The 115343-nt window shown below is 43.5% G+C and carries 98 protein-coding genes and 1 riboswitch (2 of these 99 running past the window's edge); of the genes, 46 read left to right on the top strand and 52 right to left on the bottom strand.

Annotated features, from left to right (window positions below; translation table 11 throughout):
• The 3 genes from G460_RS0111950 to G460_RS0111960 form a co-directional block, all read right to left on the bottom strand.
• Nucleotides 1–318 carry the 5' portion of a Crp/Fnr family transcriptional regulator gene (locus G460_RS0111950; RefSeq protein ID WP_026955573.1) on the bottom strand. Its footprint begins 306 nt before the window's first position, so 318 of the gene's 624 nt are visible here — the first part of the coding sequence; it begins with the start codon at nt 316–318; its stop codon lies beyond the left edge, outside the window.
• Between the two features lie 20 nt (nt 319–338).
• Entirely contained in the window at nt 339–1055 is a 717-nt protein-coding gene (locus tag G460_RS0111955) for an EcsC family protein (RefSeq protein WP_026955574.1), read from the bottom strand.
• A 110-nt stretch (nt 1056–1165) separates the two neighbouring features.
• On the bottom strand, nt 1166–3874 hold the full coding sequence (locus tag G460_RS0111960; RefSeq protein WP_026955575.1) for a M14 family metallopeptidase: 2709 nt from the start codon (nt 3872–3874) through the stop codon (nt 1166–1168).
• 331 nt (nt 3875–4205) lie between these two features.
• Between G460_RS0111960 and G460_RS0111965 the strand changes: the two genes are divergently transcribed.
• The 4 genes from G460_RS0111965 (at nt 4206) to G460_RS0111980 (ending at nt 7807) form a co-directional block, all read left to right on the top strand.
• Nucleotides 4206–5132: a ribose-phosphate pyrophosphokinase gene (locus G460_RS0111965; protein WP_026955576.1), complete on the top strand. Its 927-nt coding sequence runs from the start codon at nt 4206–4208 to the stop codon at nt 5130–5132.
• 27 nt (nt 5133–5159) lie between these two features.
• The gene (locus G460_RS0111970; protein ID WP_026955577.1) at nt 5160–5744 is read left to right on the top strand and encodes a 50S ribosomal protein L25/general stress protein Ctc; all 585 of its coding nucleotides are present in this window, start codon (nt 5160–5162) and stop codon (nt 5742–5744) included.
• A gap of 74 nt (nt 5745–5818) precedes the next feature.
• Nucleotides 5819–6379, top strand: coding sequence for an aminoacyl-tRNA hydrolase (gene pth, locus G460_RS0111975; RefSeq protein ID WP_026955578.1), 561 nt, complete (start codon nt 5819–5821; stop codon nt 6377–6379).
• Nucleotides 6380–6436: 57 nt separating this feature from the next.
• Nucleotides 6437–6540, top strand: a riboswitch (SAM riboswitch).
• A gap of 94 nt (nt 6541–6634) precedes the next feature.
• Entirely contained in the window at nt 6635–7807 is a 1173-nt protein-coding gene (locus tag G460_RS0111980) for a trans-sulfuration enzyme family protein (RefSeq protein WP_026955579.1), read from the top strand.
• 33 nt (nt 7808–7840) lie between these two features.
• Here the strand turns inward: G460_RS0111980 and G460_RS0111985 are convergent, their stop codons facing one another.
• The 4 genes from G460_RS0111985 to G460_RS0112000 all read right to left on the bottom strand — a co-directional run bounded on the left by G460_RS0111985 (nt 7841) and on the right by G460_RS0112000 (nt 11668).
• A complete protein-coding gene (locus G460_RS0111985) occupies nt 7841–8302 on the bottom strand; it encodes a CBS domain-containing protein (RefSeq protein ID WP_026955580.1) in 462 nt (153 codons plus the stop codon).
• 110 nt (nt 8303–8412) lie between these two features.
• On the bottom strand, nt 8413–9945 hold the full coding sequence (locus G460_RS21820; RefSeq protein WP_051316029.1) for an FG-GAP-like repeat-containing protein: 1533 nt from the start codon (nt 9943–9945) through the stop codon (nt 8413–8415).
• Entirely contained in the window at nt 9942–10685 is a 744-nt protein-coding gene (locus tag G460_RS0111995) for a copper homeostasis protein CutC (RefSeq protein WP_026955581.1), read from the bottom strand. Before G460_RS0111995 ends, G460_RS21820 begins: the two co-directional genes overlap by 4 nt.
• A complete protein-coding gene (locus tag G460_RS0112000; protein WP_026955582.1) occupies nt 10682–11668 on the bottom strand; it encodes an isoaspartyl peptidase/L-asparaginase family protein in 987 nt (328 codons plus the stop codon). Before G460_RS0112000 ends, G460_RS0111995 begins: the two co-directional genes overlap by 4 nt.
• An 84-nt stretch (nt 11669–11752) precedes the next feature.
• Between G460_RS0112000 and G460_RS0112005 the strand changes: the two genes are divergently transcribed.
• Complete coding sequence (locus G460_RS0112005; RefSeq protein WP_026955583.1) at nt 11753–12514, top strand: creatininase family protein; 762 nt, start codon at nt 11753–11755, stop codon at nt 12512–12514.
• Here G460_RS0112005 and G460_RS0112010 read toward each other — a convergent pair whose 3' ends face one another.
• From G460_RS0112010 to G460_RS0112025, 4 genes are all read right to left on the bottom strand, one after another.
• A complete protein-coding gene (locus G460_RS0112010) occupies nt 12515–16033 on the bottom strand; it encodes a VCBS repeat-containing protein (protein ID WP_026955584.1) in 3519 nt (1172 codons plus the stop codon). It lies immediately after the preceding gene.
• Nucleotides 16034–16170: 137 nt separating this feature from the next.
• On the bottom strand, nt 16171–17898 hold the full coding sequence (locus G460_RS0112015) for a RagB/SusD family nutrient uptake outer membrane protein (protein ID WP_026955585.1): 1728 nt from the start codon (nt 17896–17898) through the stop codon (nt 16171–16173).
• Nucleotides 17899–17946: 48 nt separating this feature from the next.
• On the bottom strand, nt 17947–21261 hold the full coding sequence (locus G460_RS0112020; RefSeq protein ID WP_035464393.1) for a SusC/RagA family TonB-linked outer membrane protein: 3315 nt from the start codon (nt 21259–21261) through the stop codon (nt 17947–17949).
• A gap of 482 nt (nt 21262–21743) precedes the next feature.
• Nucleotides 21744–23495, bottom strand: coding sequence for a tetratricopeptide repeat protein (locus tag G460_RS0112025; protein ID WP_157366923.1), 1752 nt, complete (start codon nt 23493–23495; stop codon nt 21744–21746).
• A gap of 101 nt (nt 23496–23596) precedes the next feature.
• Here G460_RS0112025 and G460_RS0112030 point away from each other — a divergent pair, with 101 nt between their 5' ends.
• Nucleotides 23597–23815, top strand: a complete 219-nt coding sequence (locus G460_RS0112030; RefSeq protein ID WP_026955588.1) for a PspC domain-containing protein — start codon at nt 23597–23599, stop codon at nt 23813–23815.
• Here the strand turns inward: G460_RS0112030 and G460_RS0112035 are convergent.
• Together G460_RS0112035 and G460_RS0112040 are read right to left on the bottom strand one after the other, a co-directional pair.
• Nucleotides 23812–24807, bottom strand: a complete 996-nt coding sequence (locus tag G460_RS0112035) for a glycosyltransferase family 2 protein (protein ID WP_026955589.1) — start codon at nt 24805–24807, stop codon at nt 23812–23814. The two genes, G460_RS0112030 and G460_RS0112035, sit on opposite strands and share 4 nt — an antisense overlap.
• Before the next feature lie 68 nt (nt 24808–24875).
• Entirely contained in the window at nt 24876–25211 is a 336-nt protein-coding gene (locus G460_RS0112040; protein WP_026955590.1) for a YbaB/EbfC family nucleoid-associated protein, read from the bottom strand.
• Between the two features lie 140 nt (nt 25212–25351).
• Here G460_RS0112040 and G460_RS0112045 point away from each other — a divergent pair, with 140 nt between their 5' ends.
• Complete coding sequence (locus tag G460_RS0112045) at nt 25352–25633, top strand: hypothetical protein (protein WP_026955591.1); 282 nt, start codon at nt 25352–25354, stop codon at nt 25631–25633.
• A 1-nt stretch (nt 25634) separates the two neighbouring features.
• Here the strand turns inward: G460_RS0112045 and hisS are convergent, their stop codons facing one another.
• Nucleotides 25635–26996 carry a histidine--tRNA ligase gene (gene hisS, locus G460_RS0112050; protein WP_026955592.1) on the bottom strand — a complete coding sequence of 454 codons (1362 nt, stop codon included), beginning with the start codon at nt 26994–26996 and terminating at the stop codon, nt 25635–25637.
• A gap of 167 nt (nt 26997–27163) precedes the next feature.
• Between hisS and G460_RS23330 the strand changes: the two genes are divergently transcribed.
• Nucleotides 27164–27310 carry a hypothetical protein gene (locus tag G460_RS23330; RefSeq protein WP_169817513.1) on the top strand — a complete coding sequence of 49 codons (147 nt, stop codon included), beginning with the start codon at nt 27164–27166 and terminating at the stop codon, nt 27308–27310.
• Between the two features lie 140 nt (nt 27311–27450).
• On the opposite strand, the gene G460_RS0112060 is transcribed toward G460_RS23330, so the two are convergent.
• Nucleotides 27451–27966, bottom strand: coding sequence for a metallophosphoesterase family protein (locus G460_RS0112060; RefSeq protein WP_026955593.1), 516 nt, complete (start codon nt 27964–27966; stop codon nt 27451–27453).
• Nucleotides 27967–28009: 43 nt separating this feature from the next.
• On the opposite strand from G460_RS0112060, the gene G460_RS21825 reads away from it, so the two are divergent.
• The 3 genes from G460_RS21825 (at nt 28010) to G460_RS0112075 (ending at nt 30843) form a co-directional block, all read left to right on the top strand.
• Nucleotides 28010–28429 (top strand): rhodanese-like domain-containing protein, encoded by a 420-nt coding sequence (locus G460_RS21825; RefSeq protein WP_035464394.1) that lies wholly within the window; start codon nt 28010–28012, stop codon nt 28427–28429.
• Nucleotides 28416–29777, top strand: coding sequence for an NAD-dependent succinate-semialdehyde dehydrogenase (locus tag G460_RS0112070; RefSeq protein ID WP_026955594.1), 1362 nt, complete (start codon nt 28416–28418; stop codon nt 29775–29777). Before G460_RS21825 ends, G460_RS0112070 begins: the two co-directional genes overlap by 14 nt.
• An 85-nt stretch (nt 29778–29862) precedes the next feature.
• The gene (locus G460_RS0112075) at nt 29863–30843 is read left to right on the top strand and encodes a pyruvate dehydrogenase complex E1 component subunit beta (protein ID WP_026955595.1); all 981 of its coding nucleotides are present in this window, start codon (nt 29863–29865) and stop codon (nt 30841–30843) included.
• 178 nt (nt 30844–31021) lie between these two features.
• On the opposite strand, the gene G460_RS0112080 is transcribed toward G460_RS0112075, so the two are convergent.
• The gene (locus G460_RS0112080; protein WP_026955596.1) at nt 31022–33538 is read right to left on the bottom strand and encodes a TonB-dependent receptor domain-containing protein; all 2517 of its coding nucleotides are present in this window, start codon (nt 33536–33538) and stop codon (nt 31022–31024) included.
• A gap of 260 nt (nt 33539–33798) precedes the next feature.
• Here G460_RS0112080 and G460_RS0112085 point away from each other — a divergent pair, with 260 nt between their 5' ends.
• Entirely contained in the window at nt 33799–34881 is a 1083-nt protein-coding gene (locus tag G460_RS0112085; protein WP_026955597.1) for a sensor histidine kinase, read from the top strand.
• Nucleotides 34878–35621 carry a LytR/AlgR family response regulator transcription factor gene (locus G460_RS0112090; RefSeq protein ID WP_026955598.1) on the top strand — a complete coding sequence of 248 codons (744 nt, stop codon included), beginning with the start codon at nt 34878–34880 and terminating at the stop codon, nt 35619–35621. Before G460_RS0112085 ends, G460_RS0112090 begins: the two co-directional genes overlap by 4 nt.
• Nucleotides 35622–35626: 5 nt before the next feature.
• On the opposite strand, the gene G460_RS21830 is transcribed toward G460_RS0112090, so the two are convergent.
• The 3 genes from G460_RS21830 to G460_RS0112105 all read right to left on the bottom strand — a co-directional run bounded on the left by G460_RS21830 (nt 35627) and on the right by G460_RS0112105 (nt 40371).
• Nucleotides 35627–38572, bottom strand: a complete 2946-nt coding sequence (locus G460_RS21830) for a sensor histidine kinase (protein WP_051316030.1) — start codon at nt 38570–38572, stop codon at nt 35627–35629.
• 142 nt (nt 38573–38714) lie between these two features.
• Nucleotides 38715–39602 carry a hypothetical protein gene (locus G460_RS21835; RefSeq protein WP_051316031.1) on the bottom strand — a complete coding sequence of 296 codons (888 nt, stop codon included), beginning with the start codon at nt 39600–39602 and terminating at the stop codon, nt 38715–38717.
• Between the two features lie 133 nt (nt 39603–39735).
• Nucleotides 39736–40371 (bottom strand): response regulator, encoded by a 636-nt coding sequence (locus G460_RS0112105; protein WP_026955599.1) that lies wholly within the window; start codon nt 40369–40371, stop codon nt 39736–39738.
• Between the two features lie 461 nt (nt 40372–40832).
• Here G460_RS0112105 and G460_RS0112115 point away from each other — a divergent pair, with 461 nt between their 5' ends.
• The 3 genes from G460_RS0112115 (at nt 40833) to G460_RS0112130 (ending at nt 46405) form a co-directional block, all read left to right on the top strand.
• Nucleotides 40833–44084 (top strand): SusC/RagA family TonB-linked outer membrane protein, encoded by a 3252-nt coding sequence (locus G460_RS0112115; RefSeq protein WP_026955601.1) that lies wholly within the window; start codon nt 40833–40835, stop codon nt 44082–44084.
• 12 nt (nt 44085–44096) lie between these two features.
• Nucleotides 44097–45803 (top strand): RagB/SusD family nutrient uptake outer membrane protein, encoded by a 1707-nt coding sequence (locus tag G460_RS0112120; RefSeq protein ID WP_026955602.1) that lies wholly within the window; start codon nt 44097–44099, stop codon nt 45801–45803.
• A 125-nt stretch (nt 45804–45928) separates the two neighbouring features.
• A complete protein-coding gene (locus G460_RS0112130) occupies nt 45929–46405 on the top strand; it encodes a nucleoside deaminase (RefSeq protein ID WP_026955603.1) in 477 nt (158 codons plus the stop codon).
• A 154-nt stretch (nt 46406–46559) separates the two neighbouring features.
• Here the strand turns inward: G460_RS0112130 and G460_RS0112135 are convergent, their stop codons facing one another.
• From G460_RS0112135 to ffh, 3 genes are all read right to left on the bottom strand, one after another.
• A complete protein-coding gene (locus G460_RS0112135) occupies nt 46560–46988 on the bottom strand; it encodes a hypothetical protein (RefSeq protein WP_157366924.1) in 429 nt (142 codons plus the stop codon).
• Between the two features lie 175 nt (nt 46989–47163).
• Nucleotides 47164–47508 (bottom strand): hypothetical protein, encoded by a 345-nt coding sequence (locus tag G460_RS0112140; protein ID WP_026955605.1) that lies wholly within the window; start codon nt 47506–47508, stop codon nt 47164–47166.
• A 115-nt stretch (nt 47509–47623) separates the two neighbouring features.
• A complete protein-coding gene (ffh, locus tag G460_RS0112145) occupies nt 47624–48961 on the bottom strand; it encodes a signal recognition particle protein (protein WP_026955606.1) in 1338 nt (445 codons plus the stop codon).
• A 138-nt stretch (nt 48962–49099) separates the two neighbouring features.
• Between ffh and G460_RS0112150 the strand changes: the two genes are divergently transcribed.
• Together G460_RS0112150 and G460_RS0112155 are read left to right on the top strand one after the other, a co-directional pair.
• Nucleotides 49100–51505, top strand: a complete 2406-nt coding sequence (locus G460_RS0112150; protein WP_026955607.1) for a YfhO family protein — start codon at nt 49100–49102, stop codon at nt 51503–51505.
• Between the two features lie 36 nt (nt 51506–51541).
• Entirely contained in the window at nt 51542–52066 is a 525-nt protein-coding gene (locus G460_RS0112155) for an FKBP-type peptidyl-prolyl cis-trans isomerase (RefSeq protein WP_026955608.1), read from the top strand.
• Nucleotides 52067–52231: 165 nt separating this feature from the next.
• Here G460_RS0112155 and G460_RS21840 read toward each other — a convergent pair whose 3' ends face one another.
• The 4 genes from G460_RS21840 to G460_RS0112180 form a co-directional block, all read right to left on the bottom strand.
• Nucleotides 52232–54508, bottom strand: a complete 2277-nt coding sequence (locus G460_RS21840; RefSeq protein ID WP_157366925.1) for a glycoside hydrolase family 20 protein — start codon at nt 54506–54508, stop codon at nt 52232–52234.
• A 288-nt stretch (nt 54509–54796) separates the two neighbouring features.
• Nucleotides 54797–55450 carry a DUF4279 domain-containing protein gene (locus G460_RS0112170; RefSeq protein ID WP_026955609.1) on the bottom strand — a complete coding sequence of 218 codons (654 nt, stop codon included), beginning with the start codon at nt 55448–55450 and terminating at the stop codon, nt 54797–54799.
• Between the two features lie 119 nt (nt 55451–55569).
• A complete protein-coding gene (locus G460_RS0112175; protein WP_026955610.1) occupies nt 55570–56529 on the bottom strand; it encodes an ABC transporter ATP-binding protein in 960 nt (319 codons plus the stop codon).
• On the bottom strand, nt 56526–56876 hold the full coding sequence (locus G460_RS0112180) for an MmcQ/YjbR family DNA-binding protein (protein ID WP_026955611.1): 351 nt from the start codon (nt 56874–56876) through the stop codon (nt 56526–56528). The genes G460_RS0112175 and G460_RS0112180 overlap by 4 nt, the downstream gene beginning before the upstream one ends.
• Before the next feature lie 188 nt (nt 56877–57064).
• Between G460_RS0112180 and G460_RS0112190 the strand changes: the two genes are divergently transcribed.
• Genes G460_RS0112190 through G460_RS0112200 form a run of 3 tightly spaced genes read left to right on the top strand, consistent with a single transcriptional unit; the run spans nt 57065 to nt 59928 of the window.
• On the top strand, nt 57065–58201 hold the full coding sequence (locus G460_RS0112190; protein ID WP_026955612.1) for a Re/Si-specific NAD(P)(+) transhydrogenase subunit alpha: 1137 nt from the start codon (nt 57065–57067) through the stop codon (nt 58199–58201).
• Nucleotides 58202–58203: 2 nt separating this feature from the next.
• Nucleotides 58204–58515: an NAD(P) transhydrogenase subunit alpha part 2 gene (locus G460_RS0112195; protein WP_026955613.1), complete on the top strand. Its 312-nt coding sequence runs from the start codon at nt 58204–58206 to the stop codon at nt 58513–58515.
• 3 nt (nt 58516–58518) lie between these two features.
• Entirely contained in the window at nt 58519–59928 is a 1410-nt protein-coding gene (locus G460_RS0112200; RefSeq protein WP_035464395.1) for an NAD(P)(+) transhydrogenase (Re/Si-specific) subunit beta, read from the top strand.
• A 1-nt stretch (nt 59929) separates the two neighbouring features.
• Here G460_RS0112200 and G460_RS0112205 read toward each other — a convergent pair whose 3' ends face one another.
• The 3 genes from G460_RS0112205 to G460_RS0112215 form a co-directional block, all read right to left on the bottom strand.
• Nucleotides 59930–60298, bottom strand: coding sequence for a transmembrane 220 family protein (locus tag G460_RS0112205; RefSeq protein ID WP_026955615.1), 369 nt, complete (start codon nt 60296–60298; stop codon nt 59930–59932).
• 113 nt (nt 60299–60411) lie between these two features.
• The gene (locus G460_RS0112210; protein WP_026955616.1) at nt 60412–62748 is read right to left on the bottom strand and encodes a patatin-like phospholipase family protein; all 2337 of its coding nucleotides are present in this window, start codon (nt 62746–62748) and stop codon (nt 60412–60414) included.
• 6 nt (nt 62749–62754) lie between these two features.
• A complete protein-coding gene (locus G460_RS0112215) occupies nt 62755–64182 on the bottom strand; it encodes an amidohydrolase (protein WP_026955617.1) in 1428 nt (475 codons plus the stop codon).
• 256 nt (nt 64183–64438) lie between these two features.
• Between G460_RS0112215 and G460_RS0112220 the strand changes: the two genes are divergently transcribed.
• On the top strand, nt 64439–65428 hold the full coding sequence (locus tag G460_RS0112220; RefSeq protein ID WP_035464396.1) for a c-type cytochrome: 990 nt from the start codon (nt 64439–64441) through the stop codon (nt 65426–65428).
• A 1-nt stretch (nt 65429) separates the two neighbouring features.
• Here G460_RS0112220 and G460_RS0112225 read toward each other — a convergent pair whose 3' ends face one another.
• A complete protein-coding gene (locus tag G460_RS0112225; protein ID WP_026955619.1) occupies nt 65430–66179 on the bottom strand; it encodes a DeoR/GlpR family DNA-binding transcription regulator in 750 nt (249 codons plus the stop codon).
• Between the two features lie 160 nt (nt 66180–66339).
• Here G460_RS0112225 and G460_RS0112230 point away from each other — a divergent pair, with 160 nt between their 5' ends.
• From G460_RS0112230 to G460_RS0112255, 6 genes are read left to right on the top strand one after another with little or no spacing between them, the layout of a single operon-like run.
• Complete coding sequence (locus G460_RS0112230; protein ID WP_026955620.1) at nt 66340–67002, top strand: N-acetylmuramoyl-L-alanine amidase; 663 nt, start codon at nt 66340–66342, stop codon at nt 67000–67002.
• A 3-nt stretch (nt 67003–67005) separates the two neighbouring features.
• A complete protein-coding gene (locus G460_RS0112235) occupies nt 67006–68652 on the top strand; it encodes a glycoside hydrolase family 10-like protein (protein ID WP_026955621.1) in 1647 nt (548 codons plus the stop codon).
• On the top strand, nt 68649–69128 hold the full coding sequence (locus G460_RS0112240; protein WP_026955622.1) for a GNAT family N-acetyltransferase: 480 nt from the start codon (nt 68649–68651) through the stop codon (nt 69126–69128). Before G460_RS0112235 ends, G460_RS0112240 begins: the two co-directional genes overlap by 4 nt.
• Complete coding sequence (locus G460_RS0112245; protein ID WP_026955623.1) at nt 69125–70390, top strand: MFS transporter; 1266 nt, start codon at nt 69125–69127, stop codon at nt 70388–70390. Before G460_RS0112240 ends, G460_RS0112245 begins: the two co-directional genes overlap by 4 nt.
• 53 nt (nt 70391–70443) lie before the next feature.
• Nucleotides 70444–71934, top strand: a complete 1491-nt coding sequence (locus G460_RS21845; protein WP_035464397.1) for a glycoside hydrolase family 3 protein — start codon at nt 70444–70446, stop codon at nt 71932–71934.
• A gap of 59 nt (nt 71935–71993) precedes the next feature.
• A complete protein-coding gene (locus G460_RS0112255) occupies nt 71994–72716 on the top strand; it encodes a carbon-nitrogen hydrolase family protein (RefSeq protein WP_026955624.1) in 723 nt (240 codons plus the stop codon).
• Between the two features lie 157 nt (nt 72717–72873).
• On the opposite strand, the gene G460_RS0112260 is transcribed toward G460_RS0112255, so the two are convergent.
• From G460_RS0112260 to G460_RS0112275, 4 genes are all read right to left on the bottom strand, one after another.
• Nucleotides 72874–73464, bottom strand: coding sequence for a DUF4142 domain-containing protein (locus G460_RS0112260; protein WP_084421270.1), 591 nt, complete (start codon nt 73462–73464; stop codon nt 72874–72876).
• Between the two features lie 170 nt (nt 73465–73634).
• Nucleotides 73635–74771, bottom strand: coding sequence for an aldose epimerase family protein (locus G460_RS0112265; RefSeq protein WP_026955626.1), 1137 nt, complete (start codon nt 74769–74771; stop codon nt 73635–73637).
• Between the two features lie 99 nt (nt 74772–74870).
• Nucleotides 74871–76241, bottom strand: coding sequence for an amidohydrolase family protein (locus G460_RS0112270; protein ID WP_051316033.1), 1371 nt, complete (start codon nt 76239–76241; stop codon nt 74871–74873).
• 70 nt (nt 76242–76311) lie between these two features.
• Nucleotides 76312–76791, bottom strand: coding sequence for a gluconokinase (locus G460_RS0112275; protein WP_026955628.1), 480 nt, complete (start codon nt 76789–76791; stop codon nt 76312–76314).
• Nucleotides 76792–76842: 51 nt separating this feature from the next.
• Between G460_RS0112275 and G460_RS0112280 the strand changes: the two genes are divergently transcribed.
• From G460_RS0112280 to G460_RS0112295, 4 genes are all read left to right on the top strand, one after another.
• On the top strand, nt 76843–78297 hold the full coding sequence (locus G460_RS0112280) for a DUF294 nucleotidyltransferase-like domain-containing protein (RefSeq protein ID WP_026955629.1): 1455 nt from the start codon (nt 76843–76845) through the stop codon (nt 78295–78297).
• A gap of 244 nt (nt 78298–78541) precedes the next feature.
• Entirely contained in the window at nt 78542–80869 is a 2328-nt protein-coding gene (locus G460_RS0112285) for a PIG-L family deacetylase (protein ID WP_026955630.1), read from the top strand.
• A 97-nt stretch (nt 80870–80966) separates the two neighbouring features.
• Nucleotides 80967–81827, top strand: a complete 861-nt coding sequence (locus tag G460_RS0112290) for an ROK family protein (protein WP_026955631.1) — start codon at nt 80967–80969, stop codon at nt 81825–81827.
• 161 nt (nt 81828–81988) lie between these two features.
• Nucleotides 81989–82942 carry a carbon-nitrogen hydrolase family protein gene (locus G460_RS0112295; RefSeq protein ID WP_026955632.1) on the top strand — a complete coding sequence of 318 codons (954 nt, stop codon included), beginning with the start codon at nt 81989–81991 and terminating at the stop codon, nt 82940–82942.
• Nucleotides 82943–83021: 79 nt separating this feature from the next.
• Here G460_RS0112295 and G460_RS0112300 read toward each other — a convergent pair whose 3' ends face one another.
• Nucleotides 83022–84389: a Gfo/Idh/MocA family protein gene (locus G460_RS0112300; protein ID WP_026955633.1), complete on the bottom strand. Its 1368-nt coding sequence runs from the start codon at nt 84387–84389 to the stop codon at nt 83022–83024.
• A 145-nt stretch (nt 84390–84534) separates the two neighbouring features.
• Between G460_RS0112300 and G460_RS0112305 the strand changes: the two genes are divergently transcribed.
• The 3 genes from G460_RS0112305 to G460_RS0112315 all read left to right on the top strand — a co-directional run bounded on the left by G460_RS0112305 (nt 84535) and on the right by G460_RS0112315 (nt 87842).
• The gene (locus G460_RS0112305) at nt 84535–85407 is read left to right on the top strand and encodes a geranylgeranylglycerol-phosphate geranylgeranyltransferase (RefSeq protein WP_026955634.1); all 873 of its coding nucleotides are present in this window, start codon (nt 84535–84537) and stop codon (nt 85405–85407) included.
• Between the two features lie 118 nt (nt 85408–85525).
• A complete protein-coding gene (proB, locus tag G460_RS0112310; RefSeq protein ID WP_026955635.1) occupies nt 85526–86608 on the top strand; it encodes a glutamate 5-kinase in 1083 nt (360 codons plus the stop codon).
• Nucleotides 86601–87842 (top strand): glutamate-5-semialdehyde dehydrogenase, encoded by a 1242-nt coding sequence (locus tag G460_RS0112315; RefSeq protein WP_026955636.1) that lies wholly within the window; start codon nt 86601–86603, stop codon nt 87840–87842. Before proB ends, G460_RS0112315 begins: the two co-directional genes overlap by 8 nt.
• Here the strand turns inward: G460_RS0112315 and G460_RS0112320 are convergent.
• The 7 genes from G460_RS0112320 to G460_RS0112350 form a co-directional block, all read right to left on the bottom strand.
• Nucleotides 87839–88708, bottom strand: a complete 870-nt coding sequence (locus tag G460_RS0112320) for a universal stress protein (protein WP_026955637.1) — start codon at nt 88706–88708, stop codon at nt 87839–87841. The genes G460_RS0112315 and G460_RS0112320 overlap by 4 nt on opposite strands.
• On the bottom strand, nt 88705–90306 hold the full coding sequence (locus G460_RS0112325; protein WP_026955638.1) for a BCCT family transporter: 1602 nt from the start codon (nt 90304–90306) through the stop codon (nt 88705–88707). Before G460_RS0112325 ends, G460_RS0112320 begins: the two co-directional genes overlap by 4 nt.
• Nucleotides 90307–90436: 130 nt before the next feature.
• Nucleotides 90437–91036: a bifunctional phosphoribosyl-AMP cyclohydrolase/phosphoribosyl-ATP diphosphatase HisIE gene (gene hisIE, locus G460_RS0112330; protein WP_026955639.1), complete on the bottom strand. Its 600-nt coding sequence runs from the start codon at nt 91034–91036 to the stop codon at nt 90437–90439.
• Nucleotides 91037–91134: 98 nt separating this feature from the next.
• Nucleotides 91135–91890 (bottom strand): imidazole glycerol phosphate synthase subunit HisF, encoded by a 756-nt coding sequence (hisF, locus tag G460_RS0112335; protein ID WP_026955640.1) that lies wholly within the window; start codon nt 91888–91890, stop codon nt 91135–91137.
• A 104-nt stretch (nt 91891–91994) separates the two neighbouring features.
• A complete protein-coding gene (gene hisA, locus G460_RS0112340) occupies nt 91995–92711 on the bottom strand; it encodes a 1-(5-phosphoribosyl)-5-[(5-phosphoribosylamino)methylideneamino]imidazole-4-carboxamide isomerase (RefSeq protein ID WP_026955641.1) in 717 nt (238 codons plus the stop codon).
• 184 nt (nt 92712–92895) lie between these two features.
• A complete protein-coding gene (gene hisH / locus G460_RS0112345) occupies nt 92896–93492 on the bottom strand; it encodes an imidazole glycerol phosphate synthase subunit HisH (RefSeq protein WP_026955642.1) in 597 nt (198 codons plus the stop codon).
• 129 nt (nt 93493–93621) lie between these two features.
• Entirely contained in the window at nt 93622–94398 is a 777-nt protein-coding gene (locus tag G460_RS0112350) for a phenylalanine 4-monooxygenase (protein WP_026955643.1), read from the bottom strand.
• 583 nt (nt 94399–94981) lie between these two features.
• Here G460_RS0112350 and azu point away from each other — a divergent pair.
• The 3 genes from azu to G460_RS0112370 all read left to right on the top strand — a co-directional run bounded on the left by azu (nt 94982) and on the right by G460_RS0112370 (nt 96192).
• Nucleotides 94982–95506: an azurin gene (azu, locus tag G460_RS0112360; protein WP_026955644.1), complete on the top strand. Its 525-nt coding sequence runs from the start codon at nt 94982–94984 to the stop codon at nt 95504–95506.
• Nucleotides 95507–95672: 166 nt separating this feature from the next.
• A complete protein-coding gene (locus G460_RS0112365; RefSeq protein ID WP_026955645.1) occupies nt 95673–95912 on the top strand; it encodes a ribbon-helix-helix domain-containing protein in 240 nt (79 codons plus the stop codon).
• Nucleotides 95905–96192 (top strand): type II toxin-antitoxin system RelE/ParE family toxin, encoded by a 288-nt coding sequence (locus G460_RS0112370; RefSeq protein ID WP_026955646.1) that lies wholly within the window; start codon nt 95905–95907, stop codon nt 96190–96192. Before G460_RS0112365 ends, G460_RS0112370 begins: the two co-directional genes overlap by 8 nt.
• 67 nt (nt 96193–96259) lie before the next feature.
• On the opposite strand, the gene G460_RS0112375 is transcribed toward G460_RS0112370, so the two are convergent.
• From G460_RS0112375 to G460_RS0112415, 9 genes are all read right to left on the bottom strand, one after another.
• Complete coding sequence (locus G460_RS0112375; protein WP_026955647.1) at nt 96260–97279, bottom strand: bifunctional 3-deoxy-7-phosphoheptulonate synthase/chorismate mutase; 1020 nt, start codon at nt 97277–97279, stop codon at nt 96260–96262.
• A gap of 209 nt (nt 97280–97488) precedes the next feature.
• A complete protein-coding gene (gene trpA / locus G460_RS0112380; protein ID WP_026955648.1) occupies nt 97489–98262 on the bottom strand; it encodes a tryptophan synthase subunit alpha in 774 nt (257 codons plus the stop codon).
• Nucleotides 98263–98745: 483 nt separating this feature from the next.
• Nucleotides 98746–99924 carry a tryptophan synthase subunit beta gene (gene trpB, locus G460_RS0112385; protein WP_026955649.1) on the bottom strand — a complete coding sequence of 393 codons (1179 nt, stop codon included), beginning with the start codon at nt 99922–99924 and terminating at the stop codon, nt 98746–98748.
• A gap of 54 nt (nt 99925–99978) precedes the next feature.
• A complete protein-coding gene (locus tag G460_RS0112390; protein ID WP_026955650.1) occupies nt 99979–100605 on the bottom strand; it encodes a phosphoribosylanthranilate isomerase in 627 nt (208 codons plus the stop codon).
• Entirely contained in the window at nt 100605–101426 is an 822-nt protein-coding gene (gene trpC, locus G460_RS0112395; RefSeq protein ID WP_026955651.1) for an indole-3-glycerol phosphate synthase TrpC, read from the bottom strand. Before trpC ends, G460_RS0112390 begins: the two co-directional genes overlap by 1 nt.
• Nucleotides 101427–101434: 8 nt before the next feature.
• The gene (gene trpD / locus G460_RS0112400; protein ID WP_026955652.1) at nt 101435–102445 is read right to left on the bottom strand and encodes an anthranilate phosphoribosyltransferase; all 1011 of its coding nucleotides are present in this window, start codon (nt 102443–102445) and stop codon (nt 101435–101437) included.
• Between the two features lie 28 nt (nt 102446–102473).
• Nucleotides 102474–103040, bottom strand: coding sequence for an anthranilate synthase component II (locus G460_RS0112405; RefSeq protein WP_026955653.1), 567 nt, complete (start codon nt 103038–103040; stop codon nt 102474–102476).
• A 53-nt stretch (nt 103041–103093) separates the two neighbouring features.
• Nucleotides 103094–103474, bottom strand: a complete 381-nt coding sequence (locus G460_RS0112410) for a four helix bundle protein (RefSeq protein WP_026955654.1) — start codon at nt 103472–103474, stop codon at nt 103094–103096.
• A gap of 36 nt (nt 103475–103510) precedes the next feature.
• A complete protein-coding gene (locus tag G460_RS0112415; RefSeq protein WP_026955655.1) occupies nt 103511–104923 on the bottom strand; it encodes an anthranilate synthase component I family protein in 1413 nt (470 codons plus the stop codon).
• A 248-nt stretch (nt 104924–105171) separates the two neighbouring features.
• Here G460_RS0112415 and G460_RS0112420 point away from each other — a divergent pair, with 248 nt between their 5' ends.
• Complete coding sequence (locus G460_RS0112420) at nt 105172–105399, top strand: hypothetical protein (RefSeq protein WP_026955656.1); 228 nt, start codon at nt 105172–105174, stop codon at nt 105397–105399.
• A 60-nt stretch (nt 105400–105459) separates the two neighbouring features.
• Complete coding sequence (locus G460_RS0112425; RefSeq protein WP_026955657.1) at nt 105460–106566, top strand: Gfo/Idh/MocA family protein; 1107 nt, start codon at nt 105460–105462, stop codon at nt 106564–106566.
• A gap of 14 nt (nt 106567–106580) precedes the next feature.
• On the opposite strand, the gene G460_RS0112430 is transcribed toward G460_RS0112425, so the two are convergent.
• Entirely contained in the window at nt 106581–107843 is a 1263-nt protein-coding gene (locus G460_RS0112430; RefSeq protein ID WP_026955658.1) for a hypothetical protein, read from the bottom strand.
• Between the two features lie 192 nt (nt 107844–108035).
• Here G460_RS0112430 and G460_RS0112435 point away from each other — a divergent pair, with 192 nt between their 5' ends.
• The 6 genes from G460_RS0112435 to G460_RS0112460 form a co-directional block, all read left to right on the top strand.
• Complete coding sequence (locus G460_RS0112435) at nt 108036–108407, top strand: VOC family protein (protein ID WP_026955659.1); 372 nt, start codon at nt 108036–108038, stop codon at nt 108405–108407.
• Nucleotides 108408–108421: 14 nt separating this feature from the next.
• Nucleotides 108422–109387, top strand: a complete 966-nt coding sequence (locus G460_RS0112440) for an NAD(P)-dependent alcohol dehydrogenase (RefSeq protein ID WP_026955660.1) — start codon at nt 108422–108424, stop codon at nt 109385–109387.
• Between the two features lie 196 nt (nt 109388–109583).
• The gene (locus tag G460_RS0112445; RefSeq protein ID WP_035464398.1) at nt 109584–110651 is read left to right on the top strand and encodes a DUF1254 domain-containing protein; all 1068 of its coding nucleotides are present in this window, start codon (nt 109584–109586) and stop codon (nt 110649–110651) included.
• 6 nt (nt 110652–110657) lie between these two features.
• Nucleotides 110658–112007, top strand: coding sequence for a DUF1214 domain-containing protein (locus G460_RS0112450; RefSeq protein ID WP_084421272.1), 1350 nt, complete (start codon nt 110658–110660; stop codon nt 112005–112007).
• Between the two features lie 246 nt (nt 112008–112253).
• A complete protein-coding gene (locus tag G460_RS0112455; protein ID WP_026955663.1) occupies nt 112254–115046 on the top strand; it encodes a PQQ-dependent sugar dehydrogenase in 2793 nt (930 codons plus the stop codon).
• Nucleotides 115047–115205: 159 nt separating this feature from the next.
• Nucleotides 115206–115343, top strand: the 5' portion of a protein-coding gene (locus G460_RS0112460; RefSeq protein WP_342667607.1) for a DUF1549 domain-containing protein. The gene runs 2340 nt beyond the window's last position; only the first 138 of its 2478 coding nucleotides appear in the window; the start codon lies at nt 115206–115208; the stop codon falls past the right edge of the window.

Here is a 115343-nt window from a genome sequence, read left to right on the forward strand (position 1 = left end):
TGAAACCAAAGATTTGTCAGTTGGGATTTCATTTTTGAAGCTTTTAAAATCGCCTGCCCACCAGTTTTCTCGAGGAAAAGAAACAGTAAACTCTCTCCCGGACTCATCCAAATAGGAGTGCTGTAAGAGGCCCTTCGCGACAAAGTATTCGTATTTGCAAAAACCTCCAGCTACCTGAAGTAGCGTCTTTGGTTTGACCTCTTCAGAAATGAAGTGATCTATTATATACTGAAATTCACTTTGACTTACTGCTACATGCGCATGGATATGTGAATAGAACTGTTTTTTGCAATACTCTTCAATAGACTTGTCTTTCATAAGCAACTCCTCTTTTTAAACTAGTGCAACAAGCGCAATCGATAAGCATTCATTGCATTTCTACCCAATTGCTCCGTCAGCTTATAATTGGCGATCGCCCCGACTCCAGCTCCAACTACGGGCAGCAACTGGGCGAGTTTTGCCAGATCCAAATAGTCCCGGTAATCCAACTGAAAAGTCTTCCAATCAAATTCATCCATGGTCTTCGGCAGCGTATCCTTGTAAACATCCCAATTTTCCAGAAGCCCAATCAGATCATTTCTTCGTCTTTGACTGGAAAAGCTCAGCTGAAACACATAAAGCAAAAACAGCCTTTCCTGATAGTTTTTCGTATCCACGCCGTAAAGAGCTGCGATATCGAAGAGTAACTTCATCTTGATCGTCAAGAAAGCAGGAAAGTCAGCCAGCCCCAATAAAATTCCTCCAAAGCCTGTCACAGCACCTTCTACAGAGGCAGTATTGCGATACCACTTGATGCGATTCCGAATTTTAAATTCCCGCACTTTCAAAGGCATTGTTTCATCAGGTCTAGGCACTATCCAAGAAGAACCTGTCAACACGGCTTTTACCAGGTTTTCGATTGCCAATGTGATTGTTTTATGAACTTTCTCAGGAATCCACTGATTGATTTTGCTCTGGACTCCATGACTCAGTTTACTCCCAAGAGAAGGAGGCTTTTTCATTTGATAAAGCCAAGAACTGAGTTCTGCATGTACGTAGTGCTGATAGTTATCCATGAAAGCGCATATTTTACTAAAGTTTACTTTTTTCAGGCTTAAGAGTTAGGATTTTGGCAAAAAAAATCCTGCCCCATTTGGAGCAGGATTTCTCATTGGATGAATTTCAATTATTTATAAAGCCCATTGAAAAGCATTTTGAATGTCCCATGAGATTGAGCACGAAAAGTAATTTCCGGTCCAAAACCATAGAATTTCCCTTCGCCAACTTGCGCTTCAAAAGCAGTCACACCATTTTTCAAATAGCTCTGACCCCAAGCCCATCCGCTTCGGAGTGGCTCTTCTTCACCAAACCACGCAATAGCTTTTACGCCTTTGCCAGCAGCATCTGGTCCCAATCTAAAGACAGGAGAGCGATTGAACATGATATAAGAGGTCTCTCCCATACCATAATTGATTGGCTGAGTATTGTCGACATTCATTTCCAAAACAGAACCTGGGATGTAGTATTTTTCGCCACTTAATGATACTTCTTTTCCGTTTGCACCCATTTCTACCAAGGCATCCGAGACAGGAAGGCCCAAGTGGAAAGCAAGATCAGTAGCAGAGCCCACCGTGATGACTTCTCCTCCATTATTCAAAAATTCTTCGATCTGAGGCACAGACTTGTCTCCAGTGAAATTGCCAAGCATATGGTGGTACTGCTCATCGATCTCTGAAGCATCTGGTTGAGATCGTCCAAAGCCTCTGCTTCCCACAGAAGGAATTCCAGATCCTATGAAGAGCAACACATCATAGTCATCATTGAGATCGCCGGCATCAATTTTCTGAGGAAATACCAATTCATAGTCAAAGTGGAATTGCTCCAGCATCCATCTCACCCAACCCGAAGGCATAGAGCCACCATAGTAATCATACAAGCCGATTCTTGCAGGCTTGATTTCAGTAGCGCCTTTAGGCATGGAAGCAGCAATAGGATATACCCCATACTCTTGGGCCGCTTTTTCCAAAATCGCCTTACCAGCACTTCCCACATAGAAAGAGCCTGCAGGAAGATCATTCACTTCTTCAGAAGTTCGGTAAACTTTCACCTTTTCTTTCAAAAGATCATTGACTGCCATGAAAGAGTTATTTCCACGGGCATCAAGCAAATATCCAGATCCTTTTACCAATGATTTAGCAGGAGGAGACTGAACTTCTCCATAAGGAACTGCCTCAAAAGGCCCTTCGAAATCTTCCATGATGCGGTCGATCTCGGATCCCATCTGGAATGCTAGAGTCCAACCCGCAGCATCATAAGGACGGATTGGAGGACCTCCTGGGTACAAGAAATCATTCGGGTGATCCTGCGGCTCAAACATGTCCAAAACGTGCGGACGGAAAGCCTGGTCTGTCTTCACTATATAAGAACCTGCCGGATAGGACTTGCCATTGACACTGAAATCTGCCGTGGCTTTTTCTACTTTAATCCCTGACTTGATCAAGGCATTCAAGAACTTGATAGCAGTTGGGAAATCCGCCTGATCTGACGGAAGAATGAAGCCATAAGGATCTTTATTGGCTTCGTCTGTATACACTTCTTCAAAAAACTCTACAGGCAAGCCGGATCTCCAGCCAGATGGACGCTCCGCATCACCAGCTTTCCTGGCTTTTTCAAAAGCATCCTCTACAGCTTGTGCATACTTAGGATAAAATGTCCAGGTATCTTTTTGCCCTTTCTCGATGGATCTACGTCCCATCAGGTAGATGTTTCTCAACAATTCATCTCCATGTCTTACGGCATGATTCAAAATCGCATAGTTGAGTGAAACAGAATAATCGATAGAAGTCTTAAAATGCCACTCTCTAGGGGTAATCGGATAAGGAGTTCCATTGTTGGGGATCAATCTTTCAGGCACTAAAGGAACTTCAGATGGAGTTGGGTTGCCGATGATTTCAGTCAAAATACCGATTTGATTGTGATAATAAGGAGTGGTTCTTAAGCCTCCATTCCACCAAGTAGAAAATACTGATCCATCCAAGCGGGTATATCCTGGCCGATCTTCCTGATGCATACGATTGATCATAGCGGCTCCTACAGCGTCCAGACTCGTGATGATCAATGGATCGAACACATGATTGAATGGATCTCTATAGGGAGGACCTGCCACCACTGTCCCCGCCGGGCCGGACTGATGGTGATTGTAGATGATTTGCGGAATCCATTCCACGTATTGCTGCAGGGACATATTTGTCGCCTCAGCCATATTGTTCATATAAAAATCCCGATTGTTGTCATGACCAACATATTTTTGGTACAAAATCGGAATGTTTTGATCTCTTTGAGTAGGATCATCCTTTCTCATGTACCACTCAGACATGATTTCCATCCCGTCTGGATTGGCGTGTACAATCAAAATAATAACATCCTCTAGTATCTGCAAAGTCTCTTCATCTTCTCTAGAGGCCAATTCGTACAAGGTCTGAATCAATTGATGAGGACCTACTACCTCGTTGGCATGAAGCCCTCCATCTATCCAGATTACTGGTTTTCCTTCAGAAATCAGTGTTTCTGCTTCTTCCTTGCTGATTTCAGCATGAGCTAATTTCTGAGAGATCTCTTTGTACCGATCCAGATTTTGGAAATTCTCAGGAGCCGTCACGATCATCATCGGCTGCTCTCTGCCATACTCTGTCTTGCCGATACTGGTCATCACTACGCGATCAGATGCATCTGCGACCTTCTTGAAATAAGCCTCAGTTTGGGTAAAAGTAGCGAGCTGATAGTCATCGCCTATATCAAACCCAAAGTGGGATTTTGGAGTTGGGACACTTTGTGCATGCGCCGCAAAGATGCAGATCCACAAAACGATCCCTGTCAGGGTAAAACGTCTTCTCATAAGGAGTTGAATTGGTGGTTTTGTTTCTTTTGCCCTAAAATAAGGGTAAAAAAAGGAGGCCTTGAATAATAGATGTATAATCGCAAAATTTTTACAGGATCGGGAAAAATCGGGTATACTTTTTCAGATTCACCACGATTTTTCCTACTGATTTGACACAGGAGGGTCAAAAAAACCTAATAATCCAACTTGAGGCTATCTGTATATTGTTGGATTCGCCCTTTCAAAATAATATTCGGATAAAGGCTACGTGTACTTCCCTTGCCACTAAAAATTATTACTTTTGTATCAGTATCTAGTATGATTCTTTCTTCAAAAAAACCATTCCTACATGTCTGAGGTAAAAATATTTGCCGGCTCCAACAGCACCCATCTTGCAGAGAAAATCGCCAAAAACTATGGCAAAAAACTGGGAGTACTTACCCTGTCCAAATTCAGTGATGGAGAGATGTCTCCAAGCTTCGACGAATCCATCCGAGGCTGTACGGTTTTCATCATCCAGAGTACCAATCAGCCCAGTGACAACATTTTGGAACTTTGCCTGATGATCGATGCTGCCAAAAGAGCCAGTGCCTATAAAGTCTGCGCCGTCATTCCGTATTTCGGATATGCTCGCCAAGACCGAAAAGACAGACCTCGGGTATCGATAGCAGCAAAGCTGATCGCCAACATGATCACTTCCGCAGGTGCTGACCGAATCATGACCTGCGACTTGCATGCCGGTCAGATTCAGGGATTTTTCGACATACCGTTGGATCATTTGAATGGATCAGCTATCTTTGCACCCTATTTGAGCCAGCTCAACCTGAAGGATCTGATTTTTGCAGCTCCAGATGTAGGGGGAGTTGCACGTGCAAGGGCTTATGCCAAGCACTTTGAAGTAGAAATGGTCGTCTGTGATAAGCACAGAAAAAGAGCCAACGAAATTGCATCAATGCAATTGATCGGAGATGTAGAAGGAAGGGATGTAGTCCTAGTAGATGACTTGGTAGATACAGCAGGTACGCTTTGCAAAGCTGCAGAAATCATCATGGAAAAAGGAGCCAATTCAGTCAGAGCTATCGTCACTCATGGAGTGCTTTCGGGCAAGGCCTATGAGAATATCGAAAACTCAGTCTTGGAAGAATTAGTCATCACCGACACAATTCCACTTTCTCAAAAATCTTCAAAAATAAGAGTTCTGTCGGTTGCAGACTTGTTTGCCAAAGCTATCCATGCGGTAACGGGTCACACATCCATCAGTTCTCTCTTTATCTAAAAGAACCAATTTTAAATACAAATACATATGAAAACGCTTGAGATTATAGGGTTTAAAAGAGCAAATCTCGATAGCCAAAGCTTGAATGAGATCAGAGACAACGGAAGCGTACCATGCGTGGTTTACGGTCCTGGTATCCCTGAGCAAATTCATTTCTCCAGTCCAGCTATCCTTTTCCGCGACTTGATCTACACTCCGGAAGTTCACTTGGTAGAGTTGAACATCGAAGGTACCATCGTCAAAGCTGTATTGAAGGATGCACAATTTCACCCAGTAAGTGAAGCTTTGATGCACGTAGACTTCATGGCTTACACCGAAGATCGTCCGATCAAATTCGAAATCCCTGTGAAGGTAACTGGTAACTCTCCAGGTATTGCTAAAGGTGGTAAATTGGAATTGAAAACAAGATCTTTGAAAGTGAAAGGACTTGCGAAAGACTTCCCTGATTTTGTAGAAGTAAACATCTCCAAATTGGATTTGGGTAAATCTTTCAAAGTAGGTGAATTGAAGTCTGATAGCTTCGAAATCCTTACCAGCCCTAATGTATCTGTGGTGACCATCGGTATCCCAAGAGCATTGAGAGGTAAGAAAACTGAAGATTCTGAAGCTTAAGATCATTCTTATCCCATTTAAAATCCTGCCCCAAAGGCAGGATTTTTTTATTTTGAACCCAAAACATCATTTCCATGAAATATCTGATCATCGGCCTGGGAAATATCGGACCCGAATACGAACTGACCAGACACAATATAGGCTTCCTGACGGCAGACAGACTGGCAGACAAGTTTGATGCGACCTGGAAAAGTGACCGACTGGCTTTCAAAACTGAATTGAAACACAAGGGAAGAAACATTCATCTCATCAAGCCTACCACCTACATGAACCTAAGCGGCAAGGCAGTAAACTACTGGATGAAAGAGCTGAATATCCCCAAAGAAAACATCCTGGTCTTGGTAGACGAAGTAGCGATCCCATTTGGCAAACTCCGAATGAGAGCCAAAGGAAGCGCCGCAGGACACAATGGACTGAAAAACATCGAAGCTCTCACAGGAGGTCAAGACTATCCTAGGCTGCGAATGGGTATAGGAGATGACTTCCCCAAAGGCAGACAAGTGGACTTTGTACTTGGCAAATTCACGGAAGGAGAATTTGCAGAATTGCCACTTATCATGGACAAAGCTATAGATATGGTGCTTGGGTTTTGCACTATCGGCATCGCACAGACGATGACCCAATACAATGATTGATACATTTTCTTGCAAATAAGGATCGCAAGAACTTTATTTGCATCACTTCAGGCAACTGATTTATAAAGAAGAGGCGAGAGAATAGGCTCAAAGACCCTCTGGCAACCATTCACTGCGGCGAAAAGGTGCCAAATCCTACCCGGTTTTGGGAACTATAAATTGGCATTAACTCATCCTTATCCTCTTTTTGGTTCTACAATTCGGGTCTGATTTTCCAGATAGGCCTGTATATTTTATTTAGAAAAAGAAGGAACCATGAGTCAACATTTCGAAACCAATTCCATTCGGATCAACAAATCCAAATCCAATCAAAAGGAGCATTCTGCCCCGATCTATTTAACATCAAGCTTCACATTTGACTCGGCCGAGGAGGCCAGAGCTACATTTGCGGATGAGATCGAAGGAAATATCTATTCCAGGTATGCCAACCCCAACTCCACCGATTTGATCGAAAAAATATGCGTTGCAGAAGGTACTGAAGATGGCATTGCCACTGCCTCAGGGATGGCCGCAATGTTTGGGAGCATTGCTTCTCTTTTGGAGCAAGGAGATCATGTATTGGCAGCCCGATCGCTTTTTGGATCCACCCATCAGCTACTCACTAGAGTATTTCCCAAATGGGGAATCACCTCTACATACGGCGATATTTCAGATTTTGAAAACTGGGACAATCTCGTCCAAAGCAATACCAAAATGCTCTTCATCGAAACCCCATCCAATCCCGGCTTGGAAATCATCGATCTGGAATGGGCTGGTAAATTTGCCTCTGCGCATAACTTGATTTTGGTTGTAGACAATTGCTTTGCGTCCCCATACCTACAGCAACCCGCCAAATGGGGAGCTCACATCGTCACCCACTCTGCTACAAAATATATCGATGGACAGGGCCGTGTATTGGGAGGCTTGATTTTGGGCAAAAAAGACTTGATCAAAGATGTCCAATTTTTCACCAGACATACAGGACCGGCTATCTCTCCATTCAATGCGTGGATCCTTTCCAAAAGCATGGAAACACTCGGAGTGAGAATGGACCGTCACTGCTCCAATGCTCTGAAAGTCGCAGAATATTTCGAAGGAAATCAACAGATCAATTCAGTCAAATACCCATTTCTTAAATCCCATCCACAGCATCATCTTGCTCTCAAGCAAATGAGTCAGGGAGGCGGAATCGTCACCTTGGATCTATTGGGAGGCGTGGCCAGAGCTCAGCGGTTTATTGACAACTTGCAGATGGTATCTGTCACTGCCAATCTCGGTGATAGCAGGAGTATCGTGACTCATCCAGCATCTACGACTCATAGTAAGCTTTCCGAAGAGGAACGTCAGCAAGTGGGGATCAGTGATGGATTGGTACGATTGTCAGTAGGCCTTGAGCATGCAGACGACATCATTCAGGATGTAGAGAGAGCTTTGGAACTTTCGAAATAACACAACAAAGGCAGCCAGTGGCTGCCTTTTCTTTTACCAAGTGGTATGCTTGAGCTTCGGAAATGCCCGAATTACATCTGACAAACTTAATTGTCCAACTAACCTTCCATCTTTCAAAACTGGAAGTCTTCTAATTTTCAAATCCAAAAAGATCCCAGCCGCATCAAAAAGTGATACATCCGGAGAGATTGTATGCAGGTCAGTAGACATGTATTCTTTCACCTTTGCAGGAAAGGTCGGGGTATTGGTATACTTGCCCTTGATGATTTCCTTAAGGCAATCCACTTCTGATATAATCCCTATCAATGCGCCTGACTCATCCAAGACCGGACCACCGGATATTTTTCTCTTTGTCAATATTTCCAAAACCTGATCTATCGTGTCATCAGCACGAAATGTCACCAAGTTAATACTCATGTGATCTCTTACTAAGATTGGATTGGATAGGGGCTTTTTGGGTTCTACCATTCTGACTCCCTGAAAACTTTTTACCATAGTCAAAAGGATGTTAAGTGAACTTATAATATACTGAATTATTACAAGTTTAAAAAATCAAAATCTTCAATTTAAAGAATAATTAATCTATAATTTTGAAAAATATAATTTTACAAACTATTATTTCTAAGTAAAACAATAGGCTTCCAAGCTCTCTCTGTACTTTTAAACAAGTCCTCAAACTCAAAAAGTCCGATCAATACGTCCTGATCTCCATCCTGATCCACATCTCCTTTTTTGATCAGCATGGCATTGAGTCCAAGGTCCACATCCGGTACAAAAGGCTTGAAAGACATAGTCCCTCTTCCTTGAAAATAGATCAAACTCTCCTCTGGCGTCTGAGTTTTGTCAGGAAAAAACGAAATCACTACTATATCCTGATCCCCATCTCCATCAAAGTCATCCACTTCGAGCCCACTCGCACCATACATCGGATAAAACCAACTCTCTACAAATCCTTCGTCTTTGTTAAGAAAAATCCGGACTCCATGGTAGTTTTTTAGCACTTGGGATAAATCAGCATTATCTCCATTTACCAAAATCAGATCAAGCTCACCATCCTGATCCATATCTTTCAGCTGGAAATCACTAGCACCAAAAGCTGGATGAAATTCAAGCAAGGGGTTTTCTACAAAATTCTCATTCCCTTTATTTTCCCATAGAAAAACTCCCTCTCTTGCCTGAGTCATTAGACCTATTAAGTCCAAATCTCCATCACCGTCAAAATCCAACACCTCCACTTTTCTAGCTCCTGGCAAAGCTTTGATCACTTGTTCCCGATGACTACCATCCTTCGCAGCATAGTGAACACTTAATTTCCCCACATGATCTCCAAATTGAGACACAATGAGATCTTCCAGCCCATCTCCATTTAGGTCAGCAGCAGCCCAATCAACCGGTCGAATCAAACCTTCAAGAATATCTTCGCCCACCCAGTCCTCATCCTTTCTGTGATAGGACTGCAAAGTCCCCACGCTATCATTGGCGGGATCCATCAAACCCATCGAAAGCAGTTCAAATTGATCCCCGGCCCGCCAATTCATTTTCACCGGAGCTACAGGTGTATGTACAGAATCCTTCACTCGAAAACCATGCTGAACATCTAGTTGAAACAATTTATGATGACGATGCCCAATCCAAATAGTCCCAGAACTGTCCACATCCAACAAGGTGGTCAAGCTGGGGTAAGAAAAACCAAATGAAGGCACTTCTATATTAAACCCGGGGATACCTTGGGCTGGCACCATCTTTCTATCTTGGGGATTAGGTGTAGCGGGAGCATTTTGGATGTAATATTCTTTCAGCTTTTCCCAATCACCCTCTTTTATCAAGGGGACTTCTGAATATATTCCTTCAGGAACTCCTTTATCCTCAGGCATGACTCTTCCCAAATCCTCCGCCAATATCAGCCCCATCCTGAGACGCATATCCGGTAGCACATGATTCTCCCAAGTAGCGAGATCCAAAATTTCAGGCTTGGGCTGAAGATGACAGTTTCCACAGTATACCTCCGCCAATTGCTTTCCATTCAATTTCAGGTCCATTTGTGCCAGTCTTTGCAAAGACGGAATGGGCTGCTTCCGATCAGATATCGGATTGCAGCCCATTATAAAAAGAACCGCTAGGAAAGCGAAATTTCTCATTCAGCGAAGGCTTTCAAAAACTGTTTCACCACATGATCATCGATTGCCAAGTGATGGGTAAAAAACTCTGGGTCATCCGAAAACTGAACATCTGGATTGATAAATTGATTGCCTGACACCGCTTTCGTTTTGCAAGAAGCATGTATTTCCCGAAAGTCCGAAAGTGGCTTCAACCGCTCCACATGATCAGGTCGAGATCCTCCTCCAGGCATAATAATAATCCGATCACCAGCTGTTTTGATTAGCTGCTCGATCAGTTCCATTCCATCAGTTACTGTGTTTTTAGCTCCTGATGTCAATATTCTATCAAAACCCAAAGCAATGATTTCTTCCAGAGCTTTCAGAGGCGCTGCACATACATCAAAGGCCCTGTGAAACGTACAAGGCTTGCCATTCGCCGCTTTGATGAGCACTGAATTTGCCTCTTGATTGACTTGCCCCGACTCATCCAACACTCCAAAAACAAATCCGTCTGCACCCAAATCCCCTAAGAGCTCGATGTCTTTCTTCATGACTGACACTTCTTCAGGAGAGTAGCAAAAATCACCTCCTCTTGGTCGTATCATTACAAAAACAGGAATTTCAATCGTTGACTTGAGGTAAGACAACATTCCTCCGCTAGGAGTATCTCCTCCTTCGGGAAAGTTTGCACAGAGCTCCAATCGGTTCACCCCAAATTTGGCTGCATCCAATGCTGATTGCAGATTGAAAACAGGGGACTCCAATACAAATTTTCTCATTTCTTAAAATAACTATTGGAATCAATCATTGTGTTTCCCTGAAGTCCACCTTGGGCAAAATTGAACCCTGGATGCACTGCATACGCTCCCACTTCCCCATCCTTATTGATGGCAAGAAATCCTGCTTGAAGATCTTTGATGTTTTTTTCATTCTTAGCGACCAATCTTCGGACGGTCTCTTCACAAGCCTCCTGAGGTGTTCGCCCTTGTCTCATGAGCTCCACGATCAAGAAACTACCACAAATCCTGATAATAGACTCTCCCAAACCAGTGGCTGTAGCAGCCCCTACTTCATCATCCACATAGAGTCCAGCTCCAATGATAGGGCTATCACCTACTCTTCCGTGCATTTTGTACGCCAATCCACTTGTGGTACAGCTGCCTGCTAGTTTCCCATTGGCATCGACCCCAATCATCCCAATCGTATCATGATTTTCGATATTGATCACTGGTTTATACTGACTTGTTTCTTTCCATTTGAGATAGGCCGCTTCAGCTTTCGGACTTAATTTCTCCTCTTCGATCGGAAAGCCCTCCGCTATTGCCAATTGTCGCGCACCTTCTCCTACGATCATCACATGAGGTGTTTTTTCCATGACCACTCTTGCTAGACTGATCGGGTGCTTCACTTGTCTGACGAAAGCTACTGAACCGCAAGAGCCATCACCAGTCATGATAGAAGCATCCAGCGTAGTAATGCCTTCACGGTCAGGAAGACCTTGAAGTCCGACGGACAGATTGCTTAAATCCAACTCCGTATCCATCACACCAGCCTCTACTGCATCCAAGACACTGTTGGTTTCAGCATATTTTTTCAAAGCTGCAGCATTCGCAGGAAGCCCGTGATTCCAAGTAGACAGAAACAAAGGCTTTTCACCGGCTTTTTGTATTGGTGTATTCTCTGCAAAACTTTGACCTACTCCAGGAATAAACAGAGCAGAACTCATCAGCGTTTGCTTTATAAATTTTCTTCTTTGAGACATTAGACTTATTTTAGATTCGAGCGTTCAAATTATCAATTTCAGCCCTAAATAAGCCATTTTTCAATCAAATCCCTCAAAAATTACATGAGACCTTACATCCTCAAAGAAGCCAATTGGAAAGATTTACAAAACCACCGCTTTGAATTGGCAGTATTGCCTTGGGGAGCCACAGAGGCGCACAATTACCACCTGCCTTATGGGACAGATGTTTATGAAGCAGACGCTGTAGCTGAGGAAGCTGGACGGAAAGCCTGGGAAAACGGAGCAAATGTCACCATCCTCCCCACAGTACCTTTTGGTGTCAATACGGGACAATCGGATATCTATCTCGATATGAACCTCAACCCCAGCACTCAGCTTGCCATCCTTTCAGACTTGATTGAGGTCTTGGACAGACAAGGGCTCAAAAAACTTCTGATCGTAAACAGTCACGGAGGCAATGACTTCAAAACAGCTCTCAGAGAACTTGGATTGAAATTCCCAGATATGCTTCTTTTCACCTGCAATTGGTTTCAAGCACTGGATAAGGCGACTTATTTTGAAGAAGGTGGCGACCATGCAGATGAATTGGAGACTTCTCTTATCATGCACCTACATCCTCAGCTGGTTCTTCCTCTAGAAGAGGCCGGCATGGGCAAAGAAAAAAAGTCCGTCATAGCAGGAGTACGGGAAAAATGGGCCTGGACGGAGCGTAAATGGTCCCAAGTCACAGAAGACACAGGAATAGGAAATCCAAAAAAAGCCTCCCCAGAAAAGGGAAGGCGTTATTTTGAAGATGTCACAGACAAGGTCGCAGACCTGATTCTCGACATTTGCTCCGTACATCCCGGAGAATTGTACCGCTAATCAATTCAACACATTTAAATCAAAGTCTCTCACCTTTCCCTTTGTGTCAATTACCTGAAGAGACTTGACACCAGATGGCAGGGTGAGCTCTCTGGAAGACTGCGAAAGGAACCCAGCACCGTAAGTCACTTCTATCCTTTGAGTCTTCCCATTCTCTAACTCTACCAGTAAAGCAGCGACGTCAGAGCCTGGTACGATTGTCTGATTGGGATTATTTTGCCCCTGAAAGACTTTCAATTCTCCACGATTTTGGGAGGCGATGTAAAGCGGTGCGCCACTTGCTGAAGTGAGCTTGACTAAAGCTTTGGCATCGCCAGGCACCACAAATCCACTGCGAGAAGGGCTCATCTCGACAAATCCTCCTGCTCCATCTCCGAGTAGCACCAAGCCTATCAAAGCATCCAGCTTCCCGATGAAAATCTCATTACCGTAATCATTGCCTGTGAGCAAAATATCCAAAAACCCATCGCCATTGACATCCTCTGACAGTAAGCCATTGACGGGACCTAACTGAGCCATTGCCGGCAAAGGATGCACTTGAAATTTCCCTCCACCTATATTTTCCACATACACAGATCGATCGTAATTACCCGTAAGCACGAGTGCATCTTTTTTTTCTTCCTCGGTCAGCAGAGACTCTTCTGTACTTAACGCATAGGTTTTATACCTCTCAAACTTTTTCCTAAAAAGTGTGCTTTGCCCATATAAGTCTGCCCAAAAATGACTTGGGAAAGACTGATATTCTCCAGTTCTATTCTTATACCAAGAGAATGTAATCGGGTCCACACTTCCATTTTTATCAAAGTCCTTTGCATATATTTTGACCGGCCTTTCCTTAGTCGGGTGATGATGGTTATTCATCCCTAGATTCCCGACCACAAAGTCTACATCTCCATCCTGATCAAAATCACCTGAAGTGATCGAATTCCACCACCCAAGGTACTCGCCCAGCCCAGCATCAATCTTTTGTAACTTTTCACCATCATTCCTGAAGACTGTAATTGGCATCAATTCACCAACCATGACCAAATCCATCCTGCCATCCAAGTCTACATCTGACCAAACCGCATCAGTCACCATTCCTACATTTCTAAGATCTGGAGCCAACTGATCAGTCACATCTTCCAGTACACCATTTCTATTTTTGAGGAGAAAGCTATTCTCAGCAAATGGATAATTGGCAACAGGCGTCCTCCCTCCAACAAAAAGATCCAGATATCCATCTTGATCAAAATCCATCGCTCTCACCGTGCTTCCACTTGCTTTGACAGATGAGAAGTTTTGATCCAATGTGAAATTTCCCTGTCCATCATTGAGATAAATCCTATCCTGATATTCATGCGCATTCTGAGCAAACTCATTACTCCCACTGACCAGATAAAGGTCCAAATCACCGTCATTTTCCAGATCAAACAGAAGAATCCCCATTTCCTCATACGTTGTATTTTCACCGGGAAGCAATTCACTTTGGGAAAAAGTCCCATCCGAACTCTGCTCAAAAAGCATGGGATGAAAACCAGATGATGAGCCTACGATCAAATCTTCCAACCCATCTCCATTGACATCTCCTACTGCCATTGCAGGTCCGTACTGAGTCAGCTTATGGGGAAGTATCCTCTGAATGTAAAAATCAATCTTATCCTCTTCCTGATGAGTATAGGACAAGCCTAAATCCTGAGACACTTCTTTCAAAAGCGGTGTGGATTCATCCTCATCCACAAGAGCAAGTCTACTTTGGCTAGATTGAGCATCTGTGTAGTTGATTTCTATGACAGAGTTCAATGAAGGAGAAGTTATTTCTTGCCGTCTGCCATCAGACCAAATTGCTAAGACAGAAGCGACTTTCTCCCCTTTTGAAATCCCAAAATGCAAGACCTCCTCTATCGAAGACATGTACCCTCGGACAATCTGCTGCTCTTGATATAGTTTTTGTCCATTCTCAAGAGTCAGTAGAAGTTTAGTCCCAAGACCAAACGGATTCTGCGCAGTACCCTTAAGTTTGATCCGAAGATAGGATCCTGAATCTTCTTTTTGATCGAGCAGATTTTCAAAGACGAAAGCCGGATCATTGATATTGTTGACCACATAATCTAGGTCACCATCGAGATCCAAATCCACAAAAGCAGCTCCATTGGAGAAAGACGGAACACTTAGACCCCAATCTACTCCCAGATCCTGAAATGTCAGATCCCCTTGATTCCGAAAAGCATAATTGGGAATCTTCACGATAGGGATCGAGTCCAGAAGCTGTCTCACTGTAGCCACATTTCCTACGTCAGCCCGATAATTTGCAAAATCCTTATCTGTGATATCTCTGGGAAATCCATTGGTCACGAGTAAATCCCGCAAGCCATCATTGTCCACATCTCCAAAAAGTGGTGACCAAGACCAATCCGTCTGATACATCCCAGCATACATTCCTATTTCGCTAAAGGGAAGGTCTTTCCCGTTATTCATATGGAGCATATTGCGCACATATTGATACTCGTAGCCCCACTGCTCATTGCTGATATACACTTGATAGGTATTCATCCCTATCGTCGTCTTTTTACGATAGTTATCTTCGCCCAGCATGTCCAAGGTGATAATATCCGGTTTGAGATCGTTATTGAAATCAGCAATATCAGCCCCCATGGAGAACTGACTTTGGTGTTTGAGACGATCAGCTATCTGATTAGAAAAAGTACCATCTTGGTTATTGATATACAAAATGTCATTGGTGATATAATCATTGGACACATGTATATCCGGCCAGCCGTCATTATTGATATCCGCTATCAATAAACCCAAACCAAAACCCTCTATTGTAATCCCTGCCTCCAGTGTCACATTGGTAAATGTACCGTCACCATTGTTTCTATAAAATGCATCATTATTAATGGCAGAACCATCTAGGATTTTTTCTCTATAGTTGGAAGGAATCACTTTGCTTTGCTCATTATTGAGCACGTAGAGATCGAGATCACCATCCAAATCGTAGTCCACAAACGCTGCCCCCATACCATTTCCGGCATCCGCAATTCCATATTCAGCTGCCATTTCCAAGAAAGTAATGGCACCATCTTCATCTTTACCTTGATTGACAAAAAGAAGATTATTTCGTTGACCCAAACCTGTCTTCATCGCAGCTACCACATAGAGATCCATCCATCCATCGCCATTGATATCGACAATCGTAGTCCCGGTGCACCATGACTCCAAAGCCTCTATTCCGGCTACTGCGGATACATCTTCAAATTTCAGATCACCTTGATTCAGATAGAGTTTATTGCCTACCTGATTGCCTGTGAAAAATAGATCTGGCAGACCATTTTGATCAAAATCGGCTACAGACACTCCTCCCCCATTGAAAATATATTCATCTGTCAAAATATTGAAAGAATCTGTCTCGACGATCTGATTGGCAAAATCAATCCCGGTATACTCCGGATTTTTCAACTCAAATAAAGTTTCGGTTTTCTGACAGGAAAAAAGACAGACTACAAAGCCAATAACAAGAGGAATAGATAGATACTTCATAGGTATTTTTGGGTGATTGAATCAACTCTCAAAATAGCATTTCTTGAAGAGTACGAGAAATAAAAACAGCCATTTATCAATGCAAAATCAAAAAAAAAGAGGCCCGAAAGCCTCTTTTTAAATCATACTTAAATTAATTAGAAACCAGGATTTTGAATCAAAATATCGGACCCTGTAATATCTATCTGATCTTGCGGAATAGGTAAAAGCTTATACTTTTCAGTAAATGCAGCACCACCAAGGGCAGAAGACAGCAACTGTCCATCCAAAGCAAAATAGAAATCCAATTCAGACTGAACCGTATTCCATCTCACGAGATCATAGAATCTGTGTCCCTCCATTCCGAGTTCCAACATTCTTTCCAACCTTACTGCTCGGCGAGCCATATCTGGGTTAGACCATGCAGACTGGTAGGTACCAATTTTATAATTGGCAGCTTCAGAACCATTATCCCTCATCAGCTTAGAGTTCATGGCTCTTTCTCTTACCATATTTACTTTGCCTCTGGCAGCTTCCAAATCACCAGTTTCGATATCCGCCTCAGCTGACATAAGCAACACATCTGCATATCTGATGATATAGACATTTAAACCAGTATAGCCTGGTGTCCAAGAAGAATTATCTTGAAAAGAACCCACCTCAGATTGCGTATACACATATTTTTTAGGTGAATATGGACCTCCATTTGGTTGATTTCGAATCCAAGATGCTCCTGGATGGTCTTGCCAATCCAAATAAGGGATTCCTCTTCTTCCTACTGTGTGATCCAAACGAGGATCAAGGTTGCCAGTATCAGGAGTAAATGGATCAGCAGAACCAAGTCCCATATCACTTTTCACTCGATTAGCAGGATCGTTATATGAATTATCGATCAAAGGCAAACCATTTGCGTCAGTTCTGAATGAATTGACAAAAGTGAAAGATGGCTGAAAGAACCCACAACATCCACCTGGCGCAGCTGAATTGTACGGAAAGTTCAAATCAAACTCCGGATTTGCATTATTAACTGACCCAGTACCCGCAGCTGACTGATAAGCCCATATGGTCTCGCTATTATTGTCATGCTCTCCTCTCCAAAGCTCTGCATAGTCATCTACCAAAGCATACTTCAGTCCATTGGATGTCATCCCATTTGCCACGATATCGTCAAATAGTGATTTTGCCTGTGAATATTTCCCTTGATATAGATAGGCTTTAGCGAGATAGGCTTTTGCAGCCCAAGAATTAACTCTTCCGACCTGTCCCTGCGTAGGGGCTAGATTATTAGCAGCATATTCAAAGTCAGCTTCGATAAATGGCCACAAATCTTGATTGTTACTGATTTCTTCTAAACCAGAGCCATAATCTACATTTTCATCCACGTAAGGAGTATCGCCATATAGTTTTTTCAACTCGAAGTAATAATGTCCTCGCAGAAATCTAGCCTGAGCACCGATTCTGATAATATCTTCTTCGGTCACATCTTCGGCAGCGTTTGCCATCAGTCTCAGCACACTGTTACATCTTGCGATTCCTTCATAGGCACCGTTCCATTTGGCTCCAATATCTCCAGAAGCAGAGTTCACTTCAAATCTCTGCACGGGATTGATAGTAGCAAAGTCACCAGGGTCAGTTCCCTTGTTGGCTTCTCCGCCCCGAATACTCCCCCAAACCCAGTTGGATGGAGAAGCGAGTCTATTAGCTCTTCCGTTTACCTGAGAATAAGCCGCTATTAAGGATGCTTCAAGTCCAGCAAGAGTCTGCAACTGAGACTCATTGAGCACACCGACTGGTGGCACATCCAAGAAATCATCACTACAGCTTACCGCAACCATTAAAGCGGCTGAGGAAAGAAGTGCTCCAATTTTTATATTAAATCTTTTCATTTGAATGATCAATTTTTAAATAAAACATCTCGTTTTCTCTCCTTTGCCCTAGAAGCTCAGGTTGACACCGAAAGTATAACCTCTCGTCACCGGATAGTTACCTACATCGATACCGAAAGTTGTATCTGCGTTACCTCCAACTTGTGGATCCAACCCTTCATAACCAGTGATTGTAAACAAGTTGTTTGCAGAAGCAAACACTCGCAAACGTTCCATATTCCATCTTTCAAGAATATTCTGAGGAAGTGTATAGCCTAAAGTCACGTTTTGCAATCTCAAGTAGGAACCATCTTCCACATAATAGGAGTTAGCCTGCTCAGATGTGGAGAAGTTCGTTGTTCTTTCTACAATAGGAATGGTTGCATTTGGATTATCTGGAGTCCAAGAATCTTTCAATCTTTCTGAAATAGCAGCTCCTTCAAATGTCTGATAGAAATCAGTAAACCATCGAGACTGGTTCCAAATCTCTCCACCAATAGATGTATAGAAGTAAGCCGCCAAATCAAAACCTTTGTAACCAAGAGAGAAATTTACACCACCTGTGAAATCAGGTACTGGACTACCAAGGAAAGTTCGATCATCAGCATCAATTTTACCATCTGGCATACCGGTCAAATTTCCATTTTCATCTCTTCCGTCAATATCTGCAAACTTCAACCGACCTGGAGCAGCCCCCAATTGTACCGCATGATTTGCGACGTCTTCAGCACTTTGAAATAATCCTATTTGCTTATATCCATAGAATGCAGACAAGGACTGTCCAACTTGATTTCTGATCGGCTGAATACCTCTATAGGATGGATTGATAGAAGTAATGATATCTAAACCAGGAGCCAATGAAACTATTTCATTTTTCAAGGTAGACCCTGTTACCGTCAGCTCATAAGTCAAAGCAGAACTTAAATTACCTTTTGTTTGCACCCATAGATCTATCCCTCTATTCAGCATCTCACCGATGTTGATAAATGGAGGAGCCGCATCACTTCCCGCTGTTTGAGGAATTGGCAACTGGAACAACAAATCCTTGGTGTCCTTTCTCCACCAATCGAAAATCACATCCAATCGACCATTGAAGAAGGTACCATCAAAACCAATATTCTTAGTCTCTGCTGTCTCCCATTGCGTGTTTGCGTTACCGATTTGATTTCTTCTATACCCTATGACTGCTGAAGAATTGCTTCCTGTAATGTCATAAGAAGTAGAGCCTACATCACCTGCAAAAGTAGAGTATTGGTTTGTTGGAGGCACTGGGTTTGAGTTCCCCATTTGTCCCCATCCACCTCGGATTTTCAATTCATCTATCCAAGTGGCGCTTTGCATAAATCCTTCAGAGGAGATTCTCCATGCAGCAGAAAATGCGGGGAAGACACCATATCTTGAATTCTCACCAAACACAGAGGAACCGTCTCTTCTAACCACAGCACTGAACAAGTATTTGTCATTGAATGTATAATTCACCCTTCCGAAGTAGGAAGAGAAATTCACGCCTTTGTAAAGTCCTGAGTTTACAATTCTACTGCTCACTGGCAAATTGGTAATCGTCACAAAATCCGGGTCTTTAGAAAATGGATTTTGACCAGATGCAGAGATATTTCTTCCTGTACCTGTATTCAAAGCCTCTTGACCCAAGATCACGTCAAACGCATGTTTGTCAAATGTCTTTTTCCAAGAGACTGTATTTGTAAAGGTCCATTTAAAATCATATCCAGATCCTTCAGAATATCCAAAAGCAGAATTATTCTCTGAGTTCTCGTATTGTCTTCTGGTATAATTCCAGTAATAATAATTATTGTATTGCCCACCGATGGAAGTCCTAAACGTCAAGTCCTCCATGAGATCAACTTCAGCATAGATGTTTCCAAAAATATTGGCGTTGAAGTTTCTATTGTCCTTTTGACCTTCTCGACTGGCTACGGGATTTCTTGGATTGTTAAAGTCACCTACAGAAGTACCTGCATACCCTCCAAACTCATCGTAAATTGGAATAATTGAAGGCATTCTAAAAGCACCCAAAATATCATTTTCATCCTGAGCAATACCTTGTCCACCATTGCCTCCAGATTGACCTAAAACTTGTCTATATGTTGCTTGGAAATTTTCCCCAATTCTGATTCTATTGGTTACATCAAATTCAGAGTTGGCCCTTAGTGAAATTCTTTTGAAGTTGTTATTCAAAATAATTCCAGCCTGGTCCTGATATCCAAGACCTAGATAGAACCTACTCGTTTCCGACCCTCCATTTACACCAATTGAATGTCGTTGAAGAGGAGCAACTCTTGTAATTGCGTCATACCAATCAGTCCCTTCTCCTTGAGCTGCTCGGATCAATTGTAAAATGGCACCTTTCTCTGGGTCCACATTATACCACTGAGCCTGCTGTTCGATTTGAGCCGCTGTCAAAGGAGTAGTTACACCATATTGATTTTGCAAAGAACCATCTGGATTTTGTTGAATTACACTCAGGTAGTAAGGCATCACTGGACTACTTCCATTGCCAAAATGTGAATGATCAAATTCCGGATCTTCTCCACTTAACCAAGCTCGATTTTGTTCTGCGATCCAAGTGTAGTTTGCAAAGTCCTGTGGATTCATCATATCCAACCCTTGGCCTGGATCAGTAGCTCCAAACATCCCATTGTAATCGACTCTGAGCTTCTGATCACCTCTTCTACCTCTTTTAGTAGTATAGATAATCACACCGTTAGACGCTCTCGCTCCATAGATTGAAGCTGCTGCCGCATCTTTCAACACGGTCGTAGATTCGATATCATCAGGATTTAGAAAATCAGTAGAGGTGACTGGCACCCCGTCGACTACATAGAGAGGTTGATTCCCTCCAAAAGATCCAAATCCCCTAACGCGTACAATCGAAGAAGTCCCTGGCTGACCATTAGAAATCACAGTCACACCTGATACTCTCCCCTGTAGTGTTTGCTCGACATTTCCGGTAGGGATCACCGTCAAATCCTTAGGGTCCACTGTAGCGATGGCACCTGTAGTTTCACGACGGCTATCAATCGTATATCCAGTCACTACAAGCTCTGTCAAAGTCTGCTCATCTGGAGCCAGTTTGACATCTATTACACTTCTATTCCCGACGACCTGTTCTACTTTGGCATATCCAATGAAGGAAAACACCAATACAGCGTCATCATTAGGCACATTGAGGGAAAACTTCCCATCAATATCTGTAGCGGTACCAGATGTGGTTCCCTTCACTAGAACGGACACACCAGGTAACCCTACGTCATATTCATCCAGCACCGTCCCTGTCACCGTGCGCTGAGCAAAGGCGGCAGAACTCGCTAATACTAAGAGCAATAAGAATGCACTTAGACTTTTGTAAAGATTTTTCATAAACATAGATAGATTGGGTAACAAGATTATTCTCAAATACTTGTATGTTAATTGATCATGCAATCGATTGGGGTAGATTGCAGAATAATGGCTACAGATAATAGACTTGCAATAAATTACCTGTGGCTACTATACCGTGGTAAGAATACCTGCAAAAGGAGGAAAACCCTCTAGGTTTGAGCGCATCGGATGATGCTAAGTTAGGAGTGGGGGAATAACTACGTAGAATAGGTCATTGGCGATATTTTGGGTTTTATTGTTAATCATAATCGTCAATGTTAAATATTCTAAAACAATTTTCAAACTTATCAGGCTAAATATTCTTTGGTATTTCACCTAAAAAACAATAGGGTATTTGCCCTAATTTTGTTTTGTTTCATAAAAATTCTAAACATAGCTACCCTTTTTCTGATATTTTTTCAAAAAAAACGACTTAACTATTACGGAAATCAAACAACTGGGGCTGTTTCTTAACAAAAAGAAAATTCTTAAAGGCTTCTGTTTCTCTTTAGTACTTCGAAAAATTCTTCTTCCAACCTCAGATCATCAAAGCTTGGATCAATCAATACTTTCTGATAGATCAAGTCACTTGCTTGGATTGCCTTTTCAAGCTGGATCAGTGCCACTTCATTTTGACCACTATTGATAGCTATCAACGCGAGCCCATAGTAGCCATATCCAAAACTTCTATTCCTCACTACTGACTCTTCAAATGCCAACGAAGCAGGCCCATATTCCTTAGCTAGAAAATGAGCAAGCCCTTTATTAAAAAAATCCAAGGACTCCGTGAATGGATAGTCATATCGAAGAGTCGCCAACTTATAATCTCCTCTGATGATATCCAGCGCTCCCCTGAGACTTTCATTCCTCATCAGAAAATCAGGAGATCTATTCAGCACAGAGGCATCCGAGAGATACTGATACGCCTCCCAATATTGACCACGCAAGGCAAAGATCTGTCCCAAATTATGAAGCGCAAAAGCATTCTCTTCCAGACGCAAGGATCGATTGAGAAGCCATTCGGCCTCCACCCAAAGGTTTTCCTGAAGATCCGAATCAAGTGTTCGTTGTGACTCCTTGATTTTGACTACCGCTAGATTGTTGTAGGGTAATGGCGAACGAAATAGCTCTGTCATCTTGGTATAAATCTGAGCTTTTTCTTCCAGTCTAGGAGCAGTCTCTCCAGCCAAGGCCCATTCAATAAATGACAATTCTGATTGAGATGAATTAGCTTGTAGTTCTCTTCTCAAAATCTGCATTCGCTCCGCACCCAACCCTGATTCTGGCTTGGCCTTGATTTCAATTTTGGCCATTCGCAATTGTGGGTATAGCCTTCTTGACAGAGCTGAGAATCCTGAGACTTGCTCAAGCTTTTCCTTTTGCTGCAGGTAACTCTCCCCATTGGTAAGGATAGTATAATAGGTTTCTTTCTGATCTGGGCCGAGACCTTCGTAGTCCCGGATCAAGATCCTGAGGTCAAACCAGTCATGCCAGCGAGAATCTATCTGAATCATAGAATCTCTCAAAAAAAGTTTTCGCTCAGACAATAGCTCCTGCACAGTCACTGCCCTATCATATCCCAATTTGCTGTTTTTCCCCTCAGCTTGTTCTGGAGACTGAAGCCCCATCACTGAGATAGACAAAATGGAGGGATTTTCCGCCACAAAATCACGGATCTGATTGATCATCTCCTCATTGCGAGTACTGCCTACATAGTTGGATTCCCCGGGGTTGAAAAAAATCTGAAATTCTTTTGTCTGTGCAATGTCTCTACTGACCGCCCCAGCAGGAATGTATAACCCTGCTTGAGGGATAGGTTCATCCGGGCTTACCCTTCCTATTTTCGCCAGAAAAGGAGTGATAATCACCCCTTTGGCCAGCTGCAAAGTCTCAGACGGACTATTGCTTTCTTTTTTCCCTTGGAAAAAAAGTGCTTCTAGAATAGCTCCTTCCATCCATGGCTCAAATGCCAATACATAATCCTTCTGAAAGGAATAATCAGCCAAGTTCTTTTGTAATTCGAGTACTCCAAGATCCAACTGCCTATCGACTGTCTTCATGACTACTTTCACTTCAGGATTGCGGGGAGTCATGACTGACTCAATGGCTACTTTCCCTTTGATGGAAAAACGGACAGAATCCCGAAAGTACTCCAGCTGACTAGGACGCATCTCTACTTCTTTCAAAAATCGCCCATCCTGCCCCAATGCGAGGAAACTCAGGCAATTCAGAACCAACAAAAGGAAAACTTTTCTATATTGAAAAAACAATCGGGCAGACATTTTGCTTTAATTACTTTAAATGATTTTTCTATTTTAGTAAAACTAAACCATCAACTGTCATGCAAAAACTGAAACTGTTTTTTGAAGAGAGAGCCTTCGGGGTTTGTTCCAGACTGGGTGAGAAACTTAATTTCCCCATAGACAGCATTCGATTGTTTTTCATTTACCTCTCTTTCATCACATTGGGTTCGCCAGTGATCATCTATGTTTCTATGGCAATGTTGATGAAAATTCGAAAATACTTCCGAAAGATGAACAATCCTGCTCTTTTTGACTAAAGCTCTTTGAAAGTCTTTTTGCCCAAGACTAAAGAATCCCAATAAATCCAGTTGGAAAGTCCCAATTTTTGAAATCTGCTTCTTGCCTTATTTGGAAAAAATAAGTCCTTGGAGGCCAGAAAATCCCGATATCCAGACCAGATTGCCTGACTCAATTCATTTTTTCCCTTGATCAAATAACCTAATGCAGCAGCTCCCTCGGCAATAGCTTTCACGAGAAAAATCCAATAGTACCGCAATCCCCGCTCAGCCTTATAGATCATCGCCAGACTGTTTTTGATATTCAGGTAGAGTTTACGCGGACTGCTGCGCGACAGTGTGGCCCCTCCCAGATGAAGCACTGCAGATTTTCCATTATATAAAATCTGATACCCTTCTTGTCTCATGCGTACACAAAGATCAATCTCCTCCATGTGTGCAAAAAAATGCGCATCAAAGCCATTCATCTGATGAAACAAATCTGCCCGAATTGCAAGACAAGCCCCTGAAGCCCAATCGACCAAGACCGTATCATCATACTGACCGGTATCCTCTTCGAGCACTTCACCAATCCTACCTCTGCAATAAGGATAATAAAAAGAATCCAAGTACCCCCCACCGGCACCTGCATAGTCAAACTTGCTCGAATCCTGATAAGACAAAATCTTTGGCTGTACTGCAGCAGCCTGCCTATTCTCATCCAATGTCTCTACAAGGATCCTATCCCAGCGAGGGGAGACCTCCACATCAGAATTGAGCAAAATGTAATATTGATACTTACCCTGAAGCTCTGCCAGGCCCCAGTTGTAGCCTCCGGCATAGCCAAAGTTCTCTTTCAATTCGATCAACTGGACGGGAGAAAAATCACGACGCAACACCTCAAGAGATGCGTCTTGACTGGCATTGTCGATCACCCAGACATCATAGACAGAATGAGTCAAAACAGAAGGAAGAAATTGCCTCAGCATTTCTTCCCCATTGTAGTTCAATATGACAATCGCACAGGTTTTCAAAGAAAAATAGATCTCACCTCCAGTTATTGCAACTTTTGCTTAGCCGGAGGTCTTGATTGACAGTTTTTTTATCCAAACATGCTCCCCAGATCCATCCCTGGGATATTTGGCATCATTCCTTCAGTAGCATCTTTCATCTTGGCTTTGATCTTGCCATCGATGGACTCCATGGCAATATTGGTAGCCGCTACGATCAGATCGCTGAGCATCTCCTTGTCTTGAGGAGTGAGAAGAGACTCATCCAGATCGATCTGCAAAACCTTTCTTTCACCATTGACCAAGACTTTGACCAAACCTGCCCCTGCTTCTCCCTCAGCAGTCAAGTGAACAAGTTGAGACTGGGCTTCTTTGATTTTAGCCTGAGCCTCCTTGACCTTGTTCATCATATTCATAAAATCAAACATACTCTAACAAATTATATTTTTACATTTTATATTTTTTCAAAACAATCATCCGAACATAATCCATTCATCAAATTTTCACTCACAATCGGAAACTTTTCCAGACGATTCTCTGTCTATAATAACATCTAAGCAATCAACCTATGAAGATCAAAGAATCCATTGAAAAAGAGCAAATCAACACGCTTAATTTTTCTAGAAAAGAAGTGCTGCAAAGTACCGATGAGATCAAATTGAGACTCGCAGACCTCCAAAGATCTCAGACTTTGGGCAACTTACTTCACTCCAAAGTCCATATCACTTTCCAGTCCGCCAATGAGCAAATCTACGAGGTCTACACCACCGTGTGGGCTGTAGCCAGTGAATTCATCGTACTCAAAGGAGGCGTCACCATTCCTATCAATTCTATTCTGAAAGTCGAATGAGCTAGACTAAAGCCTCTATCACACCTTCTATAGTCAATGCTTGCTGATCTCCTGTAGCCAGGTTTTTCAGAGCAAGGGTATTGTCTTCTATTTCCTGATCTCCACAGATTCCTACGTAAGGAATGCTATTCTTGGAGGCGTAATCCAGTTGTTTTTTCATTTTGGCAGATTCTGGATAGATCTCTGCCACGATTCCTTTTTGCCTGAATTGTTGCAGAAGCGACAAGGCATACCCAAATCCCTTCGAATCAAAATAGGTCAAAAGCAACTGAGTTCCTTCTAGTTTCGTTTTTGGAAACAGATCCAACTCATCCATCACATCATAGATTCTGTCTACGCCAAAGGAGAAGCCCACACCAGATACTCCCTGAAGTCCAAAAACACCTGTCAAATTATCATATCTACCTCCACCGCTCACTGAGCCGATAGAGACATGATTGACTTTCACTTCGAAAATAGCCCCGGTATAATATGACAGACCTCTGGCCAACACCATGTCCAGTTCCACATGGTTTAGATTTTCGCCCATCTGTCCCAAAAGTTCAAAAGTCTCCTCCAGCTCTCTCACTCCTTCTAGTCCCACGGCACTGCTTTGAAGAAAAGTCCTTAGAAACTCCAATTTACCGGACTCATCTCCATCATAGTTGACCAAAGGAGAAAGCTTCTCCATCGAACTCTCCGCGAAGTCCCTTTGCAAAAGCTCTTCCTGAACTTTTTCCCATCCTATTTTATCGAGCTTGTCTATTGCCACACACAAAGGACCTTCTTTCCCTGACTCTCCGATCACCTCGGAAATTCCGGTCAGAATCTTTCGGTTGTTGATTTTGATCGAGTAATCTTTCAAGCCTAGTTGAGCAAAAACTCTTCTGATCATCAAAATAATCTCAGCTTCACACACCAGGCTATCTGTCCCGACCACGTCGGCATCACATTGGTAAAATTCACGATACCTCCCCTTCTGCGGTCGATCTGCTCTCCAAACGGGCTGAATCTGAAAACGCTTGAATGGAAACGTCAATTCATTGCGATTCATCACCACAAATCGCGCGAAGGGAACAGTCAGATCATAGCGCAAACCTTTTTCAGAAACTTTTGAAAGAGTAGCCTGAGGACCTTTTTCTAGGTCTGCTGACTCTACTTTTTTTAGAAAATCTCCGCTATTCAAGATTTTAAAAAGCAATTGATCGCCTTCGTCGCCATACTTTCCCGTCAATGTACTGAGATTTTCCATCGCGGGAGTTTCGATCTGATTGTAGCCAAAGAGCCGAAATGTATCTTTGATCGTATCCAGAATAAAATTCCTTCTGGCCATCTGTACAGGTCCAAAATCCCTGGTTCCTTTAGGCAAACTTGGTTTTTGCATGCTTCTTTTTCTGGTGATTAAAGCTCAAATTTATCGAAAAAATGTAGAAATCCCTTTGATTTTAAGGATATCCGCTAATTTATTCACCAAGAATAATAGGCTATAAAAAAATGTTTCTTTACCTTTGCACTCCGTTTCGAAACAAAAATCTTTAAACACATATAGTCATGGCAGTTACTACTCTAAAGAGAAAACTAAGAAGAAAAAGACAAGGCCAGAATACACGTACGATCAAATTGAAGCAATTGAATGCTCAGCCAGTGATCAAAAACGTGGACGTGGAAGAAATCAAAAAGTCTTTCGAAAAGAAATAAGATCCAATTCAGGATCCTTAAAAGCGACCTCAGGTCGCTTTTTTAGTTTAAAGACACACCCATCCTCACCAATTGGCAATGAGCAGTTGACAAACCAGTCAGTTCAGTAACACGCTAGCATGAATCTGAAAAGTCAAGTCTTATTTTTTCTCCCATTCTCCTCTTTTTCCTAACTCTACGACTCGCAAATCCCGGACTTTCCCTGACTCTATCTCAAATAAGAGCATCGTCCGCATCCTGTGAAATCCCTGCTGTCCGATAGCCCCAGGGTTCATATACAAGCAATTCAGAGCCCGATCAAATTCCACTTTGCAAATATGAGAATGGCCGCAGATGAACACCTGCGCATTGGCCTGTTTGATTCTTGCTTTTACTCCTTTGGCATAGCGAGGTGGCTTACCTCCAATATGTGTCATCAAGACTTTTACGCCCTCCACTTCAAATTCAGCCCATTCTGGATATTCCAGCTGAAGCTCGGGTCCATCTATATTGCCAAAGACAGCCCTGACTGTTTTTGAATCGGGAAGCTTTTGCATGATCGATAGCGAACCTATATCCCCAGCATGCCAAATTTCGTCTATATCCTGTAGGTACGCGATCGTCTGTTGATCTATATAATTATGTGAATCCGAAATCAGGGCGATTTTGACAGCCATAGCAGTTTGTAAGAAAATTTGAAAACTCCTCAAAAATACTCCCATGAAATCCCTGCCCCACTATTTGCTAGCTGTTTTTTTCATAATTGGTATTTCTTTGAGCTCAGTAGCTTCCACGATGGATGAAGGCGAAAAAAGGCTCTCTGTTAGACAATTTGAAAGAAAAATCAACAAGAGAAACACCATCTTGCTAGATGTGCGTACACCGGAAGAGATGCAAAAATCTCATATTCCGGGGGCCATAAACTTGGATTGCCTCTCCGATAATTTTAAGGCAAAAATCGAACAATTAGACAAGTCCAAGACTTATCTACTGTATTGTAGATCGGGAATTAGGGCAGCAAAAGCTGCCGCCTACATGAAAACCAAAGGTTTCAAAAAAATTAAATTACTCGATGGAGGGTTCCAAGCCTGGACTCAACAAAACAAACCAACCAAAACCATATACCATGCAGTCAATTAATCCTTACACTGGAGAACTTTTAAAAGAATACACACTTCTGACCGAGCCTGAAGCAGAGACCAAACTCAAGCATAGCGAAAAAGCATTTGAATCATGGAAATACACCTCCATGAAAGAGAGGTCTCAATTGATGAAAAAGGCAAGTGAGGAGCTTTTGGCGAGAAAGGACCACTACGCCAAACTCATCTCGCTGGAAATGGGGAAGGTCATCAAAGAATCAATCGCCGAAATAGAAAAATGTGCCTGGGTATGTGATTACTACGCTGATAATGCTGAGAGTTTTTTGCAACCAGAGCAAATGTCTCTTCCAGATCAGAAAAAAGCCAAAGTTCTCTACCAACCTATTGGCCCGGTCTTGGCAGTGATGCCGTGGAATTTTCCATTCTGGCAGGTATTCCGCTTTGCCGCCCCCACACTCATGGCGGGTAACACCGGACTACTCAAGCACGCATCCAATGTCCCACAATGCGCATTGGCCATCGAAGAAGTATTTCAGAGAGCTGGCTTTCCAGATGGAGTGTTTCAGACGCTCTTGATCGATTCCAAGGCCACTACCCAACTGATCCAGCAGTCAGAGATCAAAGCAGTCACGTTGACCGGAAGTGAAAAAGCCGGAGCCTCGGTAGCTTCAGAAGCCGGGAAAAATATCAAAAAGTCTCTACTAGAACTTGGCGGCTCGGATCCATTCATTATCCTGAAAGATGCAGACCTGGACACAGCAGCGAAGACTGCCGTCAAGGCCCGTATGCTTAATTTTGGACAAAGCTGCATTGCTGCCAAGCGTTTCATCATCGAAGAATCCGTCTATGAAGAGTTTTTGGAAGTATTTACCCAAGAAATCAAGCAACTGAAAGGCGGAGATTCTTTAAGTGAAGAATCAGACTTTGCATGCATGGCAAGACCTGATCTGGCAGAGGAGCTTTTCGAGCAGATTACTAAATCAGTCAATACAGGAGCCAAAATCTTAGTAGGAGGTGAAAAACCTAAAAAGGATAGCGCTATGTTTCAACCGACTATTTTGACAGACATCCCAAAAAATTCACCTGCCTACACAGAGGAGTTTTTTGGTCCAGTCGCACTAGTGTTCAAAGCAAAAAATGAGACTGAAGCTATAGCAATTGCCAATGACACGGAATTTGGGCTGGGTGCTTCGATCTGGACAAAAGATCAAGAAAAAGCCGAAAAATTAGCGGCTGAAATAGAAAGCGGTGCTGTCTTCATCAATGCCATGGTCGCTTCCAACCCCCACCTTCCCTTTGGAGGAATCAAAAAGTCCGGATATGGTCGGGAATTGAGCAAACAAGGCATTCTTGAATTTGTCAATGCAAAGACCGTTTATCTCGGCTAGATGACGCTTGGATAATGTAGGAAGCTATTTTTGCAATTGCCCGAATCCTTCCTATTTTTACGAGCCAAAATTTTGTCTTTTACTAATGAGAGAAATACAATTTCGTGAAGCCCTCAGAGAGGCCATGTCTGAAGAAATGAGACGCGACCCTAATGTCTTCCTGATGGGTGAAGAAGTAGCTGAATACAATGGAGCCTACAAGGTTTCCCAAGGGATGCTGGATGAATTCGGTCCGACAAGAATCTATGACACTCCGATTTCCGAAGCTGGATTTGCAGGTTTGGGAGTAGGTGCAGCCATGAATGGACTGAAACCTATCATCGAATTCATGACATTCAACTTTTCGCTAGTGGCGATCGATCAGATCATCAACTCTGCGGCTAAGATGTATGCCATGTCTGGCGGGGCCTATTCTGTGCCGATTGTATTCAGAGGCCCTACCGGAAATGCCGGTCAATTGGGCGCTACCCACTCTTCCAACTTTGAAAACTGGTTTGCCAATACTCCTGGACTAAAAGTTCTAGTACCATCCAATCCATACGATGCAAAAGGACTCTTGAAAGCCGCTATTCGCGACCCAGATCCAGTGATCTTCATGGAATCAGAAGTAATGTACTCAGACAAAGGAGAAGTTCCTGAGTCTGAATATTTGCTTCCAATCGGTGTAGCCGACATCAAGAGAAAAGGAAAAGATGTGACGTTGATCTCTTTCGGCAAAATGATGAAAGTAGCACTCCAAGCTGCCGAAGAAATGGCCAAAGAAGGAGTAGACTGCGAAGTAATTGACTTGAGAAGTGTACGGCCTATCGACTATGCTACCTGTGTGGAGTCTTTGAAGAAGACCAACAGAGCTGTCATCGTAGAAGAAGCAAACCCTGTAGCAGCGATCTCTTCTGAGCTGACTTACCACTTCCAGCGTTATGCTTTTGACTTCTTGGACTCTCCAGTACTCCGTGTCAACTCTATGGATGTACCGTTGAGTTATGCTCCGACCTACATCGATGCTACTATCCCAAATGTGGCAAGAACAGTAGAAGCAATCAAAAAAGTAACTTACAAAGGATAAACCATTCCTTTTATCAACTATTCAAAACCCAGTCATTTGGCTGGGTTTTTTCATTTCCAGAAGTTTCGTCCAGGCAAAAAAAAGCCCGACTTTAACAAAGTCGGGATTTTTAGTACCCAATCTATCTATCTGTTTACGCTTAAATAAAGCCTTGTTTTGATTGAGCAGGGATTTTTGATTACTTGTTGTTGTTTTGGATCATTCCTCCTTGCTCTCCGCCTCCTTCGCCTCCTTTGAGGTCATCGTTGCTGACGGATCTTCTTCTTCTACCTTGGCGCTCATTCATGCTAAGCTTACCAATTCTATAGCTGAAGTTGATTTTGAAGTTCATGTTTCGCATGGTATTAGTGCTATGCTGAATTATGTTTGGAGTAATCGTCTCATTCTTGATTGTAAACTCCTTGAAAAGGAAGTTTTCAGCACCGATTCCGATCGAACCTCTTTTTTCTTTGAATTGCTTATTGAAACTCAAACCATAAGCTGCAAACCCTCCGCTAGATCCTTGCAATTGCACTCTTCTACCTCTTGCAAAAGTGAACAGCTGGATCTGGTAATCTTTTGGCAACGAATAGTTACCAAACATTCTTCCTGACACGACCCAACCTTCATTTTGTGTGGATAGGCCATCATCCAGCATCGAATAGTAAAGGTCAAACCCACCATTCAAAGAGAGTTTGTTATTGATATTGATGTTGGTGAACATATTGGTACCGACAGCCTGCTCCTGACCAATGTTTTCATAAGTTGTGAAGATGACGCCATTCGGCTCTACAGTTCTCACCGCTTGGATTGATCCAGTCGTATTTCTGTAGAAACCTGTGAAGTTGATCATAGTCCCGCCCAAGAAAGTACTATAGCCCAGTTCAAAATTATCTGTCAACTCTGGGTCCAAAGAAGGATTCCCTTGAGATGGCTGGGTTGGGTTATTAAGTGAATCAAGGTTTGGATTCAAAAATCGCATGGATGGACGTTGAATTCTTCTGTTGTATGCCGCCTTGATCATGTTGCCGTTTTTCAATTTACGGCTGACGTTTACACTTGGCACCAAGGTTCCATAAGATGGGATATCTACAGCCTGCTCGGAGTCAGATACATTTGCAAAGTCTGCTTGGATCGTCGTATACTCATAGCGAAGGCCAGTTTTCAAGGTGTAGTTTTTCAGGAAATTGAAGGTATAAGACCCATATCCCGAAGTCACATTCTGATCATAGCTAAATTCATTGTTGAGTGTCTGGTCATCTAGCTCCACAAAGTCTCCATCGGCACCTTCTCCTCGGAAATAAGCAAAATCAGAATAGGCTTTTCTCAAAATAGTTTTGGCTCCATATTCCAAAATCTGATTTCCATCTTCTCCCAAAGGATTGACAAAATCCAACTGAACAGTAAACTCTCTGTTTCTGCTTGGATTATCGTTTCTTAGTCTATAGTCGATTGTCTGAAAATCATCATTGAAAAGAGAGTTGACAGAGAAGTTGTCTTGCTTGTCCTGCGTAAATAAGGTCAACAAACTAATCTCCTTGCCCTTTTTCTCATAAGTTCTTGTATAGTTCAAGCTGACATCGACGGAATTACCGTTGTTTTTACTATTGGTTTCATTCAAATTAGAATAGTCCAACTCTCCCTCTGTGTACTTCTCAGTAAGGAAATCTGTCTGCCAATTCTTTGAATTTCTCATACCGAAATTCACAGCACCGGTAATGAAATTATACTTGTCGATCTCGTAGTCCATTCCAAAGTTATACCTTCCAAACATGTCTCTTCGCTCAGTATCCGCTGATTGAATAACTGTAGACTGCTCTCCAGTAGTGGAGTTGAAAGATTGCTGCTCGTTTTCAAAACTTCCGAGGACATTGTATCCTGCACGGCCAAATCCTCCCAGTGAAAAACCGAATTTCCCGATTCTGGCACTACCGTTTAGCCCAAGGTTTGATCCTCTCAGACCAGCACCTGTATTGATGCTCAAGGTCATCCCTTGCAGGTTGTTTTTCTTGGTCACAATATTGATCACACCAGAAGTACCCTCTGCATCAAATCGGGCAGATGGTGAAGTGATCACTTCCACTTCTTTGATTTCATCCGCGGGAATCTGTCTCAAGGCATCCGTGATACTGCTTGCTGCGATTGCAGAAGGTCTATTATCAATTAATACCGTGATGTTGCTACTTCCTCTCATCGACACATTGCCATCCAAATCCACGGAAAGCATCGGCACTCTTCTCAATACGTCAGTTGCATCACCCCCGGCTGTAGTTCTGTCATTTTCTGCTTTGTAGATGGTACGATCCACACGCTCTTCGATCAATTCACGCTGTCCTTGTACAGTGACTTCTTCCAAAGCCAATCCTTCATCAGACATCATCAATTCTCCGAGATTGGTATCTCCTGTTGGGGAGTTTACCTGGATACTCTCAAGAGTCAGGGTTTCAAAACCCATAAAAGTCAGCTGAAGGGAATATTCTCCAGGCTCGACACCAGTGATATAAAATTTGCCATCTCCATCAGCGACGGCTCCAGCAAAACTGACATCAGCACCTTTCTTATAAAGTGCGGCGGTAGCATAGCCTACAGGTTCGCCATTGCTGGCGTCTTTCGCTATACCGATGATCCTGGCTGGTTTGGGTTCTGTGCTTTGTGCAAAGGCCTGATTAAGTCCCAAGACTGCAAAAAGAACGATTAGATTGAGTAGATTTTTCATTGTTATGTTTTCAAATACGGGGCTCACACCACATTCATACCCCAAATTTGAAGGCTTTGTTTTGATATTTTTGTTCAAATAGACCGATTGAGGAATCTAGTCGACCAAGACCAGAAAAAAGCAGACAAAAAGTAAAAGTGGGTCGATGAATGGCTTTATCCGCTCATCAGGCAGATTCGACGTGAAAATCAACGCATTGGCAGATTAGTCGGCAGGGATTTGGAATCTATATGTTAGTTTGGCCTCCATAATTCTAGGCGATGAATACGATCACCCCCAAAAAAAACCTTTCATTTCTAGTCCACTTATTGGGCTGGATGATGCTTGGTATCATCTTATTGCTGCTCTCACCTCTTTCCTGGAGAATGGGAGAAGCTGAATTACCCATTGCTTTCTGGTACAAGCAGCTTTTTTTGGTTGGGACTCTGGTATTGGTATTTTATACTAACGTAGCCTATTTTGTACCAAAGATCCTTCTCAATGGCAGAAACTACATTTACCTCCTATGTGTGATCGGAGGAGCGGTCGTCTTCTATTTTGCTATAGTCTATTTTGAAGAATTGATCCACTATCCGATCCGGATGCATGAGTTTTTCAATCCAGACAAACCATTCAGACCTGGAAAAAGATGGATTCAAGGAGATGCATTTCAGGTACTTTTATACATCGTTTCTATCGGACTGAGTACTTCTTTGGCTTTGGTACAAAAGTGGCAAAAAGACGAAGCAAATCGGAGAGAACTGGAAAAGCAACAGATCAATACGGAGCTTTCCTACCTCAAAGCTCAGATCAATCCGCATTTCTTTTTCAATACCTTAAACAACATCTATTCTCTCACCAATCTGGACATCAAAAAGGCCCAGGAAGCGCTCCTCAAGCTTTCGCGAATGATGCGCTATGTCCTCTATGAAAATCAAAAGGAAAACACACTTCTGAGCAAAGAGGTGGACTTCATCCGAGACTACATCGAGCTGATGAAGATCCGACTGACCGAAAAAGTCAAACTCAACATTCAACTGGATGATCCCAAAGACAACCAGGTCATCGCTCCCATGCTGATACTCCCATTTTTGGAAAACTGCTTCAAGCATGGCATCAGCTCCCAAAAGGAAAGCAAGATTCATATCAAGCTAGAAATCATGGGAGACACGCTCTTTTTCGAAACCAGAAATCAGATATTCCCGATCAATCCGGATAGTCCGGAAGCCAAGGAAAGTGGTATAGGCCTCTCCAATACACAACGAAGACTGAGCTTGCTGTATCCCCAAAAACACCGATTGAAATTTGGGAAAGACAACAACAATCAGGAATATTATGTAAATCTGACTATCAACCTCTCATGAAACTCAAATGTATCGCTGTAGATGACGAGCCGCTGGCGCTGGATCTGGTATGCAAATACATCGAGCAAACTTCATTTCTAGAGTTGGTCGGGAAATTTTCAAGCGCCATCGAAGCACTTGGTTTTATCAATCAAAACGAGGTGCAGCTGATCTTCATGGACATCCAAATGCCTGATCTTTCGGGCATGGAGTTGGCCCGAGTACTAGACGGAAAAAAGGATTCTGACAAAACCCGGATCATTTTTGCCACTGCCTATCATCAGTTTGCTATCGAAGGATACAAAGTAGACGCACTGGATTACCTGCTCAAGCCTTATTCCTATGAGGACTTCTTAAATGCCGCCACAAAGGCTTACAATTACTTTGACCGACAGCAGCGGACTCTACTGGAGGCCAAAAACCCTGAGGAAAAAGAACCTGATTACATTTTTCTAAAAGTGGAATATCAGCTAGTCAAAATCATACTCTCTGACATCTCTCATGTCGAGGCGTATAAAGACTATGTCAAAGTGCACCTGCTTTCCAAAAGCAGTCCTCTATTGTCTCTTACCAGTCTCAAAAACATGGAAGAATTGCTTCCCACAAATAAATTCATGAGAGTGCACCGATCCTATATCGTCGCCTTGGACCATATCGATTCCGTATCCAAAAACGTAATCAATGTCAACGGCAACCAGATCACCGTGAGCGACAATTATAAGGATGCTTTCCTAGAGTTTATGAGCCGTTGGATGAACTGATTTTTTCAGATCTTTTCCAAAACAGGAATATCCACCATGACCAAGCAGCCCATCTGAGACTGGCTCTCTATCTGCAACGTTCCCCCGAGCATTTGTACTTTGGTCTCAATACCCAGCAGTCCCATCCCCCATTGATCTTTGGATTTCTCCATTCCGACACCATTGTCTTCGATAGAGATATTCAGCGAAGAACCATGATTGATCAACTGAAGCCGAAACTCATCTGCGCGGGAATGCCGGAGCACATTATGAACTAGCTCCTGACAAATCCTGTAAAGCGTCAGCTCCAATTGAGAGTCCAACCGCTCCTCAAACCCTAAGATCTGCAGCTCGGCCTTGATCTGTGAGTTCACTCCAAACGACTCTATCATCGTTTGCAGACCAGAAGCCAGGCCAAATTTTTTAAGCGAAACAGGCGACATGTGATGCGCAATTCTCCTGACATCATCGATCGCTTCATCCAATTTCTGTAAAGCCTTTTGGCTCTTAGGGAGCAAGTCCTCTTCTTGATATTGCTCAAAGAGGTGAGCCAAATTCAACTTCAAGGTAGACAGTTGAGATCCTAGGCTATCATGAAGATCACCGGCTATGCGCTCCCGTTCGTACTCCTGCACCCGTATGAGATCTTGAATATGAGCATCTTTCTGCTTTTCGATAAGCTCCAGAAGCTTTTGTCTTTCCATCATTTCCTGACGGATTTCCTCATTGAGGCGAAGTGTATTCTCGTAATTTCTGGCATTATCCAAAATCACACCTCCTTGACGTGCCACGATTCCCACCCAGCGGATGATCTCCGCTGTATAAGCCTCCGAATCAAAACAACTTTCGAGATACACGATCATCGTTTGGTTTTCGGAAAAGCCCACCGGGAAAAACAAACAGGATAAAATCCCTTGGCGGGAAATTTTACCTAACTCATCATCCTGAGTAGCAGAGAGATGATTGAAAATCAAGGGAGTCTTATTTCTATGAGAAATTTGAAAATAGCTCACGAGTGTCTCCTCATCTACTTTCTCTTTGGAAAGCAGTGGTAGATCCATCAATTGCTTTTGGTCAAATACTTTCAACATCCCCTCTGGGTCGACCCACTGGATCATGGCCCTGCTGGAAGCTGACACTCGCATCAAGAGAGCCATCAATGTTTGGGAAATTTGAGTAGCGTGAATCTCACCAGCCAGCTCATAGAGAATCGTTTCCAGATCTAGCCCTCTTTTTGGTTTTAGCTCTTCTCTGATCAGAAAGGCAAATTGACGAGTCAGCTGCTCGGTTTTTCTGACGGCTCCCCACTCATGATAAAAATACAAAGCATGCTGCAAGTGAGTACTAGCAGATCCTTTTTGTCCAATGCCGAGATAATACTTCCCAAACAACTCGTGGCTCAGGGCTTTTTGATAGAGGTTTTCCTGCGCCAGTTGAATTGCTGAGATATACATTGCCTCCACATCCTGATACGGAACGGAAGTGATTCTAGCCAATTCTGCTTGGAGTAAGAAAGATGTAGAGGAGAAATTATCAGAAGCTTTACTTGCCCATGTATCAAAGTCTTTCAGCGTATTCGAAAGCCATTCAAGCTCCTCCATTTGCTCCTGATCGCTGAGGTTACTCCAGTTTTGTGTCAGAGAAAAAGCCCTAAGCGCAAGATTGGCAGGAACTAGAGGTGAGCCTTCCTGTAGCTTTCTATTTTGATCTGCAAGCTTGGCAGATCGCAGGGCCTGCTTGTAGTAGCCAAATAGAAAATAATATCGCGCCAAAACATAATGCCTGTAAAAAGTCTCCTCCTGCAGCGTCAGCTTGGCTGCCATCCCTCTTGCTTCTTGTTTGGGCAACGAAAGAAAGGCACTCTCTCCTACTACATAGCGAATCAGTTCTTTTTGATAATGCGTGATGTAGTATGTCAACTCCATCCCCACGTAGCTTTCCTTGAAATCAAACCCCAGAAGCTCCTGTATGGGCTTCCCACTCAGAAAATGAAGATTGAAAAGGTGTGTTTTGAGAATGTATAAGCCAATCAAATCACCGGATTTCCGAGCCACTTCCATCCCTTCGAGCAAAAGACCATTGCTCTTATGGAAACTTTCTTTCCAGGGCAAAATATAAAAGCCAAAAACTCCCAATACACGACATCGGTACTGGATATCTCCAATAGAACTATTGAGATTGAGTCCATGCAATCCCAAATCAAAGCCCTCTTCTATTTCTCCTGCGATCACTTTCATCCGCCCATAGCTGACCAATCCCAAGGAGCGGACACTGGGAAGATTGATCAATCTAGAGCGAATCACAATCTGAAGAGCAGCCCATGTCATCAATAAATCCGAAGTATGGTGGATAGCCATCCCTCCGATATACAGCAATTTTAGGATTCTACTTTGAGCCTGAACTTCCGACTCCGCCAGTACGGGAAGATCCTGAAGTTCTTGCTTAATCTGACCTTGAAGACGATTGATCTGAAATGAAACAGCGTCTGTCCCCAGCGGAAGCTCAAGTCCCAACTCATGCAAGACTTCCTCCAATAGCATCAGGGACTTTTTGTATCTACCTAAATGATTGTTTACGATGATTTTGAGCTCAAAAGCTTCAAATCTCCACTGCGGGTTTCTTCCGTTTTCGATCAAAAGATCCAGATGCATCTCCGCTTCGTCAAACTCACCAAGGTAATAGTTGACCCGAGCCAGCTCTACTAAAAGTCTATCGAAAACTGGTTCCAACTCGTTCCACTTGTATTCTTGCAGCAAACCATGAGCAGCTTTTAGTGCAGATTTGGCCTCCACTAGCTCTTGCTCAGAGCGCGCGATTTCTGCCGAATCAAGCAACAAAACGGCTATTTCCAACCTTTCGGAAAGGGAAACTTTCTCTACACCAGAGCGCATCAATTCACTCACACGATCCACTTTATCTCCCAACGGGAGCTCTTCCCAACTGCTCAGATGCTTCTTCTCAAACTCCTTCATGTCTGCATCGCTTTTATCATTTCCTTTTTCAAAACCTGATCGAAAAGTGAAAATAGGTTTTAACTAGCAATATGCATCGGTCTTCCATAGGAACTGGATTCATCCAGTAAAAAACAGTTTTTGGAAACCGGAAATAGTTAAATCAGTCTCTTGATTTTCGAGCCAATTCTTCCACACCCCATTCTACTTCCCCGCAGTGAAATTTCACAAGACCGTCCAGCGGTTTGGACTGGATCGTATCAATCGCTTCCCCCAACTGATGGGCTGCCTCCACCAAGGACTCCCGGAAATGGTACGCCACCGAACCAGTGAAAGCTAACTTGCTCTCTACGCCTTTGGATCGAAAAGGAAGGATGTAGTACTGAAAAAACTGGATAAAGCTATCCAAAATCAACTCTTTGACAGCCGGCACTTCTCTATGCTGATGGATAAAGGGAATGAAAGATGCAAGAAAGCGATTGGGGAAAGAATATTTATAAATCCTATCCAAAATGGATACCCGATCCATAGAGAACCTATCGTAAAACTCCTGAGTCAATTCAGCGGGCAATTTTTCACTGAGAAGCAATCTGACGAACTCTCTTCCCAATACAGCCCCACTCCCATAGTCTCCCAAAATGTAACCCAACGAAGGAACCGTCCCGCTGATCCCATGTCCGTCATACACACAAGAGCTCGCGCCAGTCCCCAATATGCTGGCTATCCCTGGCTGATCCTGAAATAAACTTCTGGCAGCACCAAGGATATCTCCATGCACTTCCGATGGCAGTGTCGCTTCAAATACCTCATCCAACACCTTGGCGAGCTCTCCTGCTTTCTGAGGATGGGCACAGCCTGCCCCATAAAAAAACACCTGCTCCAAACTAGGAATCTGATCTCCCAGCTGGCTTAGTAGGTCATTTTTGATTTGTTCGGGAGATTTAAAGTAGGGATTGAAGCCCTGCGTTTTAAATTCTCTGACTGTCTTTCCGGATGATTTTACTACTCTCCACTCGGTCTTGGTAGAGCCACTATCAGCCAATAAAAGCATAGCAATTGGTTTGTCGGGTGAAAGGTTTGGAATACCACTATCCTTACAAAAATGAAAGGAAGGGTCGAAACTCCAATCCCTGAAAATAGTGATTTCACACAATCACGGACTTTCCCAAGGCCATCTTTTAAGATCAATTAATGAGTCCCTTCTTATAGGCGTTGTTGACCAGTTCGGCCGTATTTTTTGCTTTCAGCTTATAGAGAAGGTTTTTTCGGTGCGTTTCCACCGTGTTTTTGCTGATAAAAAGTTTCTCTGCCACCTCGAGAGTAGTCAGCCCATTGGCGATACAGTCCAGCACCTGAGACTCTCGTTCCGAGAGTTTCTCTTCTACTTGGTATTTGGATGGATTTTTAAAAAAACTATTCAATAGCAGCTTATTCACTTCCTCACTCACGTAGGACTCACCACTATGAAGCGTGTGAATAGCATGGAGCAAGTCACTTTTACCGGTGTTTTTGAGAAGGTATCCAGTGGCTCCACTTTTGAGCATATCAGAAATATAATAGCGATCCAAATGCATGGATAGCCCCAGTATTTTCATGTCCTGATATTTCTTTGACAAGGTCTTTGTCGCTTCCACTCCGTCCATTTCGGGCATATTGACATCCATAATCACCAGATCGACAGGAGTCTTTTCACAAAGTTGGAGCACTTCTTTTCCATTGCCGGCTTCGGCCACGACACGAATTCCGGGCACATCCAGCAGCATGGCTTTGAGCCCGTCTATAAATAATTGGTGGTCATCCGCTATGAGTACATTGATCATCGGAGCAAGGTCTTTTCTTAAAATTAATTTGGGTTCTATTGTTGATATAAGTTTACCGATCTTTTAAGAAATCCTCCTTCTTTTTTCCACCAGCGGAGAGTCTCAGCGACTTACACTCCCACTACCAGCCATCTTCCGTCTTTGCCGCTAAGCGAAAAGAACCCTACCAAAGAGCCTCTCAAAAAAGCAGCAATAGAGCAAATAAGGGCTCATTATCTCACTTGTTTACAAGACCTTATTTTAATAAACATCGAAAACACCAAAGGCAATTTAGAACTCAGAATCGAATTGGTGATTTATCAATATCCCTGTTTTCAGGGATGGAGAGACTCTGTTTTTTCAAAAGATTTGACGGTAAAAATATATCTACCCGAATTGGATCATGTGGAATCTGCAGGACTTCACCCTCCCAATCAGGTAGATAGACCTAACCCATTTCAAACCATTTTAACATGTCAAACATGAAAAAACTACTACTCGGTGCTTTTACCATGGTATGTTTTCTCCTGTTCCATGCTCATGCAAATGCACAGACTTTCAATGTGACGGGAACCGTCAAAAGTGCAGAGGATGGACTATCGCTACCAGGAGCCAGCATATTGGTAAAAGGAACAACCAAGGGGGTAACCTCTAACGTCGATGGGAGCTTTTCCATCTCAGTAGAAAGCGGACAAACCCTCGTTTTTAGCTTCATCGGTATGGAAGCTCAAGAGCGAGTCATCACCCAAAGCCAGACTTTGGAAATCACCCTGCAACCAGACGCACAGTCCTTAGAGGAATTTGTCGTGGTCGGCTATGGCACCCAAAAACGAAGCGATCTGACTGGTTCTGTCAGTTCGGTAGACACCAAAGTACTGGAGTCCAGGCCTATCACAGATGTGGCCCGAGGCCTTCAAGGCACCACACCAGGCCTGACCATCACTACTCCAAGTGGACAAATCGGTCAAAACCCAACCATCCGGTTGAGAGGATCTGTCGGAACTTTGAGTAACTCCGGCGGTGCCCAGCCTTTGATCTTGGTGGACAACGTGGAAATCCCAAGCCTCCAGCTTGTCAATCCTGAAGACATCGAATCCATCTCTGTATTGAAAGATGCGGCCTCAGCCTCTATCTATGGATCCAGAGCTGCTTGGGGTGTGATCTTGATCACCACCAAAAAAGGCAAAAAGGGAGAAGCTCCCAAAATCAGTTATTCCAATAACTTTTCATTTGCTACTCCTACTACCACTCCTACCATCGCTCCTACAGCGGAAGGTGCCGAGATGGCATTCCGTGCTTTGCAGAGAACCAACCCATCCACCAATGTTTTTGGTGTCGTAGGGATGTACTTCGATGAAATCGGTATTCAGAAGATGAGAGATTGGGAAGCTCAGTATGGAGGTCAAGACCTAGGACCGGAAATGGTGCTGGGAAGAGATTTTGAAATTCGTGACGGAAGACTATTTTTCTATAGACCATGGGATGCTGGAGAGATGTTCATGAACAAGTGGACTCCTCAGCAAAAACATGATGTCTCTGTATCTGGTGGCACTGAAAAGACCACCTATCGACTTGGCGTAGGCTACTTGGGACAAAACGGTGTTTTGAAAGTAAATCCTGATGAGTTTAATAGATATTCTGCGGATTTGAGCTTGAGCTCTCAGGTGACAGATTGGATGGAAGTAAGAGGTGGCGTACTGTACTCAGACACCAAGTTTACACGACCATTCTACTTCTCCAGCGAAACATACGATCCATGGTACTACCTATTCAGATGGCCTAAAAACTATCCTTATGGCACCTATGAAGGCAACCCTTTCCGTAGTGCCATCACGGAAGTACAGCAAGCCAAAATGAATGAGGAAAAAACCACCTTGACCCGATTCAATTTGGGAACCACAATCACCCCTCTCAATGGACTTTCGATTGTGGCCAACTACACCCACGATTCTCAAAACTACCATGAGCATCAGACAGGCGGATCTGTATCAGCTTACAACTTCTGGTCTACCGGTGCGAATCTTCAGTATGCCCCATACACCAGTGCATCCTACGATAGAGTTTCTTATATGTCATCTTGGAGCAATAGAAATGTAGGAAAACTATTTACCACCTACGAAAAAGCAGCGGGTGATCATACCTTCAAAGCCATGGTCGGTGGTGACATCGAGTCTTACGAATACTGGTATCACAGTTCGCAAAGAAGACAATTGATGGATCAGGACAGAGGTGAATTGGATTTGGCTTCTGGAGATCAATTTGTCGACGGAGCAAGAAACCTTTGGTCCACTGCGGGTCTTTTCAGCCGTTTGAACTATAACTACAAAGGAAAATACTTCCTGGAGCTTAATGGTAGATACGATGGATCTTCCAGACTTTCTCCTACCGAAAGATGGGCATTTTTCCCATCGATGTCTGCGGGCTACGTGATCTCCGAGGAATCCTTCTTTGAGCCAATCACACCGGTGGTTTCTTTCTTGAAACTACGTGGCTCTTGGGGTGCTATCGGCAACCAAAACGCCTACATCAGTGACATCTATAGAATCATGTCTTCGTATAGCTCCAGCTGGTTGATCGGCTCGGACAACAAGCTGACATTTGGTACTCCAGGTGCTTTGCCAAGCTCATTGACTTGGGAAACTGTCACCACCTTGGATTTGGGCTTCGATGCTCGATTCTTCAAGGATAAGTTTGGAGTAAGCTTTGACTGGTACAAAAGAATCACTTCTGACATGCACAGTGCAGGTGAAGTATTGCCTGCCAGCTACGGTACATCTGCCACCAAGCAAAACCTCGGTGAATTGGAAACCAAAGGATGGGAATTGGCCCTGGACTATGGTCATACATTTGACAATGGACTATCCATCAACTCTACCTTCGTCATTTCTGATTACATAGAGACTGTCACCCAATTTGCTGACAACCAAAGTATCTATTCCAACAGACCTGGAAGAGTCATAGGCGATATCTGGGGCTATGAGACAGATCGCCTGTTTACCGAAGATGACTTTGTCAAAGACGGAAACGGTGAATTTGTTTTGGACAATGGGAAATATGTCTTAAAAGAAGGTATCCCTTCTCAGGAAATCTTCGAAAGTGGCTGGTTCTACTACGGACCAGGCGATGTCAAGTACAAAGACTTGAACGGCGACGGAGTGATCGACTACGGAAGCAATACCGAAGATGATCATGGAGACTTGAAAGTCATCGGAAATGAAACTCCTCGATATCAGTATGGATTCAGATTGGGCATGGACTACAAGGGTGTAGATTTCAGCATGTTCATTCAAGGAGTGGGTAAGCGCGACTTCTGGGCAAACGGACCGATTTTCGTGCCGGGCTACAGACCGGGAGAAGCGTGGTTTGACCATCATTTGGACTACTGGACTCCAGAAAATCCGGATGCATTCTATCCAAGACCTACTGATGCCGGAGCTTCCAGCAACTCTAGAAACTTCCTACGTCAGACCAGATACCTACTGGATCTTTCTTACATGAGAATGAAAAATATCACCGTAGGATACTCTCTTCCATACACTTGGATCTCCAAAGCTGGAATGGAAAAAGTCAGAGTGTATTTCAGTGGAGAAAACCTCTTCGAATTTGACAATTTGAACTTGCCTTTGGATCCGGAAGTAGATTATACTTCTGCCGGACTAAACGACTCCAACACCTTTGGACGAGTGTATCCTTATAGCCGATCACTTTCTTTCGGTCTACAAGTCACATTTTAATCAGCATCAGTCATGAAATTAAAAATAGCAGCACTTGCACTTAGCCTTTTCGCAATGACCAGTTGCGATGATTTTCTGGAAAAGCCTCCTGTGGACAGGTTGACAGATGAAACCTACTGGACATCCGAAGACAATGTACGAAGCTTCTCTTGGGGCTTCTACACAGCGTATTTCAGTGGATACGGCTCCAGTTTTTCCTGGGGAAAATTCTTCTCTGGTCAAAACCTCAACGACGACTTCTCTCCGAGTAACCCTCCACAATTCCGGAGAACAGTCCCTTCAGCAGCCTCTAGTTCCTATTGGACTTTCTCGTATGTGAGAAAAGCCAATATCTTCCTCAATAGGGTTCAGACCGTCCCGATGGACGAGGAAGCCATTGCCCATTGGTCAGGAGTGGCTCGTTTCTTCAGAGCGATCGAATATCATGATTTGGTCAAGCAATTTGGTGATGTGCCATGGTTTGGTGAAGAAATAGCCGAGACAGACCAAGAGACTCTTTACAGACCTAGAGATCCACGGGACTACGTCATGGACAGAGTCCTGGAAGATCTACAATTTGCGGCAGCAAACGTGAGAGTGTCAGACGGCAATGATGGACTTTCTGTCAATCGGGCTGTAGTCTTGACCTACCTTTCCAGAATCTTCCTCTACGAAGGCACCTGGCAAAAATATCATGAAGGCAATACTGCCAAAGCCAAAGAATACCTGGAGGCATCCAAAAACGCGGCAGATCAATTGATCCAGACGGGAGCCTATTCCCTTGGCAACTACCGAGAGGTATTCAATTCTCTCAATCTTGCGGGCAATCCTGAAGTGATTCTGTACCGTCACTACGAGCCAGGATTGATCACACACGCGCTGAATTCCTACAACAACAAGGAACCTCAGACGGGCGTTTCCAAAGACGCAGTGGACTCCTACTTGGCCAATGATGGACTTCCTATCGCTCTGTCTGCAGTATATCAAGGAGATCAGGGAATCGACAACGTGATGGCAAACCGTGACCCAAGAATCTATGAAACCTTGATCAGCAGCGAATTGAGACTGAACGGAATCGCTTCCAATTACAGTACCACTGGCTTTGCAACTCACAAGTTCCTAAATGAAGTCATCAAAGACGAGCCAGAAGGAAGCTCCAACCTGAACTATACTGACGCTCCAGTTTTGAGATATGGCGAAGTTTTGATCAACTATGCGGAAGCTGCAGCTGAACTGGCAACAGTCGGTGGCCCAGCGTTGACGCAAGCTGACCTAGACATGTCCATAAACGTGCTTCGTGACAGACCCGGAGTCATGCTTCCTCATTTGGAAGTGATGGGCGAAAATGCCGCGGTAAACGGTCAGGTATACGAAGATCCCTCCAAGGATCCATCTGTCTCCTCTATCCTCTGGGAAATCAGACGTGAGCGAAGAATCGAGCTAATGATGGAAGGTTTCAGACTAGATGACCTGAAGAGATGGAAAAAACTGGAATACACAGATACTGAATCAAATAGTGATATCAATCGTGGCGCCTGGATCTCAAGAGCCGAGTACCCAGAGCTGCAAAGTAGCGTCGTGCTTTCTGATGGAGATGAAGGCTATATCATACCTGCTTCAGCGGATGCTTCGCAAAGACTATTTGACGACCCAAGAGTTTACTTAGATCCTGTGCCTTTGGATCAAATCACGCTCTACCAAGAAAACGGTGTAGAGCTGACTCAAAACCCTGGCTGGTAATTTGAGTTTATAGTAGAGCAATGTCCCTCTTTCCTCTGGATTGAGGGACATTTTTTTTGACATCATCCCAAGATGACCCCCATACGTATCCGGACTTTTTCATGGTAAACTTTTAACTTCGCATCATGACGGAAACCCAAAAGAAATTTATGAAAGAAGCTATCCGAATGGCTCATGAAGGGATGGAAGCTGGACATGGTGGACCTTTTGGCTGTGTGATAGTAAAGGACAATCAGATCGTAGGAAGAGGCTACAACAGCGTCTTAAAAACTAAAGACCCTACAGCCCATGCCGAAGTAGTTGCTATTCGGGATGCCTGCTCTCGACTAAATCATTTCCAGCTGGAAGGCTGCGATATTTATACATCCTGTGAACCTTGCCCCATGTGCTTGGGTGCAATTTTCTGGGCTAGACCAAACAAGGTCTATTACGCCTGTACCAAAGAAGACGCTGCTGAAGCGGGCTTTGATGATGATTTTATTTATCAAGAGATTGATCTTCCATTGGAAAAGAGATCTATTCCGATGGTCTCACTTCTACGCGAAGAAAGTTTGCAGGCTTTTAGTGCATGGAAAGAGAAAGAGGACAAAACAGAATATTAATACTCTTCTATTCATTGGAGTATTTCAAAACAGGGTGGCAAATCGTTTTTTATAAAAAACATTTTTAAAAATTGTTTTTCATAGAAAACAATCAGTTTCGCTTAGAACAAACAAAACCCGACCAAAAAGTGATCGGGTTTTGTTCAATAAAACTTCAATACATTAAGTCTGCTACAGAATTCCCGAAAAGGCCATTGAAATAAGTGAAATCTCCAGTATCAATATCCAGATGCGTAATTTCCGGGATTTTCATTTCATAAATAATTGAACTTATTCGGGTGTAGCCTTTGGATTTTAAGTAATCTTGGATAAAAGTAAACTCTTGTGGAATTGCTGATTCAACAACTTGCCCTTCATCCACTAAAAACCCACTTTGAGACTTGACTTGGACAGTTTCAAAAAAGTAAACTGGAGCCAGTAAACTTAAAGCTAATACAAGTTCTCTATCAGTGAGAATTCCTTTAGCTGAATTTCTTTCGACCCGAATTCTAAAACCCAAGCTTCTTTTATGCACAATTGATTTTCGATCACATAAAGTCACTTGATTCCCCTTACTTTCAGCTAAAACAGAAAGCTCTTTCAAAATAGAAGTCTGATTGGAATGATCTCCTTCTAAAATCAGCTTCTTCAATGTCCTAAACTCCAACGAAGCTTCAATTCTGGGATCTCGCTCTAGTTGGTGTAAATCGATCTCAGAAGGAAAATAGCTGGAAATTATTTTTTGTAGAAGAGGATGATCCATTTTCACTTATTGAATTTTATAACCTGGCAAATCCAACACAAACATCCAGTTCCACATTCCCTCCAGCCTCGTTTGAAACTCTATAGTGGAATGTGGGACTATAGTAATCCCGATTCGTGATCAAGGTGTCCACATTTCCAGCCGGGAAGGAGAATTCATTGAATTGAATTTCATGATCCACTTTCCCTTTTAATCTGATCCAAACTGAGTAAATCCCATCGTCCATCTCCAGCCCACTGGGAATGGAATCCTGAAATTGAGTCTCAGAAGTAAGGATTGAAGTACACTTCTCATCGGTGGTCCTAAGGCAGGCAGAGTTAAGAAAAAGTAAAATCGGTAAAGCAAGTCTTAAGTATTTCATTGAAAAAAGATTCTGATAGAATTTACCTTTACCAATAAGGCCATTTCAATTTTAAAAAACAAAACCCGATCCTTTCAGACCGGGTTTTTAAACTTCATATTTTATCTTTCAGAATTTAGCGTCTTCCCATCCCAGGCATCATTTTACCCATGGCGGCTTTGGCTCCCCCCATTTTATTCATCTGCTTCATTAGCTTACGCATATCCGCAAATTGCTTCATCAGGTTGTTCACTTCGGTGATATTTCTACCGGAACCGTTCGCGATTCTCTTTCTTCTGCTTCCATCGATCACATCCGGATTTTGACGCTCATGAGGGGTCATACTTCTGATGATCGCTTCGATCGGCTTGAATGAATCATCATCGATATCCAATCCTTTCATGGCTTTGCCCATTCCTGGGATCATCCCCATCAAATCCTTGATGTTACCCATTTTCTTCACTTGCTCAAGCTGGGAAAGGAAATCATCAAAATTGAAGCTATTCTGACGGATTTTGGCATTGATTCTTTTTGCTTCATCCTCATCAAAGGATTGTTGTGCTCTTTCTACCAAAGAGATCACATCCCCCATACCGAGGATTCTCTGCGACATCCTGTCCGGATGAAAAACATCCAGATTCTCCATCTTTTCACCGGTGGAGATAAACTTGATCGGCTTATTGACAACGTGGCGGATAGAAATAGCAGCACCACCACGGGTATCACCATCCAACTTCGTCAATACAACCCCATCGAAATTCAATCTCTCATCAAAGGTCTTCGCTGTGTTTACAGCATCTTGACCCGTCATGGAATCCACGACAAACAAAGTTTCTGAAGGATTCAAGGCATTTTTCAATTCCTCGATCTCATTCATCATCTGCTCATCCACTGCCAAACGACCTGCAGTATCGACGATTACTGTCTTCTTACCGGTCTTTTTCGCATAGGCAATGGCATTGTTTGCGATTTCAAGCGCATTCTTGTTTTCAGGCTCAGCATAGACCTCCACTCCGATTTGCTCTCCCAATACTTTCAATTGGTCGATCGCAGCTGGACGGTAAATATCACAGGCAACCAACAAGACCTGACGACCTTGCTTTTTCAGAAAGCTACCCAATTTCCCAGTGAAGGTCGTTTTACCAGAACCTTGCAAACCGGAAATCAAGATGACCGCAGGATCTCCACTCAATTTGATATCCACTTTGGAGCCGCCCATGAGTTTGGTCAACTCTTCCTGGGTGATTTTCACCAACAACTGACCCGGAGAAACAGAGATCAATACATCTCTACCCAAGGCTTCATTCTTGATCGTATCAGTGACTTCCTTAGCTACTTTATAGTTAACGTCAGCATCGATCAAGGCTCTTCTGATTTCCTTAACCGTAGTTGCAACGTTGATTTCGGTGATTTTCCCGGTTCCCTTCAGCGTTTTGAAGGCCCGGTCCAGTTTCAAACTTAAATTATCAAACATGTGGTTTATCCGCTATTTGCTGCAAAAGTAATGATTTTCATTCCCTAAGGAAAGCCTAAATCCAAGGAATCCGATCTTCGTTTCCCTTTTAATTCCTAATTTGCACTCTTTCTGTATTTCCTAAGAAAATCACCTTTCATGCAGCTGAATTTTCAAAAACAAATTTTGCCACACCTAATCGGAGTGGGCATTTTCTACCTTCTGATTGCCTTTTATTTTTCTCCCATGGTTTTCGACGGCAAAGTACTTTTCCAGGGAGACATCCTGCAATGGGAAGGCTCTGCCAAGGAAGTGCTGGACTATCGGGCCGAAACAGGCAAGCAACTACTCTGGACCAACTCTATGTTTGGAGGCATGCCCACCTATTTTGTCTCTTTGGAGTTTCCGGGCGATATCACTAATACACTGATCAAAGTCCTGACTTTGGGGCTTCCACACCCTGTGAGTGGGCTTTTCTTCGGAATGGTCGGAATGTACATTCTACTTTTGAGCTTCCGAGTGAGGCCTCTACTGGCTATCGTCGGAGCTATTGCTTTTGCGTTCAACACCTTCAATTTACTTTCGCTAGAGGCAGGTCATAATGCCAAAATTTGGGCTGTTTGCCTCATTCCTATTATTTTATCCGGCATTCATCTGGCTTTTGAGAAAAAGCGAATCTTAGGAGCAGCTTTGTTGGCTTTGGGACTTTTGCTCCAGCTCAAGTTCAACCACCTCCAGATCACCTATTACACCTTGATCGTCTCGGTTATTTATGTGGTGGTTCGCTTGATCTTTGACTGGAAAAAAGAAGGGCTACCTCAAATCTCCAAAAGTCTAGGCTTTTTGGTACTGGGAGCATTGCTGGCAGTTGGCGGAAATATCGGCCGACTTGTGACAGCTTTGGAATATAGCCCCTACTCCACAAGAGGAAAAGCAACGATAGAAACTGAATCTGCAGGATTGGATCGAGAATATGCCTTCTCCTGGTCCAATGGCAAATTGGAGACCATGACGCTTTTGGTGCCTGATTTTTACGGAGGTGGCAGCAGAACACCCTTGCCTAAAAACTCTGCCTCTGAAAAAGCGCTTCGAGCCAATGGCATCGATGCAACTCAAATCAACGGATTTGTCAAAGGTGCTCCGACCTACTGGGGAGAGCAGACCTTCACCGGCGGACCAATTTACGGCGGAGTGATCCTGGTATTCCTTGCTATTTTGGGAATTTGGGCTGCTCCAAAGGAGAGCCTTTATACCTTTGGTGCGATCATCGTTCTCTTTATCGTATTGAGCTGGGGCAAGCATTTTGGCTGGTTCAATTACCTGCTATTCGACATTCTTCCTGGTTACAATAAGTTTAGAGCGGTCTCCATGGCATTGGGAATTACGCTATTTGCATTTCCAGTTTTGGGCATGATCTCTCTGGAGAGACTCTTACAAAAAGAAGACCTCAAGCCACTCTATCTGGCAGGAGGGATTGTTGGGGGACTGATATTGCTCTTAGCAGTTGCTTCCGGAGCATTTTTCAGATTTGAGGCACCCGGAGACGTCAATCTACCCGAATGGCTTGCGACAGCGATGCAGACGGACCGGAAGGCAATGCTTTCAGCTTCTGCTTGGAAAAGCTTTGGCTTTCTAGCGGCTGCTTTTGTCCTGATTTATTTCAAACTCCAAGGAAAAATCAATGATCTGATCCTCGGAGCCGGCTTGATAGCCTTGGTGGCCTTGGATCTTTGGACCATCAACCGTCAATACCTGAATGCGGAATCATTCCAGGCAAACCCAGGCCGTGAGTTTTTCGCAGAAACTCCCGCCGAAAAAGAGATTGCAACTGACCCCGGCTATTTTAGAGTTTTAAGTCTGACCGAGTCGCTCACTCAGGGTGCGCGAACATCCTATCGATTCCATAGTTTGGGAGGCTATCACGGTGCGAAACTCCGCCGATATCAGGATCTAATCGATTATCAGCTGCAAGGCGAAATCCAGGAGTTTGTCGGTAAGGCTCAAGAAGGCAATTTTGACTGGGAAGGCATCGGCGTGATGAATATGCTCAACACCAAGTATCTGATTGCAGGCCAAGAAGCCAATGCCGTATTCCAAAATCCAGAGGCAAATGGTCCTGCTTGGGTTCCTACGGAAATCGTCCCAGTCACTTCCAACGAAGAAGAAATCCAGCAAATCGGAAATATCAATACTAAAACTCAAGCGACCATCAATTCCGGGGAATTTGGAAGTATTAGTGCTGGTTCCGGTCAGGTGACGCTAACCGCAGACGAACCCAATCAAATCAGCTATCAAGCAGATATGGAGCAAGGCGGACTCGTAGTATTCTCCGAAATATTCTATCCAGAAGGTTGGACGGCTACTATTGATGGTCAAGAAGCAGACATTCTTCGTGCAGATTACTTATTGCGTGGATTGGACGTACCAGCAGGAAGCCATGAAATTGTCTTTACCTTTGCTCCATCCAGCTTTTATGCTACCAAAACTCCGATGATCATCTTCCAATATTTGATTTTGCTCGTATTGATCAGCGGGATTTATTTCACATACAAAGAACATAACTAAGAAAGGATCGAATCGGTCTGATAAAATCAAAAATCTATGAAAATCCAAGAAAACGCAGTGGTAGGCCTCACCTACGAACTCAAAGTCAGCAAGATCGAAGACGATATTGAATCTGTGCCATTTGAGGCGGAAGTGAGAGATGAAGAAGATCCATTCTATTTCTTGTTTGGCAATAGCGGATTGCCAGAAAAATTTGAAGAATTGATGGCTGGAAAATCCGTAGGAGATGAGTTTTCTTTCGTGTTGAAAGTCGAGGAAGCTTATGGTGAAGCCGATGATGAATTGTTGGTTTCCCTTCCAAAAAGCCAGTTTTCCAATGAAAACGGGTTCAACCCAGAAATGCTCCAAGAAGGAAACTTCCTTCCACTAATGGACGAAGATGGCTACTCCATGCAGGCAAAAATATTGAAAGATCTGGGAGAAAATATCCTCTTGGATTTCAACCATCCTTTGGTAGGTTTTGATTTGCATTTTGACGGAAAAGTAATCGAAGTCAGAGAAGCCACTGAAGAAGAAAAAGAACATGGCCATGTGCATGGCGAGCATGGAGCTCATGATTAAAATCTGAAAGCAAAAGTCTGAAAGCTAAAAAAGCGAAGTCGAATCCTGGATGGGTATTTGACTTCGCTTTTTTTGTAGCAAACTTCGGTCATCCGTCATCGGTCTTCCAACCCTTGAATCAAAGGAAATCCAGATTGAGGTGAAGAAGCATGTAATTAGGTAGTTTTAATTAATCACAATCTCATCCGTGAAAATAAAGGCCCTTTGGGAATTGATTGCTTTCACATGGATGAACCTTGCTTTTTCTCCAGCCAAACTGCCTGCAAACTCTTTAAAGAGCAATTCTTTTTTCTCTTTTGGAATATCATTTTCGATTGAAAGAACTTGATGGAAATTTTCCCCATCCAGAGACAAGGAAACTTCTACAGCCCCAGGCATCAAAATCCCCGGACCGCTCAACTGCATAAATGTAGCAGAGAAGGAATTCACCTCTTGCTCCTCTCCCATATCGATCGTCACATCCAAGTCATTGGTAAATCCCTGCCACTTGCCATCATGATGTGCATCTCCTCCCCTCAAACCATCTGTCATAGTCCCTGCATCGCCGGCAGGATAAGCCCCATTCCAAGGCTTATGATAAGTCACTGCTTTCCCGATTGCTTTGTGATAATCCACCTGACGGGTCATGAAAGGTTCCAAAGCTTTTCCATCCTCAAAAACAGCCGCAGTAACTAAGGCACTTCCTTGGACGAAAAACTCATCTTCGTACTTTGGAGATTCCATCGTGGGAACTGAGCCATCCAACGTGTAGTGGATTTCCGGATTGCTCAGCTCGCTATCCAGCATGATCCCAATTTGCTCCTTTTCTGTATCGACATTCATAAATGGAATCAGCTCCTTGGTCACCTCGTAGGAATACTTGACACCCAAGGCATCCAGCCTTTTCAGATGAGTTTGTAATCTCACTTTGAAAGACTCCCAGTCGTGAACTTCGGGTGTGGACCAGGCTCTCTCTGCCAAGGCGAGCATTTTTGGGAAAATAATCGCATCTGCCAAAGTCTCTGATGGCACAGTCTCTGACCAAAGAGCCGCTTGCATCCCCTGAATCAAATTGGCTTTTTCCACCGGGAATTTGGGTCCATAAAGCGGCATGTGATAGATAGGGTACATTTTGGCGTCCAGGCGGGAGAAATAAAGAGGATTTCCAGGCACCAAAATCATCGGATTCCCATTCGCTGCAATTTTCTCAGGCACAGCCGCAGCCCAACTCCTCCAGTACATCACATGCAATGTAGAGTCAATCCCGGAGTTCAAGGCATCATCCCAGACGATTACTTCTTTCCCCTTGGACTTCAGGAAGTCTGTCACCCGCTCCACAAAATAAGTCTGAAGCTCCTCCACATCTTCAATCCCCTCTGCTGCCATCAAGTTTTTGCATTCTTGAGAGTTTTCCCAAGTGGACTTCTCTACCTCATCAGCACCGATATGGACGTATTTGGAAGGGAAAATATCCATCACTTCAGTCAACACATTCTCGACAAATGTGTAAACACCTTCCTTGCCTGGACAAAGTGGTGTGGAAAAGACTTTGCCCCAGCCAGCACTATTTGTGCAGGCCAATTCCGGATAAACTTGAATCGCTGCCATCATATGACCCGGCATATCGATTTCTGGAATAATCTCAATGTGTCTGGATTGCGCATAAGCCACCAATTCTCGAAGTTCCTCTTGGGTATAAAAGCCACCGTACTGCGTCTGGCCATCCACCTCACGAAGGTGTTTTTGCTCAAAATTGAACCGAGGATCCTCCACGGCTTTTTCCATGCAAACGGAGTCCTGATTATTGAATGTCCTCCAGGCACTTTTCTCAGTCAGTTCCGGGTAGTTTTTGATTTCGATTCTCCAACCTTGATCATCTGTCAGGTGCAGGTGAAACTTGTTCATTTTATACAAAGCCAAAAGATCCACATAGCGATGCAGGTATTCGATGGAAAAGAAATGTCTCGAAACATCCAAATGCATGCCTCTCCAACCTAAAGTGGGTTGATCTTCGATTTTGACAGTTGGGATGAAAATCTCTGTGGATGTCTGATCACCTTCCAAATCAGCAGGAAGCAATTGTCGCAAGGTCTCTATTGCGTAAAACATCCCCGTCGGATCGCCCGCTTTCAAAGCTACTTTATCAGAACTGACGTCTAATTGATAAGCTCCAGCTGGCTGGATTTGGGAATCAAAAATAAGTTCGAGCTCACTGCCATTACCTTCCTCAGAAATCTGCGATCCCAAAGCATGTTCCAACGTGATTTGAAGGAATTCTACTTCGTTTGAAAAATTCCCTTCATCCTTCAAAACAAGTTTGGTGGATGGGTTGAGGGTAAAACTTCCATTCAGCACCTCCATTTTTGCTGGAGCTGGAATGATAGAAACTGGAGTGTTGGCAACTGGAGAACTGCAAGCTGTCCAAAACAACACAGCCAACATTATAATAGATGAGTACTTCAAGAGATTAGGGTAAATTTTGAATCACAAAGATAGAAATGCCAATCAGTATTCAGTTGGCGGTCACAGTTCTCATTTTTCGCCTATGGAATTTTTACTTGTTTTTTGCTTCTTGGGATGGGTGCAATTAGCAAATCAAAAGATTAGACTATAGCTCATAAAATCGGTTTGCTATGGGCATGATTCTCGCTACAAATATTCATGCGAAACATAAAACTTTCGGCAACCACAAAACTGTCTTCGGAGCAGAAAACCCAGCCTATTGCAAATGTGCAGTTAGCAGTAGTAGCTTCAGTCTTTAAAGCCATTTCCGCCAACATAAAGATCAAAGTTTATGGATAGTTTTAAGTCATTCATTCTTCTTATGTCTTCCGTGTCAATGTTGTATCCACCAATCATTCCGTTTGCATTATGAATGTCCATTGCAACTTGAATATAGCCGTTTGCATTGTCCACAAGTCGTTTAATACCTTCTTTATCTTGCTCCAAAAAGTCAAGTAGCTTTTTTAGCTTGTCTTCAAACTCGTCAGGCTCAGAATTGGGCAGAATTGTAAAGTCGCTGAATGTATAATTTGACTTCCCACTTTTTCTAAGGTCGCCTTTATTCCAAAATTCAGTTGGTGCCAAACGTGTCATTGCTTTTAACTCATCCGCTGATAATGTTTCTGATGTCGCTCTGAAATAAACTCGGTGATATGCTTCTGTCCCAACACCTGTTACTTTTTTTGCCTTTGTGTCAATGTAAACTGCAAAATAAAATTTCTCGTCAAGCACAGGCAAGTAAGCGATAATTAGCTCGTTTTTTCTGTCTCGGTCAATGCGGTCAACTATTAATTTATTGTTAGTATAGATTGGACTATGAATTTCAAGATACTGCTCCGTCACCCCAAGCATCTTTTCCTTGAATTCTTTCTCTAAAAGTTCTATGGCTTGTTGATCTGTCATATTATTACTGCTAACATAAATACCATTTTTTAAAATGAGCTAAAACTCCATTTCTATTCAAAATTTCAACATGGTTTCAACTGTATTCTATGGACTATGGTCTAAAAGCTATGGTCTCCCTAGCTCTTCAGCACCATCACCTTCTCTTCGTCCCATTGCAGATAAACCCGATCTGTGATTTGATATTTCCTGCTTGGATCATCGACCTCCCAGATCTCTCCGCCATTTTTCAGTTTGATTCTTAAGGAATTGTAATGCACCAAATACCTCGAGTCTACTACATGCCCCAATAAACCTCCTTTGCTTCGAAGCCTTACATCATTGGGCCTAAGGAAGGAATTCATCCGGTCTGGGATCAGATTGATTGGAGAAAAAAGCCTTGCCACATAGCGACTTTTGGGGCTTTCACAGAGCTCCCGCGAATTGCCTTTTTGAATGACTTTTCCCTTTTGTAAGATCAAAACCTGATCCGTCAGGCGAAGTGCATCATCCAAATCGTGAGTCACAAATACCACTGTGGTCTCTATCACCTGAAGCAAATCCCCTAATTCAGAAATCAATTGATGTTTCTGGATGGTATCAAGTGACGAAAAGGGCTCATCCAATAACAGCACCTCCGGCTCGATTACTAATGCCGTCGCAATGGCGACTTTTTGCTGCTGACCTCCCGAGAGCTGTCTTGGAAATCTATCTCTGAAATCCACCAATCCAAATTGCTTCAACAAAGTCTCAACTCTGGCTTTTGTATAGGCCTTGTCATAGTGTAGCAAAGGCCTGGCAATGTTTTCCTCGACCGTGCTATTGGGATAAAGATGATAATCCTGATGGATCAATTTGATCTCATCATAGCCAGCGACCAACTTCTTTTTCGGATTGAGAATCTGAGTTCCATTGAGCCAGACCTCCCCTTCGTCCTGCACTTCCAATCCAGCCATGATCCTTAGTAAAGTGGACTTGCCCGAACCACTTTCTCCTACGATTGAAATAAATTCACCTTGTCGCAATTCCAGGGAGAACTGAGATAATGCAGGTTTGTTTTGGTAAGATTTACTGAGATTTTGGAGGGAATAAAAAGTCATGGGCGAATTTCGGCTTGCAGCTTTTTGGGTAAGGAAGCAAAGATCAGTTCATAGGATTGATCTGCCAAATCCAAAATCAATCGATCCGGGACATTTCCCAAAACAGACACCGAATTCCACAGTTTTTTGTTCATATGATAGCCAGGAGTGATCCCCGGATACTGTTCCCGCAGATCCAAAGACCGCTCCGGATCACATTTGAGATTGATGTATTCAAATGTTTCCATGTCCGTGATGGAGAAAATTTTACCTCCCACACGAAAACATAGAGTGTTCGCATCGAATGGGGTGTCTTCGGTAGTCCCGGCTTTTGCCAGGCAATAATCACGGAAATATTCGAGAGTCATGGGCGCAACTGTCTTTGAGTGATGGATAGTTCAGTTATAAAAATGCAAAATTCCAGAGATTCCACAGCACGTTTGCGGTTTTTAGGAATTGCCTTAGACCTCCACCCATTTCTTCCAATTTTTCAGCCCTGCATTTTTTCATCAACTAAAAACCCTTAAATTCAAGGAATTAGATCAAATCATCCTCCATGACAATTGGCCTTTTGAAAGAGCCCGATCATGAAAGTCGGGTAGCGCTACTTCCAGAAAGTGTAAAAAATCTCGTGAATTTGAAGGTAGATGTTTGGGTGGAAACCCGAGCAGGCCAAAAGGCTTTTTCCTCTGATGAAGCCTATGTGACTGCTGGCGCAAAGGTCCATTCGCGGGCGGATACCCTCCAAGCAGATGTCATTCTGGGCATTTATCCTCCAAGCGATTCTGAAATTGACAGGATTCAAGCTCATCAAGTCCTAATTTGCCTTTTCAATCCGCTTGCTAACAAAGCACTTGTGGACACATTCTTACAAAAAGGGATCACGACTTTTTCGATGGACAATGTCCCCCGAACGACCAGAGCTCAGGCCATGGACATTCTATCTTCCATGGCAACTGTAGCTGGCTACAAAGCCGTCCTTTTGGCAGCGAGTCATTCGCCTAGATTCTTCCCTATGTTTATGACTGCAGCAGGAAGTATCATCCCTTCCAAAGTATTGGTTTTGGGTGCCGGTGTAGCCGGACTTCAAGCCATCGCTACAGCCAGAAGACTCGGAGCAGTAGTGGAAGCATTTGATGTTAGAGCTGCCGCCGAAGAAGAAGTGAAAAGCTTGGGGGCCAAATTCGTCAAAGTCGAAGGCGCGCAAGATGACAAAGGCGCTGGAGGCTATGCTGTCGAGCAATCGGAAGAATTCAAAGCCAAGCAGCAGGCACTCATCCAAGAGCACGCTACGAAATCCAACATTATTATCTGTACGGCTCAGATTCCAGGAAGGAAAGCACCACTCTTGATCACGGAAGACACGGTCAAAAATATGGATTCAGGCTCTGTAATCGTAGATCTGGCGGCAAGTACTGGAGGCAACTGTGAACTGACCGAGAATAATCAAATCTGTCAAAAAGAAGGAGTGACCATCATTGGAGACTCAAACCTATCCTCTAGCATGCCACTAGATGCCAGCAAAATGTACGGCAAAAATATGGTCAACTTTCTGAAATTAATCATTGGCCCAGAAGGAGAATTAAACCTAAACTGGCAAGATGATATCGTCCTGAACACTTGCGTGACCCATCAAGGTCAAGTCCAAAGTCCCCGTGTAAAATCCACTCTTTACCCATCAGAAACTGTCTAGTCATGGAAGAAATTTTAAGTCTCTTTTACGAAAACCGTGAATTCATTTTCCTCATTGTTGTATCTGTTTTCTTGGGCATTGAAGTCATATCCAATGTTCCTGCGGTCTTGCATACCCCACTGATGTCCGGTGCCAATGCCATCCATGGAGTGGTGATTATCGGTTCGATTATTATCATGCTTCAGGCAGACCCCGCCAACTATTACGCCTTGATTTTGGGCTTTATCGCCGTGGTTTTAGGGACACTCAACGTGGTCGGAGGATTTGTGGTGACCAACCGAATGCTGGAAATGTTTAAAAAGAAATCCAAGTAATCCATGACAGAACTTTTAGGACTCAGCATTCTCGAGCTTTGCTACATTGTAGCTTCGATTACTTTCATTTTAGGATTAAAAATGCTTTCCAGCCCAGACAAGGCTCGAAAAGGAAATCTAATCGCTGGTTATGGAATGGGTTTGGCGATCTTCGCTACCATCTTTTTCAAAGAAGAACTCACTTCTGACAAATGGTTGAATTATACCTTGATTGTTTCTGGATTGATCGTAGGAACAGTCATCGGAACTCGGATGGCGCTGAAAGTAAAGATGACCGCCATGCCTCAGATGGTTTCTTTCTTCAATGGAATGGGAGGGGCCTGTGCAGGAGTGATTTCTTTGGTTGAGTTTGACCATTTGAGGCACAATCAAAATCCGGAAACAGGGATGCTCATCGTCATTCTTTTGGGATTGATCATCGGTTCGGTTTCTTTCTCCGGATCTATGATCGCCTATGGCAAACTGGAAGGTAAAATAAATGACAAAGCACTTCCAGGCGGACAAATCATCAATATTATTTTACTTCTGGCTCTTTTCGGATTAGCCATTTGGATGAGTTTTGCAGGTAGCCTGAGTCCTACGCTATTGTATACCCTTTTAGCGATATCCCTGCTTTACGGGATCTTGTTCGTCATGCCAATCGGAGGAGCGGATATGCCTGTAGTGATTTCACTTCTGAACAGTTTCACGGGTATGGCAGCAGCTTTTGGTGGGTTTCTATATGGAAATCAGGCGATGTTGACCGGAGGGATTTTGGTAGGTTCTGCGGGCACGATTTTGACAGTCTTGATGTGTACTGCCATGAATCGGTCCCTCACCAATGTAATCATCGGTTCATTTGGAGGGAGTAATTCGAGCTCCACAAAATCAGGAGAACAGGGAACTGTCAAGGAAATCTCCGTGACAGATGCTGCCATTTTGCTAGCCTATGCGAATAAAGTCAGCGTAGTGCCGGGATATGGACTCGCTGTGGCTCAAGCACAGCATACCATACACAATTTGGAGAAAATACTGGAGGAGAAAGGGGTAGACATGACCTATGCCATCCATCCTGTAGCCGGAAGAATGCCGGGTCACATGAATGTACTTTTAGCCGAAGCTGATGTCCCCTATCCAAAATTACTGGAAATGGAAGATGCCAATGAAGACATGGGCAGTACCGATGTGGTCTTGGTAATCGGCGCCAATGACGTGATCAACCCCGCAGCAGAAACGGACGCCAACAGCCCCATCTTTGGAATGCCTGTGGTAAAGGTTTGGAATGCCAAAAACAGCATCGTACTCAAACGATCCATGGGAAAAGGCTATGCAGGAATCGAAAATGAATTATTCTTTCACAACAAAAACCGAATGCTTTTTGGGGATGCCAAAGACTCTTTGGAAAAACTGATCGCTGAAGTCAAAAACCTATAAGCTACGCTTTGGTTTTCCAAGATCTGATCAAGCCAGGCAGCATCACGACAGCCACAATCAGCAAACCGAAAGACTCTCGCCCTTCTTCCATTTCGGGAGTCTTCATAGTCAAATCTCCCTGCTCCACTTCCTGACCTATCCATCCGCTCACTGAGTCAGGCCAGAAATACACAGACCCAACCAAACAAGCAATCACAACTACGGTCAGTGGAATTTTGGGAAAAATCCCACGAACAGCCAAAAGACAAAAAATAATAGCAACTACGTAAATACTCACCCACACTTCGGGGTCTGGATCATTGAACTGCCAAAACGCAAAGAGGGCAAACAATACCGCCCAAATACCATAGAAAATTTTTGAAAACTTCATGTTAAGCTTATTCTTATTGGGAATGAAAGAGTGGCCTTAATCAGGACTTCATCAAATCGCCTTCAATTTATGCGAATTGACCTTCTAGCCCAAACTGATTTTTATCATTTCCGTCAGCGGTCGGTGTAGTTGAAGGACAAACCGACTGATACATAGGTCCTCAGCTTGTGATCTGAAGTATTGGAACTCATGCCCAAGGTGATGGGCCCTAGCAATGACTGATAAGAAACATCCGCTCCAAATCCCAAATAGTCATTTTCGAATCGAAACTCGGAGTCATCCACCACATCTTTCAAGGGATTCGAATTGGAAAAGCCCAAGTAATTCACCCCTCCTCGTAAATAGATTTTTTTTGCAGGGATCACCTGCACATCCATGCCCACTTTGGCAAAATTGGAAGCCGCCACTTCGCCATAGTTAAGCCCCCAAAAACTGGTGTTATTAAAACGCACTAGCTGATACCCACCGATAAAAAATTCTTTGTAAGTCTTCTCATCAGATCCTCCGGAAAGAGTCAAGCCAAAAGAACCAGAGGGTTTGATCTGAAAACCATTGGAAAGGGAAAGAAACTTGGAATAGCGCCCAAACAAAGCCCCATAAGGAGATGGCACCTGCGCCTGAATCAAAGACTCCATCACATCTTTCGGCACTGGAAATATCACATTGTCAATATTCAAATAGAGGGTATCTACTCCAGCCTTCAGGTTTATTTTCAGCCAGTTTTTCATCCGAAACTCTCCCTCCAAGAGCGCCTCAGCTCCACGAGTCGGGAAGTTTCTATCATTTTGTGAATTGCGATAATAGCGAGCCCTAGCTCCTAAATAAGTCTCAACCCCATTTTTCAGTTCTTCGGGGAATGTCACATCAAATAGATACCGTGATTTTTCGGTATCGTAGACCATTCCAAGTAGAAATGACTGTTTCAGTGAATTGGTGCTTATTACTTGTGCCTCCAGCCGGGTAGTCCTCAGCACATTGACTTCGCTTTTGCGTCCTTCATCATAAGATGGAAACTCTTGCCTCAAAAAATTCCCTCTTAAATTAAAGGCGAAATTTTTCTTCTGCCCCAAGTATTTGTAATGATCAAATCGAAATTTAGGGTTTTCGGACACATCCAACAGGAAGACTGTCCGGGAAGATCTTCCAAGCCAGTTTCGGATCGTCAGATTGGTCAGCAGTCCTGCCGAGAAAATATTATCATAGTGAATCGCCAAGGAAATATTGGTAGGTGTTTTTTCTTTGGTACGAACCATCAGATCGTAGCTGCCATTTCCTACTGGGTTTAGATTATAGTCTACTTTTCTGAATCCATTCAGTCCATAAACCTGCCGAACTGACTCTCTCACCCGGTCACGGTCTACCGTTTCACCGGGCTTGATTTCCAGCTTGGATTTGATAAAATCCTCTGAAAACAAGCGATTTCCCAATACTTTCACACTATCTATGCGGATAGAGTCCGACACCGGCGTCACCGTAAAAGCCAGCCCATGTAAGCCCAAACTGTCAGCAGCCATTTTAAATTTTTCCAGATTCAGCTCACCAGCCTCATCGCCCATTTTTAGGATTTGATCAAAATCACCAAAACTGCCGGTACTGAAATTCCCCAAATCCGGTTTGATGTAAATATCCGTGCTGTCGATATTGACCATCGTTTTTCGGATCGACTCTGCCATTGCGATCTGCATCAGGATACCTCCGAATCCTCCCAGGTTTTCTACTCCTTGGAATTCTTCGCTACTCACATTGACCCCGATGACAAAATCCGCTCCCATTTGCCGGACCACGTCTACAGGAAAATTGTCTACGACTCCTCCATCCACTACTGTGGTGCTGTCCAAATCAAAAGCTGAAAATGCTGTGGGAATCGCTATACTGGACCGAATGGCATCATGTAAACTTCCCCCGTCGAACACGATAGGACTACCGGACATAATATCCGTAGCCACACATCGAAAAGGGATCGGAAAATCATCAAACGATTCGTATTGAAGCGCGGGCCAAGTATAATAATGGAGTACCTCAGAGAGCACTTGCCCCTCTATCAAGCCGGAGGGCAAAGAAAGTTTCCCATTGACATAAGGCACCTCCAGCAAGTAGCGGTTGTAATACTCCTTTTCTTCGAAAGCAATATCCTTGAAATCTACCCGATTGGAAATAATCAAGTCCCAATTCATGGAGCGGATGATCTTTTCCAGCTCATCGGCATTGTAGCCCAAGGCATACAGGCCTCCGACCACAGACCCCATGCTGGTACCTACGACGTAGTCGGGTTTGATTCCTGCTTTCTCCATAGCTCTGATAATTCCAACATGCGCCATCCCTTTGGCTCCACCGCCACTCAGGACTAGACCGATTTTGGTCTTCTGCTCCACCTGCTGCGCAAACACAAATTGGAAACAAGCTAATCCCATCAGCAGAATAGGGATTAGCTTGAGAGCCTTTTGGGTCATTCTTATTTATTTTCTATAATCCAAGGGAGCAGTTCTGTTTCCGACCAATGCCTCATATTCAAAACCTTCCCCCTGTCTTCTCGTCAATTCTTCCTTGGCAGCTTTAGTCACCTCAGGGTTTTTAAACAAATCCGCTGCTGTCAATGCCAATGTTTTCGCTGCCACCATCATTCCTTTTTGACCGATGCTCATCCCTCCAGCCGCTACAGCCTGCCAGGTGTGAGCCGAAGTGCCCGGGACCCAAGTAGCAGCTCCCAGACCGGCAGTAGGTACTAGCCAGCTGACATCTCCTACATCTGTAGAGCCTCCAGATCCTTTTTCCGAAACCATAAATGGTGCGATCTTGGCTGCATCTTCAGGGCTGGCTTTGACTCCAGCCGGGAAGGTACCGATGATATCCTCCGCAAATTTCTTTTCTTCTCGATCATAGTTGACTCCCCCCACCAGTTCTAGATTCTTGTGCATGACTCTCGCCAATGTCTCATTGGGCAGTAGATTATACACCCCGTTGATGATCTCGTATTCCATTCTGGTTTGTGTACCCTGAGCCGCACCTTCAGCCGCATCTACCATTTTCTTAAAGATTTCCTTGACCACCTGAGCATCTGGGTGACGTACGTAGTGATAGGATTCCGCAAAAGCAGGAACTACATTGGGAGCTTCACCTCCACGGGTAATCACATAATGCATTCGTGTCTCCTGAGGAACATGCTCTCTCATCAGGTTGACCATGAAATTCATCGCTTCTACCCCATCCAAGGCAGATTTGCCTCTCTCAGGAGCCGCTGCTGCATGGGAAGCCTCTCCATAGAATCTGAATTTGGTAGAAATATTAGCCAAAGAAGAATACGCTCCGGCAGCATTTTGAGAGCCTGGGTGCCAATGCAGCATCGCATCCACATCATCCATCAGACCTGCTCTCGCCATATAGACTTTCCCTCCGCCGCCTTCTTCGGCTGGCGTGCCATATACCCGGATAGTTCCCTGAATATTGTTTTGCTCCATCCACTCCTTGACAGAAATGCCGGCGGCTACAGATGCTGTTCCAAACAGGTGATGTCCACAAGCATGTCCGGCACCTCCTTCTACGACCGGCTCCCGGAAGGGCACTGCTTGTTGAGAAACACCCGGCAAAGCATCGAATTCTGCCATGATTCCGATGACTGGACTTCCCTGTCCATATTCGGCAACAAAGGCAGTAGGAATATCCGCCACTCCTGCTTTCACCGCAAACCCGGCATCCTGAAGCGTCTTTTGCAGCAAAGTAGAAGACTCAGTTTCTAAGTATCCAAGTTCAGGATTGGACCAGATTTGTTTAGAAATCGTCCCATAAAAGGCCGCCTTTTCTTCCAAGCCCGTAAGGATTCCTTGATCTTGACCATAGCCAAATCCGACTACTCCAAGGAGACAAATCAAAGTATAAAGTTTTTTCATAAGGTTGGTTTGAAGCTTTTTATAGCTCTTGTTTAGTTGATATTGAAAAATAGATTGAAATAGACATAGACCAAAGTTTTTGGGTAAAATATGTCTTCAAAATGTCCTAAAAATCACCCAAGAAAACAAACTTAGTTTAATCCCAAATTTCATCAGAAATAGGAGTATTGAAATATAAAAGCTTAATTATCAGTAGTTTTCATTTTAATATTCCGGAATAATCACTACTTTTCATTTGGCCTAAATTATTTTTATCATGAATAGATTGTTTAAAGTTTTAGCATGGTTGGTGGGTGTTGTTTTGATCGTCTTAGTAGGAGGTTTAGCATTTTTAAATTTCACCTTCCCTAAGGTTTCCCCAGCCCCCGAACTCAGCTTTGAATATACCTCAGAACGCATAGAACGTGGTGCCTATCTCGCCAATCACGTCACTGTCTGTATGGATTGCCATTCGGCTAGGGATTTTTCGGAATTTTCTGGACCACCTACACCGGGCACTTTGGGCAAGGGAGGAGATCGCTTTGATCATGGCATGGGACTCCCCGGCACCTTTTACGCAAAAAACATCACTCCCTTTGGAATATCTGATTATAGTGATGGAGAACTGTATCGCCTGATCACCACAGGAGTCACTAATGAAAACCGCGTCATGTTTCCGCTGATGCCCTACCGCTACTATGGGGGTATGGATCCGGAAGACATCTATGACATCATAGCCTATATCCGATCTCTGAAACCAATTGAGTTTGAAGTCCCTGAATCCAAGGCTGATTTCCCAGTGAGTCTGATCATGAAGACGATCCCTCAAGACCCTCAGCCAATGGTCAAGCCATCACCTGAAGATCAGGTAGCCTACGGCAAATATTTGGTCAATGCAGCGGGATGTGTCGAGTGTCATACACCCGTGGATGCGCAGGGTATGGTAGTAGCAGATCTGGCTTTTTCTGGAGGGAGAGACTTCCCATTTCCAGGTGGTGCAGTAGTCACCAGTTCCAATATCAGCACGGATAAGCAAACAGGAATTGGCAATTGGTCTGAAGAAATGTTTGTCCAGAGATTCAAGCAATACACCGACTCCACTTATGTCAATCCAAAGGTGAATCCAGGTGAATTTAATACCATCATGCCATGGCTCATGTATGCTGGCATGAAAGAAGCTGATCTAAAAGCTATCTACGTCTATCTTCAGACATTGCCAGCTCACTCCAATTCCGTAGTGAAGTTCACCACTGGCACCCAACAATGATCTAAACCAATCGCAAATCAAACTCTCTAAACCGATCCAAGACAGGATCACTCGGGTGAAGCTCTGTGACTAAAGTATGCACCGCTGTCAGGTCACAAGTTTTGAATTTTTGGACCGAATGAAGCTTATCAGACACCGATAGGATCACTGTCTTTTTGGCAGCTCTGATCATCGCTTGTTTGACCTGGATCACCTCCCAGTCAAATTCAGTCAAGCCATGATCCGCATCCAGATAACCTGTCCCCAAAATGCATAAGTCAACTTTAAGTTGATTTAATGAGTTGACTACCGTCCCTCCGACAGCAAACTTGGCTTCGTGCAGAAGCTTCCCGCCCAGAAATATCACCTCTACATCCGGCAACTCCAAGAGCTGCATCGCGACATGTAAGCTCGGCGTAAAAACAGTCAAGGAAAGCCTTTTCGGAATCATCTTGGCTACCTCCATATTGGTCGTCCCTCCACTCATCAAGATTACCTGCCCCTCAGAAAGCAGAGACACTGTTTTCTCTGCAATTCGAATCTTTTTGGACAAGAGGTAAATATTATCATCATCCTTGCTAAAACTCATGAAGCCAAAAGAAGTCGCCCCCCCATGTACTTTTTTAAGCTTCTTTTCTTTGGCCAGTTCTTTGACATCTCTTCGCACCGTGTCAATCGAGACATTCAGCGATTCCGAAAGATCGGTCAAGAGCACACGGTGATGTAGATGGACCTGATCCAGAATGATTTTTTGTCTTTCCTCTTTGAGCATGATTGGTTGTTTGGTTTGGGAAACTAACAAAAACAGCAAAAACTTGCAAAAAGTAGCAGTGATAAAATTTTTCTAGCAAATTATTGCGATCAATTCTTCTCTTTCCCCAAAATTTCTGGGTAGTTTAGCTGGCAAAAGGAAAAGTAATTATCCTGAAAAAATGAAGAAAACCCACATTTTCAACCTCTTGCTAGGTGGAATACTGCTCGCCTGTAGCCCCAAATCCACCTTTCGAATCATCGACAAACCTATCACTTGGAATGATGAAAGGGAGCAACTTTCTCTACAATATCTGAAAGAACGCCATGGACTGGAGCAGGAAACCGCCCAAATCACTCCTCAAATCGTGGTAGTCCATTGGACTGCCATTGACAATATAGAAGTGACATTTGACGTTTTTGACTCGCCTACTTTGGGTGGCAGAGCTGATTTGACGGGAGCTAGCAATCTAAATGTTAGCAGTCAGTTTTTGATCGATCGCGATGGCACGATCTTTAGACTGCTACCGGACACTACCTTTGCCCGCCACACCATCGGGCTCAACTATTGCGCCATAGGGATAGAAAACATCGGGAGTGATGACATGCCTCTGACCAAAGCCCAACTCCAAGCCAACGAAGATCTTATCAGATATTTAAAAAGAAAATACCCAATCGACTACGTTATCGGACATCATGAGTACCAGAAATTCCAAACCACTGAACTCTGGAAAGAAGCTGACCCGGACTATCGAACAGTCAAAACAGATCCTGGGGATGAATTCATGAAAAAACTCAGAAAAAACCTGCAAGACCTTTCCCTCAAACCCATTCCTAGCCTCTAAACAATGCGTTTATCCATACGACTGCTGCTGACTGCTTTGCTTATTTCTGCTGCGCTAAGTGCATGTAAATCCAGCAAACCTTCCCAATCGGCAACTACTCCATCTCCGGGCATCAACCTTCCAAAGGACAATCAACCCAGCCAAAATCTTCCAGAAAAGAACATTCCACTCGCTTCTGTATCGCTACAGCCTCTCAATTACGCGATGCCTGAAATGCCACGAGAATTCCGGGCTGTTTGGATAGCTACTGTAGCCAATATCGACTGGCCTATTTCAGGAACCGATTCTTGGGAAAAGCAGAAGTCTGATTTCATCCAATTATTGGACTATTACAAACAGCTAAACTTCAATGCTGTCATAGTGCAGATCAGGACTGCAGGCGATGCTTTCTACCCCTCTAATCTCGCTCCTTGGTCCAAGTATTTTACAGGGAAACAAGGAAAGGCACCTCTAAGCAACGTCAACCCGCTCACCTGGATGATCAAAGAAGCTCATGACAGAGGCTTGGAGTTCCATGCCTGGCTCAATCCTTACCGGGCTACCATGGATCTCAAAACAGACGACCTCAGCCCAGAGCATGATTTTCATCAGCATCGAGACTGGATGCTTAAGTATGGCACCAAATGGTACTATGACCCGGGCCTGCCGGAGGTCAAAGAGCATCTCCTAGCCATCATTCAGGAAGTGGTAGCCAACTATGACATTGATGCCATTCATTTTGATGACTATTTCTATCCTTATCGCATTCCCAATCAGGATTTCCCAGATCGAAATTCCTTCAATCGCTACAAAAGCCCCGGTCAATCCATCGACGACTGGAGAAGACAAAATGTGAATGAATTGATTTTTGCCCTGAACAACACCATCAAAACAACCAAACCCTGGGTACAATTCGGGATTTCTCCTTTTGGTGTATGGAGAAATCAAAGCAAAGATCCCAAAGGCTCTCCAACTCAAGCCGGCCAGACCAACTATGATGACCTCTATGCAGATGTCCTATTATGGATGAAAAACGGCTGGGTGGACTATATGCTACCTCAGCTCTATTGGAGTATGGATCACCGACTGGCTTCCTACCGGAAATTGGCAGACTGGTGGTCTAATAATAGCTACAACACGCATGTTTACATCGGCAATGGCCCTTACAAAATCAGAGAGGATTCGGATGAAGCTTGGAAAAATCCTTCCGAAATCAATCAACAAGTCCACTACACTCGCACATTACCAAATATTGAAGGAAATGCATTTTTCTCAGCCAAGTCGATGTATCAGAAAAATCAAGATGTGGCCAAGCTGCTGAAAAACGAAGTATATGACAGCCCCACACTCCCTCCCTATTTCAGCCCCAAAAGCCAAACAATCATCGAAAACCCAGTGGTTTTGGCAGTGGAAACTAATCGGGAATGGACAAAAATCTCCATGGAGAAACCGCTAGATCCAGCAATCCGCTACGCGATGGTGCAGGGTGCGGACGACTTGAACCAACTCCCGCTAGCCGAGATCCACACCGTGTGGGTAGGAGGCACTCGGGCGCGCGGTCTAGAAGTAAATAGCCTCAACACCAATTATCTCGCCATCCGATGGATAGATCACTATGGCAGAATCGTACAAACCCAGGTTTTCCAAACACCTAAAAAATCGAAGCCATGAAAGACATGCTGGTGCGATTGCAGGACCTTCCTTCGGTCCTTTCACTTGAGAAATCATTAGAGAAGAAAGAAAAGATCATCTTTCGAAAAGCTATCGCCCCCGAGAAGCATCTAGTCTGCGAGTGGGTTCATCAGGAATTTGGTGACTATTGGAAATCTGAAGTAGAAGTAGCTTTCACTCGCCAGCCCATTACCTGCTGGATTGCTCAGCGGGGAAATACTCTTGTCGGTTTTGCCTGCTATGAGACTACTGCCAAAAATTTCTTCGGCCCTACCGGCACTTTGGAAAGTGAACGAGGCAAAGGCATCGGCAAAATTCTTCTGATCAAAGCACTCGAATCGCTCAAAGAAATGGGCTATGGCTATGCAATCATCGGAGGTGTAGGACCTGCGGAGTTCTATGAAAAAGTAGTTGGAGCCAAAGAAATCGAAGGATCAGAAATCAGCATTTATCAAAACCTTTTGCGAAAATCATGAGCCAAACCAGTTCCAAAAACCCTTGGCTATGGGTTCCCCCTCTTTACCTTACTGAGTCAATTCCATATGTGATCATTATTACCGTATCGGTAGTCATGTATAAGAACCTCGGAATTTCCAATGCTGACATTGGCCTTTACACCTCCTTTCTCTATCTCCCTTGGGTCATCAAACCTATCTGGAGTCCGATTTTGGAATTGGTAGGGAACAAAAAACAATGGTATCTCAGCATGCAGCTGATCCTTGCCGCGGTATTTCTAGGGGTTGGTTTGACGACAGGGCTAAATCAATTTTTCATCATCACATTAGCTTTTTTCTGGATGGGAGCTTTCGCTTCCGCTACCAATGACATCGCCTCTGACGGAATGTATCTTTTGGCACTGAAACCAGAACAACAAAGCTTCTTCGTCGGTCTCCGCAGCACCTTCTACCGTGTCGGCATGATCACTGGACAGGGACTGATCGTCATCATAGCCGGCAATTTGGAAACTTCCCTTGGCGATCCTTCCAAAGCTTGGTCCTGGACTATGATAATCGTGGCAGGCTTGATGCTGGTATTGACCTTGGTCAACTGGATCACTACTCCTACTATCAAAGAATCAAGCACTCCAAAAGAACCACACCCCAGTTTTGCTAAGGTATTTTCCACTTTTTTCAATAAGAAAAACATAGGACTTTCCTTGGCATTTGTACTTCTATATCGCCTTGGCGAATCACAATTGGTCAAGATGGCCTCACCATTTTTCTTGGACGAAAGAGCCAAAGGTGGCTTGGGGCTGAGCGTGACAGACGTTGGGTATTTATATGGCACTTTGGGAGTGATTGCTTTGCTGGCAGGAGGCATCTTAGGAGGCATTGTGATTTCCCGTGACGGACTGGGCAAGTGGATGATGCCGATGGCTTTTGCGATCAACGCACCGAATATCGGCTATGTGATTCTTTCTTGGACTATGCCCGAAGGACTCCTTAATCCTGCCATAGTCGTGATTATCGAACAATTGGGCTACGGATTTGGATTTGCTGCCTACATGATCTTTTTGATTTATCTGGCTGAAGGCCTTTTCAAAACGGCCCACTACGCCTTAGCTACAGGCTTTATGGCTATGGGAATGATGTTTCCCGGCATGCTTTCCGGCTATATCCAAGAATGGCTTGGGTATGACGGCTTCTTCGTTTGGGTCGTGATTGCGACGATTCCGAGTTTCCTGATGGCTTATTTAGCCAAGTATCCGAAGGAATTTGGCAAGAAGTCTGAAAGCTAAAGTCAGAAATCTGAAACCAATTTTTCTAATCTTCCAATTTTCGAATTGAAACAATGAACAAATCCCAAAAAATCGCCCAATGCTTTTCTCCAGCAGCATTTATTCATGATTCGGAGGAAAATTATCAGGCTATCGAAAAACTGATTTTAGAGGAAGAAATTGGCGGATTGACCTTTTTTCATAGCCGCCATTCTGCCGCTGCTAATTTTGAGAAAAGAGCGGAATCATTGGATACAGAAGGAACCTTTGAGAAGCTAATCACTCTGATCAACCGCTATCAAAAGATTTCAAAAACACCTTTGTTAATAAGCATTGATGGGGAATATGGTTTGGCGATGCGCATCGAGAACACGCCACAATACCCTTTTGCAATTTCTCTGGGAGCCCTAAAAAATGATGCTGAAAAATGGGTAGAAGAAGTGGGCTATCTCATGGGACTGGACATGAAAAAATCCGGAATCCACCTAAATCTCGCCCCCTGTGCCGATGTCAATACAAATCCTGACAATCCGGTGATCGGTTATCGTTCATTTGGCACCAATACAAAAAAAGTAGCCAAGCTCTCATTGGCAGCTTATCAGGGAATGAAAAAGGCAGGAATTGGAGCATGTTTGAAACACTTTCCCGGTCATGGAGATACGGCGGTTGATTCTCATTTGGGACTGCCAATTTTGAATAAAACAAAAGAACAGCTAGAAGCACAGGAACTCTTCCCATTTCAATACGGAATCGATCGTGGAGTAGGAATGATCATGGTTGGCCACTTGGCTGTACCTGCTTTGACTGGAGGAAAGGAAATTCCTGCCAGCATCAGCCTCGAACTGATTACCGGATTGCTCAAAGAGGAGATGGGGTTTAAAGGTTTGGTGATTTCTGATGCGCTGAATATGAAAGCCGTGGCTAAACATTTTCCGGAACCGGGAATGCTGGAATGGGAAGCATTTCAGGCCGGAAATGACATTTTATGTTTTTCAGATCATGTGAAAGAAGGAATTCAGAAAATAACTGAAAATGCCTTGGATGAGGAAGTTGATTTGGTTTTCGAGAAGGTCATGAACCTGAAAAAACAATTGGGAGTTTTCGATTTCCAGCCTTTAGATCTTCCTACCTTCGATTGGAATCAGCATTCTGAACTTCAAAGAGAGTTGGCACAAAACTATGTTTCGGTCCTTTCAGGCAAGCAGGACATTCCAAAATTGAAAGAATTAACACAATCTGGCAAGCTGGGTTATACTGAGTTTTTCACATCACAACCAAGTTTACTTTCTAAGCAACTGAACTTGCATTCTGATTCACCAGAAAAACAAATCATCGCGGTTTTTGTGCCTAGTCATAAGCCTCTGAATCAATTTGGGATGGATATGGAAACGCTAGAAAAAATCAAAAAACTAGTCAGCTCTAAGCCAAGTATTTTGGTACACTTTGGAAATCCCTTGGCGCTGAAGCACCTTGGTAATCTAGAAAATTTTGAAACCGTAGTCTGCGCCTATCAAGGATTTGAAGAAGTACAGGAAGTGGTGGCTGATATTTTGGTTAAACAATAATTCCTGATTCTTATTCTATCGGAAAAAAATAGCCTAAAACCTCCTACTTTTAACCTATTATGAAAATCAGTCTAGCTCAGATCAATCCCATCTCAGGGAATATTCCCGAAAAAATTGAGCTCCACAAAAAATGGATTGAGAAGGCTGTTTCAGCCAGTTCCGACCTGATTATTTTCCCAGAACTTTCTCTGACGGGCTACGAACCGTCCTTGGCAAAGACACTAGCCTTGGACTCTGACGACAGCAGATTGAATATTTTTCAGCAGCTCAGTGACAAGCATAAGATTGTCATTGGAGTCGGGTTGCCTACTAGATCCACCCGTGGAATTTTGATCAGCTTGCTATTTTTTCAGCCCCAGGCAAAAAGACTTCTTTATTCCAAGCAACAACTTCACTCGGATGAAAAGCCCTTTTTCATAGAGGGAAATCAACAACTCATTTTGGAAGTAAAAGGCAAAAAAATCGCCCCAGCCATTTGCTACGAATCTTTGCAGGCAAGTCACCTCCGGCATGCACATGATTTGGGGGCGGAAATTTACCTCGCATCGGTAGCCAAATCCGAGTCCGGTCTCAAAAAAGCTTTTGACCATTTTCCCGAAATGGCAAAACAATTTCAAGTTCCTATATTGATGACAAACAGCATAGGCTTTTGCGACAATTTCATGAGTGCCGGTCAAAGCGCCGTTTGGAACTCATCGGGTGAATTAGTATCGCAGCTGTCTGCCGATGAGGAAGGGCTACTGACTTTTGACACCATTTATTCGCAAATAACACCAATTTAAAATGGGCAAAAGAAAAGTTCTTTAGTTAACCAACAGCCTAATCGCACACATTGATCACAAAAAAAGTCGACTAGTATCAACTAGCCGACTTTCGGTTTTCTGACTTACTGCCTATTCTGTGGTGAGTCTGATAAGCAGTAGGGGTTGATTGTCAGTTTTAGATGTCTTCGATTTTAATCTCAGCCTCCACTAGATCAGCTTCAGTGTTATGTTTCTTAATGACATCATCCACTTTGGAAGCAAAACTTTTCAACAGGTAATTTTCCCCATTGTCTACCTCATTGGCCAAAGCTGAACGAAGATTATCATTGATTTCCTGCTGACTGTTGATAAACTCCATATCAAACTCCTCATCGCTCAATTCTGAAAGCCGATCGATTTCAGACTGGATTTCTGGAAGCACCTCTCCGGAAATTTCTACATCCTTTCCATCCACGATTCCCGTCAGCTCGATCATCGCTTCACCATGATCTTCGGAGATCATAGTCGCGTATTCCTGCACCGAATCATCCTGACCTTTGACACTGGCCAATTGTCCGAGCGCAATTTGACCATTGAAAGACTGAGATACCGCTATTGCAAAATTCCGATCTTGCTCATTGATTGTGTCAACGATAGGCTCATCGTCTTCATTTTCACAAGCGGTAAATCCGGCTACAGCAAAAGCCGACAGCAACAACATCCCAGAAATTCTTGCCTTTCTTTTGATTTGAGATGTGGCGCGGTTTAAAACAGTTAACTTTTTCATAAGTGATAGTTGGTTAATAATTGTATCACCTAGTTGACAAGGACTGTTCCAAGCGCCTCAAATCATCATATCAGGCATTTTCGCAGCAAACACATGGACCAAGGGTAGAAAAAAATCCTCACATTGCCCTTTTATTCCCACTTCCTTCTTTGGATACGGAACACTTCTGTCTATTGCTCCACAGAAAACCTATACTCTATCAAGTGCTCGTACTTTTCACCGGGATTGAGGATTGGGCTTGGGAAATTTTCATGATTGATCGCATCTGGCCAAACCTGTGACTCCAGACAAAAGCCCCAATGCTTTTGGTAGGTTTTACCATCTGCACCTTCAAAATCACTCAGGAAATTCCCAGTATAAAACTGCACTCCCACATTATCTGAATACATATCCATGACACGGCCGCTTTCCGGATGTTTGACTTGAGCGAAATGCTTCATCTCATCCGATTGCTCTGTTTTCATCACCAAATTATGGTCAAATCCACCTTCATTGGCGGCGATTTGCTCTCCTAGGACTTTTGGAGTTCGGAAGTCGAAAGGAGTTCCAGTCACATCCTTGATTTCACCAGTTGGGATCAGCCCTTTATCTACCGGAGTATAGGCATCTGCCCAAAACTTGAACACATGATCCTGCACATCGGCTTTCACACCACTGAGATTGAAATAAGTGTGATTGGTCAAATTGAGAATCGTCTGCTGATCTGTCTCTGATTCAAACCTGATGCGTAATGTATTCGAATCGGTCAATTCCATCCACAAGGTTGTCTGTAGATTTCCGGGATAGCCTTCTTCTCCATCTGGGCTGAGGTATTCCATCTTGACTCCCACTACCGAATCATTGGAGTAGGGCTCCCCTTTCCAGACTTTTTTATTAAAGCCTTCATTTCCTCCATGGAGGTGGTTTGCGCCATCATTTGTTGCTAATTGATAGGTATTTCCATCCAAAGTAAACTTACCCGCAGCGATTCTATTGGCGACCCTTCCGGCTGTCGCCCCAAAAAACGGATTGCTTTTGGTCAAATATTCTTCGGTAGTATCAAAGGTCAAGGTCACATTCTCTTTGTTTCCATCTTTGTCCGGTGTGATGATCTTGGTGATTAGGCCTCCAAAATTGGAAAGCTCGACTTGCATTGTGCCATTGTCCAATACATAGCGGTAAACCGCTTGGCCTTGATGCTCGGCCACTTGCTCAGATTTGATCATGAGATTGGTTTCTTCTTTGATAGTTTCTTGTGTGTTTTTCTGCTGGCAGGATCCTGTAAATGCCAGAATACTAGCAGCAATAAAAATTGAGGTTAATTTCATAAGGTTTATGTTGAGACTATTGAAAATTAAGCTTGTGGGTAAATTTTCTTCCTGATCGGGAGTTTCAGATTTCAGACTTTAGATTTTAGACTTCAAATTTCACTTCCTTTCGTGATTTTTCTCGATTCGATCCAGTTCAGCTTTTAGTTTTTCCTCCGAAAGCCATTGGCCAGCCATCATCACTCCTTTTGGATTTTGGAGTGTTTTCAGGTCTTCCAAAGGATTTTTTTCTACAAGCACAAAATCCGCTGCCATTCCTTTCTTGATCATTCCCCACTCGTTTTCTTTCCCCATGTATTGGGCCGGAACGACCGAGCCTGTTTTCAAAATTTCATAATTGGACATCCCTGCCTCAGACATAAGTGCTATCTCATGCTGGATAGAAAATCCCGGGACATTGAAAACCTGAGGTGAATCTGAGGCCAAGATCATAGGAACTCCAGCTTGATGCAGTTCCAAAAAAAGCTGTCTTCGAAAAGCCAAATAAGGAGCGACATTCGCCTCATCCAGCATTCCAGCACGTTCTAGCTGCTTTTTGGTATTGACCCATTGCTGAATCAGCGGCCCTGGCAAATATTTCATTTCTGGAGCTTTTCTAAATTCTTCCGCAGGAATATAGCCAAAGTACCGATCAAAAAGAGTCAAAGTCGGAGCGATATAAGTTCCCTGGTCTAATGTTTCCTCAATCAAAGCCGGCAACTTCTCTAGTTGCACTTGCCCGACCAGCTTCAGATTAAACGGGCCTGAGGTAGTGGGGTCTATTACCAGATCTTCAGGCAAAAGCCCTTCCATGTAGCCATCCATGTGCTCTACGGATTTGAATCCACTTGCCAAGGCATTGTCAATCCCGACAGCCAAGGGTACATGTCCACCAAAAGGAATCTTAACTTCTTTGGCAGTTTTGGAAATGGCCCACATTTCGTCCAACTCAACCCCGGGATGGATTTTCAGATGATCATAGCCTGCTTGTTTTTGATCACGAACCATCTGGGCTGCCTGATCTGGACTGCTCACCGAATTACCATTGAAGGAAGGACCTGAAATAAAAACCCGAGGCCCCATCATTTCACCAGAATTGACTCTTCTTCGCAAATCCACATGGCTAGGATGTCCTAGCATACTTCTGATCCGAAGCACCCCATTGGCTAGGTACAGCCACAGCGATTCTTCTTGCAGCTGAGTACTTCCGTCATCGGCAACAGGAAGATGTGCATGAAATTCCGCCAATCCGGGATATACAAAAGCTCCTCCCCCATCTACCACCCTATCAGCACTCATTCGGGGAGTTTGAGGTCCTAGCGCTATGATTTCTTTGATTTTCCCATCGGAAACATAAATTGCCTGATTCTCCAATACCTCCTCCCCATCCATCGTTACGACATTCACATTCATCACGAGGATATCCTGCGCCAAAAGTCCACCGGCAAAAAGCCAGGCAAACACTCCAAAAAGAACTCCTTTGAATTTCATGACAGATTCATTTAGGTAATGATCTCAAGTTCGCTTTTAGAAGGCTAGAAAACAATCCGATCCTGTAAAATCACCTTGCTAGAAAATCGATGGCTTCTTGGATCATTTTCTCAGGACTTTGATCAATACTCAATTTGTATCCATAGCTAGGCTCCTCCCACGTAGCAAACTGAGAGTCCAGCATCCCTGCTTTCATAAAGTGATTTTTGCGGGCAATCATTCGTAACCAAATCAGTTCCTTTTCACCTTTCAGATGAATCCATTTGATTTCGGGATCAACTGCCAAAATTTCTCTATACTTCTCTTTCAACGCTGAGCAACCTAGGATACACCCCCCGTTTCCTTTGGAACCCAGTAATTTATTTGCCAAAATCTCTAGCCAAGGTTTTCTATCCTCATCGTTCAGCGGATTTCCAGCACTCATTTTGGCTATGTTATCCGCAGGGTGAAAAAGATCCCCGTCATAAAACGGAATTTGAAAGTGTTCAGAAAGCGCATTTCCCAAAGTACTTTTGCCCGTACCGGAAACACCTGTAATAATTACTAACATTTGATTGATTTCAGCAGCGATCAATCTTAAAGATTGGCTATTTTGTGGAAGATGAAAAGCCAAGCTACCTTAATTTCCGAACAATTTTACACCAAGCCGGTCCGGAAACTTCATTTTCGCCATTTGAGAATGACCAAGCCTGAAACCAGCATTCAAGAAGCAGCCAATCAGATGGCTACTGAGCAGGTAAGCTGTCTCTTTGTAGGAAACTCATCGGATGAAATCCAAGGCTACATCACAGACATCACTCTTCGGGATCGGGCATTAGCTAAGGGCCTGCCACTACCCAGTCCAATATCAGAGATCATGGAGCAAAACATGATATCCATCCATCCTGATGCAAGTTTGGTCGAAGCCCTTCTACTGATGTTTGAAACCAAATCGCGCTACCTTTTGGTCAGGGAAAACAATCAGTACATCGGTTGGATCTCCAGAACTAAAATCCTGACTGAACAGAGTCAAGGCCCATTCATGTATATCCAGTCGGTCAAGGAGGCGCGGCAGATTCCCGAATTAGCCGAAAAATGGAACCGAATGCCTGAGATCATCCACTTACTGCTTTCTCAGGGCATGAAAGCCGGATTGGTCAATCAAATCATCACAACGGTGGCCGACACGATCACACAGCGGGTAATCGAACGAGTCATCAAAGAGATCGGTCCTCCCCCGGCACAATTCGTGTTTTTTGTATTGGGAAGTGAAGGTCGGGGAGAGCTGACCTTGAAAACCGATCAAGACAATGCCATCATCTATGAAGACAAAGCCAATGAACATCGTGAGGAAGTTAGAGCCTATTTTTTGGACTTTGCCACACGAGTATCCACCTCTTTGGACCAAATAGGAATTGAGTTTTGCAAAGGAGAACTGATGGCAATGAATCCCAAATGGACACATTCTCTGTCTCACTGGAAGAGAAACTATGAAAACTGGATCTCAGATGCATCCCCAGAAACAGCCATGAACTATGCGACTTTCTTTGACTGCAGAGCTATCTATGGACAAACCTCCCTGCTATCCGAACTCAAAGAGCACATGGAGGACTTGCTCAAAAGAGCTCCAGAACGCTTCTTTATCAATCTCGGACATAATGCATTACAGTTTGAGCCTCCTTTGACATTTTTCAGAACAATCAGAACCGAAAATATAGACGGAGAGAAGCAGCTCAACCTAAAACAGACCATGCGGCCCATCGTAGATCTGGCTAGAGTATTCGCCTTGAAATACTCCGTCACTGAAACCAACACCGTACAGAGGATCCAGAATCTTCAGAAAAAGGGAGTGTTTTCGATGCCTGAAAGCCAAGAACTCATCCAAGCATTTGACTATCTCCTCTCTCTCCGACTTGAAAATCAAGCCGAGCTGATCCTCAATCAGCAGGAAAAACCCAAAAACTATCTTTCCATCTCTTCACTTACCAAAGTGCAATCGGTGACACTCATCGAGATCTTTAAAGTTATTAAGGATTTTCAAGCGCGCATCCGCTTTTCCTTTACCAGAACATTATAAATTTTATCTTAAGATGATACTTTTATAAAAAATTTATAAAAGTTATTTTTTATTCCTCAAAGTTTTTTATTTTTGTTAAAGCGAATAATTTGCAGTTCTGAGACCATTCCCAAAAGGAAATTCTATAAAACTGGCTTCAGTAATAATTTTTATGGAAAGGCCCATCTCAGGATTTGTGGATTATTTGGAATAGAATGTATTCTTAGTAAAAACACTTATACAAACCCTAAACTGTCAAATCAGTATGCTAAGTAAGTATCCTCTCTCAGATGTTGAGAAAAGCTTCTTTCAGGAATCAGGAGTTGAAAAAATCAGTACGATGATTCCTTATCTCACGGTTGACAATTTCCCTAAACTGGGACTGCTTACAGCCTGCCGATTCTTGGAATGGGCTGCTGCCAACCCTCAAGGCGTCATCTCTTTGCCGACCGGCAAAACACCTGAGTTTTTTATCAAATGGACCCAATATTTGCTTGAAAACTGGGACAGCAAAAAAGGGAAAGAAATCAGAGATCAATATGGCTTGGGCAAAACCCAAAAGCCTGTCCTTAAAGACTTGACCTTTGTACAGATCGATGAGTTTTACCCGATTTCCTCGGCTCAAAACAACTCCTTCTATGACTATGTCAACAAATTTTACATTCAAGGCTTTGGGCTTTCCAAAGAAAAAGCCATTCTGATCAATTCAGATGAGATTCCTTTGGCACAAGGCAAAACCTACCAGGAGATTTTCCCTGACTTGAAAGTAGACCTTTCTCTCAGATTCAGAGAACCACAAAATGAACTGGAAAAACTACAGCAAGAATCCATCTACCTCATCGATCAATGGTGCGGCGACTATGAGCAGCGCATCCGTGACTTAGGAGGTATCGGTTTCTTCTTGGGAGGAATCGGTCCGGATGGACACATCGCATTCAACACCCGAGGATCCCATATTTTCTCAGTGACACGATTGACTGAGACCAACTTCGAAACTCAGGCTGTGGCTGCCGGTGATCTAGGCGGGATCGAGGTATCCGCCAATAGACTAGTCATCACCATCGGTCTGGACACGATCGTTTACAATCCTGAAGCAGTAGCCATCATCATCGCTGCTGGTGAGGCAAAGGCTGGTATCGTCAAAGATTCCTTGGAGACCAAACTCAACAATGTCTATCCAGCTACTGTCCTACAGAAACTGAAAAACGGTAGATTCTACCTGACCAAAGGTGCCGCGGTCAAACTTACAGACTCGATGGATGCCTACTACCAAAAAGGCGAGTGGACTTTCGAAAAGACCGAGAGATCTGTGATCGAGCTTTGCAAAAAGCTGAATAAATATGGACACAGACTTAAGCTAAGTGACCTGAAGGCCGACAAATATTGTAAGCTGATCCCGGACCTTTCTGAAGACACTGTCAATCAGGTCATGAAAAGTATCGAGGCAAAACTTGCGAAAGGATTGGAAAAAGAATCGAATGAGACCATCCTCCACACAGGACCTCACCACGATGATATTTCCTTGGGTATTCTACCTCATATCACTAATCAGCTCAATGAGCCAAGCAATGAGACTCACTACTCTGTATTGACTTCTGGCTTCACAGCCGTGACCAATACCTTTGTCATCGACACATTACAGCATACCAAAAAGCTGCTAGATGAAGACAAAATCCAAATGGTCAACTACGAAGACTTCTTTGAAGTAGGCTATAGCCTCAAAACTGACAAGGATGTCTACCACTACCTGACCAATGTCGCTTCTGAAAATGCCGAAGCACGAAAAAGAGGCCTTTGTCACCGAGTGGTGAGAGCTTTGGTCATTATATATGAAATCAAAAACAAAACTCAACTTCGTGAAACGATCAATGATGTAATCAGCATCTTGAGAAAAAGCTACGATGGAGAAAAGAACCCAGCCAAAATTCAAAAACTGAAAGGAATGATCCGTGAGTTTGAGGAGGAGCTGGTATGGGCTCACTTTGGTGTGCAGGTGAAAAATGTGCATCACTTGAGACTTGGCTTCTATACAGGAGATATTTTCACTGAGCAGCCAGACAAAACTAGAGATGTAGAGCCGATCGTAGAGATGTTCAGAAAGGTAAATCCTACCAAGATCAGCTTGACCCTAGACCCAGAAGGATCTGGTCCGGACACCCACTACAAAGTACTTCAGGCTACTGCCGCAGCGGTGAAAAAATGGAGTGAAGAAAAGGATCTCAGCGACCTTAGAATCATTGGCTATAGAAACGTTTGGTTCAAATTCGAACCACATGAAGCGAATGTAATCGTCCCTGTTTCCTTGGGAGATATGTCTGTGATGGAAGATTCTTTTTCTAACTGCTACTTGAGCCAGGTCAATGCTTCTTTCCCAAGCTATGCGCACAATGGCAAATTCAGTACTGTAGCCAAGAGAACTTGGGTAGGTCAGTTGGACGACATCCAGCTACTGCTAGGCAAAAACTACTTCTATCTGCATGAGCGTGCCAAAGTAAGAGCTAGTCACGGCTTAATTTTCTTCAGAGACATGAATGTAGATGAGTTTCTAGCTACAGCAAGAGAGCTAGAAAAGTCAATTGAAGGAATGTTGTAATATTGAAAATAGATTGATAATTGGATCAGAAAGTTGTCGTTGGCAGCTTTCTGATTTTGATTTAACACACCTATTATAACCCTATTAAAATTTACGAATGGAAAAGGCCATTTTGGGATTAGATATCGGAGGCACTAGTATCAAAGGAGGCGTCTTGATCAATGGACACTTGGAGGATATCCGCAGCATCCCTACACCGGCCAAAGAGTCCCAGGAGTTTATTCTGGAAACCATCGCCCTCTTTATTGAATCCTATCTACCACATGACATCGAGGGGATAGGCATCGGCATACCGGGACTAGTAGATGCCGAAAATGGCATCGTCTTGGGACTTGCCAACATCCCTGCATTTCAGCATGTAGAATTGGGCAAGTTTTTGACCAACCGGATCGGAAAACCGATTTTCATCAATAACGACGCCAACTGCTTTGCACTGGGCGTTCATAAATTTGGAGTAGGCAAAAGCTACAAAAATCTGGTAGGCATCACGCTCGGCACGGGAGTGGGAGGAGGTATCGTGATCAACGGCCACCTCTATTCGGGTGTCAATTCTGCAGCCGGAGAATGGTGCAGCGTTTCCTATTTAGACCACAATTTTGAAAATTACTGTAGCGGAAAATTTTTCCACAATAAATACCAGACAAAACCCAAGGCTCTGGCTAAAAAAGCCTACGACGGAGATAAAGAAGCCATTCAGGCTTTTGATGAGTTTGGACATCATTTGGCAGAGCTCATCAAACATATTCTATATAGCTTGGCCCCAGAAGCCATCGTATTAGGAGGGTCTATCCGTAAGACATACCCCCTCTTCAGAGAGTCTTTGGAGAAAAATCTTGCCACTTTCAATTACCCGACGGTTTTGGAAAAGTGTCAAATTTTGCTGTCTGAACTAGACGAAACAGCCATTCATGGAGCGGTAGCTTTGGTAGATTTTGAAAAAGAGACAGTTAACACTTAAAAGAGTAAAGTTGGTTTAGTAAGTAAAAAAGAACGACTCTCGCTGGAGTCGTTCTTTTTTTTCCTGTATGAAAATGAAAACCCGTTTATAAACAGACCACATCATGGCCCTCTCCCAGTTATTTTCTAGGATATTACTTCTTCGAAAGCTATTTTTTCAACATGAAAGCGTTTCAACTTCAAGTAGCTTTAGCTCAAATCTCACCTGTCTGGCTAGACAAGAAAAAAACTCTTGAGAAAGTAAAAACAAATATTTTGGAAGCAGCCAGCCAAGGCTGTGATTTGGTTGTATTCGGAGAGGGATTGGTCCCAGGATACCCTTGGTGGCTATCCATCACTCATTCCGCTGCTTGGGACAATCAAATTCAAAAGGAAATCTTTGCCCACTATGCCAGCAATGCAATCCAAATCGAGCGCGGTGATTTATCAGAAATCCAAAAAATAGCCAAAGACAATAGCATCGCTGTATACCTCGGAATCATAGAGCGGCCATCTGATAGAGGAGGACATAGCCTTTATTGCTCCTTGGTATATATTGATCAAAAAGGAGAAATCAAGTCTGTCCACCGCAAACTCCAACCAACTTACGACGAAAGGCTCGTCTGGTCCCCCGGTGATGGAAATGGACTACAGACCCATCCATTAAACGGATTCACTCTTGGAGGTTTGAACTGCTGGGAAAACTGGATGCCAATGGCCCGAACGGCTCTATACGGATTGGGAGAAAATGTTCACATAGCTGTTTGGCCTGGAGCCGTGAGAAACACCGAAAATATCACTCGCATGATCGCTCATGAGAGTAGGTCTTATGTGATTTCTGTTTCCAGTCTGATGAGAAAATCAGACTTTCCTCCAAACACTCCCCACTTGGATCTTATATTGAAAGATTGTCCGGAAGTCTTGGCAGATGGTGGAAGCTGTATTGCCGGTCCAGATGGAAATTGGGTCATAGAACCAACAGCACATGTAGAAGGACTCCTCATAGAAAGCCTAGATTTTCAAAAAATCTTAGAAGAAAGGCAAAATTTTGACCTCGTAGGTCATTATTCACGACCAGATGTACTCAAGCTCGAAGTCAACAGAAGTAGACAAGCTTCTGTGGAATTTCTAAAATAAAAGTAGAAACCATCTCATTTACTTCAGAAACAAAAAAGCACAAGTATCTCTACTTGTGCCTTATTCAATTAGGAGTTCATCAAGCTCCTCGTCCTGTTTCTTTCAACTCTATATCCGTCAAATCCTGTATTTTGATCGGCTTGGATTGCTCGATGGAGTTTCGGGCAGCTACTCCGATCAAAATAGACATGGCCCCGTCTCGACTTCCAGCAGACTGTCTCCACGGATCAGCCATTGAAGGATCTTTGAAGACCTTATCCTTCAGACGGGTATCTCCTCCACCGTGTCCACCACCGCCATGCGGAATGGTGATAATCTCTCTTTCTCCGAAATTCTTGGTCAAGTGAATCTCATCTGCCGAGGCTTCTTCCCAAGGCTGTCTCTCCTTGATCCAAGCTTCCAATCTTCCTTTCGTTCCATTGAAGGCAATACGATAGCCTTCATAGGGCGAATAGGTAGTCAGGGAATAGCTGACCTGCACTTTGTTTTTATACTTGATCTGCACGGCCATTTTATCATAGATATCGACATCATCTCTAAATACACATCCATCCCGATGATAGCCATCATACTCTTCATTTTCAGTATAGAGATTGACCAAATGCTGGCTTTTGGTGATATCCCAAAAAAAATCACATTCGCCTGCATGAGGACACCCTCTACAAGTGGTATGTCTGTATGGCCCCTTTTTCCCATAAAACTCTAACTCCCCAAATGCATACACCTCTTCTGGATCTGAATCTATCCACCAATTGAGCAAGTCAAAATGATGTGTAGATTTATGTACCAAAAGCGAGCCCCCAAACTCCTTCCTTCTATGCCATCTTCGGAAATAGTCTGCTCCATGATGAATGTCTAGATACCAATGGAAATCCACTGAGGTCAAGTCTCCGATTTCTCCAGCTCGTAGCAACTCATAAAGCCTCTGTCGATGTGGAGAATAGCGGTAATTGAAAGTCACGATGAGTTTTTTGCTGGATTCGCGCTCAGCATCCAATATCGCCTGACACTTAAACTCATCCGTTGTCATGGGCTTTTCGGAGATGACATTGATTCCAGCCTGAAGTCCTTTGATGATAAATTCATGGTGGGTACTATCCATAGTCGTCACAATGAGAGCATCAGGCTGTGTCTCTGCCAGCATCTGATCAAAGTCAACGTAGGTCGGACAGTCTGCTCCGATATATTTTTTTCCGTAAGCGAGCCGTCCGGGATTCTTATCACTAAGTCCTACAAACTCGACCAGATCGCCGTAGGTTTCCAGCACAGATTTTCCAAACATGGAGCAGCCACGAACGCCAGTACCTACTAGGGCTATTCGCATTTTTGCTGGTTTATCATGAAGATCCAGGGCTTGTGCAATGGGGTGGATAAAAAAACTTCCCGCAAGGAGACTACCGGATTTGGCAATAAAATCCCTTCGGGACTGAAAAGTCGAATTGGTCATAATTTATTCTGGGTTTAATGGATTGAACTGTAGGAAGATAAGAATTTCTGTAAAAAAGCAGCGAATTCTTTTACGGAAACGATTTTACCAATGCTCCTCCAACCCAATTCAACGGATTAACGGAGTTTTACCTTATTTTTGGTCCATGAGCCCATTAGTCAAAGAGCAAACTATCTCCATTCGTGGACTATTCCGGATCAGCAGACCGATCAATTTGGCTCTGGTGGGCTTTTCCCAATTGATGACGGCCTTTTGTCTGGTGAAAAACACCAGTGATGGAGTCCCCGTCATGGAGGATTATAGACTATACCTGCTCATCACAGCCACGCTGCTAATCACTGCGGCAGGCTATATGATCAATGACTACTATGATGTCAAAATCGACTATGTGAATCGACCCAATGAAGTCATCGTAGGCAAAGGAATCAAGCGAAGAGTAGTAATCGTCCTTCATACGACCTTTAATCTTGTGGGTATCTCACTAGGAGTTTTGGTCGCTCCGCGGATAGGGCTGGTTAATTTCTCTGCGGCTTTTCTCCTCTGGCTGTATAGCAATCGCCTCAAGCGAGAGCCTTTCATCGGAAATCTCACTGTGGCATTTCTAACTGGACTCTCGATCTACCTCATCACTTTTTACTATCAAAAAAATGAGCTTTTAGTGCTCACCTATGCTATTTTCGCCTTCTTCCTCAATCTAATCCGCGAGATCATCAAAGACATCGAGGATAGGAACGGCGACAGAAAACACGGCTGCCGTACACTCCCAATCGTGATTGGATTCCGAAAGACCAAGCAAGTAATCTTTCTCATCGCACTGCTCTTTGTCAACTCGATCCTTTACATCACCTTGCGGCTCAACAAGACCGAACTGTTCATTTACTTCGCTGTCTTGGGAATTGCCTTTCTTTGGTTTTTATGGAAAATCTATCAAGCAGACCGGAGGGAGCACTTCACACAACTGAGCGCTTGGGCAAAAGTACTGATGCTCGTAGGCACCCTAAGCATGGCTCTTTTGTAAGGCAAAATACGTCTCTGCTCCTCGATCTATTTGGTACAATTGCTGAATAACCGACAATCCTCTCTTCTTTTTGGCATATCCCTAGCAAAACCTGTACTTTCATGCAAATTTTCCAAAAATGCTAGATTCAAAAACCATCGTCATCAAAATCGGCTCCAATGTCCTGACTCAAGACTCAGGATTGCCTGACTTGAAGCGAATGGAACATTTGGTGGCTCAGATCAAAAATCTCATGGACGCTGGCAAGAAAGTCGTGCTGGTCAGTTCCGGGGCAGTTGCATTTGGACGGCAGACTATTCCGCTGCCAGACAAACTCAACCCAGTCTTCAAAAAACAAATTTGGTCCTCCACCGGTCAGATTCGTCTGATCAACCAGTACCAGACTTTTTTTGAGAAACTGAATCAGCCCATCGCCCAGATCTTGGTCACCAAAGAGGACTTCCGGGACAGAAAGCATTTTCTAAATATGAAAAACTGTATCGAAGCCCTCCTACAGCAGCAGATCCTTCCCATCATCAATGAAAATGACAGCGTCACGATCACCGAGCTGATGTTTACAGACAATGATGAACTCGCAGGCCTGACCGCTGCGATGATCAATGCTGACACGCTGCTACTCTTAACGAACGTAGACGGAATCTATACCGGAAATCCAAACGATCCATCGTCTGAACTGATCCCGAAAGTGCAAGCCAAGATGCCAGAAGTTTCCTCTTATATCTCTGCCAACAAATCCTCCTTTGGGCGTGGAGGAATGCTGACCAAGTATGCTATGGCCCAAAAGTCTGCCAACTTAGGCATCCAAGTCATCATAGCAAATGGAAAGAAAGAAGGAGTATTGGATAGTTTTAGCGCAAAAAAACTGCGCTGTACATGGTTTGAACCGCAACGTGCCAAGCAAGCTCCAAAAAAATGGTTGGCACACGGAACCCATTACTACATCGGTGAAGTTTTCATTAACGAAGGAGCCAAGAAAATTCTCACTTCCGAGGTGATCCGGAGCCTTCTGCCAGTCGGCATCACACGGATCGAAGGAGAATTTTCAAAAGGAGATATTTTGCTGATCCGGGACGATTCGGGTCAAAAAATCGGTTTGGGCAGAGCAGAATACTCATCGAAATCTGCCCGGGAAAAACTAGGCCTCAACAAGCAGAAAGCCCTTATACATTACGATTATCTTTATTTATTTGAGCATGAGTGATTTTTCAGAAATATTCCAATCCGTCAAAAATTCCAGCCGCAAACTAGCCGGGATCAAAGATCAAAAAGTTCAAGAAATCTTAGCTGATCTGGCTGACTTGATGGTGTCCCAGCAAGCTTTTCTGCTTGAGGAAAACCAAAAGGATCTGGACAAGATGGACCCAGCCAACCCGATGTATGACCGCTTGCTACTCACTCCAGAAAGAATTGAAGGCATCGCTGCCGAAATGCGACAAGTCAGCAAATTACCTTCCCCCTTACAAATACGCTTAGAGGAAAAAATGCTTCCAAACGGGCTGTTTCTGGAAAAAGTGACGGTACCACTGGGCGTCATCGGAATCATCTACGAAGCAAGACCCAATGTGACTTTTGACGTCTTTTCACTGGCTATTAAATCCGGAAATGGTCTCCTGCTCAAAGGTGGTTCCGACGCGGATTTTTCCAATCGTGCAATCATGCGATTGATTCATCAATCCCTAGAAAACCATGCTCTCCCTCAAGAAGCATTTCAACTTTTGCCTCCCGATAGAGCAGCCACCAAAGCCCTTTTGGAAGCTGTAGATTTTGTAGACGTGATAATCCCTAGAGGCTCACAAGGCTTGATCAATTTTGTAAGAGAAAATGCAAAAGTACCAGTCATCGAAACTGGAGCTGGCATCGTGCACACCTACGTGGATGAGTCTGCAGATTTAGAAAAAGCAAAAGCTATTATTTATAATTCAAAGACTCGAAGGCCCTCCGTCTGCAATTCACTGGACTGTCTGATTATTCACCAGAATAGATTGAATGACTTGAATGACCTGATGCAGCCGATGATTGATTCTGGGGTAAAAATCTATGCAGACTCTCTTGCTTTCGAAGCCTTGGAGCCCAATGAATTGATTTCAAGAGCAGATGATTCACATTTTGGGACGGAGTTTCTAAGTCTTAAACTGGCGATCAAAACAGTGTTAAACATCGAAGAAGCCATCGCACATATCACGGAGCACTCATCTAGACACTCGGAAGCTATCATATCAGAGGATCAAGAAGCTATAGAACAGTTCCTCTTGGAAGTGGATGCCGCTGCCGTCTATGTCAACGCATCTACAGCATTTACCGATGGAGCACAGTTTGGCTTGGGTGCAGAAATAGGCATTTCTACTCAAAAACTGCATGCCAGAGGCCCCATGGCACTGCGAGAACTCACCAGTTACAAATGGATCATTCGGGGAAATGGTCAAACCAGAGCCTAATAGCCCTTTTTCACAATCAAAATCGGAATACTCAAATCGGAATTGATCAACTGATCTGTGACAGTACCTACAAGTAGGTCATCCTCATCCGAATTCCCCTTATTTCCTACGATCAGCAGATTTGCGTCTACTTGGGAGGTATATTCTATGATGGTTTTGGCAATGGCATTGCCGGCGTCTGGTAGCATTTCCAGTTCAGATGTGAGGCCGGTTTTCTTTTGAAGTTTCAAAAATTTCGCAAGGATTTTCTTTTTCAGTTCCTTTTGAAAAGCCTCCTCATCTCTGAAATAGGGGAAGTATTGGAAGCCAGCCTGCAGGGCATAAATCGGCTTTAATTCTGAAGAAAGCCTCGATGACAAATTAATCCCACGCTGCACCACTCGATCTGAGTAAGAAGAAAAATCCAAGGCCAAAACCATTTTATCAAACTCAGCTGGACTTCCTTCCGGCACCAGCAAGCTCTCGGAATCCGTGATTCTGATCACCTTGCTACTAAAAGCTCCCCCTCCGTTTTCCTCTTCTTTTTTTCCCAAAACGATCAAATTGAAGTGTTGCTGATCTACCCATCTGACCAATTGATCCAGTTTGCCTCCCGTATCTATTTTGATATGAATAGAAGATTTTTTCTCACCAAAAACCTGAACAACCAAGTCCTGAATTTCTTTCTCCAATAGATCCTCAAGTGGCTGATGAATTTGCTTTTGCAACATTTCAGCTTCTGTCGAGTGATGATCCAAAGCCACGAAATGCACCAAAGTCAAGGAAGCAAAATCGAATACATCATCGAGCTTTTTGAAATAGCGAAGCAAAAACTCATCGGTCTCACTGAGATCCAGAAATATTCCAATGTGGGTCAGCGCTTTCATGATTTCTTGTCTTTGTCGATTTGTTTCAGAATCACTTTGGTCAGACGATCCGTGTAGGATTTTTGACTGACTTCCTGCTTGAGTTGAGAGTCTCGGGCATGTTCTTTTTTCACCCCCTTGAGCAGAGAATAACACATCAGCGTGAGAATCACCAAAAACGGCAAACCAGTCGTAATGGTCGCCGTCTGCAAGGCTGTCAAGCCACCTCCCAGAAGAAGAATAGCCGCTACCGCTCCTTCCGTAGTTGCCCAAAAAACACGCTGGGGGATCGGCGTGTTCAGTTTCCCTCCGGAAGTAATGCTATCGATCACCAACGAACCCGAATCCGCCGAGGTAACAAAGAAACTCGCTACCAATAAAATCCCGAGCACCGAACCGATAAGATGAAAGGGAAATTTTTCTAAAAACACGAACAAAGCTGTCGTCTCATCCGCGATGATCGCCTGGGCAAACTCATGCGATCCTGTGGCAGCAGCCTGCTGCATATCCAGAAAAATCGCTGATCCACCAAGGGTAGTCATCCAGAAAAAAGTCAGTAAACTCGGAGCCAACAGCACTCCCAAGATAAATTCCCGGATCGTCCGACCTTTAGAAATCCGCGCAATAAACATCCCCACAAAGGGCGACCAACTGATCCACCATGCCCAATAAAAGACTGTCCAGTCTCCCTGCCAACCTTCATTGATAAAAGCCTCGGTCCAAGTAGAGATCTCAATCAGCTCATTGACATAGGTGCCCATATTTTGGACAAAAGATTTGAAAATAAATAAAGTTGGTCCGACGAGGAGCACAAAAAACATCAAAACCGCTGCGATCCGCACGTTCCACTCACTGAGAATCTTCACTCCTTTATCGACTCCAGAAACCACCGAAATCGTCGCAATCCCCGTGATCCCGGCAATCAGCAAAACCTGATACAAACCTGTATTGGGAAAGCCAAACACATGGCTCAGCCCTCCACTTACCTGTCTCACTCCGACTCCGAGAGAGGTAGCCAATCCAAACAAGGTGGCCAAAACCGCAAAAATATCGATCACATTGCCCATCCAGCCGTGTATTCTGTCTCCTAAAAGCGGATAAAACACAGATCTGATTGTCAGTGGCATATTTCGATTAAAAGCAAAGAAGGCCAAAGAAAGCGCCACCACTGCATAAATCGCCCAAGCATGAATTCCCCAATGCAAAAAAGTGTAGTTCATCGCGTGCTGGGCCGCATCTATGCTAAAGGGCTCCGCAGCTGGAGGTCTGCCATAGTGAGACACCGGTTCGGCCACACCGTAAAACAACAAGCCAATCCCCATGCCCGCACTGAAAAGCATCGCAAACCAAGCCGAGGTCGAAAAGTCTGGGCGAGCGTCCTTTCCTCCCAAGCGCACATTTCCATATTTACTAAAGCCCAGATAAAAGCAGAAAATGATAAATGCATTGACAGTGAGGATAAAAATCCATCCGGTTTTCTCTGTGACGAAATCCTTGAAACTTGTAAAAAGCTCCAACATGGGATCGCCCACGATCATGGTCACAGCCATAAAAAGCACCACCAGAATTACGGAAGGAATAAAAACCGGCCCATGGATATCGTAATATTTTCCTTTCATAAATGAATAAAAATCAGGTTGAGAATACTCGTTTTCACTTTTCTGGATCTAAAAATCACAAACCCAGTGACATTAAAATTTAGCCAAAAAAAATCGGACAGCCTTGATTCCGTCCGATTTTGTATTGAATTTACTTTTTCCTGTGCCGCTCGATCAGCACCTCCATCACCTCATCCAGTTCGTAGCCTTTGGCTTCCAAAAGCACCAAATAGTGGTAAAGCAAATCCGCGGCCTCGCCCATGAAAAGCTCCTTGTTGTCATCTTTGGCTTCGATCACGATCTCCACGGCTTCCTCGCCTACTTTCTGCGCTACTTTGTTGATTCCTTTGGCAAAAAGGGAAGCGGTATAAGACTGATCGGTGGGGTTATTTTTTCGGTCTTTGATAATGGCGCGCAGCTGATCGATAAAACCTGTTTTGGAAGTATTGCTTTCATCCCAGCAGGTATCTGCTCCTGTGTGGCAAACCGGTCCTCTTGGATTGGCCTGGATCAAAATAGAATCCCCATCACAATCTGAAGCTAGGGAAACCAACTCCATATAATTGCCGGAGGTCTCACCTTTAGTCCAAAGTCGGTTTTTACTTCTACTGTAGAAGGTGACCATCTTCGTTTCTTGGGTTTTGGCCAAAGCCTCCTCGTTCATATAGCCCTGCATCAGTACTTTTCCGCTCAATGCATCTTGTACTATCGCCGGAATCAGGCCGTTCATTTTATCAAAATCTATGTTCATATCTCTTAACCTTTGGAGTTTCCAAAACCCCGAAGGTTTTGTTTATTTCTTTCTTGACTCTAGCTTCTTGGCTCTTGTATCTTGATACTTGCGTCTTTTTATTTTCTCACACTTATCCCCTCATTTCCCAAGTAACTTTTCAGATCAGGAATCCCTATTTCCTTAAAGTGAAAAATACTGGCAGCCAAAGCTGCATCTGCTTTGCCAAAGGTAAAAACATCCCGGAAATGAGCCATACTTCCTGCTCCACCTGAGGCGATGACTGGAATGGACAATGCTGAAGAAATTTCAGCGAGAAGCTCATTGGAAAAGCCAGCCTTCGTGCCATCGTGATCCATGGAGGTCAGCAGGATTTCACCCGCTCCCCGATCACAAACTTCCTGAGCCCAAGCTTGCGTCTGGAGCAAAGTAGGCTTCCTCCCGCCATGGGTATGCACATAGTCTCTCCCATCCACATCCCGGGTATCGATGGCAACTACGATGCATTGGGATCCGAATTCCGCTGCCATTTCATCTATCACACCTGGGTTTTTAACCGCCGAAGAATTAATGGAAATCTTATCTGCCCCGGCATTGAGCAGTACTTTTACATCTTCGACGGTAGAGATTCCGCCACCTACGGTAAAAGGAATATTGATCGCCTTCGCCACCTTGGTCACTAATTCCGCCAAAGTCTTCCGCTTATCCACCGTGGCTGTGATATCCAAAAACACCAATTCATCGGCACCTTCGTCTGAGTAGATTTTTGCCAGTTCCACCGGATCGCCGGCATCTCGGAGCTCCACAAAATTCACTCCTTTGACCGTACGCCCATCTTTGATATCTAGGCAAGGGATTATTCTCTTGGTTAACATTTTAAATTAGAAAATTTTAAAATTGAATGATTGGAAAATTAAGTTGGAAAGTGGTAAGGTGGTAAAGTTGAAAAGTTTCAGACTTTTGACATTAGCTTTCTGAATTAGACAAAAGCTGCCAATTCCTCCAAACTCACTCGTCCTTCATAATAGGCCTTCCCAACAATAGCTCCATAGACACCTGCCTTTTCCAAATCTTCCAAGTCTTTCACAGAAGAAACACCTCCGCTGGCGATCAGTTTCAGACCAGGGATTTCTTGCAATATCTCCTTATACAGATCCGTGGATGGTCCTTGAAGCAGACCGTCTTTGGCCACATCGGTGCAGATCACGTAGCTGATTCCCTTACTGACATACTCTTTGATAAAAGGAATCAAATCCACAGAAGTGGTCTCTTCCCAGCCTCCCACAGCTATTTTTCTGTCTTTGGCATCCGCACCCAAAATTATCTTTTCAGTCCCATAGCTATTAATCCAAGACTCAAAAAGAGTTCTGTTTTTCACAGCAATACTACCTCCAGTCACCTGTTTCGCGCCCAACTGAAAAGCTTTTTCGATTTCCTCATCTGCCTGAATTCCTCCTCCAAAATCCACGTGCAGGGACGTTCCTTGGGAGATCCGCTCCAAAACTGCTCCGTTGACAATCTTTTTGGCTTTGGCTCCATCCAGATCCACCAGATGCAAGCGCTGTATTCCTGCACCTTCGAAGCGCTTAGCCATCTCCAAAGGATCGTCATGGTATTCTTTTTTGCTGCTGTAGTCGCCCTGACTGAGTCGGACACATTTACCTCCGATAAGGTCTATGGCTGGAATGATTTGCATGGTTGGATTGGAAAATTAGAAAATTGAAAGATTGGAAAATTGGGTTGGAAAGTGGTAAAGTTTAAAGGTTGTAAAGTTTCAGCTTTCAGATTTATACAAAAGACCCTTGAATATATTTGTCGGTTAAGAGTTCATAAAAGCCTCGTATATGGTAAATCTGAAATCGTAAATACTTTTCATTTATTTAAATGGAAAGAAAATTACTGAGAAGCTTCTCACCCACTTCCCCGCTTTTCTCCGGGTGAGCTTGGATCGCATAGTAATTGTCCAGATGAAGCATCGCGGAGAAATCATGAATGTAATGGGTCTGAGCAATAGTCATCTCGCTGAGTTCAGCAAAATAGGAATGCACATAATACACAAAGGGATTGGCGGGAAGATCCTTCAAAATCGGGTTGTCCGACAAATTCTCCAGTTCATTCCAGCCCACATGAGGCACTTTAAACTCCTGTGTATTCTCAGGAATAAACTTCTTCACCTTCACAGGAAAGATCCCCAAGCACTCCGTGTCATTTTCTTCTGAATGCTCACAGAGCAACTGCAAGCCCAAACAGACACCCAAAAAGGGTTGCTTGATCTCCTTGATCAGCTGATCCAGTTTTCGCGCCTTGAGGTATCTCATGGCCGAACTCGCCTCTCCCTGTCCAGGAAAGATCACCTTGTCGGCGGACAATATTTTCTCCGGATCATCCGTGAGTTCGGCATCCACGCCAAGCCTTTCCAAGGCATAAAGCACCGACTGCACATTCCCGGAATTGTATTTAATGACTGCTGTTTTCATTTTTGGAAGACGGAAATCAGAAGACGGAGGACGGAAGTGCGCTATTTCGGTCTTCCGTCTCCTGTCTCCGGTCAGATTATTTTACATATGTCACAATTTACCCTCTCATTCCTCCTACCTCCAAACATCCTACTTCCCACTTCCCAACATCTCCTCCAGCACCGCCTCTATCTCAGGAAGCGACTCGTAAAGCTGCTCGTAACTCTCGATTACGAAGTATTTATCCTGGAAGCGATCTTTCCAGTATTCTTGGTTCAAAATCCTACGCACATCGTAAGGAATATGCACCGGCTCATTTGAAAGGCTGAATTTAGTCTCTCCAGCCGAACTTAATATGCCTGCACCGTATATTTTTAGTTCTCCATTTTCTTTGATCAGGCCAAACTCAATCGTAAACCAGTAAATCCTGCTTAGCAACTGGATCGCCCAAGGATCCTCAATATGCTTCAAAGCTATACCTGAAAGCTTCTCCAGAAAATCCACATAAGGCTGATTGGTCAGCATGGGCATGTGTGCAAAAGCATCGTGAAACATGTCCGGCTCCTCTAGATAATCCAGCTGGGACATCTTGCGAAGCCAAGTGGAAGATGGGAAGCGGCGGTTGTTGAGCAAGCCAAAAAACAAATCATCATCGATCAACCCTGGCACAACCTGTACTGCCCAGCCGGTTGTTTTCGCCAAAATCTGATTCAATTCCTCAAAATTGGCAATTTTATCTGCGTTGAAGGCAACCGTCTCTATCCCATCCAAATACGCTTGAGAAGCCGCTTTGGGAAGGTTGGGCATTTGTCTTTCGAACAAGATCTTCCAAACCTTAAAATCCTCAGGTGTGTATTGTGCATACTCCTGCCTCAGATCCTGAAGTCTCGGGTCGCTAAAGACCCAGTTTTTTGGTTTTTCCATCATTTCACTCATTTCTATTTGGGTTTATATATAAATCATCTCTTTCGGGGTTTGTTTCTCCCAACCTCCAAGGGTTTCAGTTGTCCTGCTTCTCCAGAAGCAGGACTTTTAATTTTAACTTATCTACTGCTTCTAGAGAAGCTGCAGAACTAAAAACAAAAAGGCCTATTCCGAGATGGAATAGGCCTTTCTTATATTTTTTTCAAAAACATAGTCTTCCCATTCCATCATTGGAGATGATAGTAGGAATGATGTACATATGTTCTTGGTGTTGGATTCACTTGATTCCTCTATTATGATCGAGATCAGAAATATTTCTGAGCCTAAAGATAAGCAGCTTATTTTGAAGGGCAAATAAAGTTGCAAGCTTCATTTCTAAACTTTTTCCAGTCCTTCTTTACTTCTTTAATCTCACTTTAATTTGCTCCAGAAAGCTCTCGGGCTTAATTTAGACCCGGTTTAAATAGAGTTTCCAAAAAGAGAAATGGCTAAGCCCAAAATTAGGATAGACTTTTCTAATTTAGCTTCTCCAATCCTCAAGGGAATCTATTCGAATCAGACAAACAATTAAATAACATAGCAAACCATGAAAAAGTTAATGATTGCGGCTGTCGCCGGACTAGTATTGGCAAGTTGCGGCGGTGAAAAAGTCAGCGAAAGTACAGAACAAACTACCCCAACAGCAGCACAAGAAGCCACTCAGCCTGAAAGCACTGTGGAAGAGCCAGCTGCTCCTACCTCGCAAGTGACCTTGACGCTGGAAGGCAATGACCAGATGCGTTTTGACAAAACAGAACTGAAAGTAGCTGCTGGAGCAGAAGTGACTCTGACTTTGACACATGTCGGTTCTATGGGCAAGGAAGTGATGGGACATAATTTCGTCCTATTGAAGGATGGTGTTTCTGTAGAATCTTTTGCTTCCAAAGCAGCAAGAGCTAAGGACAATGACTACATCCCAGAAGGTGATGATGTGATTGCTCATACCAAACTCATTGGAGGAGGAGAAAGTGACACTATCACGTTCGTGGCTCCCGCTCCTGGAACGTATGAATTCATTTGTAGCTTTCCAGGTCACTACGGTCTGATGAAAGGTACTTTTGTCGTCGAGTAAGACAACAATAAATCGCACAAAAGAGGAGCCTAACAGCTCCTTTTTTGTGCTCTAGATATAATATATAAAACCCATTGCAGTTGTCCCGCTTCTGGAAAAACAGAAGAGCATTGAAGCTTGATATTGATTCGATTTTGGTGTATTATTACATCAGATATTTACAGTTATGGCAAGACAAAGTATATCACTCACTGAGCCTAATGACGAGTGGTTAAAAACTCAAGTGGAAAATCAGGAATACTCCAGTAAAAGTGAACTTGTAAACGACCTAATAAGACAAGCCAGAAAACAACAGGCAGAAATTGATTGGTTGAGGGCGAAACTTGACCGAAGGGAAAAAAGCGGATTTACCAGTCAAACCAAAGAACAGATTTTGGCTGAAGCAAAGGCTTTAAAGAATGGCTAGTTACAGACTAAGTGAGGAAGCAAAAGATGACTTGATTCGCATCCATTGCTTTGGAACTGAGAACTTCGGAATAAATCAAGCTGACAAATACTTTGAGGGATTTTTCTCATGCTTTGACAGAATTGCTGAAAATCCGTTCTTATACGAGTCCGTTGACTATATAAAAGAAAGCTACAGAAGATGTGTCTGTCAAGCAGATAGCATCTACTTTAAGATAAATCATGACACCGTAGAAATCATGGCTAATGTGGGTAGACAGGACTTGTCTCAACTCACATAATCTTCATTTCTGAATACTGAAGCACAAAAAAAATGCTGCTTCCGGAGAAGCAGCAGAGTTTGATTTATCACAACAACTCAAAACCTTTTCTCATTGCAAAGCTATCTCGGATCCAAGAGATCAGTCGTTCGCTTTGTGCAAAATCCAAGGTCTGTTGACCATCTGAATAGGCTTTCTCAGGAACTTCATGGGATTCATAGATAATTCCATCTGCTCCGGACATCACTCCGGCCAAAGCCATTTGAGGCACATAGGCTCGGATGCCGATTCCATGAGAAGGATCCACGATCACAGGCAGGTGCGACTTGGCTTTGAGAATCGGAATTGCATTGAGATCCAAGGTATTTCTGGATGCTCGCTCGTAGGTTCTGATTCCTCTTTCGCAGAGAATCAATTTTTCATTTCCCCCTGAGAAAACATACTCAGCAGATTGCAATAATTCCTCGATCGTCCCGGAGATCCCCCGCTTAATCATCACTGCTTTATCCACTTTACCCAGTTCATCGAGCAAATTAAAGTTCTGGGAATTCCTCGCACCCACCTGATACACATCCACATAAGGATACATTTCTTCGATTTGAGATGTCTGCATCACCTCGGTCACGATCTTGATTCCTGCCTCGGAAGCGATATCATGCCATAGTTTCAATCCTTCCAAACCCAAGCCACGGAAAGCATAGGGGCTACTTCTAGGCTTGAACACGCCACCACGCATCATTTTCACATCATTCGCCACGCAGTGAGCGACGACCGCACGGATCTGCTCCTCTGACTCGATGGAGCAAGGACCGGTGATGATGGCCATCTCCCCGTCTTTGATAAAGACATTATCTCCCAAATCAATAGAAGTGGGCTTGGCTTTCCACTTTTTGGAAACCAACTTGTATTCATCGGAGACAATGTGAATATCCTTAATTCCGTCCAGTTGGCCGATCTTGCGGATGTCAAAATCCTTTTTCCCGATGCCGACGATGTAGTCTCCCAACTGAGTCTTGACCTCAGTAGTTTTGTAGCCGATTCCATTGACTTTTTGGATCAGGTTGTCTTTTTGTTTGTCAGAAATATCAGGTTGAAGCTGAATAATCATTTTGAAATACGATTTGTGAAATACGAAGTACGATGTATGTAGTAAGGAAAACTGTTGATTTAAGATTTACGATTTACGACCCTGAAGAGAACTTCAAATGTCTTTGAAGAATTTTAAGCAAACAATTGAGCTTACAAAAGGAACCGAATCTCTATTCTCCAATCTCCAAATCTCGATAATAACCTTTCCACTTTACAACCTTAAAACTTTTAACTAATAACTTGTTGAATATACCCCCGAACATCCTCTTGCAGGTTTTTTGAGTTTCGAAGGACTTTGATAAAAGCCGATCCAATAATGGCTCCATTGCTATAAGCTGAGGCAGTCGAAAATGTTTCTGAATCAGAAATACCGAAGCCAATCAGTCGTGGATTTTTCAGATTCATGGCTTTTACTCGTTCAAAGTAAGCAATCTGCTCTTTAGAAATCCCGGCTTTGGCACCAGTGATTGCGTGCGAAGAAACCATGTAGATAAAGCCATTGGAATGCTCATCGATCTCACGGATTCTAGCTTCTGAAGTCTGAGGGGAAATCAAAAAGGTATTCACCAAGCCATATTGCTCAAACAAGCCTTTGTACTCATCCAAATATTGCTGCATAGGCAAATCCGGCAGAATCAATCCATCCACACCTACTTCTTGGCACTTTTGGCAGAAAGCTTCCATACCATACTGCATGATCGGATTGAGATAGCCCATCAGGACGACGGGAAGAGATACTTTCTCCCGAAAACTCGCCAGCTGCGCAAAAAGCTTCTTCATGGACATCCCATTTTCCAAAGCGATCTGATTGCTTTCCTGGATCGTAGGCCCATCGGCAACAGGATCAGAATACGGCATCCCGATCTCGATGATATCTGCTCCACCCGCCTCGATCGCTTCCATAATGGACAGCGTATCCTCCAGCTCAGGAAACCCTGCGGTGAAGTAAATGGAGAGCACTCGGGCTTTTTTATCTTTGAACAACTTGTGAATTCTATTCATGAAATTTATGATTTTGAATTTACGATTTACGAGGTTCAATTCATCATTGAGCTTTTCTCCCAAATCTTTCCTTTAACCCAACTATAGTTCAACTCCTTCAGAGTTGGTTTGATTTATTTTTCGTATTCCCATGGCTTGCACCCATGGTTATTTTAAGTTCAACCCTTTCAGGGTTAGTCATAATTGATTTTAAGATTCAGTTATAGGATATGGGATTTACGAGTTTTTTGGATCTTTTTACAAAATGAATAAAGGGTTAGAATCCACTTAGAAGTACAATTTCAGCCCGTAAATCGTACTTAGTCTTTCGAAATTAAAGTACTAAAAGGCTGATTCTATCGAAAATGACTGAAGTCCCAAAAGACCTCGTAAATCGTACTTCGTCAATCGTACTTTTAAATTCATCATTGGACATTCCTGAATTCGTATTTCCAATTTTATATTTCTGACTTCCCACTTCGTATTTCCCCCTTCCTACTTCTCCTAATATTTCCCCCACTTGATATACGTCTCCAGATCCTTGTCACCTCTTCCGGAAAGGTTCACCACGATCACATCATCTTTCTGATATTCGATCATGTTTAAAGCATAGAGCGCATGTGCAGACTCAATTGCAGGAATGATCCCTTCCAGTTTGCTCAGTTCCACACCCGCAGCCATGGCATCTTTGTCCTCCACAGCGACAAATTCTCCTCTTCCCACATCGAACAAATGCGCATGCACCGGCCCAATCCCAGGGTAATCCAAGCCTGCAGAAATCGAATGTGGCTCTACCACCTGTCCATCTTCAGTTTGCATGAGGATGGTTTTGGAACCGTGAAGAATACCAGGAGACCCCTTTGCTGTCGTCGCAGCAGTTTTCCCGGAATTGATTCCCAGACCACCCGCCTCAGCAGCGACCAATCTTACCTCGAGAGTATTGTAATAATGATAAAATGCCCCGGCAGCATTGGAACCACCGCCCACACAGGCAATGACGATATCCGGGTTATCTCTTCCTTCTTTTTCTTTTAATTGCCACTTGATCTCTTCCGAAATCACTGACTGAAACCTCGCTACCATCTCCGGATAAGGATGCGGACCTACGACCGAACCGATAATGTAATGGGTATCTACGGGATTGTTGATCCAGGCACGCATCGCTTCGTTGGTTGCGTCTTTGAGGGTTTTGGAACCCGAAGTCGCAGGAACTACCTCGGCTCCGAGGATTTTCATCCGCTCCACATTGGGATGCTGACGGGCAATGTCGATCTCTCCCATGTAAACCGTACACTCCATCCCCATCAGCGCACAGACGGTGGCAGTCGCTACGCCATGCTGTCCAGCGCCTGTCTCAGCGATGATGCGTTTTTTCCCCAGCTTTTTAGCCAAAATAATCTGACCAATCGTGTTGTTGACTTTATGGGCTCCGGTATGGCACAAATCTTCCCTTTTGAGGTAGATTTTGGCGCCATACTTTTCAGAAAGTCGGGAAGCAAAATACAAGGGAGTCGGGCGACCTACATAATCCTTCAGCAAGCCTCGGAATTCATCCTGAAACTCCTGTGTGGCCATAATTGCCTCATAGTTTTCCCGCAGTTCCTCCACATTGGGATATAGCATCTCGGGGATATAGGCTCCTCCAAATTTGCCATAAAAGCCCTTTTCATCTACTTTGATCATATTATTCAAGTTGATAGTTGATAGACCATAGCCAAAAGACATGGCTGCTCAACACTATTTCTGTAATCTTGTCCTAAACCTTTTTAGCTTTTCAATATTCTTTAAGCCCGGCGCATCTTCGAATTTTGAATTCAAATCAATGCCTTTTAATTGAGGTGCTTTCTCCGCAAATCGAATCAATTCCTCTACTGAATCCTCATCCACGCCTCCACTGAGGATAAATGGCAGTTCGAAAGGATAAGATTCCAGCACTTTCCAGTCAAACTGTCGCCCAGAACCTCCATGTCCTTTGGTAGCGGTATCGAAAAGAAAATACTCCACCAATCCCACATACTCTCGCAACTGCTCCCAGTCAATTTGATCCGCCACCGAGACGACTTTCCAAAGTTTCTTATCCGTCTTGAGCTTGAGCTCTCGGACAAACTCCGGACTTTCACTCCCGTGCAACTGCACCGCTGCTAGCCCAAATTTTTCGATTTTGTCCAGAATAAACGAGATCGACTCATTGACAAAAACCCCGACTTTTGGCAAAGTCACATCCGACATTGCCTCTGCAGCTGAATCCTCTACGAAGCGTGGAGATTTGGAATAAAAGATTAATCCCATCCAATCTGGCCGGATTTCTTCTTCCAATTGCCTGATATTCTCAGGCTCCCGCATCCCACAGACTTTCAGATTCATCAGGATTCGCTTAGAGCGGTTTCTTTGGCCAATAGCTTTTTGTACTCCTTGATGAAAGTATAGGCAGCTTGCTCCGGACGGGCGGATTTCATGAAATTCTCCCCGATCAAAAAGCCATCAAATCCGGCCTTTTTCAATTGCACTAAAGTCTCCGGTTTGGAAATTCCGCTTTCAGAAATCTTTACAAACTGATCCGGAATCACATCTACCAGAGCCAAAGAAGTATCGATCGTCACATCAAAGGTCTTCAGGTTTCTATTGTTGACTCCGACTAGGTCCACACCGTCATTGACACTTTTGTCCAGCTCCTCGCCATCATGAACTTCCAACAGGACTTCCATTCCCAAGCTCTTGGCGAAATAGGCCAAAGACTTCAATTTTGCTGGTTCCAAAGCTGCCGCAATCAGCAAAATACAATCCGCTCCGATGGATTTGGCTTCGATGATTTGATACTCATCGACTACAAAATCCTTTCTGAGGATCGGACAGAAATTGAATTTTCGGGCCAGTTTGAGATCTTCATTATTTCCTCCGAAATACACCTGATCCGTCAATACAGAAAGTGCTGAAGCCCCAGCCTGCATGTAGCCAATACTGACAGTTTCGACAGAAGCTGCTCCATTGATCAGGCCTTTGGATGGAGATTTTCTTTTGAATTCGGAGATGATCCCCGACTTTTCAGGATGGGTGACATATTTTTTCATGGATACCACAGCACCTTCGAAATGGATACTTTTTTCCAGCAATTTCACCGGAACCAGACTTTTCTTATCTGAGACTTCTTTGTACTTGTCGGCAATTATTTTTTCAAGAATATTCATAGCGATTATTAGGCAAATGAAATGGATGTTTTGGGATGAACGAGCCCATTGAATACGTCTAAAGCTTTTCCACTGAGCAATACTTCTTCAGCTTTGGCTACTGCATCTACAAAGGACAATTCTGGATCTCCTGTCACCAAAGCGGCTGCAGAATTGGCCAAAACAACGGAGTTTTGAGCTTTTGTCCCTTTCCCTCTGAGAATACTTTCAAATATTTTAGCGGTTTCCTCGATCGTTTTTCCACCTTGGATTTCAGCCGCATCTACTTTTGTCAAACCGATCTGATGAGGCTGATAGAGTTTTTCACCCCGATTGGAAATCATCTTAAAAGCACCTGTCAACGAAATCTCATCATAGCCATCCAAAGCATGTAGAATAGAAAACTGAGCTTCGCTCTCTTGGTAAAGGTATGCATACAGGCGAGCTAACTCTAAGCTAAAAACACCGACCAGTTGCTTTTGAGGGAAACTTGGGTTCACCATCGGCCCCAGCATATTGAAGAAAGTTTTTACTCCCAATTCCTTTCGAATCGGTGCCACATTTTTCATCGCTGGGTGAAAGAGTGGCGCATGCAAGAAGCAAATCCCAGCTTCATCCAACGAGCGTTTGATTTCATTGATGTCGTTGGTGAATTCATAGCCAAAATACGCCAATAGATTAGATGAGCCACAAATCGAGGACACGCCGGTATTTCCATGCTTGGCCACATTCTGCCCTGCTCCAGCTACGATAAAAGAGGAAAGGGTCGAGATATTGAAAGTGTCTTTGCCATCTCCGCCTGTTCCGCAAAGGTCCATGGCATCGTATTCGGCAATTTCCACAGGAATGCAAAGTTCAAGCATCGCTTCTCTAAATCCCCTCAGCTCTTCGACCGTGACAGACCGCATCATATATACGGTGATAAAAGCCGCTACCTGAGACTGATTATAGGCTCCAGAGGCGATGTTTTTGAGTACTTCCCTTGCCTGAGACTGGGAAAGTGTTTGGTGCTCGATTAATTGATTGAGGATTTCTTTCATGATGTTTGGGGCTGATGGGGTGAATAAATCAGGATTCCAACCAGTTTTTGATCAGTTGAATGCCGTTTTCGGTGAGGATACTTTCCGGGTGAAACTGCACACCTCTCACGGCAAATTCTTTGTGACGGACAGCCATGATCTGCTGATCCGGAGTGCGGGCGATCACTTCCAAATCTGGCGAAAGGCTCTCTTCATCAATCACCCAAGAGTGATATCTTCCAATATTAAAGGTTTCTGGAATACCTTCAAACAAAAGGTCTTTCTCAGTTTTGACCTGAGAAGCGACTCCATGCAGGACTTCGGAAAGATTGATCAGTCCGCCTCCAAATGCCTCACCTATAGCTTGATGACCTAGGCAGACGCCAAGAATCGATTTGCTGGAGGAATATTTCTTGAGCAGATCGGGCATAATCCCTGCCTCGGAAGGAATCCCCGGTCCCGGAGAGAGCAAAATTTTATCATATTTTGCCACATCCTCCACACTTATTTTATCATTTCTAAAGACATCCATCTGATCACCATAGCCCAATTGCCTGACGATATAGACCAGGTTGTAGGTGAAGGAGTCGTAGTTATCGAGAACGAGTATTTTCATTATTGGAATTGGAAAATTGGAAAATTGAAAAATTGGAAAATTAGCTTTCCTTTTTACTTTTTCATTTTCTCATATTCATTTAAATATTTAATAAAGCCCTTTAGCTCACTTGAGATTTCAATTAATTGGCTGTAAAACTCTTCATAAACTTCTATGGATATCTTTTCAGCTTTATGAAGTAAAAAGAGTTGACTTCTCAATTCTCCGGCTGATCCTTTCGCAATCCCTAGGTATTTTATCAATTGCCTGTTGCTATTATATTCAAAGCCCTCTGCGATGTTATTAGATATGGAAATAGCTGCACCTATCAATTGATCTTTTGCTCTGTAGTCTCGAACCAAATGATCATTTTCTACTAATTGATAAATTTTCAAACCGATCTGAATCGCATCCTTCCAGACTTTCAAATCTTCAAACCGCTCATACTTTGCCATAATTTTTCAATTTTCAAATTTTGAAATTTTGCAATTTCAGATTCCTTCCGCCGCTCTAAGCGCCACTCTTAAGGCTTCGAGTTTGTTGGCTACTTCCTGCAGTTCTGAAGGAATGGAAGATTTGGCTACTACTCCGGCTCCGGCTTGGAATCGAAGTTTGTTGTTTTCTGAGACAAAGGATCGGATCAGGATGGCATGATTGAAATCTCCATTGAATCCTAGGTAACCAATCGCACCTCCGTAAAACTGCCTGCTGACATTCTCCAATTCATCGATCAGCTCCATCGCTCTGTATTTCGGCGCTCCTGATAAGGTACCCGCAGGAAATGTATCCGCGACGAGTTGAAGTGGATTTGCTCCTTCTGGCAATTGCCCAGTGACTTTGGAAACCAAGTGAATGACATGAGAGTAGTACTGAATCTCTTTGAACACATCCACCTTGACCACATCTGAAGATCTCGACAAGTCATTTCTCGCCAAATCCACCAACATCACATGCTCTGAGTTTTCTTTCGGATCATCGTAAAGCTTTCTCGCCAATGCAGCATCATCCTGGTCATTTCCTGTTCTTCTGAAAGTTCCGGCAATCGGATAAATCGTCGCAGTTTTGTTTTTGACCACGATTTGTGCCTCCGGAGAACTTCCAAATACTTTGAAAGAACCATAATCGAAATAGAATAAATATGGCGATGGATTTACTGAACGAAGTGCTCTATAGACATTGAATTCATCACCTTTGAACTCTGTCGTAAACCTTCTGGAAAGCACAATCTGAAAGACATCACCACGGAAGCAATGCTCTCTGCCTTGATTGAGGATTTTCAAAAACTCCTCATCCGTGTAGTTGGAAACTTCCTCCCCTACTTTCTTAAAAGAATAAGTCGGAATATTTTTATTGATCAGCAGCTGCTCGATCTCATCCATGTATTCTGGATTTTCTGCTCCGGCCACTCGATGTTCGAACAGGTGCAATTCATTTTTGAAATGATCCACCACGATGATGTTTTGGTACATGGAATACCACATCATCGGCACTTCGGAAGACTCACTTTTGGTCAGCTTAATATCTTCAAACCACCCAACGGTGTCATATTGGATATAGCCAAACAATCCGTTGGAGCTAAACTTAAACTTATCCGGAGTCGGGTCAAATTTATTCCCGAATGCTCTCAAAGCATCCATCAGCCGATTCTTGGCAGAGACCTCGTAGGAGACCTCTTTTCCATCAGGCAACTTTTCATTTACTTTTCCATGATTGAATTGAAAAGTGGCCAAAGGATTAAAACAGATATACGAATAGCTGTTTTCCTGACCGTGATAGTCCGAACTTTCCAATAAAATCGGATTGGCAAAACGATCCCTGATCTGCAAATAGATACTCACCGGAGTGATCGTATCTGCCAGACGCTTGCGGTAGGTAGTCAGAATCGGATATTTTACGTGGTTCATTCGTGGTTCATTTTTGGCATAAAAAAAGGCTTACCGGGAAATCCAGTAAGCCTCTACTATCGTCATGCAATCAAATTTTAGGCATGGGCTCGCTGATCTTTCCCTGAGAAAGTTTCAGTATGCCACCACCAATATTTGTTTGCGATTGTTTTCATAAGACTTCGGCAAATTTAGGAAGGGATCTGAAATGACAAAACCCTGATAAAAAATTTTCAACTTATTTTTGAAAAAAAATCAATCAATCGAATATGGCTAAAGCAATTGCACAGTATTTCAAGCGAGTTTTTGACGATTATCAAGTATTGGTCATGGTCAACCCGGAAAATTTTACCGGAACAGAACTCATTCTTCATCCTGACGGAAAAGTAGAAAAAACGGAAATGGAATTTGACGAAGAGATTTTCGAAGACTTGGCAGAAGATGAATTTCAAACATGTAGTCCTTTGGAATTTCAACTGCTACTGGCCAAAAGCTAAAGCTTTAGACTCTTCCATTCTCCTCAAATTTTCGAACCCAAAACCTTATCCCTTATTTTCATGAGAACCTTTCCCTTGCTTTTGGCTGCAATCATTTGCCTTTTTTCTTCTATTCAAAATTCAAGTGCCCAAGAATCCAAACTTCGCCTGGCAGTTGCCGGACTGGATCACGGGCATGTGGGCTGGGTTTTCAATGCCATGAATCGCGGAGATTATGAAATTGTAGGGATTGCTGAACCCAACAGGGAGTTGGCCGAAAAATACGCCAAACAATTCGGATTCAGTATGGATCTGGTTTTTGATAACCTGAATGATTTAATAGAAAAACAACAACCGGAGGCCGTTGCTGCCTTTGGAAATACCTTTGAGCATCTGGCCGTCGTCGAGGCCGCAGCACCTCGGGGAGTGCATGTCATGGTAGAAAAACCCTTGGCCGTCAGCTTGGATCATGCCCAGCAAATGAAAGTTTTGGCAGAAGAGCACAACATTCATTTATTGACCAATTATGAAACCAGTTGGTACCCGACTAATCATCGAGCCAAAGAGCTTTTGGATTCTGGAAAAGTCGGGAACTTGAGAAAAGTCATCGTGAGAGATGGACATAAAGGTCCTAAGAAAATCGGGGTTGGTCCTGAATTTTTGAGCTGGCTGATCGATCCCAAACTCAATGGAGGTGGAGCTTTGATGGACTTTGGTTGCTATGGTGCCAACCTGATGACTTGGTTGATGGATGGTGAAAGACCTATCTCAGTCACTGCCGTGACTCAGCAGCTTCAGCCAGAAAACAATCCCCAAGTCGAAGATGATGCGACTATCATCGTCAATTACCCAGATGCCCAAGTGATCATTCAGGCATCCTGGAACTGGCCAATTGGAAGAAAGGATATGGAGGTCTATGGGCTAACTGGAACCATCTACGCTGACAATAGAAACCAACTCAGAATACGAATGGCTGAGGGCTACGATGGATTTGATGAGCAAACCTATCAACTTCCGGAAATGGAACCTCCCTATCCTGATCCTTTTATGCTATTAAAAGCAGTGGTGAGAAATGAAATCAGCTTACCTGAATATGATCTGTATTCTTTGGAAAATAATATGATTGTGATGGAGATTCTTCAGGCAGCGAAAGAGAGTGCAGAAAAAGGGGAGACCATTTATTTTTAGTCTCCCAAGAATAATCATTCGAATGTTTTCCTCACTGAATACGTTTCAAAATCAAATAAAACTGGTTCTTCGATTAAAACATTTTCAATCATTTCATGGTAACCGTAACTCGATTTTTTCGCAGTCACGGAGGAAAATTCAAAATTCTCGAAATCTTCTAGGAACTCGTATTTGCTTTTCAATTCCTCAGGAATAATTAAAGTAAAATCTCCTTGATTTCCTTCGACAATTAAACTAAACAGATAATCTCCCTCCTGATTTAAAAATTGCTTATCCATCCGAGTATTGAAATTTGTTGCCCAAGAAGGTAATTCGACCTGGAAATTGGAAGCTTTAAGATTTTGTCCAGAAAAATTTAGATTGTCAGGAAATTCAATTTTTGAGGGAGCGGATCCAACTCTATTATAGACTAACCTTAAATCGTCTTTATCAATGTTTATTAAAACACTATATTTCTCAAATCGGTCCAGAAAGTTCACTTGATATTTTCCAAGATTGGAATTGAACACGGTAGAAATCCGGTTAAACACATGACCAATTTCATATTTGTTGTTTGCGACATTCAATGAATTAACCCAGATATTTATATCTGTAAAAAATTCTTTTGGTACTGTAATCGAATGATCAAATAGGCTCATTTCAGAATATTCAAAATCATACTCCTTCCCTACTTCTACATCAGACAAAAATCCATACCTATGATTACCTTCATAATCATAAGTAATCACTAAATATTCAGAAGATTCACTTCTGAAATTCTGGACAAGTTCAAGTCGATTGGGACTTGGAAGCATAAGCTTGAAACTGTTGTTCAATCCACTTGAGTATCCACCTGCTAAGCCAATAGGAGAAGAATTTGATACAAAAATCTTAAACTCTCCTTCGTTATTTGCTGTCGACGTCTCAGTTATCACTAAACCATGAGTATAAATTTTTCCAACTGGAACGTTTAAAAATGCTTTACCATCCAATTTGGTAAAAGGCCTTCCTCCATAAGTACGAAGTGTTTTGTCGAAAAAAGTCAAATGATAGGATTCATTTTCCAAGCCTTCGAACTTCACATTTCCACCTTTGACAAGCTCTTTCATTTCTAGAAAGGAACCATCCAAACTTTGGATAACAACCCAACCTTCCCAATTTTCATCTTTGAAACTAGAATAATCAGGATTTGTAAAGACCGTAATTTGCCCATCATTTTTGATCGGACTTGGGTCGTCTTCTTTATTGCATGAGAAAGCTAGAATTGTAAAAAGCAATAAGTAAAAGTGTTTTTTCATTTTTAAAGAATTTTGTCTGCCCAAAATTGTAGAGGTACATTTTATTTAACTAATTCTATCTAAAAAAAACTTATAATTTCTTTTCCCATGAAAAAATTAAAGTTTCTTGTGTCAGCCAAGGAAAGTGCAGAAAAAGCAGAGACTATTAATTTTAAATGAAATATCCTATTTTAAAGCAAAAACCCGAGTACCATGAAACTAGGCGCCTTTTCGATCAGCCTCTCAGTCAAAGACCTGAATGCTTCCAAAGAATTCTATGAAAAACTGGGTTTCTCAGTTTTCGCAGGCAGCATGGAGATGAACTATCTGATTATGAAAAATGAGCAAACGCTGATCGGACTTTTCCATCAGATGTTTGACAAAAATATCCTCACCTTCAATCCCGGTTGGGATCAAGATGCCCAAAACGTCCCCGACTTTGACGATGTTCGAAAAATACAACAATCCCTGAAAGATGCCGGAATCCAGCTGGCACAGGAAGTGGACCCCAATAGCTCTGGCCCGGGAAGCATTCTACTTTTCGACCCAGATGGCAACAGTATTCTTTTTGATCAACATATCTAATCTGCTTTGCAACAATGAAAGCCGCCTTTAGAGATCAATATGGCTCAGCTGATCAAATTACCATTCGGGAAATGCCCATCCCGCAGCCCAGCTCAAAGGAAATCCAAATCCAGGTCATTGCCACGACTATCAATCGTACAGACATGGCGGTAATCACTGGCTTGCCTTGGATCATGCGACTGTTTGTAGGTTTCCCCAACCCTAAATCCCCGATTCCGGGAACAGACTTTGTCGGTATCATCAGCGAAGTGGGATTGGAAGTCAAAGAGTTTCAAAAAGGCGAAAAAGTCTGGGGATTCATTGACAATGGCTGCGGTAGTCATGCCGAGTATTTTTGCACCTCTTCATTTTCCAATCTTCAAAAAATGCCAGACGGCATCCCTTGGGATCAGGCAGCTGGATCGATTGAGGGAGTACATTATGCCTATAACTTCATTAACAAACTCGAACTGAATGCTGGCGATGAAGTCCTTGTAATCGGAGGTACTGGAGCGATCGGCTCGGCTGCGATCCAGATTCTCAAATCGATGGATATCCATGTGACAGCGGTTTGCCTGGGCCACAAGGATCGTGTGCAGGCACTTGGAACTGATCACGTGATTGATGGACTGGAAGAAGATTTCACTGCCTGTGGGAAAGAATTCGACGCGGTATTTGATGCCGTGGGAAAAAGCCGATTCAAGACCTGCAAACCACTGCTCAAAGAGTATGGAGTTTATATTTCCTCGGAGCTTGGGCCTCATGGAGAAAATCCACTTTTAGCTATCAAAAGCGTCTTTATTGGTAAAAAGAAAGTCAATTTCCCATTCCCGGTAGATGTCAGGGGCAGTTTGGAGAAAATCGCACCACTTATTCAGGAAGGAAAATTCACCCCACTTATCGATCGCCAAGTGAAATTGGAAGAGGCAATTGAATCCTATGCCTATGTCCAGTCCGGCCAAAAAATCGGCAATGTCATATTAAGAATCAGCGAAAAATAATCCAAATTATTCTTCACTTATTCAAATTTTTTAATCTAGTATCCTTGTGTAGCATCCTATCAATGAATAACTTGGATAGGAATATACAAGCAACATTGAATACGTCATTTTTGCTTAGAGACGAATAGCCCTGTTTTTTGAAGCTCTTTACTTTTCACCAGTTTATATTTTGACATTTTCTTAAATCTCAGCCCTTATGAAAAAGTACATTTTACAATTTGGAATTGCATTTTCCATCTTAGTCACAGCCTGTCAACCGAAAGACAAAAGCTCTGAAGATACCGCTTCGACAGCTGACTCCACTGTATCTGTCACCAAAGACAATTACGCTCTCGTCATGACTGACTTGGCTATGCAGAAGGAATTTGTGCAAGGAGCAGACAACACCTGGAACCATCATCGCAAGCCTATGCCGCTTGATGCTCAGCCTGCCCCTATGATGAACCGGGACACCAATTATTCCTTTGCGATTTTGGATGGTGGCGGAGATGTAGCTATCACATTACCCGAAAATGATGGTCGCTACATGTCGCTTCACGTGATGAATCATGACCATGTCACTCTTGGAGTATTCTATGGACCTGGAAGATATGTAATCCCAGCGGACAAGTCCAGTGACTTTTTTTACGCCAATGTGAGGATGCAAATCGACGCTAGCAGTCCAGAAGACATTCAAAAAGTAAACGATTTCCAAGACTTACTCAAGATAGAGTACCTCAATGGATATCAGCCACAATCTTTTCAAGTTACCAACTGGAACATGGATGAATTTAAAGAAGTGCATGCTCACTATGTGGCTATAGCACAAAAAGAAGGAGTCAGAGGGACCATGGGCACACTGGATAGCCCTGTGTCTTTGGAGGACAAAAACCGGGGAGTATCTATCGCTACGGGTCTATTACCAGACAAAGATGCTGTATATCTGACCGAAAGCTACAATCTAGATAATAGCAAGGCACACAAAGTCACCTATCAAGTACCGGAAATGAAAGATCCCAACCTTGGGTTTTACTCGATCACCATTTATGGAGATGACCAATATCTCAAAACAGACCAAGGATCTACGATCAGTAATACTGAAATCCAATTAAATGCAGACGGCAAATCCTTTGACTTGTACTATGTCCCACAGGATCAATTTGACCAAGCCGACTTCACCAACAAACTCTTGATGCCTACCCAACCATTCTGGATCAATTTCAGGGTATATATGCCCTCTGATGCTGTGGTAAGTGGGGAATACGAATTAGCCGAAATCAAATAATCGCAAATGTTTCAACCGCCCACTCACAAGCACTTTCATGAAAAACCATTTGCATTACTACTCGCCATAAGCCTTCTCTATTCCTGTCAAACAAAGGAATCTCAAGAAGCCACAATCCCAAGTAACTCAGAAATCGTCGAATCTTACGTCTATCTACTCAGCCGCGCCTTAGTCGTGCGACAGGAGCAAATGGATTTTGAAGGCACGGGTCTCGAGTACAACTCCATCAAATACAACGAGGCAGGCAAGGCTGATTTTGTCAATCCCAATCTGGATGTGGCTTATATGGAAGCTTGGATTGCGGTGGATGAAAAGTCCGCTGTGATCATCGAGATTCCTGAGATCAAAGACCGGTACTACACTGTCCAGCTTCTTGACGGCTGGGGAGAGGTGATTGTTAACCTCAATGAGCGCAATTTCCCTGACCATCCCTTTGGCAAGTTTGCTCTCGTACTGGAAAATGCACAGGTGGATATTCCTGAGGATGCCCTGAAAATCCCAGTCTATACGGACAAAATAAAAATGCTCGCTCGAGTCGAGCTTCAGGATGACCTGGAGGCAGCGGTGGCTTTGCAAAAGCAGTTTCAGATGAGCGTCATAGGCACCCCTGTCATCGCTCCAACTATTGACTTTCCAAACTTCACCAACCAGGCTCCTCCGCAATCCAATCTTTTTGAATACACGGAGGTTTTTCTCCAGTCCTCGGATGAAAAAATGGAAAATGACAGCATCCAGACTTTGACTCGGGAAATCGGACAATACCTTGCAGATCATCCCGAAAGTTCTAGTCGGATAGACAGTGTGATCACCAAAGAAGCCTTACCGAAATTTATCAACTACGCGATCACCGAAGCTGGCAAATTTGAAAACGGATGGCTGGCTACCTTGCTGGCGGGCAACTACGACAGCAACTATTGGACTCGAACCGCCGCCAATTTTGTAGGCATCTGGGCAAATACCTCCGAGGAAGTCATTTATTTCATCGCTTCCAAAGATGCCAATGGAGAAGCCTTGGGCAGTGGAAAATCCTATTCTCTGACTTTCCCCAAGGAGAGCCTTCCAGGAGATCAGGTCAATGGATTTTGGTCGGTAATTCTAGTGGACTTCCCCAACTATCGTGTGGTGGAAAACGAGCTAAACCGCTTCAACTTCAACAACTATTCGGAATTCACCTATCACCCTGACGGTTCGCTGACACTCTATATCGCACCGGAGCTTCAGAGCGACTGGCCCAAGTCCAACTGGCTACCTTCTCCGAAAGAAGGTCTTTTCAACCTGACACTTCGCTCCTATGTGCCCAAGGAAAATGTGCTACGGGGAGATTGGTTTCCGACAGGTCTAGCGCCTTTAGAATAGTTTGAAATTCATTGATCTCAACAAGCCTGCTACTTTCAGAGTGGCAGGCTTTTTTATGTCTGTCCTTTAATAGCCCACACTCCTCACAACCACCACAACAAACTAAAAATCAACATATTAAACATAGTCAAGCATTTTATGCTCACAAATTGTCGAAAGAAAAAAAACTATTTTTTCAAGCTGAGATAATAGAGACTATTGAAAAATTAGTAGTATTAGTACACCAATTACTTTAACAATAAACCTATGATATTCAACACATTTCGAAGTGTTTGCTTCGGAGTAGTGGCAGGATGCTTTCTTTTTGCCTGTGAAGAAAAAGAAGAGCCCGCTACCAAGCCCGACGACAATCGCTTTACTCCCGTCACCCTTGCTGAGGGCATGGACGAACCTATGGAAATGACATTTCTGCCGGACGGCAAAATCCTCTTTGTAGAACGTAAAGGAGGCGTCAAAATCCTAGACCAGGATTCACGCGAAGTCACTCTTGTCGCCACCATCCCGGTCAACACCAAATACACCAATAAAGAAGGAGTAACCCGTGAGGCGGAGGAAGGCCTGATGGGAGTCATCGCCCACCCAGATTACGCCCAAAACAACTGGATCTATATGTACTATGCAGATCCAGTAGACACCAAACACGTTTTGGCTCGATGGGAACTGAGAGGCAATGAACTGGTGGAATCTTCCAAGAAAATAGTTCTAGAAATTCCTACGCAACGCGAAGAGTGCTGCCATACTGGCGGCGGGATGGTTTTTGACGAAGAAGGAAACCTATTTTTAACTGTAGGAAACAACACCGTCAATCCAAGGTCTGGTTCTTCCAACTTGGATGATAGACCTGGTCAGGAAAACAATGATGATCAGAGAGCTCCAGGCAATACAAATGATCTAAGAGGAAAAATCTTGAGAATCCATCCAGAAGATGATGGAAGCTATACAATCCCTGAAGGCAATCTATTTCCTCCCGGAACAGAAAAAACCCGCCCAGAAATCTACACCATGGGCCATAGAAATCCCTGGAGACCGACTTTGGACAGCAAAACAGGCTTTCTCTATTGGGGTGAGGTCGGACCTGATGCATCGGTAGATTCGATCTGGGGTCCAAAAGGCTATGATGAATTCAATCAGGCAAAAGGTCCTGGATTTTTCGGTTGGCCTTATTTCATCGGAAACAATTTCCCTTACATCCAGCATGATTTTGACACCGACACCTACGGTCAGCCTTTCGATGTCAATAAGCCAGTCAACGAATCCCGAAACAACACCGGACTGAGAGAACTCCCCACCCCTGTAGTACCTGCCATGATCTATTATCCTTATGGGATTTCAGATGAATTTCCAGAATTGGGAAGCTCAGGTAGATCTGCCACAGGAGGACCTGTTTTCAGAAAAGCAGATTTTGCAGACGACTCTCCTTTCACTTTCCCGGCTTACTACGAGGGCAAATGGCTGATTGTAGATTTCATGAGAGGCTGGATCTATGCGGTGAGCATGGATGAAAATGGCGATATGACCGGTATGGAAAGATTTCTTCCAGGTCAGACTTTCAGCTCGGCTATCGATATGGATTTTGGGCCGGATGGAGCCTTGTATATTTTGGAGTACGGATCGGCTTGGTTTCGGGGCAATGCAAACTCTAGAATCGTAAAAATAGAATTCAACAAAGGCAACAGAAAACCAAACGTCTCGGTACAGGCCGATCGATTAGCAGGGGCAGTTCCTTTGACTGTGAACTTCAATTCGGAAGGAACGGATGATTTTGACGATTATGATCAAAACAAACTAAGCTATACTTGGGCAATCACCAACGAGTCTGGTTTTAATCAAACGCTGGAAGGATCAAGCCCAAGTTTCAATTTCCAGGAAGCAGACAATTACACGGCCACGCTTACCGTCACGGACACCAAGGGAGAAAGCAACAGTGCGCAGTTGGAAATCACTGCGGGAAACGAACCTCCACAGGTGACTATTGATTTTGGCAATCAGAATAAAACTTTCTGGTTTGGTGACAAGCAGATGAATTATGTAGTTCAGGTGGAAGATGAGGAAGATGGCTCTACTACCGATGGAAGCATCAAGGCGGAAGAAGTCGCGGTGACATTTGACTACGTTCCCGCAGGCTTTGATCCGATTGAGATCGCTTCCAAGCAGTCTGGAGCAGAGAGCGCCGCCATTCTGAATTTGGGTAAAAACCTGATCGAGGCGAGCGATTGCAAAGCCTGTCATCAATACACATCCACTTCGATTGGCCCAAGCTACCAAGCAGTCGCTGAGAAATACCCTAACTCGGATGAAAACACCAATTACCTGGTCGGAAAGATCATCAATGGTGGTTCAGGCGTCTGGGGAGATCATGCCATGAGTGCCCATCCGCAGCTTTCTCAGGCAGATGCCAAACGCATGGTGGACTACATTCTCAGTATGGATGATACTCAGGCGACAGTCAGTTCTTTGCCTTTGAGTGGAAATGTCCAAGTCGCAATTCCTGAGGGAGAAAATGAAGGCGGCAGCTTCCTATTGAGAGCATCCTATTCTGACAAAGGATCAGGTGAAATCGGCTCGCTTTCGGGAGTGGATTTCGTAGCACTAAAAAGTCCATTTGTAGATCCTCAGAGCTCCGTGGATCGAAAAGGAGTCCAGCTATTGACCACTCCGAGCATCAACTTTATGGTTCAGGGAGACGGTTCCTATTTTGCTTTGGAAAGTATTGATTTGACTGGAGTCTCTGCGATCGATGTCTTGGCAAGTATCACTTCCCGAAATGGAGCCATAGGTGGATCTGTCGAAATCCGATTAGACTCACCGACCGGCAAAATATTGGGAACTTCCGAAAGCATCGGCATCAAAGAAGGCGGAGGCTTCAGACCTCCAGAAGGCATGTCATTCGTAGAATGGAGACGGCAGCAGGCCAATCGTGCCAAAGTTATGATCGAGTCAACTTCTGGAATCCACGACCTCTATTTCATATTTAAGAATCCTTCTGCCACGGGCGGAGAAACCTTGATGAGTATCACGGAAATCGAATTTATTAAATAAGAAAAAAGCTCAACATCTGATAGCCAAGGGGGAAATCTCTTGGCTATCTTTTTGCTTTCTAGTAAGATAGCAAGCTCAGGCCATTTGTCAAATAAAGCCTGTTCAGGACAGATAGTTTGGGCAAAAACCTTATATTTTTTCCTGAAAAATGGAAACAAATTGACCGAAAGACGCCCATTCCTGCTAGCTACTTCATGCTATAAAAAGCTGATTTTATTACCTCTTCTTGCCTTGGGGGTCGTTTTCCCCATTTTGGCTCAAGACGGATCAAGCTCCAGTATATTTTGGCTTTGGGAG

Origin of the sequence: Algoriphagus vanfongensis DSM 17529, from assembly GCF_000429465.1 — a bacterium.
Taxonomy (GTDB): domain Bacteria; phylum Bacteroidota; class Bacteroidia; order Cytophagales; family Cyclobacteriaceae; genus Algoriphagus; species Algoriphagus vanfongensis.

Bases quoted from the DNA above. Each gene is read 5' to 3' on its own strand.
- G460_RS0112260 (WP_084421270.1), bottom strand. From the start codon at position 73,464: ATGAAAAAGTTAACTGTTTTAAACCGCGCCACATCTCAAATCAAAAGA.
- G460_RS0111985 (WP_026955580.1), bottom strand. From the start codon at position 8,302: ATGGTAAAAAGTTTTCAGGGAGTCAGAATGGTAGAACCCAAAAAGCCC.
- G460_RS0112070 (WP_026955594.1), top strand. From the start codon at position 28,416: ATGCAGTCAATTAATCCTTACACTGGAGAACTTTTAAAAGAATACACA.
- G460_RS0112435 (WP_026955659.1), top strand. From the start codon at position 108,036: ATGAAACTAGGCGCCTTTTCGATCAGCCTCTCAGTCAAAGACCTGAAT.
- G460_RS0112375 (WP_026955647.1), bottom strand. From the start codon at position 97,279: ATGATTATTCAGCTTCAACCTGATATTTCTGACAAACAAAAAGACAAC.
- trpB (WP_026955649.1), bottom strand. From the start codon at position 99,924: ATGATCAAAGTAGATGAAAAGGGCTTTTATGGCAAATTTGGAGGAGCC.
- G460_RS0112225 (WP_026955619.1), bottom strand. From the start codon at position 66,179: ATGCTCAAAGAGGAAAGACAAAAAATCATTCTGGATCAGGTCCATCTA.
- G460_RS0112030 (WP_026955588.1), top strand. From the start codon at position 23,597: ATGCAAAAACTGAAACTGTTTTTTGAAGAGAGAGCCTTCGGGGTTTGT.
- G460_RS21845 (WP_035464397.1), top strand. From the start codon at position 70,444: ATGAACAAATCCCAAAAAATCGCCCAATGCTTTTCTCCAGCAGCATTT.
- hisH (WP_026955642.1), bottom strand. From the start codon at position 93,492: ATGAAAACAGCAGTCATTAAATACAATTCCGGGAATGTGCAGTCGGTG.
- G460_RS0112245 (WP_026955623.1), top strand. From the start codon at position 69,125: ATGAGCCAAACCAGTTCCAAAAACCCTTGGCTATGGGTTCCCCCTCTT.
- G460_RS0112320 (WP_026955637.1), bottom strand. From the start codon at position 88,708: ATGAAAGCGCTGACCCACATTGGAATATTTCTGGATCTCAGTGAGACC.
- proB (WP_026955635.1), top strand. From the start codon at position 85,526: ATGCTAGATTCAAAAACCATCGTCATCAAAATCGGCTCCAATGTCCTG.
- G460_RS0112085 (WP_026955597.1), top strand. From the start codon at position 33,799: ATGAATACGATCACCCCCAAAAAAAACCTTTCATTTCTAGTCCACTTA.
- G460_RS0112425 (WP_026955657.1), top strand. From the start codon at position 105,460: ATGAGAACCTTTCCCTTGCTTTTGGCTGCAATCATTTGCCTTTTTTCT.
- G460_RS0112430 (WP_026955658.1), bottom strand. From the start codon at position 107,843: ATGAAAAAACACTTTTACTTATTGCTTTTTACAATTCTAGCTTTCTCA.
- G460_RS0112275 (WP_026955628.1), bottom strand. From the start codon at position 76,791: ATGTTAGTAATTATTACAGGTGTTTCCGGTACGGGCAAAAGTACTTTG.
- G460_RS0112090 (WP_026955598.1), top strand. From the start codon at position 34,878: ATGAAACTCAAATGTATCGCTGTAGATGACGAGCCGCTGGCGCTGGAT.
- G460_RS0112440 (WP_026955660.1), top strand. From the start codon at position 108,422: ATGAAAGCCGCCTTTAGAGATCAATATGGCTCAGCTGATCAAATTACC.
- G460_RS0111955 (WP_026955574.1), bottom strand. From the start codon at position 1,055: ATGGATAACTATCAGCACTACGTACATGCAGAACTCAGTTCTTGGCTT.
- G460_RS0112120 (WP_026955602.1), top strand. From the start codon at position 44,097: ATGAAATTAAAAATAGCAGCACTTGCACTTAGCCTTTTCGCAATGACC.
- G460_RS0112195 (WP_026955613.1), top strand. From the start codon at position 58,204: ATGGAAGAAATTTTAAGTCTCTTTTACGAAAACCGTGAATTCATTTTC.
- G460_RS0112295 (WP_026955632.1), top strand. From the start codon at position 81,989: ATGAAAGCGTTTCAACTTCAAGTAGCTTTAGCTCAAATCTCACCTGTC.
- G460_RS0112390 (WP_026955650.1), bottom strand. From the start codon at position 100,605: ATGAATCTGAAAGTCTGTGGGATGCGGGAGCCTGAGAATATCAGGCAA.
- G460_RS0112015 (WP_026955585.1), bottom strand. From the start codon at position 17,898: ATGAAAAGATTTAATATAAAAATTGGAGCACTTCTTTCCTCAGCCGCT.
- G460_RS0112230 (WP_026955620.1), top strand. From the start codon at position 66,340: ATGAAGAAAACCCACATTTTCAACCTCTTGCTAGGTGGAATACTGCTC.
- G460_RS0112150 (WP_026955607.1), top strand. From the start codon at position 49,100: ATGCAGCTGAATTTTCAAAAACAAATTTTGCCACACCTAATCGGAGTG.
- G460_RS0112325 (WP_026955638.1), bottom strand. From the start codon at position 90,306: ATGAAAGGAAAATATTACGATATCCATGGGCCGGTTTTTATTCCTTCC.
- hisIE (WP_026955639.1), bottom strand. From the start codon at position 91,036: ATGAACATAGATTTTGATAAAATGAACGGCCTGATTCCGGCGATAGTA.
- G460_RS0112415 (WP_026955655.1), bottom strand. From the start codon at position 104,923: ATGAACCACGTAAAATATCCGATTCTGACTACCTACCGCAAGCGTCTG.
- G460_RS23330 (WP_169817513.1), top strand. From the start codon at position 27,164: ATGGCAGTTACTACTCTAAAGAGAAAACTAAGAAGAAAAAGACAAGGC.
- G460_RS21835 (WP_051316031.1), bottom strand. From the start codon at position 39,602: ATGCTTTTATTGGCTGATAGTGGCTCTACCAAGACCGAGTGGAGAGTA.
- G460_RS0111995 (WP_026955581.1), bottom strand. From the start codon at position 10,685: ATGAGAAAATTTGTATTGGAGTCCCCTGTTTTCAATCTGCAATCAGCA.
- G460_RS0112445 (WP_035464398.1), top strand. From the start codon at position 109,584: ATGAAAAAGTACATTTTACAATTTGGAATTGCATTTTCCATCTTAGTC.
- G460_RS0112060 (WP_026955593.1), bottom strand. From the start codon at position 27,966: ATGGCTGTCAAAATCGCCCTGATTTCGGATTCACATAATTATATAGAT.
- ffh (WP_026955606.1), bottom strand. From the start codon at position 48,961: ATGTTTGATAATTTAAGTTTGAAACTGGACCGGGCCTTCAAAACGCTG.
- G460_RS0112255 (WP_026955624.1), top strand. From the start codon at position 71,994: ATGAAAATCAGTCTAGCTCAGATCAATCCCATCTCAGGGAATATTCCC.
- G460_RS0112040 (WP_026955590.1), bottom strand. From the start codon at position 25,211: ATGTTTGATTTTATGAATATGATGAACAAGGTCAAGGAGGCTCAGGCT.
- G460_RS0111970 (WP_026955577.1), top strand. From the start codon at position 5,160: ATGAAAACGCTTGAGATTATAGGGTTTAAAAGAGCAAATCTCGATAGC.
- G460_RS0112450 (WP_084421272.1), top strand. From the start codon at position 110,658: ATGTTTCAACCGCCCACTCACAAGCACTTTCATGAAAAACCATTTGCA.
- G460_RS0112205 (WP_026955615.1), bottom strand. From the start codon at position 60,298: ATGAAGTTTTCAAAAATTTTCTATGGTATTTGGGCGGTATTGTTTGCC.
- G460_RS0112280 (WP_026955629.1), top strand. From the start codon at position 76,843: ATGAAAAGCCAAGCTACCTTAATTTCCGAACAATTTTACACCAAGCCG.
- G460_RS0112365 (WP_026955645.1), top strand. From the start codon at position 95,673: ATGGCAAGACAAAGTATATCACTCACTGAGCCTAATGACGAGTGGTTA.
- G460_RS0112200 (WP_035464395.1), top strand. From the start codon at position 58,519: ATGACAGAACTTTTAGGACTCAGCATTCTCGAGCTTTGCTACATTGTA.
- G460_RS0111960 (WP_026955575.1), bottom strand. From the start codon at position 3,874: ATGAGAAGACGTTTTACCCTGACAGGGATCGTTTTGTGGATCTGCATC.
- G460_RS0112175 (WP_026955610.1), bottom strand. From the start codon at position 56,529: ATGACTTTTTATTCCCTCCAAAATCTCAGTAAATCTTACCAAAACAAA.
- G460_RS0112130 (WP_026955603.1), top strand. From the start codon at position 45,929: ATGACGGAAACCCAAAAGAAATTTATGAAAGAAGCTATCCGAATGGCT.
- hisS (WP_026955592.1), bottom strand. From the start codon at position 26,996: ATGCAAAAACCAAGTTTGCCTAAAGGAACCAGGGATTTTGGACCTGTA.
- G460_RS0112045 (WP_026955591.1), top strand. From the start codon at position 25,352: ATGAAGATCAAAGAATCCATTGAAAAAGAGCAAATCAACACGCTTAAT.
- G460_RS0112220 (WP_035464396.1), top strand. From the start codon at position 64,439: ATGAATAGATTGTTTAAAGTTTTAGCATGGTTGGTGGGTGTTGTTTTG.
- G460_RS0112240 (WP_026955622.1), top strand. From the start codon at position 68,649: ATGAAAGACATGCTGGTGCGATTGCAGGACCTTCCTTCGGTCCTTTCA.
- G460_RS0112300 (WP_026955633.1), bottom strand. From the start codon at position 84,389: ATGACCAATTCGACTTTTCAGTCCCGAAGGGATTTTATTGCCAAATCC.
- G460_RS0112290 (WP_026955631.1), top strand. From the start codon at position 80,967: ATGGAAAAGGCCATTTTGGGATTAGATATCGGAGGCACTAGTATCAAA.
- G460_RS0112410 (WP_026955654.1), bottom strand. From the start codon at position 103,474: ATGGCAAAGTATGAGCGGTTTGAAGATTTGAAAGTCTGGAAGGATGCG.
- G460_RS0112180 (WP_026955611.1), bottom strand. From the start codon at position 56,876: ATGACTCTCGAATATTTCCGTGATTATTGCCTGGCAAAAGCCGGGACT.
- trpD (WP_026955652.1), bottom strand. From the start codon at position 102,445: ATGAAAGAAATCCTCAATCAATTAATCGAGCACCAAACACTTTCCCAG.
- G460_RS0112405 (WP_026955653.1), bottom strand. From the start codon at position 103,040: ATGAAAATACTCGTTCTCGATAACTACGACTCCTTCACCTACAACCTG.
- G460_RS0112105 (WP_026955599.1), bottom strand. From the start codon at position 40,371: ATGATCAATGTACTCATAGCGGATGACCACCAATTATTTATAGACGGG.
- G460_RS21825 (WP_035464394.1), top strand. From the start codon at position 28,010: ATGAAATCCCTGCCCCACTATTTGCTAGCTGTTTTTTTCATAATTGGT.
- G460_RS0112210 (WP_026955616.1), bottom strand. From the start codon at position 62,748: ATGACCCAAAAGGCTCTCAAGCTAATCCCTATTCTGCTGATGGGATTA.
- G460_RS0112155 (WP_026955608.1), top strand. From the start codon at position 51,542: ATGAAAATCCAAGAAAACGCAGTGGTAGGCCTCACCTACGAACTCAAA.
- G460_RS0112315 (WP_026955636.1), top strand. From the start codon at position 86,601: ATGAGTGATTTTTCAGAAATATTCCAATCCGTCAAAAATTCCAGCCGC.
- azu (WP_026955644.1), top strand. From the start codon at position 94,982: ATGAAAAAGTTAATGATTGCGGCTGTCGCCGGACTAGTATTGGCAAGT.
- G460_RS0112305 (WP_026955634.1), top strand. From the start codon at position 84,535: ATGAGCCCATTAGTCAAAGAGCAAACTATCTCCATTCGTGGACTATTC.
- G460_RS0111965 (WP_026955576.1), top strand. From the start codon at position 4,206: ATGTCTGAGGTAAAAATATTTGCCGGCTCCAACAGCACCCATCTTGCA.
- G460_RS0111980 (WP_026955579.1), top strand. From the start codon at position 6,635: ATGAGTCAACATTTCGAAACCAATTCCATTCGGATCAACAAATCCAAA.
- hisF (WP_026955640.1), bottom strand. From the start codon at position 91,890: ATGTTAACCAAGAGAATAATCCCTTGCCTAGATATCAAAGATGGGCGT.
- G460_RS0112075 (WP_026955595.1), top strand. From the start codon at position 29,863: ATGAGAGAAATACAATTTCGTGAAGCCCTCAGAGAGGCCATGTCTGAA.
- G460_RS0112270 (WP_051316033.1), bottom strand. From the start codon at position 76,241: ATGAAATTCAAAGGAGTTCTTTTTGGAGTGTTTGCCTGGCTTTTTGCC.
- G460_RS0112080 (WP_026955596.1), bottom strand. From the start codon at position 33,538: ATGAAAAATCTACTCAATCTAATCGTTCTTTTTGCAGTCTTGGGACTT.
- G460_RS0112350 (WP_026955643.1), bottom strand. From the start codon at position 94,398: ATGATGGAAAAACCAAAAAACTGGGTCTTTAGCGACCCGAGACTTCAG.
- G460_RS21830 (WP_051316030.1), bottom strand. From the start codon at position 38,572: ATGAAGGAGTTTGAGAAGAAGCATCTGAGCAGTTGGGAAGAGCTCCCG.
- G460_RS0112420 (WP_026955656.1), top strand. From the start codon at position 105,172: ATGGCTAAAGCAATTGCACAGTATTTCAAGCGAGTTTTTGACGATTAT.
- G460_RS0112000 (WP_026955582.1), bottom strand. From the start codon at position 11,668: ATGTCTCAAAGAAGAAAATTTATAAAGCAAACGCTGATGAGTTCTGCT.
- hisA (WP_026955641.1), bottom strand. From the start codon at position 92,711: ATGCAAATCATTCCAGCCATAGACCTTATCGGAGGTAAATGTGTCCGA.
- G460_RS0112005 (WP_026955583.1), top strand. From the start codon at position 11,753: ATGAGACCTTACATCCTCAAAGAAGCCAATTGGAAAGATTTACAAAAC.
- G460_RS0112140 (WP_026955605.1), bottom strand. From the start codon at position 47,508: ATGAAATACTTAAGACTTGCTTTACCGATTTTACTTTTTCTTAACTCT.
- G460_RS0112170 (WP_026955609.1), bottom strand. From the start codon at position 55,450: ATGACAGATCAACAAGCCATAGAACTTTTAGAGAAAGAATTCAAGGAA.
- G460_RS21820 (WP_051316029.1), bottom strand. From the start codon at position 9,945: ATGAGAAATTTCGCTTTCCTAGCGGTTCTTTTTATAATGGGCTGCAAT.
- G460_RS0112010 (WP_026955584.1), bottom strand. From the start codon at position 16,033: ATGAAGTATCTATCTATTCCTCTTGTTATTGGCTTTGTAGTCTGTCTT.
- trpC (WP_026955651.1), bottom strand. From the start codon at position 101,426: ATGAATATTCTTGAAAAAATAATTGCCGACAAGTACAAAGAAGTCTCA.
- G460_RS0112190 (WP_026955612.1), top strand. From the start codon at position 57,065: ATGACAATTGGCCTTTTGAAAGAGCCCGATCATGAAAGTCGGGTAGCG.
- G460_RS0112215 (WP_026955617.1), bottom strand. From the start codon at position 64,182: ATGAAAAAACTTTATACTTTGATTTGTCTCCTTGGAGTAGTCGGATTT.
- pth (WP_026955578.1), top strand. From the start codon at position 5,819: ATGAAATATCTGATCATCGGCCTGGGAAATATCGGACCCGAATACGAA.
- G460_RS0112370 (WP_026955646.1), top strand. From the start codon at position 95,905: ATGGCTAGTTACAGACTAAGTGAGGAAGCAAAAGATGACTTGATTCGC.
- G460_RS0112455 (WP_026955663.1), top strand. From the start codon at position 112,254: ATGATATTCAACACATTTCGAAGTGTTTGCTTCGGAGTAGTGGCAGGA.
- trpA (WP_026955648.1), bottom strand. From the start codon at position 98,262: ATGAATAGAATTCACAAGTTGTTCAAAGATAAAAAAGCCCGAGTGCTC.
- G460_RS0112235 (WP_026955621.1), top strand. From the start codon at position 67,006: ATGCGTTTATCCATACGACTGCTGCTGACTGCTTTGCTTATTTCTGCT.
- G460_RS0112020 (WP_035464393.1), bottom strand. From the start codon at position 21,261: ATGTTTATGAAAAATCTTTACAAAAGTCTAAGTGCATTCTTATTGCTC.
- G460_RS0112285 (WP_026955630.1), top strand. From the start codon at position 78,542: ATGCTAAGTAAGTATCCTCTCTCAGATGTTGAGAAAAGCTTCTTTCAG.
- G460_RS0112265 (WP_026955626.1), bottom strand. From the start codon at position 74,771: ATGAAATTAACCTCAATTTTTATTGCTGCTAGTATTCTGGCATTTACA.
- G460_RS0112115 (WP_026955601.1), top strand. From the start codon at position 40,833: ATGAAAAAACTACTACTCGGTGCTTTTACCATGGTATGTTTTCTCCTG.